General features: G+C 70.2%; 100 protein-coding genes and 3 pseudogenes. 64 read left to right on the top strand and 39 right to left on the bottom strand.

The features are described 5' to 3' along the window. Positions 1-95: 95 nt before the first annotated feature. Both ACH4YP_RS36860 and ACH4YP_RS36855 read left to right on the top strand, forming a co-directional pair. On the top strand, positions 96-641 hold the full coding sequence (locus ACH4YP_RS36860) for a hypothetical protein (protein WP_361065182.1): 546 nt from the start codon (positions 96-98) through the stop codon (positions 639-641). Between the two features lie 5 nt (positions 642-646). Continuing rightward, a complete protein-coding gene (locus ACH4YP_RS36855; protein WP_398495279.1) occupies positions 647-4,036 on the top strand; it encodes a CHAT domain-containing protein in 3,390 nt (1,129 codons plus the stop codon). A gap of 42 nt (positions 4,037-4,078) precedes the next feature. Here ACH4YP_RS36855 and ACH4YP_RS36850 read toward each other — a convergent pair whose 3' ends face one another. The 3 genes from ACH4YP_RS36850 to ACH4YP_RS36840 all read right to left on the bottom strand — a co-directional run bounded on the left by ACH4YP_RS36850 (position 4,079) and on the right by ACH4YP_RS36840 (position 6,746). Continuing rightward, the gene (locus ACH4YP_RS36850; protein ID WP_398495277.1) at positions 4,079-5,026 is read right to left on the bottom strand and encodes a hypothetical protein; all 948 of its coding nucleotides are present in this window, start codon (positions 5,024-5,026) and stop codon (positions 4,079-4,081) included. A 9-nt stretch (positions 5,027-5,035) separates the two neighbouring features. Beyond that, complete coding sequence (locus ACH4YP_RS36845; RefSeq protein ID WP_398495275.1) at positions 5,036-5,437, bottom strand: hypothetical protein; 402 nt, start codon at positions 5,435-5,437, stop codon at positions 5,036-5,038. Positions 5,438-5,534: 97 nt separating this feature from the next. After that, the gene (locus tag ACH4YP_RS36840; RefSeq protein WP_398495274.1) at positions 5,535-6,746 is read right to left on the bottom strand and encodes a CaiB/BaiF CoA transferase family protein; all 1,212 of its coding nucleotides are present in this window, start codon (positions 6,744-6,746) and stop codon (positions 5,535-5,537) included. 176 nt (positions 6,747-6,922) lie between these two features. Between ACH4YP_RS36840 and ACH4YP_RS36835 the strand changes: the two genes are divergently transcribed. The 6 genes from ACH4YP_RS36835 to ACH4YP_RS36810 all read left to right on the top strand — a co-directional run bounded on the left by ACH4YP_RS36835 (position 6,923) and on the right by ACH4YP_RS36810 (position 11,854). Continuing rightward, positions 6,923-7,417, top strand: a complete 495-nt coding sequence (locus tag ACH4YP_RS36835) for a PaaI family thioesterase (protein ID WP_361071707.1) — start codon at positions 6,923-6,925, stop codon at positions 7,415-7,417. A 4-nt stretch (positions 7,418-7,421) separates the two neighbouring features. Then, positions 7,422-8,285, top strand: coding sequence for an enoyl-CoA hydratase-related protein (locus ACH4YP_RS36830; protein WP_361071710.1), 864 nt, complete (start codon positions 7,422-7,424; stop codon positions 8,283-8,285). Between the two features lie 93 nt (positions 8,286-8,378). After that, positions 8,379-8,831, top strand: a complete 453-nt coding sequence (locus ACH4YP_RS36825) for a MaoC family dehydratase N-terminal domain-containing protein (RefSeq protein ID WP_361071712.1) — start codon at positions 8,379-8,381, stop codon at positions 8,829-8,831. Beyond that, positions 8,828-9,250 (top strand): MaoC/PaaZ C-terminal domain-containing protein, encoded by a 423-nt coding sequence (locus ACH4YP_RS36820; RefSeq protein WP_398495271.1) that lies wholly within the window; start codon positions 8,828-8,830, stop codon positions 9,248-9,250. The genes ACH4YP_RS36825 and ACH4YP_RS36820 overlap by 4 nt, the downstream gene beginning before the upstream one ends. A gap of 4 nt (positions 9,251-9,254) precedes the next feature. Continuing rightward, positions 9,255-10,730: a class I adenylate-forming enzyme family protein gene (locus tag ACH4YP_RS36815; protein WP_398495269.1), complete on the top strand. Its 1,476-nt coding sequence runs from the start codon at positions 9,255-9,257 to the stop codon at positions 10,728-10,730. Next, positions 10,727-11,854 carry a serine hydrolase domain-containing protein gene (locus ACH4YP_RS36810; protein ID WP_398495267.1) on the top strand — a complete coding sequence of 376 codons (1,128 nt, stop codon included), beginning with the start codon at positions 10,727-10,729 and terminating at the stop codon, positions 11,852-11,854. Before ACH4YP_RS36815 ends, ACH4YP_RS36810 begins: the two co-directional genes overlap by 4 nt. Before the next feature lie 88 nt (positions 11,855-11,942). On the opposite strand, the gene ACH4YP_RS36805 is transcribed toward ACH4YP_RS36810, so the two are convergent. After that, complete coding sequence (locus ACH4YP_RS36805; protein WP_398495265.1) at positions 11,943-13,124, bottom strand: amidohydrolase family protein; 1,182 nt, start codon at positions 13,122-13,124, stop codon at positions 11,943-11,945. A gap of 98 nt (positions 13,125-13,222) precedes the next feature. Beyond that, positions 13,223-14,023: a FadR/GntR family transcriptional regulator gene (locus ACH4YP_RS36800; RefSeq protein ID WP_398495263.1), complete on the bottom strand. Its 801-nt coding sequence runs from the start codon at positions 14,021-14,023 to the stop codon at positions 13,223-13,225. Positions 14,024-14,192: 169 nt separating this feature from the next. Here ACH4YP_RS36800 and ACH4YP_RS36795 point away from each other — a divergent pair, with 169 nt between their 5' ends. Both ACH4YP_RS36795 and ACH4YP_RS36790 read left to right on the top strand, forming a co-directional pair. Then, complete coding sequence (locus ACH4YP_RS36795) at positions 14,193-15,074, top strand: enoyl-CoA hydratase-related protein (protein ID WP_361071728.1); 882 nt, start codon at positions 14,193-14,195, stop codon at positions 15,072-15,074. Next, positions 15,071-15,640 (top strand): DUF2889 domain-containing protein, encoded by a 570-nt coding sequence (locus tag ACH4YP_RS36790; RefSeq protein WP_398495261.1) that lies wholly within the window; start codon positions 15,071-15,073, stop codon positions 15,638-15,640. The genes ACH4YP_RS36795 and ACH4YP_RS36790 overlap by 4 nt, the downstream gene beginning before the upstream one ends. A gap of 123 nt (positions 15,641-15,763) precedes the next feature. On the opposite strand, the gene ACH4YP_RS36785 is transcribed toward ACH4YP_RS36790, so the two are convergent. Continuing rightward, positions 15,764-16,981 carry an acyl-CoA dehydrogenase family protein gene (locus ACH4YP_RS36785; RefSeq protein WP_398495259.1) on the bottom strand — a complete coding sequence of 406 codons (1,218 nt, stop codon included), beginning with the start codon at positions 16,979-16,981 and terminating at the stop codon, positions 15,764-15,766. A 103-nt stretch (positions 16,982-17,084) separates the two neighbouring features. On the opposite strand from ACH4YP_RS36785, the gene fabG reads away from it, so the two are divergent. The 5 genes from fabG (at position 17,085) to ACH4YP_RS36760 (ending at position 22,645) form a co-directional block, all read left to right on the top strand. Next, on the top strand, positions 17,085-17,831 hold the full coding sequence (gene fabG / locus ACH4YP_RS36780) for a 3-oxoacyl-ACP reductase FabG (RefSeq protein ID WP_361072880.1): 747 nt from the start codon (positions 17,085-17,087) through the stop codon (positions 17,829-17,831). 90 nt (positions 17,832-17,921) lie between these two features. Continuing rightward, complete coding sequence (locus tag ACH4YP_RS36775; RefSeq protein WP_361072877.1) at positions 17,922-19,181, top strand: acetyl-CoA C-acetyltransferase; 1,260 nt, start codon at positions 17,922-17,924, stop codon at positions 19,179-19,181. Beyond that, on the top strand, positions 19,181-20,629 hold the full coding sequence (locus ACH4YP_RS36770; RefSeq protein ID WP_398495257.1) for an OB-fold domain-containing protein: 1,449 nt from the start codon (positions 19,181-19,183) through the stop codon (positions 20,627-20,629). Before ACH4YP_RS36775 ends, ACH4YP_RS36770 begins: the two co-directional genes overlap by 1 nt. After that, positions 20,626-21,834 carry an acetyl-CoA acetyltransferase gene (locus ACH4YP_RS36765; RefSeq protein WP_361072871.1) on the top strand — a complete coding sequence of 403 codons (1,209 nt, stop codon included), beginning with the start codon at positions 20,626-20,628 and terminating at the stop codon, positions 21,832-21,834. Before ACH4YP_RS36770 ends, ACH4YP_RS36765 begins: the two co-directional genes overlap by 4 nt. Positions 21,835-21,850: 16 nt before the next feature. Then, the gene (locus tag ACH4YP_RS36760; RefSeq protein ID WP_361912806.1) at positions 21,851-22,645 is read left to right on the top strand and encodes a glucose 1-dehydrogenase; all 795 of its coding nucleotides are present in this window, start codon (positions 21,851-21,853) and stop codon (positions 22,643-22,645) included. A gap of 164 nt (positions 22,646-22,809) precedes the next feature. Here the strand turns inward: ACH4YP_RS36760 and ACH4YP_RS36755 are convergent, their stop codons facing one another. Beyond that, complete coding sequence (locus ACH4YP_RS36755; protein ID WP_398495254.1) at positions 22,810-25,554, bottom strand: ATP-binding cassette domain-containing protein; 2,745 nt, start codon at positions 25,552-25,554, stop codon at positions 22,810-22,812. 190 nt (positions 25,555-25,744) lie between these two features. On the opposite strand from ACH4YP_RS36755, the gene ACH4YP_RS36750 reads away from it, so the two are divergent. The 4 genes from ACH4YP_RS36750 to ACH4YP_RS36735 are packed head-to-tail and all read left to right on the top strand — an operon-like array spanning position 25,745 to position 30,493. Then, positions 25,745-26,983 carry an ABC transporter substrate-binding protein gene (locus ACH4YP_RS36750; protein ID WP_361068451.1) on the top strand — a complete coding sequence of 413 codons (1,239 nt, stop codon included), beginning with the start codon at positions 25,745-25,747 and terminating at the stop codon, positions 26,981-26,983. Between the two features lie 45 nt (positions 26,984-27,028). Next, entirely contained in the window at positions 27,029-27,742 is a 714-nt protein-coding gene (locus ACH4YP_RS36745; RefSeq protein WP_361068448.1) for an ABC transporter ATP-binding protein, read from the top strand. 10 nt (positions 27,743-27,752) lie between these two features. Next, positions 27,753-29,096 carry a hypothetical protein gene (locus tag ACH4YP_RS36740; RefSeq protein WP_398495252.1) on the top strand — a complete coding sequence of 448 codons (1,344 nt, stop codon included), beginning with the start codon at positions 27,753-27,755 and terminating at the stop codon, positions 29,094-29,096. After that, entirely contained in the window at positions 29,093-30,493 is a 1,401-nt protein-coding gene (locus ACH4YP_RS36735; protein ID WP_398495250.1) for an acyl-CoA reductase, read from the top strand. Before ACH4YP_RS36740 ends, ACH4YP_RS36735 begins: the two co-directional genes overlap by 4 nt. Positions 30,494-30,602: 109 nt before the next feature. On the opposite strand, the gene ACH4YP_RS36730 is transcribed toward ACH4YP_RS36735, so the two are convergent. Beyond that, a complete protein-coding gene (locus ACH4YP_RS36730) occupies positions 30,603-31,109 on the bottom strand; it encodes a hypothetical protein (protein WP_361068439.1) in 507 nt (168 codons plus the stop codon). 231 nt (positions 31,110-31,340) lie between these two features. Beyond that, positions 31,341-32,360 carry a winged helix-turn-helix domain-containing protein gene (locus ACH4YP_RS36725; RefSeq protein WP_361068436.1) on the bottom strand — a complete coding sequence of 340 codons (1,020 nt, stop codon included), beginning with the start codon at positions 32,358-32,360 and terminating at the stop codon, positions 31,341-31,343. 368 nt (positions 32,361-32,728) lie between these two features. Here ACH4YP_RS36725 and ACH4YP_RS36720 point away from each other — a divergent pair, with 368 nt between their 5' ends. The 5 genes from ACH4YP_RS36720 (at position 32,729) to ACH4YP_RS36700 (ending at position 39,736) form a co-directional block, all read left to right on the top strand. Beyond that, on the top strand, positions 32,729-35,416 hold the full coding sequence (locus ACH4YP_RS36720; RefSeq protein ID WP_398495247.1) for a LuxR C-terminal-related transcriptional regulator: 2,688 nt from the start codon (positions 32,729-32,731) through the stop codon (positions 35,414-35,416). A 473-nt stretch (positions 35,417-35,889) separates the two neighbouring features. Next, entirely contained in the window at positions 35,890-36,696 is an 807-nt protein-coding gene (locus ACH4YP_RS36715; protein ID WP_398495245.1) for a sensor histidine kinase, read from the top strand. A 408-nt stretch (positions 36,697-37,104) separates the two neighbouring features. Then, complete coding sequence (locus tag ACH4YP_RS36710; RefSeq protein WP_398495243.1) at positions 37,105-37,347, top strand: hypothetical protein; 243 nt, start codon at positions 37,105-37,107, stop codon at positions 37,345-37,347. Further along, positions 37,305-39,071, top strand: coding sequence for a sensor histidine kinase (locus ACH4YP_RS36705; protein WP_398495241.1), 1,767 nt, complete (start codon positions 37,305-37,307; stop codon positions 39,069-39,071). The genes ACH4YP_RS36710 and ACH4YP_RS36705 overlap by 43 nt, the downstream gene beginning before the upstream one ends. Continuing rightward, positions 39,068-39,736: a response regulator transcription factor gene (locus tag ACH4YP_RS36700; RefSeq protein ID WP_361068424.1), complete on the top strand. Its 669-nt coding sequence runs from the start codon at positions 39,068-39,070 to the stop codon at positions 39,734-39,736. Before ACH4YP_RS36705 ends, ACH4YP_RS36700 begins: the two co-directional genes overlap by 4 nt. A gap of 38 nt (positions 39,737-39,774) precedes the next feature. Here the strand turns inward: ACH4YP_RS36700 and ACH4YP_RS36695 are convergent, their stop codons facing one another. Both ACH4YP_RS36695 and ACH4YP_RS36690 read right to left on the bottom strand, forming a co-directional pair. After that, the gene (locus tag ACH4YP_RS36695) at positions 39,775-40,683 is read right to left on the bottom strand and encodes a GlxA family transcriptional regulator (protein WP_398495239.1); all 909 of its coding nucleotides are present in this window, start codon (positions 40,681-40,683) and stop codon (positions 39,775-39,777) included. 10 nt (positions 40,684-40,693) lie between these two features. After that, positions 40,694-41,293, bottom strand: a complete 600-nt coding sequence (locus ACH4YP_RS36690) for an isochorismatase family protein (protein WP_361068418.1) — start codon at positions 41,291-41,293, stop codon at positions 40,694-40,696. A gap of 461 nt (positions 41,294-41,754) precedes the next feature. Between ACH4YP_RS36690 and ACH4YP_RS36685 the strand changes: the two genes are divergently transcribed. Next, positions 41,755-42,222, top strand: a complete 468-nt coding sequence (locus ACH4YP_RS36685) for an SRPBCC family protein (RefSeq protein ID WP_361068415.1) — start codon at positions 41,755-41,757, stop codon at positions 42,220-42,222. A gap of 484 nt (positions 42,223-42,706) precedes the next feature. Here ACH4YP_RS36685 and ACH4YP_RS36680 read toward each other — a convergent pair whose 3' ends face one another. After that, on the bottom strand, positions 42,707-43,609 hold the full coding sequence (locus ACH4YP_RS36680; RefSeq protein WP_398495454.1) for a TIGR03619 family F420-dependent LLM class oxidoreductase: 903 nt from the start codon (positions 43,607-43,609) through the stop codon (positions 42,707-42,709). Between the two features lie 1,210 nt (positions 43,610-44,819). Between ACH4YP_RS36680 and ACH4YP_RS36675 the strand changes: the two are divergent. After that, positions 44,820-44,939, top strand: a pseudogene (locus ACH4YP_RS36675) (TetR/AcrR family transcriptional regulator); the annotation flags it as partial. Between the two features lie 178 nt (positions 44,940-45,117). Here ACH4YP_RS36675 and ACH4YP_RS36670 read toward each other — a convergent pair. Further along, a complete protein-coding gene (locus tag ACH4YP_RS36670) occupies positions 45,118-46,779 on the bottom strand; it encodes a serine/threonine-protein kinase (RefSeq protein ID WP_361068406.1) in 1,662 nt (553 codons plus the stop codon). A 734-nt stretch (positions 46,780-47,513) separates the two neighbouring features. On the opposite strand from ACH4YP_RS36670, the gene ACH4YP_RS36665 reads away from it, so the two are divergent. Beyond that, positions 47,514-47,795 (top strand): DUF3040 domain-containing protein, encoded by a 282-nt coding sequence (locus ACH4YP_RS36665; RefSeq protein ID WP_361068403.1) that lies wholly within the window; start codon positions 47,514-47,516, stop codon positions 47,793-47,795. A 14-nt stretch (positions 47,796-47,809) separates the two neighbouring features. On the opposite strand, the gene ACH4YP_RS36660 is transcribed toward ACH4YP_RS36665, so the two are convergent. The 3 genes from ACH4YP_RS36660 to ACH4YP_RS36650 all read right to left on the bottom strand — a co-directional run bounded on the left by ACH4YP_RS36660 (position 47,810) and on the right by ACH4YP_RS36650 (position 49,930). Beyond that, a complete protein-coding gene (locus ACH4YP_RS36660) occupies positions 47,810-48,145 on the bottom strand; it encodes a YnfA family protein (RefSeq protein WP_361068400.1) in 336 nt (111 codons plus the stop codon). Between the two features lie 68 nt (positions 48,146-48,213). Next, positions 48,214-49,455 (bottom strand): cation:proton antiporter, encoded by a 1,242-nt coding sequence (locus tag ACH4YP_RS36655; RefSeq protein WP_398495236.1) that lies wholly within the window; start codon positions 49,453-49,455, stop codon positions 48,214-48,216. 4 nt (positions 49,456-49,459) lie between these two features. After that, entirely contained in the window at positions 49,460-49,930 is a 471-nt protein-coding gene (locus tag ACH4YP_RS36650) for a cation:proton antiporter regulatory subunit (protein WP_398495234.1), read from the bottom strand. 284 nt (positions 49,931-50,214) lie between these two features. On the opposite strand from ACH4YP_RS36650, the gene ACH4YP_RS36645 reads away from it, so the two are divergent. Continuing rightward, positions 50,215-51,186 (top strand): HAMP domain-containing sensor histidine kinase, encoded by a 972-nt coding sequence (locus ACH4YP_RS36645; protein WP_398495233.1) that lies wholly within the window; start codon positions 50,215-50,217, stop codon positions 51,184-51,186. Continuing rightward, a complete protein-coding gene (locus ACH4YP_RS36640) occupies positions 51,183-51,836 on the top strand; it encodes a response regulator transcription factor (RefSeq protein ID WP_189842562.1) in 654 nt (217 codons plus the stop codon). Before ACH4YP_RS36645 ends, ACH4YP_RS36640 begins: the two co-directional genes overlap by 4 nt. 25 nt (positions 51,837-51,861) lie before the next feature. Here the strand turns inward: ACH4YP_RS36640 and ACH4YP_RS36635 are convergent, their stop codons facing one another. Both ACH4YP_RS36635 and ACH4YP_RS36630 read right to left on the bottom strand, forming a co-directional pair. Further along, entirely contained in the window at positions 51,862-53,313 is a 1,452-nt protein-coding gene (locus ACH4YP_RS36635) for a serine/threonine-protein kinase (RefSeq protein WP_398495231.1), read from the bottom strand. Between the two features lie 196 nt (positions 53,314-53,509). Further along, on the bottom strand, positions 53,510-54,061 hold the full coding sequence (locus ACH4YP_RS36630; RefSeq protein ID WP_361068263.1) for a DUF3455 domain-containing protein: 552 nt from the start codon (positions 54,059-54,061) through the stop codon (positions 53,510-53,512). A gap of 448 nt (positions 54,062-54,509) precedes the next feature. On the opposite strand from ACH4YP_RS36630, the gene ACH4YP_RS36625 reads away from it, so the two are divergent. From ACH4YP_RS36625 to ACH4YP_RS36605, 5 genes are read left to right on the top strand one after another with little or no spacing between them, the layout of a single operon-like run. After that, on the top strand, positions 54,510-55,133 hold the full coding sequence (locus ACH4YP_RS36625) for an isochorismatase family protein (RefSeq protein WP_361068260.1): 624 nt from the start codon (positions 54,510-54,512) through the stop codon (positions 55,131-55,133). Next, positions 55,130-57,052 (top strand): anthranilate synthase family protein, encoded by a 1,923-nt coding sequence (locus ACH4YP_RS36620; RefSeq protein ID WP_398495229.1) that lies wholly within the window; start codon positions 55,130-55,132, stop codon positions 57,050-57,052. The genes ACH4YP_RS36625 and ACH4YP_RS36620 overlap by 4 nt, the downstream gene beginning before the upstream one ends. Positions 57,053-57,085: 33 nt before the next feature. Further along, the gene (locus tag ACH4YP_RS36615) at positions 57,086-57,595 is read left to right on the top strand and encodes a PhzA/PhzB family protein (protein WP_398495228.1); all 510 of its coding nucleotides are present in this window, start codon (positions 57,086-57,088) and stop codon (positions 57,593-57,595) included. Then, positions 57,592-59,127, top strand: coding sequence for an FAD-dependent oxidoreductase (locus ACH4YP_RS36610; RefSeq protein ID WP_398495226.1), 1,536 nt, complete (start codon positions 57,592-57,594; stop codon positions 59,125-59,127). The genes ACH4YP_RS36615 and ACH4YP_RS36610 overlap by 4 nt, the downstream gene beginning before the upstream one ends. A 7-nt stretch (positions 59,128-59,134) precedes the next feature. Continuing rightward, positions 59,135-60,016, top strand: a complete 882-nt coding sequence (locus ACH4YP_RS36605; protein ID WP_398495225.1) for a PhzF family phenazine biosynthesis protein — start codon at positions 59,135-59,137, stop codon at positions 60,014-60,016. A 17-nt stretch (positions 60,017-60,033) separates the two neighbouring features. Here ACH4YP_RS36605 and ACH4YP_RS36600 read toward each other — a convergent pair whose 3' ends face one another. From ACH4YP_RS36600 to ACH4YP_RS36585, 4 genes are all read right to left on the bottom strand, one after another. Further along, a complete protein-coding gene (locus ACH4YP_RS36600; RefSeq protein ID WP_398495223.1) occupies positions 60,034-61,017 on the bottom strand; it encodes an AraC family transcriptional regulator in 984 nt (327 codons plus the stop codon). Between the two features lie 195 nt (positions 61,018-61,212). Beyond that, positions 61,213-61,833: a DedA family protein gene (locus tag ACH4YP_RS36595; protein WP_398495221.1), complete on the bottom strand. Its 621-nt coding sequence runs from the start codon at positions 61,831-61,833 to the stop codon at positions 61,213-61,215. Positions 61,834-61,899: 66 nt separating this feature from the next. Next, positions 61,900-63,009, bottom strand: coding sequence for an FAD-dependent monooxygenase (locus ACH4YP_RS36590; protein ID WP_398495219.1), 1,110 nt, complete (start codon positions 63,007-63,009; stop codon positions 61,900-61,902). A gap of 152 nt (positions 63,010-63,161) precedes the next feature. Beyond that, positions 63,162-64,112, bottom strand: a complete 951-nt coding sequence (locus tag ACH4YP_RS36585; protein WP_361068237.1) for a LysR family transcriptional regulator — start codon at positions 64,110-64,112, stop codon at positions 63,162-63,164. 217 nt (positions 64,113-64,329) lie between these two features. Here ACH4YP_RS36585 and ACH4YP_RS36580 point away from each other — a divergent pair, with 217 nt between their 5' ends. From ACH4YP_RS36580 to ACH4YP_RS36570, 3 genes are all read left to right on the top strand, one after another. After that, positions 64,330-66,228: an amino acid adenylation domain-containing protein gene (locus tag ACH4YP_RS36580; protein ID WP_398495218.1), complete on the top strand. Its 1,899-nt coding sequence runs from the start codon at positions 64,330-64,332 to the stop codon at positions 66,226-66,228. Next, on the top strand, positions 66,219-67,472 hold the full coding sequence (locus tag ACH4YP_RS36575; RefSeq protein ID WP_398495216.1) for a cytochrome P450: 1,254 nt from the start codon (positions 66,219-66,221) through the stop codon (positions 67,470-67,472). The genes ACH4YP_RS36580 and ACH4YP_RS36575 overlap by 10 nt, the downstream gene beginning before the upstream one ends. A 496-nt stretch (positions 67,473-67,968) precedes the next feature. Continuing rightward, on the top strand, positions 67,969-68,952 hold the full coding sequence (locus ACH4YP_RS36570; RefSeq protein WP_398495214.1) for a helix-turn-helix domain-containing protein: 984 nt from the start codon (positions 67,969-67,971) through the stop codon (positions 68,950-68,952). A gap of 47 nt (positions 68,953-68,999) precedes the next feature. Here the strand turns inward: ACH4YP_RS36570 and ACH4YP_RS36565 are convergent, their stop codons facing one another. Further along, on the bottom strand, positions 69,000-70,190 hold the full coding sequence (locus ACH4YP_RS36565) for an MFS transporter (RefSeq protein WP_361068225.1): 1,191 nt from the start codon (positions 70,188-70,190) through the stop codon (positions 69,000-69,002). Between the two features lie 122 nt (positions 70,191-70,312). Here ACH4YP_RS36565 and ACH4YP_RS36560 point away from each other — a divergent pair, with 122 nt between their 5' ends. The 3 genes from ACH4YP_RS36560 (at position 70,313) to ACH4YP_RS36550 (ending at position 72,583) form a co-directional block, all read left to right on the top strand. Next, positions 70,313-70,750 (top strand): glutaredoxin domain-containing protein, encoded by a 438-nt coding sequence (locus tag ACH4YP_RS36560; RefSeq protein WP_398495212.1) that lies wholly within the window; start codon positions 70,313-70,315, stop codon positions 70,748-70,750. 66 nt (positions 70,751-70,816) lie between these two features. Next, positions 70,817-71,920, top strand: a complete 1,104-nt coding sequence (locus ACH4YP_RS36555; RefSeq protein WP_398495210.1) for a DUF4037 domain-containing protein — start codon at positions 70,817-70,819, stop codon at positions 71,918-71,920. A 282-nt stretch (positions 71,921-72,202) separates the two neighbouring features. Further along, the gene (locus ACH4YP_RS36550; RefSeq protein ID WP_361068220.1) at positions 72,203-72,583 is read left to right on the top strand and encodes a RidA family protein; all 381 of its coding nucleotides are present in this window, start codon (positions 72,203-72,205) and stop codon (positions 72,581-72,583) included. Positions 72,584-72,696: 113 nt separating this feature from the next. On the opposite strand, the pseudogene ACH4YP_RS36545 reads toward ACH4YP_RS36550, so the two are convergent. After that, a pseudogene (locus ACH4YP_RS36545) lies at positions 72,697-72,882 on the bottom strand (ankyrin repeat domain-containing protein); the annotation flags it as partial. A 257-nt stretch (positions 72,883-73,139) separates the two neighbouring features. Here ACH4YP_RS36545 and pepN point away from each other — a divergent pair. Beyond that, positions 73,140-75,632 carry an aminopeptidase N gene (gene pepN, locus ACH4YP_RS36540; protein WP_398495209.1) on the top strand — a complete coding sequence of 831 codons (2,493 nt, stop codon included), beginning with the start codon at positions 73,140-73,142 and terminating at the stop codon, positions 75,630-75,632. Between the two features lie 168 nt (positions 75,633-75,800). Next, positions 75,801-76,214, top strand: a complete 414-nt coding sequence (locus ACH4YP_RS36535; RefSeq protein WP_398495207.1) for a hypothetical protein — start codon at positions 75,801-75,803, stop codon at positions 76,212-76,214. A 75-nt stretch (positions 76,215-76,289) separates the two neighbouring features. Here the strand turns inward: ACH4YP_RS36535 and ACH4YP_RS36530 are convergent, their stop codons facing one another. The 4 genes from ACH4YP_RS36530 to ACH4YP_RS36515 are packed head-to-tail and all read right to left on the bottom strand — an operon-like array spanning position 76,290 to position 80,155. Continuing rightward, entirely contained in the window at positions 76,290-77,516 is a 1,227-nt protein-coding gene (locus ACH4YP_RS36530; protein WP_361068208.1) for an ABC transporter permease, read from the bottom strand. Continuing rightward, the gene (locus ACH4YP_RS36525; RefSeq protein ID WP_398495204.1) at positions 77,513-78,235 is read right to left on the bottom strand and encodes an ABC transporter ATP-binding protein; all 723 of its coding nucleotides are present in this window, start codon (positions 78,233-78,235) and stop codon (positions 77,513-77,515) included. The genes ACH4YP_RS36530 and ACH4YP_RS36525 overlap by 4 nt, the downstream gene beginning before the upstream one ends. Further along, positions 78,232-79,521, bottom strand: a complete 1,290-nt coding sequence (locus tag ACH4YP_RS36520) for a hypothetical protein (protein ID WP_398495202.1) — start codon at positions 79,519-79,521, stop codon at positions 78,232-78,234. Before ACH4YP_RS36520 ends, ACH4YP_RS36525 begins: the two co-directional genes overlap by 4 nt. Positions 79,522-79,558: 37 nt before the next feature. Continuing rightward, complete coding sequence (locus tag ACH4YP_RS36515) at positions 79,559-80,155, bottom strand: hypothetical protein (RefSeq protein ID WP_398495200.1); 597 nt, start codon at positions 80,153-80,155, stop codon at positions 79,559-79,561. 79 nt (positions 80,156-80,234) lie between these two features. Here ACH4YP_RS36515 and ACH4YP_RS36510 point away from each other — a divergent pair, with 79 nt between their 5' ends. Both ACH4YP_RS36510 and ACH4YP_RS36505 read left to right on the top strand, forming a co-directional pair. Continuing rightward, a complete protein-coding gene (locus ACH4YP_RS36510) occupies positions 80,235-80,993 on the top strand; it encodes a response regulator transcription factor (protein WP_361071934.1) in 759 nt (252 codons plus the stop codon). A gap of 85 nt (positions 80,994-81,078) precedes the next feature. After that, positions 81,079-82,863, top strand: a complete 1,785-nt coding sequence (locus tag ACH4YP_RS36505) for an ATP-binding protein (protein ID WP_398495198.1) — start codon at positions 81,079-81,081, stop codon at positions 82,861-82,863. Between the two features lie 63 nt (positions 82,864-82,926). On the opposite strand, the gene ACH4YP_RS36500 is transcribed toward ACH4YP_RS36505, so the two are convergent. Beyond that, on the bottom strand, positions 82,927-85,935 hold the full coding sequence (locus ACH4YP_RS36500) for a family 16 glycoside hydrolase (protein WP_398495196.1): 3,009 nt from the start codon (positions 85,933-85,935) through the stop codon (positions 82,927-82,929). A gap of 172 nt (positions 85,936-86,107) precedes the next feature. After that, entirely contained in the window at positions 86,108-87,061 is a 954-nt protein-coding gene (locus ACH4YP_RS36495) for a LysR family transcriptional regulator (protein WP_361071925.1), read from the bottom strand. Between the two features lie 123 nt (positions 87,062-87,184). Between ACH4YP_RS36495 and ACH4YP_RS36490 the strand changes: the two genes are divergently transcribed. From ACH4YP_RS36490 to ACH4YP_RS36460, 7 genes and pseudogenes are all read left to right on the top strand, one after another. After that, positions 87,185-88,036 carry an inositol monophosphatase family protein gene (locus ACH4YP_RS36490; RefSeq protein ID WP_398495194.1) on the top strand — a complete coding sequence of 284 codons (852 nt, stop codon included), beginning with the start codon at positions 87,185-87,187 and terminating at the stop codon, positions 88,034-88,036. A gap of 49 nt (positions 88,037-88,085) precedes the next feature. Continuing rightward, the gene (locus tag ACH4YP_RS36485; RefSeq protein WP_398495192.1) at positions 88,086-88,736 is read left to right on the top strand and encodes an NADPH-dependent F420 reductase; all 651 of its coding nucleotides are present in this window, start codon (positions 88,086-88,088) and stop codon (positions 88,734-88,736) included. 134 nt (positions 88,737-88,870) lie between these two features. Further along, the gene (locus tag ACH4YP_RS36480; protein WP_398495191.1) at positions 88,871-89,362 is read left to right on the top strand and encodes a nuclear transport factor 2 family protein; all 492 of its coding nucleotides are present in this window, start codon (positions 88,871-88,873) and stop codon (positions 89,360-89,362) included. A 628-nt stretch (positions 89,363-89,990) separates the two neighbouring features. Next, entirely contained in the window at positions 89,991-90,713 is a 723-nt protein-coding gene (locus ACH4YP_RS36475) for a helix-turn-helix domain-containing protein (protein WP_398495189.1), read from the top strand. Positions 90,714-90,723: 10 nt separating this feature from the next. Further along, positions 90,724-91,608 (top strand): hypothetical protein, encoded by an 885-nt coding sequence (locus ACH4YP_RS36470; RefSeq protein WP_398495187.1) that lies wholly within the window; start codon positions 90,724-90,726, stop codon positions 91,606-91,608. Positions 91,609-91,905: 297 nt separating this feature from the next. After that, positions 91,906-92,109 carry a cold-shock protein gene (locus ACH4YP_RS36465; protein WP_055617413.1) on the top strand — a complete coding sequence of 68 codons (204 nt, stop codon included), beginning with the start codon at positions 91,906-91,908 and terminating at the stop codon, positions 92,107-92,109. Positions 92,110-92,330: 221 nt separating this feature from the next. Further along, positions 92,331-92,516, top strand: a pseudogene (locus ACH4YP_RS36460) (aminoglycoside phosphotransferase family protein); the annotation flags it as partial. Positions 92,517-92,789: 273 nt separating this feature from the next. Here ACH4YP_RS36460 and ACH4YP_RS36455 read toward each other — a convergent pair. Both ACH4YP_RS36455 and ACH4YP_RS36450 read right to left on the bottom strand, forming a co-directional pair. Beyond that, a complete protein-coding gene (locus ACH4YP_RS36455; protein ID WP_361050727.1) occupies positions 92,790-93,449 on the bottom strand; it encodes a response regulator transcription factor in 660 nt (219 codons plus the stop codon). 48 nt (positions 93,450-93,497) lie between these two features. Continuing rightward, positions 93,498-95,525 carry a sensor histidine kinase gene (locus ACH4YP_RS36450; protein WP_398495184.1) on the bottom strand — a complete coding sequence of 676 codons (2,028 nt, stop codon included), beginning with the start codon at positions 95,523-95,525 and terminating at the stop codon, positions 93,498-93,500. A 115-nt stretch (positions 95,526-95,640) separates the two neighbouring features. Here ACH4YP_RS36450 and ACH4YP_RS36445 point away from each other — a divergent pair, with 115 nt between their 5' ends. The 5 genes from ACH4YP_RS36445 to ACH4YP_RS36425 all read left to right on the top strand — a co-directional run bounded on the left by ACH4YP_RS36445 (position 95,641) and on the right by ACH4YP_RS36425 (position 98,434). Next, a complete protein-coding gene (locus tag ACH4YP_RS36445; RefSeq protein ID WP_398495182.1) occupies positions 95,641-96,336 on the top strand; it encodes a hypothetical protein in 696 nt (231 codons plus the stop codon). A 182-nt stretch (positions 96,337-96,518) separates the two neighbouring features. Further along, a complete protein-coding gene (locus ACH4YP_RS36440) occupies positions 96,519-96,857 on the top strand; it encodes a hypothetical protein (RefSeq protein ID WP_361050719.1) in 339 nt (112 codons plus the stop codon). A gap of 36 nt (positions 96,858-96,893) precedes the next feature. Beyond that, positions 96,894-97,331 carry a hypothetical protein gene (locus ACH4YP_RS36435; RefSeq protein WP_361050716.1) on the top strand — a complete coding sequence of 146 codons (438 nt, stop codon included), beginning with the start codon at positions 96,894-96,896 and terminating at the stop codon, positions 97,329-97,331. Positions 97,332-97,514: 183 nt separating this feature from the next. Next, complete coding sequence (locus ACH4YP_RS36430) at positions 97,515-98,114, top strand: DUF2589 domain-containing protein (protein ID WP_398495180.1); 600 nt, start codon at positions 97,515-97,517, stop codon at positions 98,112-98,114. Beyond that, positions 98,111-98,434, top strand: a complete 324-nt coding sequence (locus ACH4YP_RS36425) for a hypothetical protein (RefSeq protein ID WP_398495178.1) — start codon at positions 98,111-98,113, stop codon at positions 98,432-98,434. The genes ACH4YP_RS36430 and ACH4YP_RS36425 overlap by 4 nt, the downstream gene beginning before the upstream one ends. Positions 98,435-99,756: 1,322 nt before the next feature. On the opposite strand, the gene ACH4YP_RS36420 is transcribed toward ACH4YP_RS36425, so the two are convergent. Further along, positions 99,757-101,202, bottom strand: coding sequence for an NF041680 family putative transposase (locus ACH4YP_RS36420; protein WP_398495176.1), 1,446 nt, complete (start codon positions 101,200-101,202; stop codon positions 99,757-99,759). On the opposite strand from ACH4YP_RS36420, the gene ACH4YP_RS36415 reads away from it, so the two are divergent. Beyond that, positions 101,154-101,603 (top strand): GNAT family N-acetyltransferase, encoded by a 450-nt coding sequence (locus ACH4YP_RS36415; RefSeq protein ID WP_398495174.1) that lies wholly within the window; start codon positions 101,154-101,156, stop codon positions 101,601-101,603. The genes ACH4YP_RS36420 and ACH4YP_RS36415 overlap by 49 nt on opposite strands. 587 nt (positions 101,604-102,190) lie before the next feature. Here ACH4YP_RS36415 and ACH4YP_RS36410 read toward each other — a convergent pair. Further along, positions 102,191-104,428: an MMPL family transporter gene (locus ACH4YP_RS36410; RefSeq protein ID WP_398495172.1), complete on the bottom strand. Its 2,238-nt coding sequence runs from the start codon at positions 104,426-104,428 to the stop codon at positions 102,191-102,193. A gap of 263 nt (positions 104,429-104,691) precedes the next feature. Here ACH4YP_RS36410 and ACH4YP_RS36405 point away from each other — a divergent pair, with 263 nt between their 5' ends. The 3 genes from ACH4YP_RS36405 (at position 104,692) to ACH4YP_RS36395 (ending at position 107,104) form a co-directional block, all read left to right on the top strand. Next, positions 104,692-105,429 carry a TetR/AcrR family transcriptional regulator gene (locus ACH4YP_RS36405; protein ID WP_361050695.1) on the top strand — a complete coding sequence of 246 codons (738 nt, stop codon included), beginning with the start codon at positions 104,692-104,694 and terminating at the stop codon, positions 105,427-105,429. 113 nt (positions 105,430-105,542) lie between these two features. Further along, on the top strand, positions 105,543-105,962 hold the full coding sequence (locus tag ACH4YP_RS36400) for a YciI family protein (RefSeq protein WP_361050692.1): 420 nt from the start codon (positions 105,543-105,545) through the stop codon (positions 105,960-105,962). Next, positions 105,959-107,104 (top strand): DUF6596 domain-containing protein, encoded by a 1,146-nt coding sequence (locus ACH4YP_RS36395; RefSeq protein ID WP_361050689.1) that lies wholly within the window; start codon positions 105,959-105,961, stop codon positions 107,102-107,104. Before ACH4YP_RS36400 ends, ACH4YP_RS36395 begins: the two co-directional genes overlap by 4 nt. An 8-nt stretch (positions 107,105-107,112) precedes the next feature. On the opposite strand, the gene ACH4YP_RS36390 is transcribed toward ACH4YP_RS36395, so the two are convergent. Beyond that, a complete protein-coding gene (locus ACH4YP_RS36390) occupies positions 107,113-107,748 on the bottom strand; it encodes a LysR family transcriptional regulator (RefSeq protein ID WP_398495169.1) in 636 nt (211 codons plus the stop codon). A gap of 180 nt (positions 107,749-107,928) precedes the next feature. Here ACH4YP_RS36390 and ACH4YP_RS36385 point away from each other — a divergent pair, with 180 nt between their 5' ends. Further along, positions 107,929-108,501, top strand: a complete 573-nt coding sequence (locus ACH4YP_RS36385; protein ID WP_361050683.1) for a dihydrofolate reductase family protein — start codon at positions 107,929-107,931, stop codon at positions 108,499-108,501. A gap of 110 nt (positions 108,502-108,611) precedes the next feature. Next, positions 108,612-108,854 (top strand): DUF6411 family protein, encoded by a 243-nt coding sequence (locus ACH4YP_RS36380; protein WP_361050680.1) that lies wholly within the window; start codon positions 108,612-108,614, stop codon positions 108,852-108,854. A gap of 405 nt (positions 108,855-109,259) precedes the next feature. On the opposite strand, the gene ACH4YP_RS36375 is transcribed toward ACH4YP_RS36380, so the two are convergent. From ACH4YP_RS36375 to ACH4YP_RS36365, 3 genes are all read right to left on the bottom strand, one after another. After that, on the bottom strand, positions 109,260-109,436 hold the full coding sequence (locus tag ACH4YP_RS36375) for a hypothetical protein (RefSeq protein WP_361050677.1): 177 nt from the start codon (positions 109,434-109,436) through the stop codon (positions 109,260-109,262). A gap of 320 nt (positions 109,437-109,756) precedes the next feature. Then, positions 109,757-110,206, bottom strand: coding sequence for a spore-associated protein (locus ACH4YP_RS36370; RefSeq protein ID WP_398495167.1), 450 nt, complete (start codon positions 110,204-110,206; stop codon positions 109,757-109,759). A gap of 355 nt (positions 110,207-110,561) precedes the next feature. Further along, on the bottom strand, positions 110,562-111,026 hold the full coding sequence (locus ACH4YP_RS36365) for a hypothetical protein (RefSeq protein WP_361050671.1): 465 nt from the start codon (positions 111,024-111,026) through the stop codon (positions 110,562-110,564). A 339-nt stretch (positions 111,027-111,365) separates the two neighbouring features. Here ACH4YP_RS36365 and ACH4YP_RS36360 point away from each other — a divergent pair, with 339 nt between their 5' ends. Both ACH4YP_RS36360 and ACH4YP_RS36355 read left to right on the top strand, forming a co-directional pair. Further along, the gene (locus tag ACH4YP_RS36360) at positions 111,366-111,854 is read left to right on the top strand and encodes a MarR family transcriptional regulator (protein ID WP_361050668.1); all 489 of its coding nucleotides are present in this window, start codon (positions 111,366-111,368) and stop codon (positions 111,852-111,854) included. Further along, the gene (locus ACH4YP_RS36355; protein WP_398495165.1) at positions 111,851-113,137 is read left to right on the top strand and encodes an MFS transporter; all 1,287 of its coding nucleotides are present in this window, start codon (positions 111,851-111,853) and stop codon (positions 113,135-113,137) included. Before ACH4YP_RS36360 ends, ACH4YP_RS36355 begins: the two co-directional genes overlap by 4 nt. Positions 113,138-113,280: 143 nt before the next feature. Here the strand turns inward: ACH4YP_RS36355 and ACH4YP_RS36350 are convergent, their stop codons facing one another. After that, positions 113,281-114,096: a YhjD/YihY/BrkB family envelope integrity protein gene (locus tag ACH4YP_RS36350; protein ID WP_398495452.1), complete on the bottom strand. Its 816-nt coding sequence runs from the start codon at positions 114,094-114,096 to the stop codon at positions 113,281-113,283. Positions 114,097-114,799: the final 703 nt, after the last annotated feature.

Here is a 114,799-nt window from a genome sequence, read left to right as displayed (position 1 = left end):
GACGCCTTGGCGGAACTTCGTTGAAGTTGGGTATGTCTAGGGGCTGTTGTGCCTCATAGTGGTGGAGCCGTAGCCGTCGCACGGGGGGACAGGCGATGAATCTCTTCCTGCTGCTCATACTGATCGCGCTCGTGTGGCTGGTCCTGGCCGCCGTGCGCAAGACCATGTCCACGTCCACGGCCTCACCGGGGCGCAGCCATGACAGTGGACCGGTGGCGCGCGGACCCGCCGCCCCGTCGCGCGGTGTCGAACCCCGGGACATCCCCCCGCTGTTCCCCGACTTCTACCACGGTGTCCTGTTCGCCGTGGGCAAGGAGCCCTCGCCGCAGAACCTGCTCGCGCTCATCGAGTACATCGGGCAGATGCTGACCGTCAACGCCGTCGTGTGGTTCCAGAAGACCGGCGACACGGAGGCCCACGAACGCTTCATGGACCGCTTCCGAGGGGGTGGCGACGACGACCAGAAGCTGGAGATGATCCCGGACGACATGATCGACTTCCTGTGGGCGTGGCGGCCGTCGACGCACCAGGCGCTGCGCGACTGGATACCCGATCTGGAGCAGATGCTGACCGGCCCGGACAGCAGGCTGTGGAACTTCGGAGACGAACTGCCCTTCGGGATCTGGGAGATGGAGGACTGAACGCCGTGTCCGACTTCTCCGGGACAGCGCTCGATCATGTGCGTGAGCGCCTGGAACGGTTCCGTGCCGGCGACACGGACGCGGTGTCGGGGGACGAGGCGGCCCTGGAAGCCTCCCGGGCGGTGGCCGTACGTCCCACCCCCGAGGGCGTCGCCGCGGTGGCCTGGCTGTACCAGTACCGGGCGCTCGCCGCCGGTGAACTCAGTGGCGAGGAAGCACAGTTGGCGTTCACCCTGTTCGGCAAGGTCGCCAGGGTGTTGCCGGGTGAACTGCCTCCGCACGTCGCCGACGGACTCGTCATGGCACACGCCGATCCCCACGGCCCCCTCCACCGCCTGGCGGAGACGGTGGCCCGGGCCGAACACCTGCTGGAGAACAGCGGGTCGAGCGGCAGCCCCGCGACGCTCGACCAGTCGATCGAGATGCTCACCAAGGCCCTCGACACCTGGCCGGCGGACGCCCCCAGACGGCACGACGCGCTCGGGCTGCTCGGCAGGGCGCTGCGCCGCCGGTACGCGTTCGACCCCGGGGAACTGTGGCGGCTGGACAACGCCGTCTCGGTCCTCACGGACGCGGTGACGGCGATTCCCGCCGGGGACCTGCTCGGCCACACCCACGCGCACGCCCTCTGCTCCGCCTGCCTCGACCGCTACGACTCGACCGGCGACCTGCGCGATCTGGAGGCCGCGGACCAGGCCAACGCCCAGGCGCTGAGGCTGGTCGTGGCCGGTGACCCGCAGCGGTCCCGGCTGCTGATCCAGCGCGCGGACGTCCTGCGCTCCCGCACCTCGGCCGGTGCGGACAGCCACTTGCTGGAGGAGGCCGCCGCCGTGTGCAGGGAGGCCGTACGCACGGTGTCCCACGACAACCCCGCCCGGCCCTACGTGCACGCGACGGCGGCGAACGTCCTCGGCGACCGCTACGTGTACGGACACGACCCGGCCGTACTCGACGAGGCGATCGACTGCTCCCGCGTCGCGATGGACGGGGTCCCCGAGGAGGACGACCGCGCCTCCGTCGTCGCGAACCACGGCCGGCTGCTCATGCTCCGGGCCCGGCACACCGGCGACCCGGCCGACCTCGGTGCCGCGGAGGACGCTCTCGCCACGACCGTCGGTGCGCTGCCCCCGGGCCACTCCGGACGCACCGCCTACCAGAGCGACCTCGCGGACACCCTGTACGAGCGCCACCGCGCGACCGGCGACGAGGCATGTCTGCGGGAGGCCCTCGAACACGCCCGCCAGTCCGTCGACTTCGCCGCCGAGAACGGCACGGTCGTACCCGCGCTGCTGAACAGCCTCGGACGCATCCTGATCGCGCGCTACGAGTCGATCGGCGACCCCACCGAACTGGCCGAGGGCGTCGAGCGGCTCCGGCAGGCGGAGGAGCAGTCACCGCCCGGCAGCAGAATGCGCGGCATCGCCCTGGTGCACCTCGGCAACGGACTGGTGCTGCAGGCAGCCCTCGCCGTCGGAACGGCCCGGCGGAACCAGGCCTATGCCGAGGCCATGACCGTACTGAACGCGGCGGTGGACGCCCTGCCGCCCGGCCCCGACCGCCAACTCGCGCTCAACAACCTCGCCACGCTGGTGCGCCGCCACGATGCCGACGACCGGCCGGACGCCCTGCGCAGGGCACACCGGGCCTTCCGGGAGATCCTCTCCTCCGCGGTGCCCGAGAGCCAGGCACACGAACTAGCGGCACTCAACCTGGCGTTGAACCTGCTGGACGAGCACGAGGCCGAGCCTGCGGCGGACAAGCGGGCCGGGGACGGGCCGCTGCGCGAGGCGGAGACACTGCTGCGCGCCGCACACCGGCGGCAGACGCCCGGGATGCACGCGTACGCCACCGTGACCTGCGCACTGGCCCGTTGCCTGGCCCTGCGGGCCACCGCCGACCGCCGGGGCGATCTGCACACCGAGGCGGTCGCGCTGCTGCGCTCGGTCACGGCGGCCGGTGACGGCTGCTCGCTCGCCGGCCGTGCCTCCGCCGCCAACCAGCTGGGCGTCCTCCACGCCGGCGCGGGCGAGTGGGCCGCCGCCGAAGAGGCCTACGCGGAAGGCATCGACCTGCTCTCCAGGGCCGCCGCGCCCCGACTCGGGCGTGCCGCGCAGGAGCGCAACCTCGGCGCCTTCTTCGGCCTCGCCTCGGACGCCGCCGCGTCCGCGCTGCGCGCGGGCCGTCCCGCGCGCGCCGTCGAACTGCTGGAGAAGGGCCGGGGACTGCTGCTTCCCACCCCGCACCAGGACCCGCGGCCGAGCGCCGAGCACCCGGTCGCGGACGGTCGTACCGTGGCCGTCGTCAACATCGGCCGACACCGCTGCGACGCGCTGATCGTGCGCGACGGGGCGGTCACCGTCGTCCCGCTGCCGAGGCTCAGCCACGCCGCGCTCAGCCGCCAGGCCGGCACCTTCCTCTGGGCCGTGCAGCGGTCCCAGGACCCCGGGTGCCCCCGCGAGGACCTGTACAAGGCCCAGCACGTCGCGGTTCCGGGCGTCCTGCGCTGGCTCTGGCACACCACCGTGCGTCCGGTGCTCGACGCCCTCGGCCTGACCGCACCCGCCGGCCGGGGCACGCCCTGGCCGAGGATCTGGTGGTGTCCGACCGGCCTGATGTCCTTCCTCCCGCTGCACGCGGCGGGTGACCACGGTTCCCTGTACGACGGGTCGACGGGGGACGGTGCCCTCGACCGTGTCGTCTCCTCGTACACGCCCACGTTGCGCACGCTCGCGGCCGCCGCCCGGCGGGCCGACGCCCTGCGAGGGCGCGCGGACGGAGGGCGCTCGGCCGGAGGTCCCGAGGACGGCGGGCTTCTCGTGGTGGCGCCGGAGGCGCCCGGCACGGCGGGGCTGCCCCAGGTACCGCGTGAGGTCGACGCGATCCGGTCCCATCACCCCGGCAGCACCGTGCTGTTCGGCGCCCAGGCCACGAAGGAGCGGATCCTTCAGGAGATCCCTCGGCACACCTGGTTCCACTTCGCCGGGCACGGGACACAGAACGCCGAGGTGGCCGACAGCGCGAGCCTGCTGCCCCACGACTACCTGTCCGGCGGACACCGCATCGGACTGTCGGACCTGGGCGAGCTGTCCCTGGACGGGGCACAGCTCGCGTTCCTCTCCGCCTGCCAGACCGCGGTGGGCCACCTCACACTGGCGGACGAGCACACGCACATCGCGGGACTGCTCCAGGCCATGGGCTTCCCGCACGTCGTCGCCACCCAGTGGACGGTCCGGGACGGCGCGGCCGCGGAGGTGGCCGCGGAGTTCCACCGGCTGGCGGCGCTGCACGGCAGTACCTTCGATCCCGCGTCCGCGCTGCACGCCGCGGTGCGGGAGATCCGGAACAACCGTCCCCAGCCGTACGAGTGGGCGCCCTTCGTGCACTTCGGGCCGTAGGGCGGGGGCCGGCCGGACGTCCGGGCCCCGGCCGGTCGTCCGTCAGTCGCCGGGATCGAAGACCAGGGCGGGGTCGTCGGAGCCGCGGTACACGTACGCCGTCAGACGGAGACCGGCGGCCGGTTCGTCCGCCGCGTTCGCCGGGAGCGGGTGGCGGAGCGCGCGGTAAAGCTCACGGCGGTGCAGGTCGAACGCGACCTGCAACAGGACCGCGTAGTCCTGGCAGGCGCGCGGCAGCCACCATCCCCAGGCGGCCGGCGTGAAGAGCAGCGCCGACAGCGCCCAGGGAGTCCAGTACACGGCGGGCAGCACCAACAGTGCCCACAGCCCCGCGGCGACCGCGGCGTCCAGCCGCTGCCGGGCGACGGAGAGATCCCGCTGGAAGGCCTCGGGCAGCAGGGTCCACAGATGGGGCCAGAGCAGTACCGCGTCCAGGCCGTACTTGTGGTGGGGCTCGGCCTCGGTGGCCCGCAGGATGTTCCCGACCCGCGTCGGCATGGTCAGAGCAGGGTCGCGCGGACTCCATCGCAGCCGCGCCTCCAGCCTGGCGTACTCGGCGCGTTCCGCCGCGCTGAGCGGCGCCGCTGGTCCGGCGGCCGGCGGGGCCGCCTCCAGACGGTCGTACAGCACCCTCCACTCGGCGGAGTCGGTGGCACGCCGGCGGGCGTGCCCCGCGCACAGCCGCTCGCTCACGGAGGACAGGAATCGGGGCCAGTAGCCCTCCAGCAGCCGCAGCGCGGGAAGCGTCAACTGCCGCATGAGCAGGCCGGATGCGGCGAGCCCGACGAGCGCCACCAGCAGCAGCGCGATCTGTTCACCGGCGCGCATCGCCCCCACGGTGTCCAGCCGTCCCGCCAGGGCCTGCCGGGGGTGCCGCTGTCCGGCGGCCCAGGCCAGCACCATGACCAGCCAGTACACCGCCGATGCCAGACCGGAGGCGAGCCACCGCTCGACCAGCTTCCCGGCGGCCGCACTCCAGAAGGTCGGCACGGCGCCCCGCTACGTTTCGCGGCTGAGCGGGCGGGTGCAGCCGGAGCATCGTGGCACCGGTTCGCCCATGAAACCGCGCGTCCAGGTGTCGGGACTCGCGCACGCCGGGTTCTTGCAGATGAACCTCGTGGCCGAGGTGGCGGGCATCATCCCGCCCGCGAGTGGCTGGTACCCGCTGCCGACGGGCAGCCTGCTCTGCTCGTAGGGCGGACACAGTCTTGCCTCGACCCAGGATCGGACGCGGAGGTCGGCGTGCAGGGCGCGACGCAGTTCCTCGGTCCCTCCGGTGCGGGCCGAGGCGGCCAGCGCGCGGTGGATGTCGCCCGCGATCCGGGGAGCGTCCGCGCCCACCAGCCTGGGCAGCAGTTCGAGCACTTCCTTGGCGAGCTCCGCCGACACCCGGTCGTCCATGCTCCGCCTCCCCCCTTGCTGGTGCGCGTACCGAGACGCAAGTCTGGCAGCTGTCCCGGTGCCCTGTGGGGTGATCGCCGGTGCTCATGAGGAACCCTCAGACGACACCCCGGGCGCGCAGACCTTCGAGTTGACTCTCCGTCACCCCGGCGAGTCCGGCCAGGACTTCGGCGGTGTGCTCGCCCAGTGCCGGCGGCGGGGCGTAGCCCTCGACCGGCGTCGCGGTGAACCGGATCGGGTTGGCGAGCAACGGCACTCGCCCCGACACCGGGTCCTCGGCCTCCACCAGCATCTCCCGGTGTTGTATCTGCGGATCGGCGAAAACCTCGGGCAACTCGTTGAACGGGCCTGCCGGGACGTCGTGTTCGTCGAGTACGGCGAGCCAGTCGTCCCGGGTGCGGGTGGCCAGGATCGCCTCCAGCACCGGCAGGATCTCCTCACGATGGGTGATCCGGGCGGAGGTCGTGGCGAAACGGGTGTCCTGGAGGAGGTCGGTGCGGTCGGCCGCCGTGCAGAACGCGGCGAACTGCTTGTCGTTGCCCGCGACGAGGAACAGCGGCTTGTCCTTGCACCGGAAGGCCTGTGACGGGATCCCGCCGTAGCCGCCGTTGCCGCGCCGCTGGGGTACCTCGCCGGAGATCAGGTAGTTCATCGCGAAGTGCGACAGCGAGGCGAGCCCGCAGTCCAGCAGGGAGAGGTCGATGAACTGGCCCTCGCCGGTGGCGTCCCGGTGTCGCAGTGCCGCCAGAACGGCCGTGGAGGCGTACAGCCCGGTGAGGATGTCCACCATGCTGACCCCGACCTTCATCGGCTCGTCGGGGTGTCCGGAGACGCTCATCATCCCGGACATGGCCTGGAAGATGCCGTCGTAGCCGGGGCGGGCGGCGTACGGGCCGGTCTGGCCGAAGCCGGTGACCGACAGGTACACCAGGCGCGGGTTGAGCTCGCGCAGGCTCTCGTGGTCGAGGCCGTACTTCGCCAGCGTCCCCGCGCGGAAGTTCTCGACGACGACGTCCGAGCGGGCGGCGAGGGCGCGGATCAGCTCCTGCCCCTCGGCGGTGGCGTGGTTGACGGTGACCGACCGCTTGTTGCGGTTGCAGGAGAGGTAGAAGGCGGCCGTGTCCGTGCGGTCGCCCTCGGGGCCGGCCGCGAAGGGCGGGCCGTACGTCCGTGAGTCGTCGCCCGTCCCGGGGCGCTCGACCTTGATCACCTCCGCGCCGAGGTCGGCGAGCAACTGGGTGGCCAGCGGGGCCGCGAGGATGCGGGACAGGTCGAGAACGCGTACTCCGGCCAGGGCGGTCGACGGCATCGAGGGGCCTCCCTCTGGGGGAGTGCTCCGTGCCGGAGCACCCCGTGACGAGCGAGCTAATGAGTTATATAAATAATACATCTGGAGCTCGGGTTCGTCCCGTACGATTGCTTCAACTATTCAATTCATGTAACTATATCGATCGGCCGGATAGGCCGAGACCGGAGGGCGTGCGGATGACCGTCGCGGCGAGGACCCTCACCGACCAGGAGCAGCGCGAACGCCGTGCGTGGTTCCGGGCCCGCTGGGAACGCGGGGTCGCGTTCAACCGCAACTGCCGTATGCGCATGCTCCGTTGGGACCCCGACGGCGTAGAGGTGGCGCTTCCGTACGCCGAGGCCCTCTCCGCCCACGAAGGCGTCTTCCACGGCGGAGTGATCTCGGCGCTCATAGACACGGCGGGCGCCGGAGCCGTGATCGCCGGGCACGACTTCCAGAAGGGGAGCCGGCTCAGCACCGTGTCGATGTCGGTCCAGTACCTCGCGCCCGCCCGGGGCCGGGAGGCCGTCGCCTTCGCGCGGTGTGTCAGACGGGGCCACCGACTGCACTTCGCCGACGTCGACGTGCGGATGCCCGACGGACGCATCTGCGCCCGGGGCCAGCTGGTGGTGACCATCTCGGGGGAGCGACCGGGCGTCGGTGACCCCATCGAACCGCTGACCGAGGAGTGACGTGATGCCCGAGGAGCCCACCCAGGACCGGGACCAGGATCAGGACCTGGTGCTCTACGAGGTCGACGAGGACGGCGTCGCCACCGTCACCCTCAACCGGCCCGAGCGCAAGAACGCGTGGAGCATCCCCATGGAGCGCCGCTTCTTCGCGCTCCTCGACGAAGCCGCCGAGGACCCGGCAGTCCGGGTCGTGGTCATCACGGGCGCGGGCCGGGCGTTCTGCCCCGGCATGGACGTCCAGCGGCTGGAACAGAACGCACAGCCGGGCCAGTCCCTCAACCTCCAGGCCCGCGTGCCCATGTACAGCAGGCGCAACATGCCGAAGCCCATGATCGCCGCCGTCAACGGCGCCTGCGCGGGCATCGGCCTGGTCCAGGCACTCATCTGCGACGTCCGCTTCGCCGCCCGCGGGGCCCGCTTCACCACCGCCTTCACCCGCCGCGGCCTGGCCGGCGAGTACAACATGCCGTACGTGCTGCCACGCGTCGTCGGCCTGGAGAACGCGCTCGACCTGCTGCTGTCCGGCCGGGTCTTCGACGCCGACGAGGCGAAGCAACTCGGCCTCGTCAGCCGCGTCGTGGAACCGGCGGACCTGCTCGACGCCGCCCGTTCCTACGCCCGCGACATCGCCCGCAACTGCTCGCCGCGCGCCATGGCCGTCGTACGCCACCAGGTGTACGGCGACCTCGACCGCGACTTCACCGGGGCGCTCGCCCGCTCCTACTCCGCCATGGAGTTCTTCGCGGGCTCGCCGGACTTCCGCGAGGGCGTGGCCAGCTTCGTCGAGAAGCGGGAGCCGAAGTTCGAGGGACTGCCTCCGGACTTCGACCCGGACGAGGCCACCCGCGACGCCTTCCTGCCGTACTGACCCGACGTACTGACCTGCTGCCGTACGACGCGCGGTACCGACCGTCGTACCGCCTGCCGAACCGACCGCCTAACCGACCGAGGAGACTGGACGATGACAGGGCAGCCGTTCCCCGTCGAGGCCGGGCACATCATGATGTTCGCCCGCGCCATCGGCGACGAGACCCCGGCCCACCGGGGCGAGACCGCACTCGCGCCGCCCACCTTCACGATGGCGAGCGCCCAGTACGACCCGGACCATCGCCTGCGGCCCAGGCCGGACGAGGAGTGGTTCGGATCGGGAGGCGGTCCCGGCGTGATGCCCGAAGGCGGCGGCGGGCTGCACGCCGAGCAGCACTTCGAGTACCACCGCCCGGTGCGCGCGGGGGAGACCCTGTACGCGACCACCGTCCCCGGACGCAGCTGGGAGAAGCAGGGCCGCACCGGCCGCCTGCTCTTCAGTGAGCGCGTCACCGAGTACCGGGACGCCGCCGGCGAACCCGTCGTCAGTGCCCGGACCGTGGCCGTCGTGCCCGAGGGCCCGGCAACCCCGAAGGACGCACGATGAGCCTGAGCGCGGACGGCATCAAGGTCGGCGAGACCCGGGAGAGCGTGCTGGTCGAGGACCTGAAGCGCACCCGGATCGTGCAGTACGCGGGCGCGTCGGGCGACTACAACCCGCTGCACACCGACGAGAGGTTCGCCACCGAAGTCGCGGGCTACCCCGGCGTGTTCGCCCATGGAATGCTCACGATGGGCATGACCGGCCGGGTCCTCACGGACTGGGTCGGCACCGAGGCGCTGCTGACCTTCGGCGTGCGCTTCAAGGCCCAGGTCTGGCCCGGGGACACCCTGACGGCCACGGCGACCGTCGAGTCCGTCGAGGACACCCCGGCCGGACCGGTCGCCCACTTCTCCGTGCGCACCGTCAACCAGAACGGCGCCGAGGTGGTCACCGGCATCGCGGCGGCCCGGCTGGAGTCCTGAACCGGTGGGCGGCACGCCGAAGGCCGTAGCGGGACCCACCTGGACCGCGATGGTGAACCGTGCCTACGACCACGCGCGCCCCGCCGTCCGGTTCCGCGACCTGAGCTGGACGGGACGCGAACTCCTCGACCGGGCGGGCGGTGCGGCCGATCTGCTGGACACGCTCGGCCTCGCCCCCGGGGAGCCGGTGCCCGCGCTGATCGCCACCTCCGCCGACGCCCTCGCGCTGGTGATCGGCGGTGCGGGATCGGGCCACCCGCTCGCCCCGCTCGGCGTCCGTGCGACCCCGTACGAGATCGCGGCGGTGGTCGAGGCATCGGGGTCACAACTCCTCCTCGCCCAGCCGGAGTTCGCCGAACTCGGTGAGCATGTCGGCCAACTGGTCGGCTGCCCGGCCGTCGTGGTCCCCGAACTGCGGCCGAGCGGCCGGGCGTTGACCGCCGAGCCCGACGCGCTCGCCGCCGTCCTGCACACCTCGGGGACGACCGGCACCCCCAAACCCGTACCCATGACACAGCGGCGGCTGGCGGCCCGCGCACACGTCAACGGCCGACTCTGCGCGCTGGACCCCGACAGCTTCTACGGCGGCAGCGCGCCCTTCCACCACATCGCGGGCCTCGGCAACATCGCCGTCGCCCTCGCCGCCGGCGCGCTGATCACCGGCCTGCCCCGCTTCACCGTCGAGGGCTGGGCCCTGCTGCGGGAGCTCGGCACCAGCCACACCAGCATGGTCCCCGCGATGCTGGAGACACTGCTCGCGGCCGGTCAGGCCCGCCACGAAGGGCTGCGCGTCCTCCAGTACGGCGGCGCGCCCATCCGCCCCGGCACACTGCGGCGCACGTACGAGGCGATGCCCGGTGTCCGCATGCTCAACATGTTCGGCCAGACCGAGGGCTCGCCCATCAGCGTGCTCACCCCCGAGGACCACCGCGAGGCGGTCGCCGGACACACCGCACTGCTGCGGTCCGTCGGACGGGCCGCCCCCGGTGTCGAACTGCGGGTCCGCGACGCGGGGCCGGACGGGATCGGCGAGATCCACGCCCGCGCCGACCATCTCTTCCGCGTGGACGACGAGGGCTGGCTGCACAGCGGCGACCTGGGCCAGGTGTCGAAGGACGGCTACCTCTACCTGTCCGGCCGACGAACCGACATGATCATCCGAGGTGGCGAGAACGTCCACCCGCTGGAGGTGGAGACGGTTCTCGCCGCGCACCCCGGCATCGCGGACGTGGCGGTCACCGGCACGCCGGACGACCGGCTGGGCCAGACCGTCGTCGCCTTCGTCGTACCGTCCCACCGTGACGACCCACCGGAACCGGCTGCCCTCAGGACGTACGCCCGCGACCGCCTGTCCGGGTTCAAGGTGCCCGTCCGCTGGTGGTTCGTGGACGAGCTGCCGCGCAACGCCAACGGCAAGGTCGTACGCCGCGGCCTGCGGGAACCGCCGGAGAACACCGCAGAACAAGGGAGACTCGTATGACGCCCGACCACTCCGTCGTCGCCCCGGAGAGCGTCGGCGTCGACCCGCACCGGCTCGACGTCCTGCTGCGCAGGATCCGGCTGGAGGTCGACCACGGACCGCTGCCGTCCGCGCAGGTCGCCGTCGCCCGGGGCGGCCGGCTGGTGGCCTTCGAGACCTGGGGCGACGCCCGACCGGATACCCGGTACGTCCTGCAGTCCGTCGGACGGTCGATCGTCGCGGGCGCCGTGTGGAAGCTGATCGGCGACGGACTGCTGGACGTGAGCGAGCAAGTCGCCGCGATCATCCCGGAGTTCGCGCCCAACGGGAAGGAGGCCGTGACGGTCGAGCAGGTCCTCACGCACACCGCCGGCTTCCCCTTCGCGCCGCTGGGGTACCCGAAGATGCTCGACCGTGAGCAGCGGCTCGCCGCGTTCGGCCGCTGGCGGCTCGATTCCCCGCCGGGCAGCCGCTTCCAGTTCCACCTCACCTCGGCGGCCTGGCTGATCGCCGAGATCGTCGAGCGGCGTACGGGCCTGGCCTTCGCCGAGTACCTGCACGAGCGGATCACCCGCCCGCTGGGCCTGTCCTCGATCGAGCTCGGCGTTCCCGTCGACCGGCAGCCCGGAACCGTCGCCCCGATGCTCGCCACCGACCGCACGGACGACGGCCAGGACCCCGACCCCTGGGGACCCTGGTACCTGTCCGACCCGCGCGTGCTCGCGGCCGGCGAGCCGAGTCACGCGCTGGTCGCCACCGCCGCCGACGTCGCCCTGTACTTCCAGGCGCTGGAGCACTCGGACCTGTGGAAGCCGGAAGCGGTGGCGGAGGGCACCCGGATCCGCCTGACCGAGCACCCGCACGGCGAGCAGATCTACGGGGGCGGCAGTGGGCGGCGTACGAGCATGGGGCTGTTCGTCACCGTGGCAGGACCGGACGCGGGCAGCCAACTGCCCTCCACCGGCTCACCGTTGCTCTTCGGCAGCGCCGGCGCCGCGTACCAACTGGGCTTCATGGACCCGGAGTCCGGCCTGTCCTTCGCCTGCCTGAGCAACGGCTATCCGCTCGCGGGCTACGACCACTCGTGGCGCGGCACGGCCCTGCTCACCAACCTGGCCAACCTCGCGGCCGATCTCGCCGACTGAGCGCGGACCGAATCTCCGAGTGGCATGTCCTACTGACTGAGCCCGGTACCGACATCGGTACCGGGCTCACTCACGTCGACCGCCAGGCTCAACGGCTGATCAGCTGCTGGGCGTTGTTGTACATGATGTCGTCCTGGACCGACTCGTCGAGCTCCGCGAGGAGCTTGCGGTAGTCGGCCGGGTTGGCGATGCCCTCCGCGTGCGGGAAGTCCGAGCCCATCACGATGGACTCGTGATAGCCGAGCCGCTTCACCAGGCTCGGGATGTCGTCCTCCGGGTAGGGCACCACCCGGATGTGCTTGCGGAAGACCTGGCTGGGACGCTCGGCCAACTGCCCGCCGATCCAGGGGCCGTTGCGGCCCATGCCGCGGCTCTTGTCCATGTGGCGGACGAAGTGCGGCACCCACTCGGCGCCGAACTCGGACACCAGGACGTTGATGTCGGGGAAGCGCCCGAAGAGGTTGTCGAAGATGAGCGCCGACAGCGTTTCCTCGATCGGACGCTGGCCGTAGGTGTTCATCCACTGCCACGCGGACATCCGGAAGTGGATCGGGCTCGCGTCGTGGCCCCAGGCCGGGGCGACGTTCGAGTTGTAGTAGAACTCGCTGATGTGGTAGCAGACGCTGGCCTTGGCCTCGTTGACCAGTTTCCAGAACGGGTCGAAGTACGGGTCCCCGGGCGAGCGGCCGTACTGCGGGCCGGTCGGCAGCATGATGAACCGGGCGCCCTGCTCCAGCACGAACTCCAGCTCCTTCACCGCACTGTCCAGGTCGCGCAGGGACAGCAGGGCGGGGGAGTAGATGCGGTCTTTGTGGTTGAAGCCCCACACCTCGTTCATATAGCGGTTGAACGAGTGGTAGTTGGCGTAGAGCGGTTCGATGCCCTGTACGTACTCCTCGGCGACCAGCGCCCAGCCGCCCGGGTAGATGATCGTCTGGTCCAGGCCCTGCTCGTCCATCACGCGCAGCCGGGCGTCGCGGTTCTGGTACGACTCGTGCATCGGCTCGAACTGGTACGTCTCGTCGGGGTTGCCCGAGGCCATCGCCTTGAGCATCTCCTTGAGCGAGCCGGGCCGGTAGACCTGCCCGAACTCCGGTTCCAGACAGACCACGATCCGGTCGCCGGCGAGGATGACCTCACGGCCGTCCGGCAGGGTCACCGGGGCCACTGCCTGGCCCAGGAACTCCTTCGGAAGGTAGCGCGTGAAGGAGTCCCGCTCCTCGTACATGTGCTGATCGCAGTCGAAGATCCGCTTGCGCTGTTCGGCCATGGCCGTCGCCTCCACCCTGAAGCCATTCAGTACGCCTCCTATAATTATCTAACTATTTGGAGAACGCAAGAGAGGATGGGAGGCGGGTGTTCGGGCGGTCAGTCGATGAGCTCCAGAACCGTCTTCGGGCCCAGTGCGTTGACGACGTCGTCGGCGCTGGAGATGTGCCGCTGCCACAGCTTCTCGGCCTCGTCCGCCTTGCCGGCCTCGATCAGGCCGACCAGCCGGACGTGCGCCCGGTGCCCCTTGAGGGCCTGCGTCTTCTGCGTCTCGGCGTCGGTGGCGGCCGCGGTGTACGAGGCGTTGGCCCGGTCGATGATGTTGCGCAGCATGCCGCACAGGAGGATCAGGGTCTGGTTGCCGGTGAGCTCGACCAGCAGGGCGTGGAACGCGTCCTGCGCGTCCACCAGGGCCAGGGGGCTGTCCAGGACGGACTTCTCGGCCGCCACCGCGTCGCGCAGCCGCTTGATGTCGTCCGGCGTGTGCTTGGTGGCGACCTGGCGCGCGCACGGCGGCTCGATCAGGGCCGCCGCCCGGTAGACGTCCCCGAGGGTCGCGCCGCGGTACTCCAGGATCAGGCCGGCGAAGCGGGCCGCGACGTCGGAGTCGGGCGCGCTCACCCTGGCGCCGCCGTGCGCTCCACGTCGGACCGTGATGAGGGACTCCGACTCCAGGACGCGGAAGGCCTCGCGCAGGGTCGGCCGCGAGATGCCGAACTGCTCCATCAGCCCCGACTCCGGCGGCAACGCGTCGCCGGGCTTCAGCTCACCTCGTACGATCTGGCGGCGCAGGTGTCCGGCGACCAGTTCGGCCGTCTTCGGTACGCGCACCTGGCGTCCGACGGGGCCGCGGGAGGGCGCGGGCACGATCGGCGTTTCTGCGCGGGCTGCCTCAGCCACGGTGGGCTCCTCATATAGCAAAATGAATCGTCTTAGTGCATCGAGGGTACCAGGTCAAGGGGTGAGTGATCTTGTCCGTGCGGGACTTGGTCTGGCGTCCGGGCCGCCGTTGGGTATATAGATGATTCATCTAGCTATAAATCCAACGCGGGCCCGTGGAGTGACCTCGATGACCGAGAACCCGACCCCGGTGATCCTCACCGAGCTGACCGACGACGGGGTCATGATCCTCACCCTGAACCGGCCCGAGCGGCACAACGCCTGGACGCTGGAGATGGAGCTGCTCTACAACGAGCTGTTCGACCGCGCCGAGGCGGATCCGGCGGTTCGGGCCGTCGTGCTGACCGGGGCGGGGCGCAGCTTCTGCCCCGGCATGGACATGAGCGTGCTCGACGCGGCGTCCTCCGGCGCGACCCCGTGGCCGACCGACCAGCTGCCGCCGCGCACCCGGCCCATGTCCTTTCCGAAACCCCTCGTGGCGGCCGTCAACGGCGCCTGCGCCGGAATCGGGTTCAACCAGGCGCTGATGTGCGACGTGCGGTTCGCCGTACCGGACGCCAAGTTCGCCGCCGCTTTCAGCGCGCGCGGCCTGGTGGCGGAGGACGGCGTGTCCTGGATCCTGCCCCGGCTCGTCGGTTACGGGAACGCGAGCGACCTGCTGCTGTCCTCACGCCGGATCACCGGCACGGAGGCCCTGGTGATGGGCCTGGTCAACCGCCTGGTCGAGCCGGCGGAACTGCTCCCGACGGCGATCGCGTACGCGACCCGGCTGGCCTCCTCTGCCAGCCCGTACGCGATGTCCCTCATCAAGCGGCAGCTCGCCGACGACCAGTCGCGGAGCTTCACCGAGAGCCGCGACAGCGCGGCCGCGCTGCTCGCCACGGCGAAGCGGGCGCCGGACTACCGCGAGGGCGTACGCAGCTTCATCGAGCGACGACAGCCGGAGTTCGCGGGCCTCGGGGCGACATCGGCGCAGGAGGCATCCCCGGCGCAGGAGAGCTCCCCGGCACCGGAGACATCTTCGGTGCTCCGGGAGGAGGCCTCGTCATGACGCGAACCGAACTGCCGCTGCACCGGCGCACGATCACTGTGTCCGCCTACGAGGAGGACGGCGACGAGATCTCCGTCGAGGCGGTGCTGTGTGACGAGCGGCCCCGGGCGGAGGTGCCGGCTCATGTCGTCCACCGGATGGTGCTCGTCGTGCGTGTCCGCCTCTCCGACATGGTCGTGGTGCACGCCGGCGCGGACATGCGCACCTTCCCGCATGCCGAGTGTCCGCTGATCAGCCCCGTCTTCGACGGACTTGTCGGGCTGAGCGTTGCCGCCGGGTACAACCGGGCGATCCAGGAGCGGTTCCGAGGCGTGTCCGGCTGCTCGCACCTGTATGAGCTGGCCCGTGCCCTTGGCCCCGCCGTCGTCCAGGCGGCCATCTCGGCGAACGCGCGTCGGCGTGATGCCGGTGAGCCGTCCCATGATCCGCGCTCCACGGCGGGCGTGCTGAACAGCTGCCACATCTGGGCGCCGGGCGGGGTGGGGCTGCGCAAGCTCGATGCGGGGTGGCGGCCGGGGGAGGGTCCGCGGCCGGTTCCGGGGGTGGAGGCGTTCGGAGGGGCGTAGGTGAGTTTTCGCCCCAAACGCCGGACGGGCTGAAATTCAGCCCCTCCGGCGTTTGAGGAGCGGGGGTTCGGGGGCGGAGCCCCCGAGTGGTGACGGGAACGGGTAGGGGCGGCGGGGGCGAGATCAAGCCCTCGGCTCGCGCGGAAGCCCCAGTACCTTCTCCGCGAGGATGTTCCGCTGCACCTGGGACGTCCCGGCGTAGATCGTGCCGGAACGGGCGATGAGGTAGGTCGTCGACCAGGACGCCGAGGAGTTCGCGGCCCCGGGATCATCGGCGCGATACGTACGCAGGGGCGGCCTCCCGACCGGCACCTGCCCGTGCAACCCCATGATGTCCATCGCCAGGTCGGTGGCCTTGGTGTGGTACTCGCTCCAGTACAGCTTGGCGATCGACGTCTCGGGTCCGGGCTCGGCGCCCTTGAGCCAGCCGGTGAGGATCCGGTAGCCGAGAAAGCGCATGATCTCGACCTTGGACCAGCACCAGGCGATCCGCTGCCGGATCACCGGATCCTGGTCCCTGCCGTACAGGCGGGCCAGCTCGACGAGGCGTTCGACCTCCGCCCGGAAGAGGATCGGGTTGGTCGCCGCCTCCTCCCCGCGCTCCACGCCCAGCAGGCTCTGCGCGACCGTCCAGCCGTTGTCGACACCGCCCACGACGAGGTCGGCCCGGGTGCGGGCGCCGTTGAAGAAGACCTCGTTGAAATGGAGCTGGCCGCTCATCATGCGGAACGGCCGTACCTCGACACCGGGTTGGTCGAGCGGCACGAGGAGGAACGAAATGCCGCGGTGCTTGGAGGCGTCGGGGTCGGTGCGGGCCAGGACGAAGATCCAGTCGCTGTGGTGGGCGCCGGAGGTCCACACCTTCTGCCCGTCGATCACCCACTCCTCGCCGTCGCGCACCGCGCGCGTCCTGAGGGAGGCGAGGTCCGAGCCCGCGTCCGGCTCGGAGTAGCCCTGACACCAGGTGTCCTCGCCACTGAGGATGCGCGGCAGGAAGTGACTCTTCTGTTCCTCCGTACCCCAGCGCAGCAGCGTGTTCGCCAGCATCTTCACGCCGAAGGTGTCCTGCGGCAGACCGAACGGCACGCCCGCCAGGGCCAGTTCCTCCATCAGGACGACCTGGTGGAGCTTGGACAGGCCGCGCCCGCCGAACTCCTCGGGCCAGGTGAGCGAGAGGAAGCCGTGCTCGGCGAGCCGTCGCCGCCAGTCGCGGGCGAAGGCCCAGGCGGCCTCCTCGTCGAGGGCGCCGATGCCCTTCCAGTCGGCGGGCAGGGCGTCGGCGAGGTACGCCTTCACCTCGGTGCGGAACGCCTCGGTCTCCGGGGGATAGGTGATGTCCACCTGTAGTGCCTCCTGCGCTCGGCCGCCCCATCGCGGTATTGATTGTTTCAGTGTAATAGGTTATCTATTTAAGAGGAATAGCGACGAGCCAGGGCGGGCTGACATGGGACTGCTGGACGGCAGGAACGCTGTGATCACCGGCGGCGCACAGGGCATCGGCTTCGAGATCGCCGGCGTGCTCGGCGGTGCGGGCGCGTCCGTCGTCATCGGTGACATCAACGAGGACGCCGCGGCGGACGCCGCCGAACGCCTCGCGAAGAACGGGGTGGCCGCCACCTCGCTGCGCTGCGACGTCACCGACGAGGACGAGACGGCCGCTCTCGTCGCCCATGGCACCGACGTGTTCGGACCGGTCGGCGTCATGGTCAACAACGCCGGGATCACCCGTGACGCGACCCTGCGCAAGATGGCCCTCGCGGACTTCCGCGCCGTCGTCGACGTCCACCTCACCGGCGCCTGGAACGGCACCCGGTACGCCGCCGAGGCCATGCGCGCCCACGGACAGGGCGGCAGCATCGTCAACATCTCCTCCATCGCCGGCAAGGTCGGCAACTTCGGGCAGACCAACTACAGCGCGGCCAAGGCCGGACTCGTCGGCCTCACCAAGGCGTCCGCCAAGGAACTGGCCCGGGCCGGCATCCGCGTCAACGCCGTGCAGCCCGGCCTCATCCGCACCGCGATGACCGAGGCGATGCCCCAGGCCGCCTGGGACGCGAAACTCGCCGAGATCCCCATGGCCCGCGCGGGCGAACCCGCCGAGGTCGCCCAGGTCGTCCTCTTCCTCGCCTCCGGCATGGCGAGCTACATCACCGGAACCGTGGTCGAGGTGACCGGCGGCCGGTACATGTGACCTCGTCCACTCCGTGCCAGGTCCCCTAGTGACCAGTCACCTCTTGACCCGTCCCCTCCTGCCCCGTACCCCTCATGAAAGGCACGACGGATGCCCGCCCTCTTGCGTGACGCGGTGATCTGCGAACCCCTGCGTACCCCGGTCGGTGGCTACGGAGGCGTCTTCCGCGACGTGACGGCGGCCGAGCTCGCGGCCACGGTCGTACGCGCCGTGCTGGAACGCACCGGCATACCGCCCGCCGCCGTCGACGACGTCCTGCTGGGCCAGTGCTACCCCAACGGCGAGGCCCCGGCCATCGGCCGCGTGGCCGCCCTGGACGCGCGACTGCCCGTCGAGGTGCCGGGGCTCCAGATCGACCGCCGCTGCGGCTCCGGGCTGCAGGCGGTCATCACCGCGGCGATGCAGGTGCAGACCGGCGCGAGCGACCTGGTGCTGGCCGGTGGCGTCGAGTCCATGAGCCAGGCCGAGTTCTACACCACCGACGTGCGCTGGGGAGTACGCGGCGCGGGCACCACGCTGCACGACCGGCTGGCCCGCGGCCGGGTCACGTCCGGCGGCGTCAACCACCCTGTTCCCGGTGGCATGTTGGAGACGGCCGAGAACCTGCGGCGCGCGTACGGCATCCCCCGCGAGGAGCAGGACGAACTCGCCCAGCGCTCGCACGAGAAGGCCGTCGCGGCCCAGCGGGAGGGCCGGTTCGCCGACGAGATCGTGCCCGTCACCGTACGTACCCGGAAGGGCGAGACGGTCGTCGACACCGACGAACACCCGCGCCCCGGCTCCTCGTTGGAGAAACTGGCGTCGCTGCGTCCCGTGCTCGGCCGACAGGACCCCGAGGCGACCGTCACCGCGGGGAACGCCAGCGGGCAGAACGACGGTGCCTCGATCTGTGTCGTCACCCATCCCGAGCGTGCGGCCGAACTGGGGCTGCGCCCGCTGGGCCGCCTGGTCTCCTGGGCCGTCGTGGGCGTACCGCCCGAGACGATGGGCATCGGACCCGTGCCCGCCACCGCCAGGGCGCTGGAACGGGCGGGTCTGAAGCTCGCCGACATGGACCTGATCGAACTCAACGAGGCCTTCGCCGCCCAGGTCCTCGCCTGCACCCGCGAATGGGCCCTGACCGAGGCCGACTTCGACCGCTTCAACGTCAACGGCTCAGGCATCTCGCTGGGCCACCCCGTCGGAGCCACCGGCGGCCGCATCCTCGCCACCCTGCTGCGCGAACTGGACCGCCGAGGGGCCCGCTACGGCCTGGAGACCATGTGTCTCGGCGGCGGGCAGGGCCTGGCCGCGGTCTTCGAACGGCCGACGCACGCACACAACGCGCTCAACGCTCCTGGAGGACGCTGATGGCCGGACTGATCGCATATGGCGCGTACGTGCCGTACCACCGCCTGGCACGAACGGATGTCGCCGCGGTACTGGGCACCAAGGCGGGCAAGGGGACCCGGGCGGTCGCGGGCTACGACGAGGACACCACCTCCATGGCCGTCGAGGCGGCCCGCGGAGCCATGGCCCTCGACGGGCTGCGCCCCCGCATCGGGCAGCTCTTCCTCGCCACCGCCGCGCCCGCCTACCTCGACAAGACGAACGCGACCGCCGTGCACGCCGCGCTCGGCCTCGACGAGCACGTCCTCGCCGCCGACATGGCCGGCTCCGTACGCTCCGGCCTCGGCGCCCTGGTGACCGCGGCCCGTTCCCCGGTCCCGACCCTGGCGGTCCTCTCCGACCTGCGCACCGGGCTGCCCGGCTCATCCGACGAGGCCGCGGGCGGTGACGGCGCCGCGGCGTTCGCGTTCGGCGGCCACCGCAACGGGGCGCCCGTCATCGCGGAGCTGCTCGCCCACGACACCGTGAGCGACGAGATCCTCGAACGCTGGCGGCTGCCCGGCTCACCCAACTCCCGCGTCTGGGAGGAGCGGTTCGCCGAGGAGATCTACGTGTCCCTGGCCGGCAAGGCGCTCGGCGCCGCGCTCGACCAGGCGGGCCTGGACATAAGCGTGATCGACCATTTCGTCGTCTCCGGACTGCACGCGCGGGCCTGTGCGACCGTGCGGCGCACGGCAGGCGTACGCCCCGAGGCGGTGACCCCGGACCTCACCGGGGCGATCGGCAACGCGGGCACCGCCCAGCCCGGACTGCTCCTCGCCGACGTCCTCGACCGCGCCCGACCGGGCGAGACCATCGCGCTGGTCGTGCTCGGCGACGGCGCCGGAGTCCTCCTGCTGCGCACCACCGAGGCGCTGACGACACACCGCGGCGCCCGCCCGGTCGCCGCCCAGATCGCCGCGGGCAGCGCCCCGGTCCCGTACGCCACGTACCTCTCCTGGCGCGGGCTCCTCGACCGGGAGCCGCCCCGCCGGCCGGACCCCGAGCCGCCCTACGCCCCGCCCGCGCACCGCCGGGGAGGCTGGAAGTACGGCTTCGTCGCCTCCCGCTGCGAGAAGTGCGGCACCCGGCATCTGCCGCCGGACCGGGTCTGCGTGACCTGCCGGAGCGTGGACGCCATGACCGACGAGCCGATGGAGCACGTGCGCGGCACCGTCGCCACCTTCACCGTGGACCGGCTCGCGCACACGCCGAGTCCGCCGATGCTCGTCGTGGTCGTCGACTACGACGGCGGCGGCCGGTTCCGCTGCCAGCTCACCGACGCCACCGAGGCCGACGCCGTCATCGGCGCCCGGGTGGAGATGACGTTCCGGCGCACGGTCACCGCGTCCGGCGTCCACAACTACTTCTGGAAGGCCCGGCCGGTGCGCACGGGCGACACCGACCAGACCGAGGAGACACACGGATGAGCTCGCACGGAATCCGGGACCGGGTCGCGATCGTCGGCATGGGCTGCACGACCTTCGGTGAACACTGGACCCGCTCGGCCGACGACCTGCTGATCGACGCCGTCGGCGAGGCCGTCACCTCGGCCGGTATCACCATCGACGACATCGACGCGTTCTGGCTCGGCACCCAGGCGTCCGGCGTCTCGGGCCTGACCCTCAGCAGGCCGCTGCATCTGCAGTACAAGCCGGTCACCCGCCTGGAGAACATGTGCGCCACCGGCTCCGAGGCGCTGCGCAACGCCTGTTACGCGGTCGCCTCAGGCGCGTACGACGTGGCCATGGCGGTCGGCGTGGAGAAGCTCAAGGACTCCGGGATGTCCGGGCTCTCGGGCACCACCATGCCGGGCGCGGGCGACGACAGCCGCGGCGAGATCACCGCGCCCGCCAACTTCTCCCTCCTCGCACCCGCCTACGCCGCCAAGTACGGCCTGTCGGAAGAGGAGTTGAAGGACGTCATCACTCGCATCGCCTGGAAGAACCACGTGAACGGCGCCCGCAACCCCCGCGCCCAGTACCGCAAGGAGGTGCCGCTGGAGCGCATCCGGTCGGCGCCGATCGTCGCGGGCATGCTCGGCGTGTTCGACTGCTCGGGGGTCTCCGACGGCTCGGCCGCCGCGATCGTCGTACGGGCCGAGGACGCCTACAAGTACACCGACAGGCCCATCTTCGTGAAGGCGCTGTCCTTCGTCGCGGGACCGGCGGACGGGCTCCTCGACCCGGAGTACGACTTCACCACCTTTCCCGAGGTCGTCGCGTCCGCCCAGGAGGCCTACCGGCAGGCCGGAGTCACCGACCCGCGGGCCGAGATCGCGCTCGCCGAGGTCCACGACTGCTTCACGCCCACGGAGCTGGTGCTGATGGAGGACCTGGGCTTCTCCGAGCGCGGCCAGGCATGGAAGGACGTCACCAGCGGGGCCTTCGACCTGGACGGCTCACTGCCGGTCAACCCGGACGGGGGACTGAAGGCCTTCGGTCACCCCATCGGAGCGTCGGGCCTGCGCATGATGTTCGAGGCCTGGCTCCAGCTGCGGGGCGAGGCACCGCCGGAGCGCATGGTCCGGACACTGGCAGAAGGGCGATCGCTGGCCCTCACGCACAACCTGGGCGGCGGGCCGGGCGAATGTGTCTCCTTCGTGTCGGTGGTCGGAAACCAACTCACCGATTGAGAAAGGCGGTTCGGTCATGGGACGACTGGACGACAAGATCGCGATTGTCACCGGAGCCGCGTCCGGTATCGGCGCCGCCACCGCACGCCGCGTGGCGGCCGAGGGCGCGCACACGGTCGTGGCCGATCTGAACCTCGACGGCGCCAAGGCGGTCACCGAGGAGATCCGTGCCGCCGGAGGTTCCGCGACCGCGGTCCCGGTCGACCTCGGCGACATCGAGAGCGTACGGGCCATGGTGGACGCGGCGATCCAGACGTACGGCGGACTCGACGTCCTGCACAACAACGCGGCGGCCACCCACCTGGCCGCCCGCAAGGACCTCGCCGTGCTGGAGGCCGACCCGGCGGTCTGGGACGACACCATGCGCATCAACCTCCGCGGGACCATGGTCGCCATTCAGGCCGCGGTCCCGCACATGGTCGCGCGCGGCGGCGGCTCGATCATCAACACCTCGTCCGGCGCCGGGCTCGCGGGCGACCTGCGCAATCCCGCGTACGGCGCCTCGAAGGCGGCGCTCATCAACCTCACGCAGTACGTCGCCACCCAGTACGGCAAGCAGGGCGTGCGCTGCAACGCCATCGCACCGGGCTTCATCGTCACGCCGGCCAGCTCCGGCTCGGCGCACGGGGCGATCCGTGAGGCGATGCTCCGCCACCACCTCACGCCGCGTCTGGGCGAGCCGGAGGACGTCGCCTCGGCGGTCGTCTTCCTCGCCTCCGACGAGTCCGCCTTCATCACCGGGCACACCCTGCGGGTGGACGGCGGCCTGCTGGCCCACCAGCCGTACGTCGCGGACCTGCGGGACGCGTAACCGCGAGGCGAGCAGACCATGGGCCGGAGGGGTGGTTCCCCTCCGGCCCACGGGCATGTGCGGAACCGCGCCCCGAAAGGGGCGCGGAGCTGTATCGATCGCCGGCTTCGCGGCGGGGCACGACCGGCCCCCGTGGGGGCCGGTCCGCATGTCCAGCGGCGCGCTCAGACGGCCTCCTCGGGTGAAAGGTCGCCGAGGTAGGCCGCCCGCACCGCGGGATCGCCGCGCACCTCCTCCGGCGTGCCGACGCAGATCCGGCGGCCGAAGTCGAGGACGACGACCTCGTCGCAGACGCTCATGACCATGTCGACGTCGTGCTCCACGAGCAGCACGCCCATGCCCCAGTCCTCGGCGAGCCGCCGGACCAGCTGGGCCAGCTCCCGGGACTCGTCGTCCGACAGCCCCGCGGCCGGTTCGTCGAGCAGCAGGACGGACGGCGAGGTCGCCACCGCGCGGGCGATGGCCAGCAGCCGCCGCTCGCCGTACGACAGGTCGCCCACCGGCCGGCCCAGCGCGGCCTCCAGCCCGAACTCCCTTACGGCGACGAGTACATGGGCGGGCAGCGGGCGGCTGCCGGGGCGCACCAGGTCCTTGAGGTAGGCCCACGGTCCGGGCCGGTCGCAGGCGGCGTAGAGGTTGTCCAGGACGCTCATGTCCTCGAACAGCTCCAGGGACTGGAAGGACCGGCTCAGCCCGGCTCCGGCCCGTCGGTGCACGGGCAGGCGGGTCACGTCCCGGTCGCCGAGGCGGACACTTCCGGACGCCGCCCGGGTGAAGCCGGTGACGGCGTCGATGGCGGAGGTCTTGCCGGCGCCGTTGGGGCCGATGAGACCCACGACCCGGCCCGGCTCGATGTCGAAGGAGAGGCTGTCCACGGCGACGACCCCGCCGTACCGCACGGTCAGGTCCCGCACGTGCAGGGGGAGCCCGGGGGCGCGGTGCGTGGCCTGCGAAGGGGCTGCGGGGTGCACGTCCGGTGCGACCGGCTCGTCGCCCGCTCCGGTGTCCTGCGCGGCGACGGTGCGCTTCGGGGCTCGCTTCGGGAGCAGTCTGCGCTCGGCTGCCGCCACTTGTTTGCCGGCCTCCCGTCCGATGCCGTCCTGGTTGCCCACCAGGGTCAGCACCAGGATGATCCCGCCGATCAGCGGCATCCACTCGCTGAGCCCGGGCAGTACCAGGTCGCCGAAGCGGGCGCCGACCGTGCCCGCGGCGAAGGTCGCGGCGAAGAGCGGTCCTACGAGGAAGCCGACGCCGCCGATGACCGCGAGCCCGAGCGCGGTGATGGACTCGAAGCTCGCGAAGTCGGCGAAGACCACCGACGTCGAGCGGAAGCCGGTGAGCACTCCGGCGAGCGCGGCGATGGCCGCGGACAGACCGAAGGCGTAGAGCTTGGCCGCGCGGACGTCGATGCCCAGGGCCGCCGCGGCCCGCTCGTTCGCCCGCACCGCGATGAGCCGGCGGCCGGTTCTGCTGCGGCGGACGTTGGCGACCACGAGGGTGGCGGCCACGAACATCACCAGCACGACGGCCGCGTACCGCTGCGGATGGTCGACGCCGGAGATGCTGATCCCGAAGAGCGTCTGCTTGCCCACCGCGATGCCGTCGCTGCCCGGTGTCGTGGACAGGTCGGTGTTCTGGAAGACCATCGTCTCCAGTGTGGTGCCGAGCCCGAGTGTGATGATCGCGAGGTTGACCCCGCGCGTGCGGACGGCGGGAAGGGCGAACAGCAGACCGATCGGCACCGTGCCCAACACGCCTGCGAGCAGGGCGAGTTCGAACGGCCAGCCCCAGTCGGCCGCCGCGTGCCCGGCGATGAAGGCGCCGGTTCCGGCGAGGGCGTACGCCGCGAGGGAGACCTGTCCCGCGTACCCGGTGACCACGATGATCGACAGGATGATCAGCGAGAGCACCAGGGTGTTGGTGATCGCGTCGGCCCACAGCGGCGAGGACAGACCGATCAGCAGCAGCCCGGTCACGACGGCGAGCGCCAGCGGCACCGGGCGCACCCTTCCGGTGCCCAGGGCGGGCAGCCGCTCCAGGAACGTGCCGCGCAGCGGCAGGGCCCGGCCGCGGACGACCAGCATGAGGGCGATGACGAGGAAGGGCACCGAGGCGGCGAGCCCCGTGACGTCGGAGCCGAAGCGGGTCAGTTCGGACTGCACGACCCCGATGACCAGGCCGCCCGCCAGAGTGACGGGGAACGACGAGAACCTGCCGACCAGCGCGGCGGCCAGCGCGCTCAGCAACAGGGTGGTCAGACCGGTCACCGACAGGCCGATGACCGGCACGATCAGGATGCCCGTCAGACCCGCGAGGGCCGAGCCGAGTCCCCAGTTGGCGGCGGCGATCAGGTCCGCGGACCAGCCCAGTGAGGCGGCCACGCCCTGGTTCTCCGCGACCGCGGTCGTGCCCAGGCCGAACAGGGTGCGCTTGTAGAGGGCGTGCAGGGCCGCGGTGACGGCGACGGCGATGCCGAGCAGCCAGATGCGGTCCTCGGAGACGGTCGCGCCGGCGATCTCCACCAGCCCGGACGGCAGCTTGGCCGGTACCAGCTGCACGCTGTCGCCGTAGCGTTTGACCGCGACGGCGGTGAGCACGATGAACACCGCCAGGGTGCCGACCAGGCGCGCGAGCGAGGACGCCCGGCGCAGTGGCCGGATCACCAGCAGGTGGGTGAGCACCCCCAGCAGCGTGGACCCGAGCACCCCGCAGGCGACGGCGGGCCAGTACGGCACACCGTGGTTGACGGCCAGCTCCCACTGCACGTAGGCGCCGGCCATGCCGATCGCGCCGTGCGCGAAGTTCAGGACGCCGGAGCCCCGGTAGACCAGCACGATCCCGTGCGCGGTGAGCGCGTAGAGCGCACCGAGCCCCAGGCCGAGCAGTGCGAAACGCAGGATGTCGTCCACGTGAAGAACCTCCCAGGGCCTTACTTCTCAGAGCTCCATGAGTAGCGAACGCAGGATCCCCCGACAAGACCAGACAGCGTATTTATTTAAATAATTGTGCCGAGAGTACTTCACTAAACAAACGCCACCCTCCATGCTGTCGGCATCTCGACGTCGCCCATTGACGGGCGCGAGCCCCGCGGAGGGACCCATGAACGACTCACGACGACGCAGAAGTGCCACAGCGAGCTGTCTCGCCGTGACCGGAGCCCTACTGGCCGCCGGATGTGGGGGAGAGGCCTCCAGCAGCTCCACCGACACGTCCTCGCTGAAGGGCGCGGCGGTCAAGGTGATGGTCTGGGCACCGGAGAACACCCAGGGCAGTGCCCAGCCCGGAGTACGGCTGACGGCCCAGGCCTACGAGAAGTGGATCAACGACAACGGCGGGATCAAGGGGGGCCCGCTGAAGGTCCTCACCTGCAACGAGAAGAACGACGCCGACGAGGCCGAGAACTGCGCCCAGAAGGCGGTCGCCGAGAAGGTGGTCGCGGTCGTCGGCTCGTACAGCCTCGCCGGAGACCGCTACATGCCGATCCTGGAGAAGGCCGGCATCCCCTACCTCGGCGGGACGGGCGTCTCGGCGGCCGAGTTCTCCAGCCCGATGTCCTTCCCGGTCAACGGCGGCACCCCCGTGGTGTTCGCCGCACACGGCAAGCAGCTGGTGGACGAGGGCTGCAAGAAGATCTCCGGCGTCCGGTACGACGTGGCCGCCGCCGACACCGTCTCGAAGTTCCTCGCGCTCGGCGTGACGGCCGCCGGAGGGGCGCCGCCCAAGGATCTCAAGGTGCCGCTCACCGCGACGGACCTCGCCCCGCAGGTCGCCGCGGCGACCAAGGGCACCGACTGCGTGAGCGTCATCCTGGGCACGCACTCCGACCTGTTCGTGAAGTCGTACGTACAGTCCGGCGTCAAGACCGAGCTGGGCAGCGTCGTCGGCAACCTCACCCCGGAGCTCGCCGAGAGCACCGGTGGCGCAAGCAGTCCGCTGAACGGCGCCGCGATCACCGGCTACTACCCGCCGACCTCCGACCCGGCCTGGAAGGGCTTCGTCGAAGCGACCAAGGGCGACGGCCTCGACACGTCGAACGGCGCCAACGCGACGGCCTGGGTGGCGTTCAAGGTCTTCACCGAAGCGGCCAAGAAGCTGCCGACGATCTCGGCCAAGGCCCTGGTCGAGGAGCTCAACACCACGAAGGGCATCGACACCGGCGGCTTGACCCCACCACTGACGTGGACGGAGTCGACGGCCCTGCCGATCAAGGGCCTGAACCGCATCCACAACACCACCGCCACCGAACTGACCATGCGCGACGGAAAGATCGAGTGGGCCAAGTCCGGGTCGACCTTCATCGACGTCCGCAAGGTGCTGACGGGCGGCTCGGCCGGCTGACATCCGGCATACGAGAGCCCTGGAGCCCGAGGAAGGAGAACGTCCGTGCACGACACCGGCCAGCCCTTGATCGAAGCCCGCGCACTGTCCGCCGGCTACGGCACCGTGCCCGTACTGCGCGACCTCGACCTGGAGGTCCGCCCCGGTGAGGTCGTCGCCCTGCTCGGGCCCAACGGCGCGGGCAAGAGCACGACCCTGCGGGTGCTGTCGGGAGAACTGGCGCCGATGAGCGGCGAGGTGTGCTGGCTGGGTGGCACCGGCCACGCACCACAGCACCGCCGCGCCCGCGAAGGGCTGGCCTACGTCGGCGAGCGGGCGGTCTTCACCCGTCTCGACACCGCCGACAACCTGCGCGTGGGGCGGGTGACGACGGACCAGGCCCTCGCGCTCTTCCCCGAACTGGAGAAGCGCCTGCGGACCGGTGCCGGAATGCTGTCGGGCGGCGAGCAGCAGATGCTGTCGCTCGCGCGGGCCCTGTGCCGTACGCCCAAGCTGCTCCTCGCCGACGAGCTCTCGCTCGGTCTCGCCCCGCTCGTGGTCGACCGCCTCCTGCGCGCCGTGCGCGAGGCGGCCGACCGCGGGCTCGGCGCACTGCTGGTCGAACAGCACGTGCGCAAGGTGCTGGACATCGCCGACCGCGTGTACGTGCTGCGCCGCGGCCGGATCGTCATGACCGGGACCCCGAAGGAACTGCGCGCGAACCTGGACGAGATCGAGTCGTCCTACCTCGCGCACAGGACAACTGTGACAACCGATTGAGGTAGGTGCTGTGGCAAGCGCACGCGAGCAGATCCGATCCCTGGTCCGGTCCGGAGACACCTTCGACCAACCCGCCGAAGACATGGCGGAGCTGCAACTGGAGGCCGCGCGGGAGGCCTTCGCCGCCCACCGCGAACGCATCCCGCTGCTGCGCACCCGGGCGGAGGAGACCGGCGTACGAGAGGTCACAGGCCTCGACGACCTCGTGCCCCTCCTCTTCTCGCACACCAGCTACAAGTCGTACCCCGTCTCCCTCATCACCGCCGGCCGCTGGGACCGGCTCCTGCGCTGGTACTCGACCGTGTCGGTGGTCGAACCGGACGAGGTCGACGTCGACGGAGTACAAGACATCGACGAGTGGACCGAGCGCGTCACCGCCGCCGGTCACCGCCCGTACATCACCAGCGGCACGTCCGGGAAGGTCTCCTTCCTCAACTGCGACGGCAGCGACCTCCGGTTCCTGCACGACATCCTGGAGAACCTCACCTGCTGGCCCGACCCCCTGCCACCGGATCCCGTCCGCCGCGGCTACCTGCTCGCTCCGGCGAGCGGACCGATGCGCTCCATCGACGGCTTCCGATGGCACGCGGACGTCTTCGCACTGCCCGGCGAGACCCGGCTGCTCACCGAGGACCCCATGCGGGTGTCCGAGCTGATGAGCAGCGCGCTGCTGCGCCGGCGGATGGCGGAGGGCACCGCGACCCCGCAGGAGATCAGCTCCTTCGAGACCACCTCCGGCTCCCGCGAAGAGGAACTGGGCGCGGCCATGACCCGGATCGTCGACGACATCGCCGCCCACCGCGACGAACCGCTGCTGATCGCCGGCATGAACAACCAGCAGTTCACCCTGATCCAGGCCCTGCGCGCCCGAGGCGTACCCGACGGCGGCCTCCACCCGGACACCCTGGTGCTCAGCGGCGGCGGCAACAAGGGCCGCGCGCTGCCCGACGACTACCAGCAGCAGTTCGCCGCCTTCTACCAGGGCGTACGGCGGGTACGCAGCTACGGCATGACGGAGCTTCAGGGCTCCTGCCTCGCCTGCGAGCACGGCAACTACCACGTGCCTCCGTGGGTGATCCCGCTGGTGCTCGACCAGGCCGGCGAGAAGCTGCTGAACCCCGAACACGGCGTCGTGGAAGGGCGGTTCGCCTTCCTGGACGTCTCCCTGGAAGGCCGCTGGGGCGGACTCATCAGCGGCGACCGGGTCTTCGTGGACTTCTCACCGTGCGACTGCGGCAGAACGGGCCCGGCCGTCCTGCCGGACATCCAGCGCTTCGGAGACCTCGGCGGCGACGACAAGATCACCTGCGCGGCGACACTCGACTCCTATGTGAGGGGAATGATCCACGGATGAGCGGTACGACACTGCAGGGCGAGCCCTCGGTGCGGACGGAGGTGGTGCACGTCGTGCGGGGCGAGGTCGACCAGGCCCCGCACGTCGGCCACGGCCGCGGAGACTCGGCTTTCACGGCACCGGTGCTCGACCTGGACCGCCTGGTGTGGTCCCGCACCGAACCCGGACCGGCCTTCGACGTGCCGAGCGCGGAGATCATCGACCTGCTGGTGGAGACCGGCGAGGCACTCAAGGCCGACCGGGAAGGGCTGCTCACCGAAGCACTGGAACGCATGGTCCGGATCAGCCCGCTCCCCGCCGAGGTGCTCGAACGCGCCTACGCCGTGCTGTGGCGCAGCTTCCAGCGGACCAACCTGCACGCCCAGATCGACCACGAACTCGGCGGGGCGGACGTACTCGACGGCTGGCGCGAGGTGCGGCTGCCCGAGGGCCGGATCGCCGCCACGCGCGCCTTCCCGCCGCGCCTGGTGCACATCATCGCGGGCAACGCGCCCGGCGTGGCGGCCATGTCCGTCGTACGCGGCGCCCTCACCAAGGGCGTCAACCTCCTCAAGCTGCCCTCGAACGACCTGTTCACCGCGACCGCGATCCTGCGCACGATGGCCTCGGTGGCACCCGGTCACCCCGTGGTGCGCTCGTTCTCCGCGGTGTACTGGAGGGGCGGCGACGAGAGCGTGGAGAGCGTGCTGTTCCGCCCGCAGTTCTTCGACAAGCTGGTCGCCTGGGGCGGCGAGTCCACGATCCGCGGAGCCCTGAAGTACGTCGGCCCCGGCTTCGAACTCGTCTCCTTCGACCCCAAGACCTCCATCTCGGTGATCGGCCGCGAGGCGTTCGCCTCCGAGGAGACTCTGGGGCAGGCGGTGGAGGCTGCCGCCGCTGACGCCACGTTCTTCAACCAGCAGGCGTGCGTCGCCAGTCGCTTCCAGTTCGTCGAGGGCTCCGAGCAGGACGCCGACCGCTACGCCGAGCTGCTGTGCGAACGCCTCGGCGTCGCCCGGGAGTTCAGCTCGGCCGGCGGTCCACGGGTCGCCGGGGAACTCCGCGAGGAGATCGACGTACTGCGGTCCCTCGCCCCCGAGTACCGGGTGTGGGGCGTGTACGACGGCCGAGGCCTCGTCATCCGCTCCCCGGAACCGGTCGACTTCCACCCGGACGGAAAGATCGTCAACGTCGTCCCGGTCGCCGCGCTCACCGACGCGGTCGCGCACGCCGGGGTCGCCACCCAGACGGTCGGCGTGTACCCCGACACCCGCAAGCCGGAACTGCGCGACGCCCTCGCCTGCGCGGGTGTGCAGCGCGTGGTGTCGCTGGGGAAGGCGGGCGGTATGCCACCCGGCCTCTCCCACGACGGCTTCTATCCGCTGCAACGGCTCATGCGGTGGGTGAACGACGAGTAACTGGCTGACGAACGGCTCCGGTTCCGATACGTCGGCTTCTGATACGTCCGCCCCGGCGCGGCACTCTCCTGAGTGCGGCGCCGGGGCAGCCGTCATCACGTACCCGTGCTCAGCAGTTGCGGATGCTCCAGACGGGGGTCCAGTTGTAGGCGTGCTGGGCCGAGTCGGGCCTGAAGGAGTGGAGGACGTTGCCGCTCTGGCCGTAGATGTACGAGGTGACGCCTCCGGTCTGGGCGTCGTAGTACCAGCCGGCGCCGTCCCAGTACGACGTGTAGTACCGGTTGCAGGAGTACAGGAAGAAGACCTCCCAGTTGTTCGTCGTGGGATCCCAGACCGCCGTGCAGAGGTTCCCGCTGGTGCAACTGACGGTGGCGCCGGGTGCCGCGTGGACAGACCTGGCGGACGGCGAGACGCTCGGGGAGTTCGCGGCCACTGCTCGGGTCGACGCCGACTGCGCGTCCTGCGGTGCCGGTGGCGCGGTCAGGACCCGGCCGGCCGCACTGTCGTCGGAGGCGACGGTTGCCTGGGCCGGACCGGCGGTGAACACAGCCGCCAGCATCAGAGCCAAGGCACCGATGAGGCCGAGGATGGAGCGCCTGGCACGCACTCCGTGCACGCTATGCATTCTGCGCATTCGGTTGATCCCCCTGTTCAGGACGCCACATACGAGGCACCCGGTGACGGTGTGACCCCGTTCGTGGTGCCAGGCTGTCGCCGGCCGCCGCGTCGCCGCCACACGCTGAAGCCGTGGCTTAAACGGAAGCGGCCTCTCAGGCGCCTCGCGCCTCGCGCGTCACGTCTCGCGCCTGGAGCCAGGGGGCAGGCGCGAGGCGTCAGTTGTCAGGCATCAGGCATCGAACGAGGTGTTCTGCGGGTGCGGCGCACCGTCGAGGAGGACGAGCCCCCTGGGAGTGATGGTGTGCAGTACGTGCTTGCTGCGGCGCACGCTCAACAGCAGTCCTGCCTGCCGCAGCACGGCGGTGTGCTGGCTCACCGCCGCCCCGGAAATGCCGATCCGCTCGGCCAGTTCACCGGTCGTACGCCCGGTCACGACGTCCCGCAGGATGGCGGCCCGGGTACGGCCGAGCAGCGCGCCGAGCCCCGCGCCCCGGCCCGTGGCGCCGGGCATCAGCGCCCAGCCGAGCGTGTGTTGGATCGGGTAGACCAGGACCGGCGTGCGGTCGGGGAGCGGTACGGCGAGAGTGACGGGCCGCCGGGAACAGAAGAAGGACGGTTGAAGCAGCAACCCCCGTCCACCGAGCCGCAGTTCGTGGTCGACCGGGTAGTCGGCCTCCAGTACCGGCGGCTGCCAGCGCAGTACGGGCCTCAGGCTCGCCAGCAGCCCATCGGCGCCGCCTCCCAGCACCGCCCGGGCGCGCACGGCACGGTCGGCGTCCACCTGCGCGCGGATGTGCGGCCAGAAGGCGGCGAGCGCTCGCCGGTGGTACCCGTGCAGCGAGGCGCCCAGCCGTTGCAGAGCGTCGAGGGTGCCCTCGGCGAGAGCACGGGCCTCGGCCGGCAGCGGTCTCGGCCGGGACGGGGAGGCGGCGAGCCTGGCCAGATCGCCGCGCAGGTCGGCCTGCGCCGTGCCGAGCACGGTGTCGACCGCGCTCTCCAGCCCGGGGGAGCCGCCCAGATCGGGCGTGAGGAAGTCCGGGAAGTAGCCGCGGGGCGGCAGCAGCGCGGCGAGCAGCCCGTCCGCGGGACCCAGTCGTGGCCGTACGATGCGCCGCCACTCGCCGAACGCCAGGGCGTTCTCCTCCCTGATCAGCGCCTGGAAGCTGTTGACGATCTCCCACAGGGGGTCGGGGGCGGCGGCGACACGAACGCGAGCGATGTCGTCGGCCGTGAAGTGCACCCGCAGCATGGGGATCTCCGACGGTGGGCGGTCATCAGATGAACGGCGGTGCCCGACGACAGTGAGGGAGCCCCCACTGCCAGGGCAAGGGGGCACATTCGGTCACACGGGCCCCGCTGGTCCGGCCCAGGTCTTTCGCCGAGGGCGCCGGCTGTCGCCGTGGCTGTCCTAGTAGTCCGCCGACGCGGAGGTGTATGCGGAGGTGTATGTCGGGCGGCAACTCGGAGAAGTGCCGGAGAGCCGGTTGGTCCGCTCCGCAGGGCGTTCCTAGACTCACTCGGCGTCAGGCGAATCGTGCACGTGCTGAGGGAGCGGAGTGCGTCCGGGGGTGCCCGTCACGGGTGTTCGCGTGCCGTGCCCTGTCAGGGGGAGCCGTGGTGCGGGACCGGGTGGGGCGTTGGCCGTTGATGGGCCGCGAGAAGGAGTTGGAATCCTTCGCCGCGGCGCTGGCGGACCGGGAGTGCCGGGGGTTCGTGGTGGGCGGGTCGGCCGGGGTGGGCAAGTCCCGGCTGGCCGAGGAGTGTCTGGGCCGGGCCTCGGCCGCGGGTTTCCGGGTGGGGCGGGCCACCGCGAGTGCCGCGGCGGGTGCCGTGCCCCTGGGGGCGATCGCGCATCTGCTGCCCGCGGGGGTGGATCTGTCGGACCCGGTGACCGGGTTCGCCGCGGTCGCCGAGCGGCTGGCCGCCGGGCCGGGGCGGCGAAGATGGGTGCTGCTGGTCGACGACATGCATCTGCTGGACTCCGCCTCGGCGGTGCTGCTGCGTCAACTGATGGACACCGGCGTGCTGTTGCTGATCGGCACCGTCCGCAGCGGCGAGCCGTACGGGAAGGCCGTCACCGCGCTGCGGGGCGGAGACGCGGTGCACCGGGTCGACCTGACCGTACTGAACCCGGAGCAGATCGAGGCACTGCTCCGGGCCGCGCTCGGCGGAGCGGTCGCCCGGCGCAGTCTGCACGAGCTGTCGGCCGCCAGCGGCGGCAACGTGCTGTACCTGCGCGAACTGGTCCTGGGCGCCCTGACCGCCAGGGACCTGACCGAGGACGGGGAGCTCTGGCACCTGGCCGAGGGCCGGCTGCCCGCCACCGCGCGGCTGACCGAGGTGATCGGCAGCCGGCTGGCCACCGCCGATTCCGCCGGACGCCCCGTACTGGAACTGCTGTCGCTGTGCGAGCCGTTGACCCTGGCCGATGCCGAAGAACTGGCCCCGCCGCAGGTGATGGCGGCCTTGGAACAGGCCGGACTGATCCGCGTCATGCAGGACCGGCGGCGCATCGCCGTCTCCCTGGCCCACCCGCTGTACGGCGAAGTGCTGCGGGCCGGTCTTCCGGTCCTGCGCTGCCGGGCCCTGCTGCTGGACCAGGCCGCACGCGTCGAGGCCCGCGGCGCCCGCCGCCGCGGCGACCTGCTGCACATCGCCACCTGGCGGCTGGCCGCCACCGGCACCGCCGACCCCGCCCTTCTCACCCAGGCCGCCCTACTGGCTCGCCACGCGCACGACTACCCCCAGATCGTCGCTCTCCTGGAGGCCCTGCCCGACAAGCACCGCACCACGGCCACCGGTTTGATACTCGGCCACGCCCTCTTCGAGCTGGGCAGCTGGGACCAGGCCGAGGCGGCGATCGCCCAGGCCGACGCCCTGGCCATCGGTGAGCAGGACAAACTGGCGGTCGCTCTCGTCCGGACGCTGAACCTGCTGTGGAGCAACGCCCCCCTCACCGAGGCACTCGCGGTCAACGACGCCGCCCTGGAACGGATCACCAGCCCGGAGGGCCGCCGCAAGCTCAAGATCAATGAGGGCTTCATGCGGACCGTCGCCGGTCAGCCGGCCCAGGGACTGACACTGCTGGAGGACCTGGAGACCGACGTCGGTGACGCCCCCGACGTCGACGTCTGGCTGCGAGGCGCCTGGATGAAACCCTTCGCGCTGGCGCTGGTGGGCCGCACCGGCGAGGCGGCGACCTGGGCGGAGCGCGCCCACGCAGGCCACCGGAAGGTCGACGAACACGCCCTCGTCTCCCATCCCGCCGTCCAGCGCATCCCGCTCGTCCTCGCTCTCTCCGAAGCCGGTCTCCCCGCCGAGGCCCGCCGCGAGGGCGAGCGTGCCTACGCCGAACTGGTCGCCGCCGACTCCGTCGTACGGGTCTGGCTGGCGGTCTTCCTCGGCCGTACGGAGTGGCTGGCCGGCCGACCGGCCACCGCCCGCCGCTGGTGGGCCGAGGCCGCGGCCCTGGCCCGTTCCTTCGACCACGCCATGGCCCTGCGCCCGGTGCTCGGCGGCCTCGCCGCATGTGCGGCCGTACTGGGAGACCTGGACGCGGCCGAAGCGTCGCTGGCCGAGCACCGCACCCTGCCGCCGCTGGCACCGGGCCTGCTGTCGGCCGGGGAGGAACGCCTGGGCGAAGCATGGCTGTTGGCCGCCCGCGGACACCTGGGCCGGGCGCGCTCCGTACTCACCGCCGCCGCCCTTGCCGCCCGCTCGACCGGCCACCTCACCGGCGAGGCACTGCTGTTGACCGATGTGGCCCGTCTTGGCGGAGCGAAGGAGGTCACGGACCGGCTGACCGCACTGGCACGGCGATGCGACGGGGCACTCGTCCCGGCCCGGGCCCAACTGGCGGCCGCGCTGGTAGCCGACGACCCCGACCAGCTCCTCCGGGCCGCCGACGCGTGCCAGGCCGTCGGCGCGGAGCTGCTCGCCGCCGAGGCGGCCACCGCTGCCGCGGCCGCCTGGCGCCGGGCACACCAGGCCCGCCGCGCCTCGGCTGCCGCGCAGCGGGCCGCGGCGGCCCCGGCCCGCTGCGAAGGCGCCCGCACACCACTGCTCAGCACAGCCCAGTCCACCGCCCCGCTCACCGACCGCGAACGCGAGATAGCCCTGCTCGCCGCGCTCGGCAACGCCAGCAAGGACATCGCCGACGACCTCGCCCTGTCGGTGCGCACCGTCGACAACCACCTCCACCGCGCCTACGCCAAGCTCGGCGTCACCACCCGGCGCGAACTGGCCCAGACCCTCTGGACACCATCACCCGGCGCACGTGTGGACCACCAGCCCGGCCGGTCGTAGACCACGACCGACGGTTGAGTACCGACCACTCACGCCTTCCCACCGCGGCTCCCGCCGCCGACGGCAGCCACATGAAGTGGGCCCGGCGACGCCCGGTCGGCATGAGGCTGGTCCGTGACCCGGCCGGCGAGCGGCACCGCCCCCGTGGCGGACAGCACGATCGGCCATACGACTGCGCGCACAGGACATCTCACTTGCGCGCACAGGGCACCTCGTTCGCGGTTCCCCCGGCGTCTTCTGCCGACGGACGGAGCACCGAGCCCACCCCCGATGGGGCTCGCTGCTCCGCCGTGAGAACGAGGATGCGCCGTCCGAGGGTGCACAGAGGCAGCGGTCCCGACGGTTCCGGGAGGTTGGCCCGAGGTGGACGGGACGCGTGCCTCAGGTGCCCGGACGGCCGGGCACCGCACAGTTTCCGGTGCCACGGGACGAGTCCGGGGCGATCGACCCCTCTACAACCACCGGGAGTCACCGTGTTCGCGAAAGCCCAACCGCTCACCGTGGCCGGCACCCACCTCGGCGACCTCGCGCTGTGCCCGGCCGAGCCGGACGGCTTCCTGCCCGCCGATGCCCGGATCATCGATGCCCTGACGGCTCCGGTGGCGCTGATCGTCCACGCGGACCGGCTCAACCAGGAGTTACGGGCCGCCCGTCAGCAGACCGTGGACGCCTCCGCGGCGGAGCGGGCACGCATCCGAAACGACCGGCACGACGGCCTGGGCCCCTCGTTGTCCGGCGTCGCACTCGGGCTGGAAGCGGTACAGGCATCCGTCACCGGCCACTCGGCGACCTTGGAGGAACTCGTCCGCCGACTGCGTTCCGAGGTGGGACACGCGGTCGAGGAGGTACGGCGCGTCATCGACGCCCTGCGGCCGTCGGCCCTCGACCTGCACAGCCTGGTGCCCGCGCTGCGTGAACGGGCGCTGGCCCTGACCCTGGCGGCCGGCGGGCGTCTGCAGATCGCGGTGGAAGCGCCCGACGACGTGCCCACGCTCCCGGAACCGGTCGAAACGGCGGCCTTCCGGATCGTGGACGAGGCCCTCACCAACGTGGTCAAACAGGCCGGAGCCACCCGCTGCCGGGTCCGTCTGTCCTTCGGCACGGTCCTCACCCTCGAAGTACACGACGACGGGCGAGGCATGCACCCGGACCGGGAGAGCGACGGCAGGGTCGGACTGCTCTCCATGCGCCGCCGCGCCGAGCAGCTCAACGGCAGCTTCCACATCGTCAGCCGTCGCCGCGGCAACACGGTGCGCGCCGAACTCCCTCTGGACACCTGAGTCGTCGCCACCACCGAGGGGTCGTCGGGGACTTTCCCGTTCGGATGGCCCGGGCCGCCGATTCCCATCCACGTGGTCAGCGGGTCCGTCGGCCAGAACGCGGCAGCGGCCAGTACGACACACAGCGCCACGGTCGTGGACGGACGGAACGACATCGGTACGCCGGACCGCGGAGGACGTGTTCCTGTCCGAGGACGGTCGCCGGTTCCCCTGCCGTGCTCCGCCCGGTGCGCTCCCGCGACCGGCAGCGGACGGACCGCACGGCGTGGGACGAGGTCGTCAACGACCCTGCACCGCCCAGGTGTTGCCCTGCCTGAGGCCCTGGTCCCGGACCGGGCGGGCGGACTTCCCACGACGGTCGGACCCGGCGTATATTGGACGGGCCACCCGTCACAGCACACTTGGTGGATGGCCTCGCGAACGGTTGCCTGGACGGTGGTGCTGTGCAGCACCGCGGCGCTGGGGTGTGCCGTCTGGATCGTCACCCTTCCCCGCGCAGAGCGGCTGGAGGACTTCGTCAACTTCGTGGGGATCGTCGGAGCGGTGGGCGTGGAGTGGGAGATCGCCGGCGCGGCCTTGATCTCACTGCGTCCCCGCAACGTCCTGGGATGGCTGTTCCTCGGAGCCGGGGCCATGACGTTCTGCAGGTGATCCTGGCCGCGTACGGGGGCTACGGCGTCATGGCGGCACAGCCGGGGTGGCCGGGAGCGGCGTGGGCGGCCGCGGCCAGCACCGGGTTGTGGATTCCCTCCGTCCTGGTCACTCCCACGATCGTGCTCGCCCTCTATCCCAACGGGCGTTTGCCGAGCCGGTGGTGGCGATGGCCGGTCATCGGTGTGGCCGTGGCGATCTCGTTACCCGTCCTGACGATGCCGTTCGACCCGGCGGCCTACGACGACATCGCTCCCGGGCACGCTCCGCCGGCCACCCTGCCCTCCTGGGCGCTGACCCTCGTGCTGTGGGGTGTTCACATCCCGCTGCTGGTGGTGTCGATCCTCGCCATCTGGGTGGGCACGGTCGTCCGGTTGATACGGACCAAGGCCCCCGAGCGTCAGCAGCTGGTGTGGTTCGTGTGCGGCGCGGGCCCGCTCCTCACCGTCACCTACTTCAGTGTGCTGCCTCAGCAGGCGATCGCCGTCTGCGTCGCGCTCATTCCCGTGGTGGTGGCGATCGGTGTACTGCGCTACCGCATGCTGGGCATCGAGATCGTGCTGCGGCGCGGGCTCGTCTACGGCGGACTCACCGCCGCGGTGATCGCCGTCTATCTGACGGTCACGGTCCTCGTCGGATCCGCCCTGGACGAGCGCCCGCTGCCCGGGGTGCTGACCGCGGCGCTGGTGGCGGTGTCACTCACACCGGCCCGGGACCGGCTGCAGCGTATGGCGGACCGCTTTGTGTACGGCGCGCGCGGGGATCCACTGCGCGCCATCGCCCAACTGGGCGATCAGGTCGCCGTCGCCGGGGAGTCGGACCTGCTGCCGGCCGCCCTGCGGGCCGTCACGGACGCCGTGCGGGCACCTGCGGCCTCGGTGACGGCGGCGGACGGACGGAGCATCGGCTCCACGGGAGACACACCGAAGACAGGACCGACCTTCCCGCTGCAGGTCGGAGGCCGCTTCGTGGGCGTTCTGCAGGTCGCCGACCGGGGGCCCGCCGACTCCTATGGCGAGACCGAGACCCGGCTGCTCGCCGCGCTGGCTCCGCAGGTGGCCGTTCTGGTGCGCGCGCTGGAACTGACCGAAGCCCTGGAGACCGAGCGGGACCGGGTCATCGGCGTCACCCGCGCGGAACGCGACCGGCTCAGGCGTGACCTGCACGACGGGCTGGGCCCCTCCCTGTCCGGAATGGGCCTGGGGCTGCAGGCCGCCGTCGACACCCTGCACGCAGGCGACCGGCCCGCCTGCACTTCGCTGCTCACCCGCATCCGCGACGAAGTCGATGTCGCAGTCCAGGAGATCCGCAGGATCATCGACGGCCTGCGCCCCACCGCACTCGACGCCATGAGCCTGGCCGAAGCCCTCCGCCGCCACGCCAAGACCGTCTCCGGCACCCTGCCGGTCGAGGTGACCGTCACCGAACTGGCCGCGCTGCACCCCGAGGTGGAGACCGCCGCCTATCGGATCGTGACTGAGGCGATCACCAACAGCGTGCGCCACGCGGAAGCTCAGCGGTGCCACGTCCTGCTGGCAGCCCGCGACGGCAAGCTGCACATCACCGTCACCGACGACGGCTCGGGCATACCGCCGGGCAGTACGGTCGGCGTCGGGCTGTCATCCATGCGCCGCCGTGCCCAGGCGCTCGCGGGCACGCTGACCGTCCAGTCCACGACGAGCGGTACCGTCCTCGCCGCCACCCTTCCGCTGGAGGCATCGTGACCGTCCCCTCCGCAGTCCGAGTGGTCGTCGCCGACGACCATCCCATGTTCCGTTACGGTCTCAAGGCCGCTCTCGCCGCCGGTGACGAGGTCGAGGTGGTAGGTGAGGCGGCGAGGGGCGACGAACTGCTCGCCGTCGTCGACCGGACCACTCCCGACGTCGTCCTCACCGACCTGGCGATGCCCGGTATGGACGGAGCGGCCGCCACCCGGGCCCTGCTGGCCCGCCATCCCCGGGTGGGCGTCCTCGTGCTGACGATGCACGAGGACGACGAGGCGCTCCTCGGCGCGCTGCGCGCCGGAGCCCGCGGCTATCTCCTCAAGGGTGCCGACCGGACGGAGATCGTCCGGGCCGTCCTGTCGGTGGCCGCCGGCGACGCCGTCTACGGAGAGGCCGTCGCCCGCCGAATCGTGGCCTTCTTCACCGGTGCCCACCGCCACTACGCGGCCCAGATCTTCCCCGAACTCACCGACCGCGAACGGCAGATACTGGAACTCGTCGCCACCGGCTGCGGCAACCACGAGATAGCGCGGCGGCTCGTCCTGTCGGAGAAGACAGTCCGTAACTACGTCTCCGCCGTCCTGGTCAAACTGGGCGTCCCTCACCGGGCCGCCGCGGTCGCCAAGGCCCGCGATGCCGGTCTGGGCACGCCCAGCACGGACTGACCGAGCCTCATGGCCGATGGTGGACACCACTCGCGTGGTCAGGTCGCGCGGGCTCGGAGGCGGCGCAGCATGCGGGGGTCCTCGAAGCCGACTGAGCGGGCGGCGGCGTCGGTTGTCGCGCCGTGGCTGATGAGGTGTTGGGCGCGTTCGAGGCGCAGGGACTGCTGGTAGCGCAGTGGGGTGAGTCCCGTGGCGCGGCTGAAGAGGCGGGTGAGGGTCCGTTCGCTGACGCCGACGGCCGAGGCCAGGGCGGGGAGGGGGAGCGGTTGGTCGAAGCGGGCGTCGATGAGGTCCTGGGCCCGGTGCACGGTGTCGTCGAGGTGGGACCGGTGCCGGAGCATCGCGCTCGACTGCGGCTCATGGCCGTTGCGGCGGGCGTAGACGACCATGTCGCGGGCCACCTGCGCGGCGACGGCCGGGCCCTGCCGGGCGGCGACCAGGTGCAGGGCCAGGTCGATACCGCTGGCGATGCCGGCCGACGTGATCACCCGGTCGTCGGCGGTGAACAGGACGTCGCGAACGACCACCGCCCGGGGGTGGCGCACGGCCAGTTCGTCCTGCACGTCGTGGTGGGTGGTGCAGCGGCGACCGTCCAGCAGACCGGCCCGGCCGAGCGCCTCGGCCCCGGCGCACACGCTGGCCACCGTCCCGCCTCTGGCGTGGTGGTCCCGCAGAGCCTGGAGGGAGTCGGCACCGATGGCGGGACTGTCGGCCAGGGTTGCCGCCCGCCAGCCGGGCACCACGACCAGGTCCTCAGGCCCGAGTTCGGGCCAGTCGAGCCCGGCCACCAGAGGCAGCCCCTGCGCCGTGGGGACCTGCGGCCGTTCGGCGACGTAGGAAAGCGTGTAGGGGTGCCCGAAGTCGGAGGCGGTCGAGAAGACCTGCGCGGGGCCGGCCAGGTCCAGCAGGTGGACTCCGGGCACCAGGAAGAAGACGATGTGGCTCACGATTCGGTCATCATGCCCGATGTTCGGCCGCGGCCTCCAGCTGGTCGACGGTCGCGATGGTGGCGAAGCGTCCGGCGAGGGCGTATTCGGTGCGCCTGATGACCTCTTCGGCGGGCAGCGTGAGCGGGTCGGCGAGCAGCTCGGCGACGCTCTGGCCGGCGGGGGCGTCGCGGTGGGGGATGGGATTGGTCGCGGTCGCGTCGGTGACGAAGGTGACCTGGTAGCCGAGGTCGCTCGCGACGCGGGTGGTGGTCTCCACGCACTGCTCGGTGCGGATGCCGCAGACGGTGAGCTCGCGTACACCCCGCTCGGTGAGCAGTTGCTGCAGGTTGGTGGTGGTGAAGGCGTTGTGTGAGGTCTTGTGGATCAGCGGTTCCCCGTCCGCCCGCTCCAGCTCCTCCATGAGCCGGACATGGCCGAGAGCCGGGTCGAAGACATCCCCGCTGCCTGGCTCGGAGTGCAGCACCCATACGACCAGGTCCCCGGCCTGACGGGAGAGCCGGACCAGGCGGTTCACCTGGTCGGCGATCTTCAGATCAGAGGTGGTCTCCCACAGCGGCCGGGCCCGGAAGGACTCCTGGACATCGATGACGATCAGTGCTCGGGTCATACCCCAAGCCTGGGCCGCACGAGAGGGCCCGGGCCAGGCCGTATCGGGTCCGGGTGCGGACCGATCCGGTCATCGGTGGGGCTGGGAGGAACTCTGGGAAGTACGCGCCCGGGTGGGTGGCGCGGGCGCCCGGCGTGATGAAGCGCTGGGGTCGAAGTGCTCCGGGTCCGGCCGGAGTTCGGGATCGCGGCGTGTGCGGGCTCGGCTTCGGGGACCGGCCGCCCCGTTCCGGGGGCGTACGAAGGGGACCCGAGGCCGGCTTCAGTGTCCATGTTTCCTCTCCTGGGCGACCGTCGGGCTCGGCCGCAACGGAGCGCCGGCGCCCAGGCAGACTGTATCGGCAGCGGACACATCAGGTGACAGTTCACCTTGGTACGGCCTGCGTCGCCTCCGTCCGGGCCCGGCCCGGATCCCGTCGTCCTGCGCCGCGCAGGGAACCTCCTCCGCCCTAGACTCGGGCCATGGACAGGACTGACCGCGCCAGCCGGACGATCGCGGCACCACCGGCGGCCGTCTACGGCGCCCTCCTCGACCGGGAGGCCCTGGAAGCCTGGATGCCGCCGGACGGCATGCGCGGGCGGGTCGAACGGTGGGAACCCCGGCCCGGCGGCGGGTTCCGGATGGTCCTCACCTACCTCGACCCCACCGACAGCCCCGGCAAGACGTCGGACGCGACGGATGTCGTCGACGTGGGGTTCGCCGAACTGGTGCCACCGGAGCGCGTGGTGCAGCGGGCGGTGTTCGAGGCCGACGACCCGTCGTTCGCGGGCACCATGACGATGACCTGGCAACTCGCCGCCGCCGGCGACGGAACCGAGGTGACCGTCACCGCCACGGACGTGCCACCCGGCATCGACCAGGCGGACCACGAGACCGGGATCGCCTCCTCGCTGGCCAACCTGGCGTCGTACCTCGAAGGGACCGATTGACTCAGGCCGGCTGCGGCCTGCCCCGTCGCGTCGAGGGCAGTCGGTCGTCCCGCTTCCGGCCCGGCCTCAGCCCGCCCCGGACCACTGGGGTGACCGAGCCCGTCATGTTTTGCCCGGCAGGTGGCCCTGGTCGCGCGCGGTGTGAGCTCATTCGGATCGTGCTGGGGCCGGCGACCGCCGGAGGGGCGTCGGTGTTTTCGTGGACGTTCGGCGGTGAACGGTGGACCGTCCCCGCGCCGGGTCCGGCGACTCACGGTCGCCGGACCCCGCACTCAGCTCATCGACCTGGTGCGACTTCGCCGGTTCGATACCGGATCGGGTGTTGCGGCCTTCACCCGACAGTTCGGCCGTGATCGCACGCCTCGCATCAGCCCGAGACGACCCGCCGTCTCCCCAGCCGCTCGGGCGGACCCTCCATGGTGCCAACGAGGCGACGATCCGCGCACTCGCGAGGAAGGCGGTGGGTCGATGGGAGGACGCCCTGTCAGCCCTTATTGACCAGGGCGATCAGTTCGGCGGCGAGGGCCAGGGCCTCGTCGACGCTGTGGACGGCGTACATGGAGTCGACCATGAAGTGGTCGATGCCGGTGCGCTCGTGGAGAGCCTTGATGGTGTCGGCGACCTTCTGGGTCGTCGTGCCCGAGTCGATGTTGACCCGCAGGACGGCATCGATCGCGGACGGGTCCCGGCCTGCCTCCCGGGCCAGCTGATCGATGGCCGCCCGCTGGGACACCAGCCCGTCGATGTCCACGTAGCTGGGCACCACGACCAGCGGCAGCCAGCCGTCCCCGCGCTCGGCGACCCGCTTCAGGGCGCGCTCGGACATGGCGCCGAGATAGAACGGCGGACGGGGGCGGCGCGCGGGCTTGAGGGGGGAGTGGTGCAGGGGCACCGAAATCAGCTCACCGCTGTACTGGGCCGGGTCGGTGGTCCAGATGGCGTCGAGGGCGTCGAGCAGTTCGTTCATCCGGGCGCCGCGCCGGGTGAAGTCGGAGCCCGCCGCCTCGTACTCCTCCGGCGACCAGCCGATTCCGAAGCCGGGCAGCAGACGGCCGTCGCTGATCACGTCGATGCTGGTGAGCGACCTGGCCAGCTGTACGGGCGGATACAGCGGGGCTACGAGTACATGCGTTCCGAGCAGTACGCGCTCGGTGGCGCTCGCGGCGACGGCGAGGAGTACGAACGGGTCGGCGGCCGTGTTGAGTTCGGCCGGAATGGAGTCGCCCTGCCCGCCGTAGCCGACCTTGGGGTTGACGGCGGCCAGGTTGCGGTCGCCCACCCAGAGGCTCGCGGCCCCCGCGTTCTCCGCCTCGCGCGCGAACTCCGCGGTCCGGGCTATGCCTAAGGCCTGCCTGTGGAACTGCGGGAGCGCAAAACCGATCTTCATGACTGTTCCCTTGCTGAGTAGTCGTGGCAACCGTCGGCCGTCCCCTCGGGCGACCAGCGCATACCGGTTCCCTGGACGGGAGTTGGCAGGGCGGGACGGTCGTCCTCGGCCGTCATGCGCATCGAGAGTACAGAAGTTGATTGCGCAACTACTTCGATCGGGTGCTGTCGGCGTGTCGCGCCCCGCGTCAGTCACCTCCCGCGAAGCCGCCGTGGTCCACATCCACATCCACGTCCGCCGTGTCCTTGATGAGTTCGGCGGGATCCCTACGCCCCGTACGGTCTGCGGGCTCGTCCGGGGGCCGGCGGACGTTCGCACCGGCAGTGGACGCCTGCGGAGTGGGCGGAGGGAATGCCGCTCGGGAGACCCTGAAGCCGGTCTCCGGGCTCTCGTCGGCCAGCGCCCGCGCGAGCGAGGCGCGGCAACGACGGGTGTGAACAGGGGCCAGGGACGGGACGCTTCGGGCGGCCAGGCAGCCGCCAGGAGGGACAGGGCGGCCCAGGGCGCCATCCACAGCAGCGTCCACCAGCCGGGGTCCTGGTCGGAGAGCCCCGGGAACCCGTTGCCCAGGAGCATCGCGTTCATGGACATCCCGAACGACACCACCAGGGCGGCGAGCAGCGCGGGGACGCGGTAGGCGCCGAAGCACCGGCGCAGGGGAGCGCGGTGTGCTTCCAGGGCCGTGCGGAACGGTGCGAAGCGCGGCTCGGTGAGGAGTTCGTGGACGGTGACGCCCTCGTCGCGGCGCAGACCGGCCGCGAGGGTCGTGAGGGCCGGACCCTCGGGAGCGCTGTGCCGCCCCGGCGTGAGGCTGATCCGGCCGGCCTCGTCGACCTGGGTGTGGCCGGCCAGGATGAGCAGTCGTACGGCCACCTCGGCGGCGTATCTCTCCCGCTGGGCCGACGCGCCCTTCCACGAGGCGCCGAGCCACCACCCCGCCTGGATCGGGTCCACGACCGACCTCCGTGCGCCCCGCACGAACCGCCGCTCCGCGCGCGTACGCCTCCACCAGGCCACGCCCAGGGCCGAGTTGAACCCGGCGAACCCCAGTAGCCAGCCGGCCGTGATCCATCCCATCTCTACGCTCATGACAACACCGGTCGGCTCATGGGCAGGGCACTCTCCTCGGACGGCCGCCAACAGGGCGGCGGATCAGCGCACTTGTCGGAGTTTCCCAACAAGCGGCGAATGCATGTCCGATTCTCCGTGCGGGCGGCCGCGCGGTTCGCTCCAGCACTACTTCCCCGGTGGCAAGGAACAGTTGGTCAACGAGACGGTGGGCTGGGCGGTCCGGTACGCGGGCGACCGTGTCGACCGCTTCCTCGCCGCGACCAGGGCCCAGCGGGACGTAAGCCCTCTGACGACCGTGGCCCGCGAACTCGGCCCCTCCTCGACGCGGCGGCGGGCAGGTCCGACTGACCCGCCGCTCCGAGGCCGTCGTCGGAAGCCTCTTCGGAAGCGGACGAGTCAGAAGTGACAGCCCCACCGGACGAACCGGGCGGGGCCGTTCACCGCGCGGGGCGGAAGGATGTCAAAGAGGTTTTGAGCGCCTGCTGGTTGGCGGGAGTGTTCCAGTCGTCGGCAGGGGTGGTCCACCTGATGGAGTAGCCGAGATCGGTGTCGACGAGGAGGGCGCGGGCGAGCGTACGCGTCCGGTCGCGGTCGCCGTCGGCGAACCATTCCAGGTCCGCCTTCCGTCCACCGGAACCGTCCACGCCCCGGATGTCGCCGATGCGGTCGAAGCCGGGGGTGAGGCGCCGCAATTGAGGTTCGGCGTCGCGCCAGACGGTGACGGCGTCGGATGAGGGGACCCTGCCGAAGGTGATTCTCAGTGCGCGGGGGTCGCCCGAGGCACCGAACGTGACACTGAAGGCGTTGTCCGGCCGTCCGGTGTCCCTGATGCGCCGCCAGTCCGAGGGCAGTCGGACCGAGAACCCCTCCGGCGCGTCGTAGCGCTTGGTGGCGGGCGGCGTCTTCTTCTCCGCGGAGACGGTGGGGGAGGGGGCGGCGGGCACGCCCGGGGCCGATGCGCCGGCCGAGGCGCCGCCGGACGGATCCGCGGAAGGGCGAGCAGGGGTGGAAGCCGCGGGAGGCGGCGCGGCAGCGGGACCGGAACCGGACGCGGTGGGTGCCGGGCCGGAGGCGTCGGGTGTGTCCGAAGCCGGACTGCTGTTCACGGCGAGCACGATCGGGATGGCTACGACGGCCAGCGCGGAACCGACGATGGCGAGGACGATGGGCCGCTTCCTGCGCCAAGCCCGCTCCGACCCCGACCCGCTCCCGTGCGCTCCACGCAGCCTGAACATGTGTGACTGTTCGGCCGAGTCCTCGCTGACCATGCGGCTCAGCGCCTTGCGCAGTACCGGTTCGGTGAGTCGCTCGTTCGGGTTCTCGCGGAGCAGCCCGTGAATGGTCTGGCGCAGACGGCTGGTGTGGACGTCGTCCCCGGAGGATCTTTCCCCTCCTCCCTGGGTCCCCTCTCCCGCGTACACCTGCGCGAAGGACGAACTGCCTTCGCCGCGCCCCGGGTTGGGAGCGGGCGGCCGGCCCTCGACCATGGTGTGCAGCAGCGCTCCCAGGGCCCACAGATCCGTCGAGGGATCGATCGCCTCACCGCGGATCTGTTCCGGAGAGGCGTACGAGGGTGCGGTCACCCTCAAGGACCGGGTCGCTCCCGTCAGTCCGAACCCGGTGACCACGACCCCGCCGTCCGCCTTGACGAAGACCTGGTCGGGACCGAGGTCACCGTGTGTGACGCCCAGGCGGTGCGCCGCCGCGAGTACATCGAGGATCTCCAGCCCGATGCGGACCGCCCGGGGCTGGTTGAACGGCCCACGCCGGTCGAGGAGTTCGCTCAGGGACCGGCCTTCGATCGGTTCCATGACGGTCCACAGACGGCCGTCCTGCTCGGTGACGTCGAGGACGGTGGCCACCTGGCCGGGGGCGGCGGCCTCCAGGTCCGCGGTCTCCCGCAGCACCCGGGCCGTGGTCTGCCGGGTCGTCTCCTCGCGGAGGACTCCGGGCAGCCGTGCCTCCGCCAGGAACACCAACCGGCCGGACGTCATGTCCTGGCCGTGCCAGCCGACCCGGAATTCCTCTCGGTGCACGATCTGGAGCGGTCGGTACCTCCCGGCGATCAACTCATTTGTGGAGGTCTGCGCTTCTGCCATGCTGATCCTTCACTGCGCCCGTGGTTTGCACCTTGGCCATGAGTACGAAGGCGATGTGGGTGAGTGTTCAATCACGTGTGATTGTGCTTTCCGGCGGTGCGGTGTGTCGAGGCTTTGGGACCGGGTCGTTTTTTGCCCAACAGGCTTCAGGGGAAAAGGAGTTGGCGCATGACGCGCCTGAGTTGAACGCGCAGTTCGGCCACCGACATTTCGGCGAGCGCCTAGTAGTACGCCGACGTGGACCCCTCCCGCACTTCCGCCGGCGCCTTCGTGCATCACGGCTCATGCTCGCGGGTCCCGAGGGCAGGGTCCTCACCGCTGGAAGCGACACTCGTCACCGAGCTCTCCCGCAATCCTCCGGACGTGATCTGCCGGGGGTTACGAGGATGGGTGCCGACCCCGATGCGCGGGCGCGGCGGGCTGGGTGAGGGTGAGGTGAAGGAGCAGTACTCGCGAGCGTGGCCGAGGCCGTCACCGCCTCGGGCGAGGGGCGAGGGTGCCGTGGTGATCCTTCGCCCTGGGTGTCGGTCTGGCCGGCACGCCACCGTCATCGCCACGTCGGCCAACGTCGTGGTCGTGGGCATCGCCCAGCGCGCCGGACACCAGGTCTCGTTCTGGCGGTTCGGCCGCTACGGCCTGGTCGTCACCGCGGTGCGCACGACGATCGCCGGTCTGCAGGTGTGGCTGCGGCACTTCACGCTCGCCTGGCCCAACTGCTGTGGAAGGAGCGGAACATGCCGCAATCCGACGACGACAGGATCGCCGACATCGAGGCCCGGCTGCGGCTCGACGATCCCCGTTTCGCCCATGGCTTCGGTCAGGGACGTCCCCGCCGCCCGCGCGAATACCGCCGAGGCAGGGCCTGGCTGGCGATGTCACTCGCCGTCACGGCCGTGGCCGTCGGCGCTCTTCTCCCGCACGGGCTGCTGCTTGCGGCCGGGCTGGTCGCGTCGGCCTGCGCGGTGAACCTTTTCGACACGTCCCGCCGGGGCCGCCTCCGGCCACCGCGGAAGTGAGCCGGCGCCCGCGCTCAGTGACTGCGGGGCGCGTACATGATCACGGCCATTCCGGCGAGGCACACCAGCGCGCCGATGACGTCGTACCGATCGGGCCGGTAACCGTCGGCGACCACGCCCCAGGCGATCGACCCGGCGACGAAGATCCCGCCGTACGCGGCGAGGACGCGTCCGAAGTCGTCGTCGGACTGGAAGGTGGCCACCACGCCGTAGAGCCCGAGGGCGATGACCCCGGCGCCGATCCAGATCCAGCCCTTGTGCTCGCGGATGCCCTGCCAGACCAGCCAGGCCCCGCCGATCTCGAACAGGGCGGCGACGACGAACAGGGCTACGGAACGTGCAACGGTCATGATCGGTGAGCTTACCGATGACCCGTTTCAGCTCCGCCGGTCGGCGGGTGTCCGTCGGCCCTGGGTGGTTACTTCTCGATGGGTGCGTCGGGGCTGGGGACGAGGTCCCGGTCCTGGGGTGTCTCGGTGCCCGCCGCCGTGGGCCGGTGGTGGCGTCGGGCGGTGAGGCGGGTGGCGATCGGTTCGGTGAAGCGGGCGGTGAGGGGGCCGACGATGACCAGGATGAGGACGTAGGCGGTGGCCAGGGGTCCGAGTCTTGGTTCGATGCCGGAGGTGACGGCGAGTCCGGCGATGACGATGGAGAATTCGCCGCGGGCGACCAGGGTGCCGCCGGCCCGCCAGCGGCCCTTGGCGGAGATCCCGGCGCGTTTGGCGGCCCAGTAGCCGGTGGTGATTTTTGTGCCGGCGGTGACGAGGGCCAGGGCGAGGGCGGGGAGCAGGACGGGCGGGATGCTGGCGGGGTCGGTGTGCAGGCCGAAGAAGACGAAGAAGACGGCGGCGAAGAGGTCGCGCAGTGGGGAGAGCAGGCCGTGGGCGCCCTCGGCGACCTCGCCGGACAGTGCGATGCCGACCAGGAACGCGCCGACGGCGGCGGAGACCTGCAGCTGCTGGGCGACGCCGGCGACCAGCAGGGTCAGGCCGAGTACGACGAGCAGGAGTTTTTCGGGGTCGTCGCTGGAGACGAAGCGGGAGATGTGGCGTCCGTAGCGGACCGCGACCACCAGGACGAGGCCGGCGACGCCGAGTGCGATGGCCAGGGTGGCGCTGCCCGCGGCGAGGCCGGCGCCGGCGAGGAGGGCGGTGATGATGGGGAGGTAGACGGCCATGGAGAGGTCTTCGAGGACCAGGATGCTGAGGATGACGGGGGTTTCGCGGTTGCCGAGGCGGCCCAGGTCGCCGAGGACCTTGGCGATGACGCCGGAGGAGGAGATCCAGGTGACGCCTGCCAGGACGACGGCGGCGACCGGGCCCCAGCCCAGGAGGAGGGCCATGGCGGCGCCGGGCAGGGCGTTGAGGGCGGCGTCGACGAGTCCTGCGGGGTATTGGGTCTTGAGGTTGGAGACGAGGTCGGTGGCGGTGTATTCGAGGCCGAGCATGAGCAGCAGCAGGATGACGCCGATCTCGGCGCCGATCGCGACGAACTCCTCGCTGGTGCCCAGGGGCAGCAGCCCGCCCTCGCCGAACGCGAGTCCGGCCAGCAGGTAGAGGGGTATGGGCGAGAACTGGAAGCGTCCGGCGAACCGGCCGAGCAGTCCCAGACCCAGGATGATCGCACCGAACTCGATCAGGAAAATGGCGGAGGAATGCACCGGGTCACTCCCGCCCGAGTATCGCGGCGGCCGCCTCCACACCCTCGCGGGTGCCGATCACGATCAGGGTGTCGCCGCCCGCCAGGCGGAAGTCCGGCGTGGGGGACGGGATGGCCTCGGCCCGGCGCAGCACGGCCACGATCGAGGCGCCGGTCTCGGTGCGCATCCGGGTGTCGCCGAGGACGCGGCCGTTCCAGTGCGAGGTCGACGACAGCTCGATCCGCTCGGCGACCAGGCCCAGATCGGTGGTGGACAGCAGGTTCGGACTGTGGTGTGAGGGCGCCAGCGCGTCGATCAGCGAGGCGGTCTCCGGCTCCGTCAGCCGCAGCGACTGGGCGCAGGCGTCGGGGTCGTCGGTCCGGTAGACGTTCACCGTGCGGGCGCCGTCCCGGTGCGCGATCACCGACAGGTGGCGTTGCTCCCTCGTGGTGAGGTCGTACTGGACACCGATTCCCGGCAAGGGTGTGGTGCTCATTCGCCCGGCAGGCACAACCCCTCCCCCCTCTTCTTTGATCCTTGTGGCAGCGGTGCGGGCCACGACGGATCCAGCGAGGTGATCCGGCGCGGCGGGGACTCATGGTGCCACCTCGAACAGCCTGGAGATATGGGTGTCAGCCCGGATGGACACGACGTCCCCTCAGGGGTCAGGGTGAGGCGGGGGCAGTAGATCCCGTCGCAGGCCAGAGCCCTCAACAGGGCCGTTCGGCGGCGGCAGGCCACAGTGGAGGTGAGCGATCACCGGGAAGGGAGCACAGGTCCATGTCGCTGTACTGGAGGATCTTCGCCCTCAACGCGGCCGTGCTCGTCGTCGCGGTCCTGCTGCTCCTGGGACCGGTCACCGTTTCCACGCCGGTGCTGTTCGGCGAGGCCCTTGTGCTGCTCGTCGGGCTGATCGTGATGGTGATCGCGAACGCCGTACTGCTGCGGATCGCACTGGCTCCCCTGGCGCGTCTGAACCGGGCCATGGCCACCGTCGACCTCCTCAAGCCCGGCAGCCGCACGACCGTCACCGGACCCGGTGAGATCGCCGAACTCACCACCAGCTTCAACGCCATGCTCGCCCGGCTGGAGGCCGAACGCGCTACCAGTTCCGGCAGGGCCCTGTCCGCGCAGGAGGCCGAGCGCCAGCGCCTCGCCAGGGAACTCCACGACGAGGTGGGACAGACCCTCACCGCCGTCCTGCTCCAGCTCAAACACACAGCCGACCACGCACCGAAGCCCGTACGCGAGGATCTGCGGCAGGCGCAGGAGACCACCCGCGCCGGACTGGACGAGATCCGCCGAATCGCCCGCCGCCTGCGCCCCGGAGTCCTGGAGGAACTCGGCCTGCACAGCGCCCTGCGCGCCCTGACGGCCGAGTTCACCACCTCCAGCCTGAGCGCGACCGCGCACATCACTCCCGGGCTGCCCCGCCTCGGCCCGGCCACCGAACTCGTCCTCTACCGCGTCGCCCAGGAAGGGCTCACCAACACCGCCCGCCACACCCACGCCACCCGGGTCGAGGTCAGTCTGCGTGCCCTGCCCGATGCCCGGGTGGGACTGCTGGTCCGTGACAACGGCCAAGGGATCGGGGCCGCACCCGAAGGGGCAGGCATCAGCGGCATGCGCGAACGCGCCCTCCTCATCGGCGCCGAGTTCCGGATCGGCCGGGGCCCCGACGGCGGCACCGAGATACGCCTGAACGTCACCGACCACGCAGCCGCCGACCGCACCCAGGAGACACCGCGATGACCACACCGGCCCGTATCCTGCTCGCCGACGACCACGCCCTGGTCCGCCACGGCGTCCGCCTCATCCTCGACGCCGAGCCGGATCTGACGGTCGTCGCCGAGGCTTCCGACGGTGCCGAAGCCATCGCCCAGGCCCGCGCCAATGACATCGACCTGGCCATACTCGACATCGCCATGCCCCGCCGGACCGGCCTGCAGGCCGCCCGCGAACTGGCCCGCCTCCGCCCCGGCCTGCGCACCCTGATGCTGACGATGTACGACAACGAGCAGTACTTCTTCGAGGCCCTGAAATCCGGCGCCTCAGGCTACGTACTCAAATCCGTCGCCGACCGCGACCTCGTCGAAGCCTGCCGCGCCGCCCTGCGCGACGAGCCGTTCATCTACCCCGGCGCCGAGACCACCCTCATCCGTACCTACCTCGACCGCGCCCGCACCGGCGAACAACTGCCCGCCCGCCCCATCACCGAACGCGAAGAGGAAATCCTCAAACTTGTCGCCGAGGGCCACACCTCCAAGGAGATCGCCCTCCTCCTCGTCATCAGCGCCAAGACCGTCGAACGCCACCGCACCAACCTCCTCCAGAAGCTGGGCCTGCGCGACCGACTGGAACTCACCCGCTACGCCATCCGAGTCGGCCTCATCGAACCCTGAAGGCGGGTCAGGCGGCGGGCGAGAGTCACGGTTGGTGTGTGACGCTGACCTGTACGGTTATGGCCCCTTGGTTGTCCTGGACGCATCTGTCGGCGGTGTCGTTGATGGCGAGTTGGAGGGTGGTGTAGTCCTTGGCGCCGTTCAGGGACTGGTCGATGGCCGTGTTGTAGCCGGCCGGGCCGGTCATGGGGATGTTGACGTGGTCGACGGTCCACCGGCCCGAGACGAAGCGCACGGTGACTTTGTCTCCCTGCTGGACGGTCACCCCGGTGATCTGCTGCCAGCCGGTGGTGGACTTCACGGCCTGGCGGGTGGTCGTGGTGACGGGGTCCTTCTTGAGCGGCAGCATCCCGGTGAGGAACAGTGCGCCGCCAACACCCGCCGCCAGTACCGCGGTTGCGGCCAGCGCCCACCCCAGCCGCTTCACGCTCCGGGGGCGGGAGGCGGGCTGGGGCGTGGGCCTGAGGGAGGTGGTGTGCGTTGCCGTCGGCATGGTCTGCCCGTACGGGGCCGGGTGCTGGCGGCCGCTGGTCATGGTGTCCGCGTCGGGCAGTTGGGGCGTGGGCCGGGATGTGTGACCGGTCGGTGACGGCAGCAGGAGTGGTGGTGCGGTGTCCGGGTGGCCTGCCGCGATGCGGTGCAGGGCGTCGCGTGTGTGGGCGGCGGTGGGCCGTTCGTCGGGGGATTTGCGCAGGAGTGCCTCGATGACCGGGCGCAGCGGGCCGAGCCGTTCGTTCAGGGCGGGTTCGGCGTAGGCCACCGCGTGGAGGGTGGCGGGGCGTGCCGGTCTGCGGAAGGGGGACTGTCCGCCGCACACCGTGGCCAGGGTCGCGCCCAGCGACCACAGGTCGGAGGCCGGGCCGACGTCGGCTCCCGTCACCCGCTCGGGGGCCATGAACTCCAGGGAGCCGATCAGTTCGCCGGTGGTGGTCAGGAACTCGCCGTCGTCCAGGACCGCGATGCCGAAGTCGCTCAGGACGGCGCTGCCGTCGCGGCGCAGCAGGACGTTGGCGGGTTTGACGTCCCGGTGCAGGGTGCCGGCCGCGTGCACCGCCACCAGCGCGTCCAGCAACTGCAGTCCCAGGGCGGCGGTGTGCCGCGGGGTGAGCGGTCCGGTCTCGGCGACATGACGCGCCAGCGAAGGCCCCTCGACCAGTTCCATCACGATCCACAGCCGGTCCTCGGACTCGACCAGGTCATGCACACCCACCACATGCGGGTGCGGCACCCGCGCGACCGCACGCGCCTCACGGACCGCACGACGCAGCCGTACCCGCTGCTCCTCGTCGCCGTGGGTGAGGATGTGCAGTTCCTTGACGGCGACCGGACGGTCCAGCAACTGGTCATGAGCCCGCCAGACCGTGCCCATCCCACCCCGGCCGAGGACGTCATCGAGCAGATACCGGCCGGCGATCAGCCGCCCCGAGCCGCGCTCCGCACGTATCCCCGCCTGGTGATCGCCATCTCCGGATAACACGCGCTCCCACATTTCCCTCCCGGCGGGGCCTGAACACCCACCGGCCGTCGCTTGTCCGAACCGGGCCGAGCGTAGCGGCCGGAGGCCGGTCCGGTGCATGGCGCCAGGCCACGTCGTACGTTCTGCCGCAGGGCCGGGAGCACAACAGTGGCCCCTCGAAATCGCCCAGGAGCCACTGCCGTTGCTGCCTACAGGATTACTTGGCGGGCTTGTAGAAGGTGTAGGTGGCGGAGTACGGGACGCTCGTCTGGTCCGTGCCGGTGCAGGCGGTGGTCGGGGCGACGCCGCCGCGGGTGTTGAGGCGCTGGATGTAGGAGACGTCGGCGAAGACCCCGGTGCCGCGAGTGGCGGTGGACTTCAGGAGGAGCTCGGGGATGGTGCCGGTCTTGGGGGAGGTGACAAGGGCGGCGGCGTTGACGGCGCTGCCGTCCACCGTGGACACCCAGACGGGTCCGCGTGAGTGGAGGGCGACCGTACGGCGGGAGTGGTCGTTCTTGGCCCACAGGGTGGCGGCGGGCTCCAGCAGCTTCCAGGCGCCGTCGGTGCAGGTGTAGGTCTGGACGCCTTCGGCGGAGAAGACGCCGGTGAGGCGGTTGCCGTCCGGGACCTTCAGCGCGGCGGGAACGTCGACGCCGGTGCGGGTGGGCTGCGAAGCCGCCGCCGGGCCGACCGTCGTGCCTATGAGCGCGGCGGTGGTGACAGTGGCGAGAGCCGTGGTGGTGAGGACAAGCCGCTTGGCTAGCTTCATCAGGTGTGTCTCCAGAGCAATTTCTGAACGTGTTCGTGGGAATGGACGCGGATGCCGTGCGTGTCCCATGCCGGGACTGGGCAGGTTCCGAACGTCCGGGCCGGTCAGATGATCTTCAGCCTTGATGCCGCACTGTACGCGTGAACCCAGCCGGCTGTGCCGCCAACTTCTGATCAGTTGGTGGTCAACTCTGCTCACTGGCCTGGATGGCTGTGCATCAGGCTCAGACGCGTATGGATCCGGGCCTTGCGCGTATGGCTGTGGGGTACGAGCCGGTGGTTGCGTAGGTCGTCGTAGCCGTCGCCGGGGCACCACAGAACGTGCAACCGCACGAGCCACCCCGGCCGAACCGCCGTAAGTGGAAAAGGAATTCAGTCGTGATGCACGCCTCCACCATTCCCGGGGGACAGCTCTCCACCTGCTCTCCCGAGAGTCACCTGGGGGGCTCATGACCGGCATCGCGGACATCGAGTCGTACGCGCTGCCGACATCGGCGGAGCTGCCGAAGAACGTGGCCGCCTGGACGGTCGACCCCCGGCGCTGCGCGTTGCTGATACATGACATGCAGTGGTACTTCCTGCGCCCCTTTCCCGAGACCATGACCAGTCAGCTCGTACGCAACACGGTCTCGGTGCGGGACCGGTGCCGGGCGCTGGGCATGCCTGTGGCGTACACGATGCAGCCCGGTGGGATGGACCCGTCGCAGCGCGGACTGCTCGCCGACTTCTGGGGGGCCGGGATGCAATCCGCACCGGCCGACCGTGACGTGCCCGAACCGCTGACACCCGGGCCGCTGGACGGGGTGTTCACGAAGTGGCGGTACAGCGCGTTCTTCCGAACCGAGTTACTGGCGTGGCTGCGCCGACGCGGTGCCGATCAGCTCGTCATCTGCGGGGTGTACGCGCATGTGGGCGTCCTGGCCAGCGCGGTCGACGCGTTCAGCCACGACGTCCAGCCATTCGTCGTGGCCGACGCGGTCGCCGACTTCTCGGCGCAGGACCATCGATTCGCCCTGGAGTACGCCGCGCGGAAGTGCGCTGTCGTGCTCACCGCGGAGGACATCCTGCCGTGACCGGTACGTCGGGTCTTCTCCGCCGGGTGCTGGCAGCGGAGCCGCCCCCGTTCGCACTGCTGCACCGCCCGGAACGGACCGGACGACACCAACTCGACGTACTGACAGGCGAGTTGTGTTTGCCGGACCGGCTCGCCGATGTCCCTGTGTCCGAAGAGGGCGCTGATGAGGGCGCCGAGGAAGACGGCCAGGAACATCAGGTCCTGACTGTCATCCCCTACCGGCAGCTCCGCGAACGTGGCCTCGCGTGTGTCGACGACGGGGCGCCGCTGATCGCGATGCTGATCACCGAGCAGGCGGTGGTGCCGCTGCAGGATCTGCTCCGACGCATCCCCGAGGTCCCGGTCCGGCTCGTCGACGGGCACTTCGACACCGACGACGACACCTATGCCCGTACCGTCGAACGGGTCGTCAGCGACGAGATCGGACAGGGCGCGGGCTCGAACTTCGTGCTCGGACGACGCTTTGCCGGGCAGATCGCCGACTACGACCTCGACGTGGCACGCACCGTCTTCCGGCGGCTGTGCGAACAGGAGTCCGGCGCGTACTGGACCTTCCTGATCCACACCGGCACCCGCACGTTCGTCGGTGCCACACCGGAACGTCACGTCAGCCTGCACGACGGTGACGCGGTGATGAACCCGATCAGTGGCACGTACCGCTATTCCGAGGACGGCCCCACCCTCGCCGGACTGATGTCGTTCCTGGACAGTCACAAGGAGTCCGACGAGCTGCACATGGTGCTCGACGAGGAACTGAAGATGATGGCCCGCGTCTGCGACGGCGACGGAGGTGGTGTCCGGGTCCTGGGGCCGCGGCTCAAGGAGATGGCACGGCTCGCGCACACGGAGTACCTCATCACGGGCCGTTCCCGCCGACACCCCCTGGACATCCTGTCGGAGACGATGTTCGCGCCCACGGTGACCGGCAGTCCGCTGGCCGGCGTATGCCGGGTGATCACCCGGTACGAGCCGGCCGGGCGCGGTTACTACGGCGGGGTTGCCGCGCTGATCGGCCGCGACCGGACCGGCGGTCACCGCCTCGACTCGGCCATCATGATTCGTACCGCGGAACTCGATCCGACGGGCAGGGCCGGGATCGGTGTCGGCGCGACGCTCGTACGGCACTCGGATCCGGCGGCCGAGGCGGCGGAGACCCACGTCAAGGCGGCGGCCCTGCTGCGGGCCATGTCCACCGATCCGGAGTCCGGGCCACGCCGCGGGCCCGGCCGCAATCGTCCGCTCGGCGAGCATCCCTATGTACGCGACGTGCTCCAGCGCCGCCGGCGTGGCCTGGCCGGGTTCTGGCTCACCGCCGACCGCCCACCGCCGACGCCGGTGTCCTCCCCACGACGGGTCCTGGTGGTCGACGCCGAGGACGAGTTCACCGCGATGATCGCCGCGCAACTCCGCCCACTGGGGCTGGCGGTGACCGTCCGGCGGTGGGACGAACCGTATGCGTGGAACGCGGAGGATCTCGTCGTCCTCGGCCCCGGGCCGGGCGACCCCCGAGACGCCGACGATCCCAGGAACTCCCATCTGCGCCGGGCGATCGAAAAACTGCTGGCCGGGCGGAAGCCGTTCCTCGCCGTGTGTCTGAGTCACCAACTGCTCGGCCTGGCACTCGGTTTGGACGTGCGCCGCGGCGCCGTTCCCCACCAGGGCACGCAACGCGGGATCGAGTTGTTCGGCGAGCACGAGACGGTGGGCTTCTACAACACGTTCGCCGCGCACAGCGACACCGACAAGCTCGACGTGCCCGGTGTCGGCCTGGTGGAGGTCAGCCGGGACACAGGCACCGGCGAGGTGCACGCACTGCGCGGACCTGGCTTCGCCTCCCTGCAGTTCCACGCCGAGTCGGTGCTGACCCGCAACGGCCCCGCCCTCTTCGCCGCGCGCATCGACGAGGCGCTGGCCTGACACCTGCCCTACCCACGACCGAGGAGACCGACCATGACCCAGCACACGAGGCCCCAGGAGTGGGTCGACGACGACTCCGAACTGCGCCGCGCCAACCGGGCCACGGTGCAGCGATACCTGGACATGACGGAGGGACCGGCGAGGCTCGAACGCCACCACCTCTTCACCGAAGACGCGCGAGGCGGCCTCTGGACCACCGACACCGGACAACAGGCCGCGGTCACGGGACGGGAGAACCTGTACCTGATGGCCGCGTGGTCGCTCGAGTGCTTCCCCGACTGGCGCTGGACCAACGCCGAGATCTTCGAGACCCAGGACCCCGACCGGATGTGGGTGGAGTGCGACGGAGAAGGGCAGATCATCTTCCCCCACTATCCGCCGGGCCACTACCGCAACCACTTCATCCACTCCTTCCGCCTCGACAACGGAAAGATCGCGGAGATAAGGGAGTTCATGAATCCCTGCGAGCAGATGCGGGCTCTGGGCATCGAGGTCCCGGTCGTCAAGAGGGGCGGGATCCCCACCGACGGGGAGACGGCATGACCTCGGTGGTCGTCGTCGGTTCGGGCGCCGCCGGGCTGGCCGCGGCACTGTCGGCACGGGAATCGGGCGCCGAGGTCACCGTCGTCGAGGCGACATCGACGATCGGCGGCACCACCGCCCTGTCCAGCGGGGCGGCCTGGCTGCCCAGCAACCACCTGCCGCTCGCAGCCCACGACACCCCGCAGCGCGCCCGTACCTATCTGAGTTCCCTCGGCCGATCCGACGAGTACGGGTACGAGCACGAGCCCGCGGACACCGCCATGTCCGACCGGTTCGTCGACGAGGCGCCGCGCGTGGCCGAGTGGCTTGAGACGAAGACACCGCTGCGCTGGTCCACCCTTCCCGTACCGGACTGCCACAACACGCTGCCGGGCGGGTACGCGGCCGGCCGGTCGCTCGAACCACGGCCGTTGCGCACCACACCGCGGGTCGCCGCTCTGGTGCGTGCTGCTCTGCCCTGGCGTCCGCGTGCAACCCTCACCGAACTCCTCACCGGCGAAGCCGCTCCCGACCTCATCGAGCAGCGCGGGCAGGCCGGAGTACACACCGCGGGGCAGGCACTGGAGGGCGCACTGCTCACGGCCGCCATCGACGCGGGCGTCACCGTCCGCACACACGCCAGAGCGACGAGTTTCCTAGGTACCGGCGTGGTGGTCGACGGCACACCGCTGGCCGGGCGGGTCGTACTCGCGACGGGTGGCTTCGAACGCGACGAGGCCCTCGTCCGGCGATTCCTCGGCCGCCCGGTTCCCGGCCTCACCGGAGCACCCGGCGCCCGCGGCGACGGGCTGCGCATGGCCATCGCCGCCGGGGCCGCACTGCACAACACGTCGCAGGCCTGGTGGTGCCCGACGATCCGGATACCCGGCGACGCGATCGACGACCGACCCGTGCACCGGATACTCCTCGCCGAGCGTGCGCGCCCCGGTGCCGTGCTGGTCGACGGCCACGGTCACCGGTTCACCAACGAGGCCCGGAGCTACCACGGGGTCGGCCGATCGCTGCACCCGTCCGAGCCGTCATGGCTGATCGTCGACTCCGCCCACCGCCGCCGCTATCCGATCGGCCCGGTCCGCCCCGACGAACCCGACCCCGACTGGCTGCAACGCGCGTGCACACTGCTGGAGTTGGCGCGGCTCATCGACGTCCCGGGCGACACGCTCGCCAAGGCGATCAGCCGGTTCAACTGGGCGGCGGCAGCCGGCGAGGATCCGGACTTCGACCGAGGAGTGAACTCCTACGACGGCGTCATGGGTGATCCTGGCGCCGTCCACCCGACGTTGGGGCCCCTGTACGCGCCACCTTTCTACGCCGTGCCGGTACGGCCCGGACTCGGCGGAACCAGCGGCGGCCCGCGCACCGATCCCGACGGGCGTGTGCTGCGCGACGACGGAACGGCCGTACCAGGGCTGTACGCCGCGGGCAACGTCGCCGCCGGCCCGTTCGGGTCCGCCTACCCGGGCACCGGCGCGACGATCGGCCAGGCCCTCGTGTTCGGCGCCCAGGCCGGCAGAGCAGCGGCAGGAGACTGAACCCACCATGCACCAGTACGTGATCGTCGACGTGTTCACCACGGTTGCCCTGCAGGGCAACCCCCTGGCCGTCTTCCCGGACGCGGTCGGTATCCCCGCCGAGAGGATGCAGCTGATCGCCCGTGAGATGAACCTCTCGGAGACGACGTTCGTCCTCCCCGCCCGGGCCGACGGCGACCGACGGGTCCGCATCTTCACCCCGGTCAACGAACTGCCGTTCGCCGGACACCCGGTGCTGGGCACCGCCGCGGTGCTGGGCGTGTCCACGGCGGTGGACCGGTTACGGCTGGAAACCGCGGGCGGCACCATCCCGGTCGACTTCCTCCACCGCAGCGACCGGACCGTGACGGCCGCCATGCGCCAGCCGATCCCGGTCCGGGAGCCGTACGGGCGGCAGGGCGACCTCCTCGACGCGCTCGGCCTCGAATCCTCGACCCTTCCGGTGGACGCCTACCGCAACGGGCCCCGGCACGTCTACGTCGGAGTCGAGAGCGAAGCGGCCCTCGCCCGACTCCAGCCCGATCTGCGCGCGCTGGCACGGCACCCGGACATGGCCGCCATCTGCTTTGCGCGCTCCGGGAATTCGGGTGACAGTGGGGGCAGCGGAGGTTCTGAAAGCTCGGGGGAACACTGGCGGATGAGGATGTTCTCCCCGGCCTACGGAGTGAGCGAGGACGCGGGGACGGGATCGGCCGCCGGCCCGCTCGCGGTGCATCTCGCGCGGTATGGACTCGTCCCGTTCGGAAAACGGATCGAGATCGTCCAAGGTGTGGAGATGGGCCGCCCGTCGCAGCTGTTCGCCAGGGCAGAGGGCAACAGTCGTCAACTGGACATGGTCGAGGTCGAGGGATCGGCGGTCATCACCGCCCACGGAACCCTCCTCGCCTGACCAACCCCGTCGCCAGTTCAGGCTCCACAGGCCCGGCGGGACTCGAGGTCCCGGAAACGGCCGGGAGAGATGCCGTACTCACGGCGGAAGGCGGCTCCGAACGCGAACTCCGTCGAGTAGCCGACCTGACGGGCGATCGTCGCCAGCGGCGCCTTGGTCTCCCGGAGCAGACGGGCCCCGTGGCTCAGGCGCCGGCCGGTCAGGTACGTCATGGGTGGCTTCCCCACCATCGCGGTGAATCGTTTGGTGAACGCCGTCCGCGACATCCCCACACTCTTGCCGAGTTGCTCAACCGTCCACGGCTTGTGCAGGCTCGTATGGATCTCGCGCAACGCGACGGCGATGGCGGGATCGGCGATCTCCGGCCGGTCCGCGTCGCGATTCTGCTCCAGCCATTGGCGCAGAGCGTGGGTCAGCAGCAGGTCCAGGAGCGCGGGGCGGGTCGCCCCGCTGCCCGGCTGGGTGTCGGAGACGTCCACGGCCAGCAGATCGGCCAGCAGCCGCAGTTGCAAGGCGCGGTCATGTCCTGGCGAAACCACGAGGACTTCGGGTAACGCTCGTAAGTACGGGTGTACTTGTCCGTGGTCGAGCCAGTACGCGCCGCACAGGAACTCGGCGTCGGCGGGATCGGGACTGGCCTGATCAGGACTGGGCGGATCCTCGCTCACGACCGCTGACGCTGGGGGCAACTCCCTGAGCAGGCCCGGCGCGTGACTGAATCCGAGCTCGGCCCCGAAGGGCGTGAGGACGACATCGCCCGCCTTGAGCGCACGTGGCCGCCCGGTTGCCGGGATCAGCCAGCCACTGCCCCGCAGGAGGATGTGGAACCCGCTGCCCGCGAAGGCTGGGAAACGCATGCCCCAAGAGCCCGACTTCCTGACCCGGCAGGCCTGGGCCCGCCCGATCCGCACGCTGCCGATCGCCTCGCTCAGGACGTCCATGCCTGAGCCGGTGGTGGCACGAGTGATGGCAACGATGCGGGTGGAGCTCTTCTGGTTCACGAGGCTCTCGTCTTTCGTATGCAACAGGGCCTGGAACAGCTCGGGTTTGCCCTACCGCCGGAGCCTAGGTTGATCGGCACGCCAGGCACTTGAACCACAGCGGCATCCGAACAGAACATCCGCGCCACGAGGGGGGCCTCTCCGGCAGGCATCTCGCCGGACACTGAGCCGTCTCAGCCGATGTGGCGCGTCAACTCAGGGCCTCCGTACGTACTTTGCAGGGTTGTTGCGGCGCCGGACATACCGTGAGAGCTCCACCGCGCCGGTCACCGCGAGCGCGAACCCGACGCCGACTGCGATGGACAGGAGCGTGTTCTCCTGGAAGAAGACACCGCCGAGGTATCCCGAAAGTGCGGTGTAGGCACTCCACGTGGCGGTGGAAATCGCAACGTACAACATGAACCTGCGCAGCGGGTATCTCACCACCCCCGCCGTTCCTGTGGCGAGATAGCGTCCGACCGGAACGAATCGCGTGGAGACGAGAACAAAACCGCCGCGTAGTTCAAGTTCGCGCTCGAACCAGTCATAGGCCTTCCGGCGTTTGGTGCCAGCTGGCAGACGCTTCAGTGCGCGTTCCCCCATCAACCGGCCGATGGAATAGGGAACCAGGTCGCCGAGAAAGGCGCCGACCGTCGTTGCGGCGATGACAAGCATGATATTTGTCTGCCCGGTTGCACCGGCGACGCCTGCGATGATCACGACGGGCTCACTCGGAATCAGCGGGAGGAAAGAGTCGAGCAGGGATACCGCAATGAGTACGGCGTAGAGCATGGGCGACGCCAGTAAAGACTCCGCGAGGTTTATCCAGTCCGGCATTTACTACCCGCCTCCTGTCGTGTGGATACGGAATTTCACAGGTGATTCCATAATTCCTGGAGGCTGTTATGGAGTGGCTGGTGCCGTGGTGAGCATCCAGTGGCTGAACGCGGCGTAGCGTTGCGCGAATTCGACTGCGTCGCCGGCATGTTCGACGGCGGTGGAGTGCTCGCGTACCGTGTCGAAGCGGGCGCTGCGGGTGTGCTCGTAGGTGGTGAGGGCCTTTTCCAGGTCGGCCTCGGCCGTGAGGATGCTGCGTAGGACGCCGACGTCTTCGATGCCGAGAGTGCCGCCGGAAGCGATGTGGGGGGACAGCCCGTGCGCGGCGTCGCCGATCAGGGCGACGCGCGCGCTGGTCCAACAGGGCAGTTCCGGGACCAGCGTGACCTGGTTCTCCAGGATGGATTCCTCCGGCGTTTCGGCGATCATGGACACGAGGTCGTCGTTCCATCCCGCCTCAGCCAGATTCCGTGCGCGTTCCAGTGCCCGTTCGCGCTTGCTTCCGGTGAGCGGCCCGGCATCGAACTGGTTGACCATCCACATGGTCCGATCACGAGCGATCCTCGCGTACCCGCCTCGGGTTCGGTGGTGGCCGACGGTGAGCACGGTGGGCTCTGAGTCTTGACTGCCCGTCGGCACGATCGCGCGCCAGGCGTAGTGGCCGGAGTGCGGTACGGCGTCGCTTCCCGGCACCAGCTGCTTGCGCACATTCGAGTGGACGCCGTCCGAGCCGATCAACAGATCCGTGTGAAGTGTCTCGCCGTTGGCGAGGTGCACGACGACGTCCGATCCGATCTCGGTATATCCGGTCACGTGGGCGTCGAGGCGTATTCGGTCGCGACCGATGGTGTCGGCCAGGAGGTTGTTCAACTCGGGGCGCGGTACGAGCAGGAACCGGTGATCCCTGTCGGTGTAGCCAGGAGCACGGACCGGATCGCCGGCAGGGTTGAAGAACCACGTGTTCTGTTCGATACCCATGTCGCGGATGGCCGGGCCGATGCCGAGGTGGTCGAACTCTCGCAACGCGTTGGCCCACAGGCCGATTCCGGCGCCGAGGGCCCGAATCCGCGGTGCCTGTTCCAGCACGATGACCTCGTGGCCGATGAGTTTGAGGGAGGCTGCGGCTGTCAGGCCCACTAGGCCGCCGCCGACGATTACCGTGGATTTCGTGGACAACTTATTTTGCTCCTTGGCGAGTTACGGCTCAGAGGCACGTCTCGACACTACGAGCAGTCGTCGCTTGCTTCAAATGCAATTTAATCAATGAGAGATTTACTCGTGTGCATTTGACCCGCGGTGCACGCCACCGGGTCACGCCACGCCGCTGTTCAGGCGTCGGCCGGCCTTGCTTCGGCCGCGTCGGTGCCTGTCGTGGACCGGTGCCCGAGAAAGGCGGCGAAAGAGTCGCGTACCTGAGCGCGGAGCCACGCGTGGGCCTTGTCATTGTCGTAACGCTGGTGCCAGGCCAGTGTCACCGGCACGGGTGCGAGGCCAAACGGTGGCGTGCTGATGCGGAGTCCGCAAGCGTCGAGCGTCGGCCGGCACATCCGCTCGGACACCACGACGAGCAACTCGCTCTGGCTGACGATGTGCAGGGCCGCAGTGCTGGTGGGGGCAGATGCAACAACCCTGCGCCGCAGGCCGAGGCTTTTCAGGGCAACGTCGATCGGGTCCTCGGTCCGGCCGCGACGGGACACAATGACGTGGTCAGCGGCAGCGAAGCGTTCAGCGGTCAACGGGGCGCCTGCGCAGCGATGGCCGGGGCGGAACGCGACCACGAGCCGGTCGTCACCGAGCGTTTCATGGTTGATCTCCGGCAGGGCCGGCGTGGTCGAGCTGATCTCCAGGTCGACCCTGCCGTGCCGCAAATCGTTGGTGTCGATGTCGGCCTCCGCCAGCAGCCGCACGGACAGGCCAGGTCCGGCTTGCTGGATCACAGCGAGGAGATGGGGAGCGATCGCCGTTGTGAGGGCGTCGTTTCCTCGGATGGTGAAAGCCCTCCGCAGGGTGCCGAGATCCAGCGTGCGCTTCGGTTCGAGGACGGCTCGCGACTGTTCGACGAGGTAGTGCACCTCGTCACGAATTTCCAGGGCATAGGGCGTCGGTGTCATCGTCCGGCCTGTGCGGACCAGAATCTGGTCCCCGGTGAGCCGGCGGATCCGGCCGAGGCTGCGGCTCGTGGCCGGAGCGGACAGTCGTAGCCGTTCTGCCGCCCCTGTGACGCTGCCCTCCTCGAGGAGGGCATCCAGCACCGCCATGAGATTCAGGTCCAGTTGCATGGGGTGCATGTTAGGGCGACCAAGTATGCGCTGGTCGGCATGAGTTGGCGGCTGCACGGTCGTTCCGCGGCGACTGTTGAAGGAGTCCGCGGTTTCACCGGTCGGGCCCGTCGGCGTACGAGGACGGTCTTGTGCTCCGTCGAGCGTGCGTACGCACACGTATGGATTCGCACCACCGGAGTATGTGCGCTTCGGCCGGTCGCTGGTTGAGTCGGCTGTGCGACAACCTCATTCGACCGGCCGCGCCGACTTCGTCCGTGAGGGCAGGGACACCGATGAAGCGGGGATGCCGATGAAGGACGTCACGATCACCGAGCTGTTCGCCGACCGGGCGCGGCGCGCACCAGCGGCGACGGCGCTGCGCTTCCGCGGCGAGGAGATGTCCTATCGGCAGTTGGACCTGCGGGCCGAACACCTGGCACACCGGCTTCGAGACCTCGGTGTCGGGCCGGAGGACGTCGTCGGCGTATGCGTAGAGCGCTCCTTCGAGATGATCGTCGCTCTCCTCGGTGTGCTGAAGGCAGGAGCGGCGTATCTGCCGCTGCATCCGGACGAGCCGGCCCTGCGGCTTCGGTTCATGCTCGACCATGCGGGCGCCCGTGTCCTGCTCACCCACCGGCCCGTCCTCGGGCAACTGCCCGATCTCGACGTGACCGTGCTCGATGCGGACGGCCCCGAGGCCCTTGACGCCGTGCCACTTCCACCCAATGGGTCGGCCGACGGGCTGGCCTACGTGCGCTACACCTCGGGCTCGACCGGGCATCCGAAGGCCGTGGCCGTGCCGCACCGAGGCGTCGTCCGGCTCGTGCACGACACCGAGTGGATCGAGTTCGGCGCCGATCAGACCTTTCTTCACCTGTGTGCGCTCACGTTCGACCCGTCCGAGTTCGAGATCTGGGGAGCCCTGCTGAACGGTGGCTGCCTGGTCATCCACCCGCCCGGCCCCTTGTCGCTGCCCGAACTGGCGGAGGGCCTCCGGCGCGAGGGGATCACGACGCTCTGGCTGACCGCCGGACTGTTCCACCGCATGGTGGACCGCCACGCGGACAGCCTCGGCGGGCTGCGCCAACTCGTCGCGGGCGGCGACGTGCTGTCACCGGCCCACGTCAACCGCGTACGGCGTGCCCACCCGAAGGTCAGGATGGTCAACGGTTACGGGCCGACGGAGAACACCTGCTTCACGACATCCCACACGGTCACCCGCCAGGTAAGGGGCACGGTTCCGATCGGGACGCCGATCACCGGTACACGCGTGTACATCCTGGACGAGGGACTGCGGCCGGTTCCCGAGGGGGAGTGGGGCGAGTTGTATACCGGCGGCGCAGGACTCGCGCGCGGCTACCTGCACCGTCCGGAGCTGACGGAGCAGCGATTCCTGCCCGATCCGTTCGTGCCGGGCGAACGGATGTACAGGGTCGGGGACGTGGTCCGCCGCGACTGGAGCGGCGTGATGGAGTTCCGCGGCCGCCTCGACGACCAGGTGAAGATCGCCGGTCACCGGATCGAGCCCGGCGAGATCGTGGCCGCGCTCACCGAGCAGCCCGGTGTGTCGGAGGCCGTCGTGATCGCCCGGGAGGACGTCACCCCGGGCGAGAAGGTCCTCGTCGCCTATGTCGTCGCGGAACTCCCGGACCAGAACCTGGCCGACCTGGCCACCGAGTTGCGCCGGGCGCTCCGACACCGGGTGCCGCGGCACATGGTCCCCGCCGCGATCACGGTGATCCCCGAGTTCCCGCTGACCCGGGCCGGCAAGATCGACCGTACGGCGCTGCCGGCGCCGAAGCTCCTGCCGCGCGCCGCTGACACCGCGTACGAATCCCCACGGACGCCGGTCGAGACGAAGCTGGCCGATGTCTTCGCCGATGCTCTGGCGGTCGAACACGTGGGCATCCACGACGACTTCTTCGCCATCGGCGGCAACTCACTCATCGCCGCGGACGTTCTCGCCCGACTCCGCGGCGAACTGGCGGTCGACGTACCGGCGGCCCGCTTGTTCTTCGAGAACCCCACGGTGGCCGGACTGGCCGAGGCGGTCGGCGCACTGACCGAATCGCCCACGGAATCGGCCACCGAATCATTCGACGAGGACCACGAGGGAGACAGGGCATGCGACTGACACACCCGACCGGAGACGAAGCGATCGACCTGGACAAGGTCGACCTGTTCGATCCCGTCGTGCACGCGGAGGGCGACCCGCATGCGCTCTGGCTCGCCATGCGCACCCACGACCCCGTGCACTGGCAGCAGTTACGCCCGGACCTGGGGTACTGGTCGGCCACGGCCCATGACGACGTGGCGAAGGTGTTGCGGGACCACACGGCGTTCACCTCCGAACACGGCACGCTGCTGAACCTGTTGGGGAGGAAGGACCCGGCCGGCGGGAAGCAACTCCCCGCGACCGATCCGCCACGGCACACCCGCATGCGTTCGCCGATCCAGCGGGCGCTCAACGGCCGTGCGGTGGAGGGGCATCGCGGAGTGATCCGCGACGAGGTGCGGCGCCTCTTCGGCGAGGTCGTCGATGGTGAGCCGTTCGACTTCGCCGCGCTGACCGACCAGTTGCCGATGGCGGTGATCGGGACACTCATGGGCCTCGATCGCGACGACTGGTCCCACCTGACCTTCCTCACCACCCAGGCCGTCGCGCCGGACGATCCCGAGTTCGTCCGACCGGAGGGTGCGCAGTCCACGCTGCACCGGGCACACCGGGAGTTGTTCGCCTGCTTGCAGGACGCCCTTGCGAAGCGCCAGGGCGGTGGCACCGGTGACCTGATCGACGTACTGTCCACGATGGAGTTCGAGGACGGCGGAGGACCGCTGACCGCCGGCGAGATCGTCTCGAACTGCTACAGCCTGCTGCTCGGGGCGAATGTCACGACACCGCACGTACCGAACGCGGCCCTGGCCGAGCTGACCGCCACCGGCACGTACGCGGACTGGGCCGGCCATCCGGAGCTGCTGGACAGCGGGATCGAGGAAGCCCTGCGCTGGTCCTCGCCGACCAGCCACTTCATCCGCTACGCCAGGCACGACGTCCAACTCGGCAAGGTCACGGTCCGAGCGGGGGAGGCGGTCGCCGCGTGGATCGGCTCGGCGAACCGGGACGCGAGCGTGTTCCCGGACCCGTACACCTTCGACGTACGCCGCAACGCTCAACGGCACCTGGCCTTCGGCGTCGGCCCGCACTTCTGCCTCGGCCACGCCCTGGTCAGGATCACGTTGGAGGAGTTCTTCCAGGAACTCTTCGCCCGGTTCGAGCACTTCGAGCCGGCGGGTGAACCAGAACACCTGCACTCGAACTTCATCGCGGGGATCAAGCACCTGCCGCTGGTCGCGACCCGCCGCAAAGGGGCGATTTAGCGGGGGAGTGGGACGGTGGTGCGGATGAGCAGGGACTGCGACTTGCGACTGGTTGGGGTCCCTGCAGCTTCTGGCAGAACAGGTCGATGCACGCGACCTCCTCCACGCGGACGAACCGCTCGGCTTCGCTCCAGCACAGCCCCAACTTTCCGTCGGTCCCACAGTGACCCGAACTCCCTGCTGCGCCGCAGCGGACTCGCCACGAGACGGGCAGTCCACTGCCTGCTCCTTGAGTCCCTGCCAGGGAGCGAGTGCGGTTCGGACGTCGGCCGAAGTCGCCGTAGGCCCACCGTCGTCGGAGCAGTGAGTCTCCTCAACCACCGTCTGCCAGGCAGTGGTCGTATGCGCCATGCCCGGAACCGCCGGGATTTTGCCCCTCCCGCTGAAGTCCAGGAAGGTCGACACGCCATGCGCTCGAACCACAGTGGTGTCGGAACGGAACATCCGCACCATGGACCGGCGTTGGAGCAACGCATGCGAGGGGGATCGGAAGGCGATGGGCACTGGGGCGAGGGCCGACGTGTCGCACGGGGCGTTCCACCTGGACTCCACGGTCCCGGGCGCCGCGTCGCGAGGACTCGACGCATTCCGGCGCGGGTGGGAGACACAACTCGGCGGTGGCTTCAGGCTGCCGGCCTTCAGCCCCGCCACGATCGGTGACTTCCGGGTCAAGGGCCGCGCCGCCAGGCTGAGTGACGTGACGATCGCCGACCTCCACGGCGCCTCGGCCACCCGGACCGCGGGCACTCCAGGCGGCGATGAGGATCTGGTGCGGATGTACGTGGTGCGGCAGGGCGCATGGGCGTTGGACGGCCCGCGCGAGCGTGACGAACACACCGTGTCGGCCGGGCAGTTCCTCCTGCGGCACTTCGGACATCCGTCGGCCTTCGAGACCGCGCCGCACACCACGGCGAAGATCCTCTTCCTGCCCACCTCGATGCTCGGCCCGTTGCTCGGGAACCGGACCATCACCGGACCGGTCGAATCGGCCGAGGTGCGGCTGTTGGCGGCGCACTCGAACATGGTCCACGAGACCATCGCCGACCTGAGCCCGGCCGGCGTGCATGCCGCCCACAGCACCCTGGTCGAGTTGGCCAAGGCGGTCGCGCAGAGCCGGTTCGACGATACGGAACCACTACTGGCTCCTTCGCTCGCGCGGGCCGCGAAGGACCTTGCGGACAGCCATCTCGCCGATCCCGAGCTGTCTCCTACGATGCTGGCGCGTGAACTGCGTGTCTCCGTACGGACTTTGCAGCGGGCGTTCGCCATGGCGGGGGAGTCGGTGACCACCTACATCCGCCACCGGCGCCTGGAGGAGGCCCGCCTCGCTCTCACCACCGGGCCCGGCCGGCCGAGCGTCTCGGAACTCGCCGCACACTGGCAGTTCTCCGACAGCAGCCACTTCATCCGGGCCTTCAAGAAGCACTACGGCCAGACCCCCACCGAGTACGCCCGCTCGACCTGGCCGACCGGGAAGTGAACCGAACACCCCGGTGCCGGCCGGGCACCCGGAAGGGAGGGGCCGCGTCACGTTCTCGTTCGTACCGGTCGCCGGAGCAGGTAGACGCCCGCGGTCGAGACCAGGACAGCCATGCAGGTGATGAACACCAGCCCGGCGCCCTCCAGGCCGATCGGACCCGTCAGTACGCCCACGCCGATCACCGGCACCGAGATGCCCGCGTAGGCCACCACGAACAGCGTCGAGACCACCGACGCCCGGCGGTCCGCGGGAGACGCCTGGGCCACCGCGGACAGGGCCCCGCGAAACGCCAGACCCTGCCCGACCCCGCCGACGATCGCGCTCAGCACCACCAGTGAGAGCAGGTCCCAGTGCAGCGCGCCCGCGAGCAGTGCGAGTCCGGCGAGGAGTCCGGCGCAGCCAAGCGGCAGTGATCGTTCCAACCCGACCCGGCCGACCAGCAGTTGCCCCGCGGTCGAGGAGAAGAAGGCGAGCGCGACGACGAGCCCGCTCACGGCGTGATTGTCCATGTCCAGGGACTGCGCCAGGAACGCCGGGCTGACCGACGTGAACACCCCGAACAGTGCGAACCCCACGAACGAGGCGATCGCCGCGGGCCCGAACACCTTCCGCACCTGCGGGGGCACTCCGGGCCGCTGCGGCCGTACCGTGCTCAGGGGCCGCCGCTCGCGTACGGCCTCCGGCAGCCACAGCAGGACGGCGGCCGAACCGGTCACCAGCGCGAGGTGCACGACGAAGGGCAGATACAGCGGCCAGGGGGCGTACTGGGCGAGGACTCCGGCGAGCAGTGGACCGCAGCCCAGCCCGCCCATGTTGGCGGCGGTCGCCACGAACGTGGCCCGGGACGCACCGCGTTCCGGTGCCAGCTCCATCACGTACACCGTGGCGGCCCCGGTGAAGAGACCGGCGGAGAGCCCCGACAACAACCGCCCCACGTAGAGCCAGCCCAGCCCGGTGGCGCACAGGAAGCAGACGGCGCTGGCCGCCGCGAATCCCAGGCCCCACAGCAGCACCGGCCGCCTGCCCACGGCATCCGAGACGTTGCCCGTCAGCAACAGCACGGCGATGACCCCGAAGGCGTACACGGCGTACACGACGGTCACCGTCAGCTCGGAGAACCCGAACTTCTCCTGATAGAGGCCGTAGAGCGGGGTCGGCAGCGTGGTGCCCGCCATGCACACCGCGAACACCGCCCCGCTGAGCAAACACTGGCGCCACCCTCGGCGATCACCGTCCATGCCGCCGACGGTAATCCCGCGACCCGCCGGGCACCGGCGCGGCGTGCCCGGCGCGCCGCCATTACGGAAAAGCGGCGGACGCCCAGGAACTGCTCCATTCCGGCTCGATAGGCTGAGCCATCATGATGCGCGCCTGGATCTCGCCGATGTTGCTTGTGCTCAGTGGCTCAGTCGTTGCTGTTGGGCTGATTCTCAACGGGAGCACCGCTGCAGCCGTCGCACTCCTTGTGGCGGTTGTGCTGTTCGCGGGCCTGAACTCGCCTCTGATCTTCCCGCGGTCGATCGGCGCACTGGAGGCAGAACGCCGCAGCGCGGCCGACGGCCGGCCGGTCGTCTTCTGGCGGCCGGGTTGCGTGTACTGCCTGCGACTGCGCATACGGCTGGGCCGCAGCGCCCGCCGGTTGCACTGGGTCGACATCTGGCGTGACGCGGATGGAGCAGCCGTGGTGAGGGCAGCCAACGAGGGGAATGAGACCGTGCCGACCGTCGTCGTGGCGGGCCGGCCGCACGTCAACCCCGATCCTGCATGGGTGCGCGAACAGCTCTCCCCTCCCGCGTGACCGGGAGCCGTGCAACATCGGAAAAGCCTTCGACCGACCGCACGCCGATCCGGCACCCTCCAGGGCATGACCACGTCGTCCTTCATTCCCGGGCTGGAACTCTCCCGCCACTTCTACTTCGAAGCCGTACGGCCCCTGCTGGACGAGGTCGTCCCCCGAATCGCGCACTCCGCCGCCCGGCTGGGCTCCGGCTCGGAAGTCCTCGGATTCGACACCGCCCGCTCCGCCGACCACGAGTGGGGTCCCCGCCTGCAGCTCTTCCTGCACCCGCGGGACGTCACCCGTCATGGCGCGAGGATCTCGGCACTGCTCTCCGAACGCCTGCCGAAGACCTTCCGCGGCTACCCGACGCACTTCGCACCGGCCGGCGAAGCGGGCATTCGGGTCATGGAGACGACCGACGGGCCGGTCCACCACCGAGTCGACGTCACGGCTCTGGGCGCCTGGTTCACCGCGCAACTGGGCTTCGACCCGGGCAATGGCGTGACGTCGGCTGACTGGCAGGCCACCCCCACCCAACTGCTCGCAGAGGTCACCGGCGGCGCCGTCTTCCACGACGGACTCGGCCGGCTCGCACCGGCGCGCGCTGCCCTCGACTGGTACCCCCACGATCTCTGGCTCCACGTGCTCGCCTGCCAGTGGCAGCGCATCTCCCAGGAGGAAGCCTTCGTCGGCCGCTGCGGCGAAGTGGGCGACGAGCTCGGCTCCGCTGTCGTCGCCGGCCGACTGGTGCGCGATGTGATGCGGCTCTGCCTGCTCATGGACCGCCGCTATCCGCCCTACAGCAAGTGGCTCGGCAGCGCCTTCGCCCGCATTCCCCGGGCGTCCGCCCTCACACCGGTCCTCACAGCGACCCTCGCCGCCACCGACTGGCACGTCCGCGAGCGTCACTTGACCCGCGCGTACGAGGCCATCGCGGTCATGCACAACCAGCTCGGCCTCACCGAGCCCGTCGACCCCACCACGCGGCCCTACCACAACAGGCCGTTCCGAGTGCTGCACGCCGAACGCTTCACCGAGGCGCTGATCGCCCGCATCACCGACCCGGCCATCGGCTCCCTGCCGACGATCGGCACCGTCGACCAGTTCATCGACAGCACGAACGTCCTCAGCCGCCCCGAGCTGGCACACGCGGCCACCCGCGTAACGGTGTCTGACAGGACAAGCTGAGTTCTGGCAACGTTTGAAGGCTTGCAGTGGGAGCATCGAGGCGCTCTGTGGGATGAGGCTGCGATGACACCGTCGGTTTCCAAGGTCGGCCTGCACGCGACGATCTGCCGTGATGCCCGGGCCGGGACGCCGTACGGGGCCTTGATACGTGAGCACGGAGGCGATTCCGCACGGTCCAGGCCGTCACTGCCCAGCACCACACCGGACAAGCGGATCTTCGACCGGAGGTGGCCGAGGTGACGGCCGAGTTGAGCAGGAACCTTTCCGACAGGAGACCGATCGATGCCCCGAAGAGTCATCTCCACCCCGGACGCGCCGGAGTTCCCCGGTTACAGCCAGGCGGTCAAGGTCGGCAACACGATCTACGTCGCTGGAACAGTCGGCGTCGACGTGACGACCGGTGAGCTTGCCGGGCCCACGATCCAGGAGCAGACCCGCCGGTCGCTGCTCAACTGTCAAGCGATCCTGCGCGCCGGCGGCGCCGAGCTGAGTGACGCGGTGATGGTCCACACCTTGCTCATGCGCCCCGAAGACGCTGATGGCGTCGTCGAGGTCTTCGACGAGTTCTTCCCCGACGTACGACCGCCGCGTTGCGTCAGCAAGCTCGGCGTCGACCGGCCAGGGATCCTGGTGTCCATCGCCATGACAGCCGTCACGGACTGATCCGTCGCCGCCCGCCTCACCTGCTCTGTCCCCGGCCGACCGGACGGCTGGGGATGGTTCAGGCCGGCGCGACGGTCACGTCGCAGCGCGGATTCTCCTTGCCGGGCTCGGCGTTATGGCACCACACGAAGCCGCGCGGCCTCATGGCGGAGTGCCTCCACGGTGGCCGTCACCTTGGGAGAGCGGCCTGTGCCGTGATCCTCATGACGGTTCGGATCGGCGCCGTGCGCCAACAGTTCGCGCACCGTCTCGGTGTGCCCCCAGCATGCGGCCGCGCACAACGGCGTGCCGAACGCCCCCAGGAGATCCTCGAGAGTTACGTCTACGCCGGTACTGCTTCGCGCCGGAGCTGATGAGTTGAGCGCGTCACCGTCCCCAAGTGGGTCTGGCTGACTGTCAATGAGCGCCGGCCTTGCCGTGAACTCCCGCTTCCACTCCCGCGGCAGGGTTCCACCGGGTCAAGGCACGCGAAGCCCGTTCGACACACCAAAAAAGCCTGCGTCCACAGCCGCCCTCCGTCGTACGCTGACGCCCGCTGTCTGCCGAGGGAGTACGTATGGAGATCCGGAGCCTGACCCGTGCCGAAGCCGAACGCCGGGGCGCGCTGCTGGAGGTCGAGCGGTACGACGTGGACATCGACCTCACCGGTCTGGTCGACGGGCCGGAGGTTCGGTGTGTCTCCACCGTGACCTTCAGCTGTCGCGAGCCGGGTGCGGAGACGTTCGTCGACTGTGCGGCAGAGGTGCGGAGTGCCACGCTGAACGGCAGATCCCTCACCGCCACCGGGGACGGCCGGATAGCACTGCCGGCGCTTGCCGGACACAACGTTCTGCACGTGGAGAGCGTCCAGGCCGACACGACCACGGGCCACGGCGTACACAGGGCGATCGACCCCGCGGACGGCGAGGTCTACGTGTGGACGAGCTTCGAACCGGACGAGGCCCGCTTCGTCTGGGCGTGCTTCGACCAACCCGACCTCAAGGCACCGCACGCCTTCGCCGTCACGGCGCCGCCCGCGTGGACCGTCACCAGCAACTCCGGGGACCCGCGTGTCGAGGAACTGGAGTCGGCCCGCCGCTGGACCTTCCCGGACACCCCGCCGCTGTCGACGTACAACACCGTCGTCAACGGGGGCCCCTTCCACGAGATCCGCCGCGAGGCCGACGGCCACGACCTGGGTCTCTTCGCCCGCCGCTCCCTCGCTCCGATTCTCGAGCGTGACGCCGACGAGCTCTTCACCCTCACCCGCCAGGGGCTCGCCTTCTTCGGCGAGGTCTTCGCGATGCCGTTCCCGCAGCGCAAGTACGACCAGGTGTTCGTGCCCGAGTTCGGCGGGGCGATGGAGAACTACGGCTGTGTGACCTGGTCGGACGCGTTCCTGCGGCGGGCCGCGCCGACGCCCGCCGAGAGCGAGCTGTTCGCGAAGGTGCTGCTGCACGAGATGGCGCACATGTGGTTCGGCAACATCGTCACCATGCGCTGGTGGGACGACCTCTGGCTGAACGAGGCGTTCGCGGAGTTCGCCTGCCACTGGGCCGCCGAGCGCGCCACCCGGTACACCGACGCGTGGGCGAGCCACCTGGCCGGCGACAAGCTCAAGGCTTACCTCTCCGACCAGGGTCCCGTCTCGCACCCGATCCACCAGCCCATCCATGATGTCGCCCAGGCCGCGTCGATCTTCGACAACATCACGTATCCCAAGGGCGCCTCCGTCCTCCAGCAGCTCATGACGTATGTCGGTGAAGAGCGCTTCAGGGCGGGCATGACCGCCTACTTCGCGCGTCACGCGTGGGGCAGCGCCACGCTCCAGGACCTGATCGACGTTCTCGCCGAGGCCAGTGGGCGGGACCTGGACACCTGGCGGACGGCCTGGCTCGCGACGGCGGGCACCGACCGCTTCACCCTGGAGCGCGACGGTGACACCGTCACGCTGGTGGCCGCCGACACGCCGCGCCCGCAGGTGCTGGCGGTGGGCGCGTACAGGAGTAGCGGCAGGAACGACGACACGAACGACGGGGTCCTGGAACGCAGGGCGCTCGTGCGCGTCGAGGTCACGCAGACCCGCACTCCGGTCACCGGCCTCCCGACCGGGGCGGACCTCGACGTTCTGCTGATCAACGACGAGGACCTGACCTTCGCCACGACCCGTCCCGACCCCGCGACCAGGGACGCCTTCCTCCGCGCGGCGGCACAACTGCCCACGGCCATCTCCCGAGGAGTGGCCACGGCGACCGTGTGGGACATGCTGACCACCGGCGAGGCCACGGCGGCGGAAGCCGGTCGGTGCGTCACCGCCGTCCTCATGGCCGAGACGTCCGACGCCGTGATCGAGCCCTGGCTGACTCTCGCCGCGAACATCGCCGAACTGTGGGCCCCGGAAGGCGAACGTGCCGGACTGACGGCAGAGGTGACGGAGGCCTGCCGGCGCCTCGCCACGGACCCCGGCCGTCGCCAGGTCGCCCTGCGCGGCCTGGCCCGCACCGCGACCGAACCGGACGATCTGGCCTGGCTCCGTGAACAGGCCGGTGACGACGTGGACCTGCTCTGGCGAGTGCTGGTCCGTGAGGCGGAACTAGGCGGGGACGTCTCGTCGGAGAGCGCCCTCCTGCTGGAACGCGACCCCGACCCCGACGCCTGGGTCCGCGCCCTCACCGTACGAGCCGCCCTGCCGGACCCCGCCGCGAAGGCAGAGGTCTGGCAGAAGCTGGCGGTGGACCGTGCGGTGCCCGTCAACTCGGTCGGCCAGGTGGCGGCGGCGTTCTGGCGCCCGGGCCAGGACGCCCTGTTGGCGCCCTACACCCGGCGTTACCTGGACTCGATCCCGCACCTGCACCGAGGCGGAATGATCCCGGCGATGGTCTTCGCGGGCCACCTCTTCCCACCGCACGCCATCGACCCCACGTACATCGACGAGGCCCAGAAGGCGGCCCAAGAGGCGGCCCCGGTGGTCCGCAACACCCTCCTGGAACGCTCGGACACGGTACGGCGAATGCTCCACTCACGAACTCCGACGGACCGGGTGATCGGGTCGGTCGAGCTTGAGCAGTAGTTCGGCGAGCTCGGCCGGCATGGTCACCACACAGTCGTGGCCGGTCGCCAGTTCCCACACCTGGGCCGAGCCGGATCACCTCGGTGAGGCATTCCCCGACGATCAGCTTGACGATGTCGTCGACATGGGTGTCAAGCCCTACCTCCGGGCATCGCCGGCCTGGGCGCCATGCTCCCGCTGCCCGCCACGGTCGAGGGCCGCCACTTCGACGTGCTCGCGGCCAACGCCCCGGCGGCCGCGTTGTCCCCGCGCCTCGTGGCGGGAGCCAACCGGCTGCGGGACGTGTTCCTCGACCCCGCCGAGCGGGCCCTCTGTCCGGACTGGGAGAACGCCGTCGTGGGCCTGGTCGCCGGCCCTCGCTTCAGCCGGCGCTGGGCCCGCCACGACGTAGAGGCGTGCGAAGGTGCGCCCGAGCACATCGACCACCTCCAGGTCGGTGGCCTGCGGCTGAACCGGGAGAGACTGGGCATCGGTGGCGCGGCGGGCCAGATGCTCGTCGTCCGCCACTCGGACCCCGGCACCGACAACGCCGACAAACTGGCACTGCTCGCCTCCGTCGTACAGCCGTCCGTCCGGACATGACGAGCCGCTCCGCCAAATGTCCGTCCGGACGTGACGAGCCGCTCCGCCAAATGTCCGTCCGGACGTGACGAGCCGCTAGACGGTGGCCAGTGCCTCCGTAGGGGTGAGCCGGGCCGCTCGGACCGAGGGGTAGACGCCGGCCACCACCCCGATGACCACGGCGCCTCCCACCCCGCTCAGCACCGCTGCCGCGGGGACGACCGGAGGCCAGTCGTGCCAGGACGCGTAGCCGACAGTGGCCAGTACACCGATGACCGTGCCCGCCAGTCCGCCCAGCGTGGACAGGACGACCGACTCCGTCAGGAACTGACCGCGGATCTGGCCCCGGCTCGCACCCAGCGCACGGCGCAGCCCGATCTCCCGGCGCCGTTCCAGCACCGAGACCACCATCGTGTTGGCCACCCCGATCCCGCCCACCAGCAGTGCGACTCCCGCCAGGCCCAGGAACAGCGCCGAGAACGTGGACTGGGTGGCGCGTTTGGCGGCCAGCGCGTCGGACGGCTTGCTGACCTGGACCATGCCGGGCAGTTGTGGATTGAGCGTGGCAGGGAGCACGTCCCGGACGGCCTCGACCTCGGACTCCCGCGCCTTTACGTAGATCACCGTGGGGTGGCCGTCGAACTTCAGCGTGCCGCGGGCCGTCTGCCAGTCGACGAACACCGCCCGGTCCAGATCGGGGGAGAGCGGAGTCCGCCGCAGGATGCCGATGACGGTGAACCAGTGGCCGCCGACGAAGATCTGCGGGTTCCCGGTCACCTGGGGGATGCCGAGCCGGGACGCCGCCACCGAGCCCAGCACCACGGTCGGCAGCCGCTCGGTCGACGAACTGAGGAACCGGCCCGACAGCATTCGGCCGTTGACGGCCTTCAGCAGCCCCGGCCGGGTGGCCAGCACGCTGATGCCGGCGAAGTCACCGGGGTCGACCCGGTCCGAACGGTGCACGGACGCATGGGTGTTGGCGACCACCCCGACCGTGGTGACCGGGCCGATGCGGCGGGCCATCGCGGGGGACTCCTCGGGCAGCAGCACCGGAGGATCCTGGTCGGGCATCGGCTGGGCCACCAGCATGTCGGTGCCCAGCGCCGAGAGTTCCGCCATCAGGGCCCGCTGGCTCGACGCAGGGATGCCGGTCACCACGATCAGCGTCGCGATACCGATGGAGATACCCAGGGCGGACAGGGCGGCCCGGACCTTGCGGGTACGGATGCCCAGCAGCCCGAGACCGAGCAGATCGACCGGGGCGAGCCGGACGGGCCGGGGTCTCTTGCGGGGACGGTCCGACGCCACTTCGGTTCCTGTCATGCGGGAGCCTTCCGTACTTTCTGGGTGTCCGCGGCAGCTTGTGCCTCGGCTCGGGTGTCCGCGACGATCCGACCGTCGCGGAGCTCCACCGTCCGGGGCAGCAGGGACGCGATGTCGCGGTCATGGGTGATGACCGCGATGGTCGTGCCGTCGTCGTTGAGCGCGCTGAGCAGCTCGAGGACGGCGGTGCCGTTCGCGGTGTCGAGAGCGCCGGTCGGCTCGTCCGCCAGGACCAGCATGGGTTCATGGACGAGGGCCCGGGCGATCGCCACGCGTTGCCGTTCGCCACCGGACAGCTGTTGGGGGAGATGGCCTGAGCGATGGTCGAGCCCCACCCTCGCCAGCGCCTCCAGGGCGCGCGGCCGACGCGATCGGCGGGGGACGCCCGCGTAGAGCAGGCCGGTCGCCACGTTCTCCCAGGCGCTCAGCCCGTCGGTGAGATGGAACTGCTGGAAGACGAAGCCGAGTTGGCGGCCACGCAGTGCCGACAACTCCCGGTCGGAGAGGCTCATGACATCCTCGCCGTCGATCTCCACGGTTCCGGAGGTCGGCCGGTCCAAGGTGCCCATGATGTGCAGCAGAGTGGACTTCCCGGATCCCGACGGGCCGACGATGGCGAGGAGTTCGCCCTCCTCGATCGTCAACGACACGTCGTCCAGGGCCTTGACCTCGCCTCCGTATGCCATGCCGACCCCGCGGACGCTGAGTACCGGCGTCATGAGGTGGTCACCACGCGCAGCCCTTCCGAGATCTCCGGCCCGCTGACCTCGACCCTGCCCTTGGCGAACAAGCCGGTCTCCACGGGCAGTAGTCGGCCGCCCGGCCGTTGCAGGGCGTAGCCGCCCTCGCTCAGGGCCAGCAGCGCGCCGACCGGCACCACGAGGACGTTCTTCTTGGCGGCCGAGGTGAAGCCGACCCGGACGGACCCGGAGTCCGCATCGCGTACGGATTCGTCGTCGGGGTCGTCGAGGCTCACGGTCACCGTGAGCTGGGGCTCGCCGCCCGCGTTCTGGTCCGCGGACTGTGCGTCGCTGTTCAGCGCGGTGACGTGTCCCCGGACGGTGGAGTTGTCCGGCAGGGTCACGGTCACCTTGTTGCCCCTGCGGACGGAGCTGGTCGCGTCCGCCTCCAGGGGGACGGTGACCTGCCTGACGGTCGAGGTGACCGACAGCAGGTCCCCGCCGGTCGGGTCACCGGGCTCCGCCAGCAGATCGCCGACGCGCACGGCACCGGAGAGCACGATCGCGTCCCCCGGCCCCAGCTCACCGGTGGCCGCAGCGCCGGTACGGGACTGCCAGCGCTTGAGCGCGGCGATCACGCCCGCCGTCAACACACCCTCTCCGCGGCGGACTTGGACGGGAGTGGGGGAGGGGGAGGCGGCGGGCGAACCTGCCCCGGCGGAGTCGGAGTCGGAGTCGGAGTCGGCAGCGGTCGGCCGGGTCGAGGGTGCCGCGTCCTGGCCGGACTTGCCCGAAGCCGTCTCGTCCTCGGCGGACTTGCCCGAAGCCGCATCGGCGGACGCGGTCTCCCCCTCGGCGCCGGCCCCGTCCGAAGTCGGTGTCGCCGCCGGACGCGGCCGCACCCAGCTGCCGACCTGCGGCTGTTCTCCGAAGTCGTATCCGAGTTTCCTGAGGTTGTCGACGAGGACCTTCACATCGCGCCCGACCGTGCCCTCGTCCCGCAGGACGCGGTACAGCGGGGTCGATCCGTAGAGCAGCGGTACCGGGTTGTCGTTCACCCGGAGCAGCTGTCCGCCCCTGGTGACCTCCGCCCCGATCCGCGGCAGCCAGGTGACCAGGCCCTCCTTGCCGCTCCGCACCACCCGGCTCCGGCCGTGACCGAGGGTTCCGCCGAGTGTCCGGGTGTCGGACAGATCGGCGCGCTCCACCACCGCGGTCGTCACGTGCACTCTCTCGTCGGCGGAGGCCCGCGACTCCTGTCCGTGCCGACCGGTCCAGACAACCGCTCCGGCCGTGATGGCGAGTACCACCGAGGCTCCGCTCACCGTCAGCAGGAGGCGCCGCCGGGGTCGGGGAGAGGCCTCACTTCTTCGCACTGAGCGCTTCCTCCTGGCAGTTCGCCTCGATCTGGGCGGCCTGCGACGAACCCGGAGGCACCGGGCCCGTCTCGTCGGACCAGGTCCATCCGCCGCTGTCGGGGAGAACGTCCACCTTCAGCCCCTTGTCGTTCATGCAGCGCACCCAGTAGCGGAGGCCGTCCGCGTAACCAGGGTCGTTCGGGTTCAGCTGAGGGGGCGTGATGGGTTGCTTCGCCTTGCATGCCTTGAACTCCTTCGGGTACTTGTCCGCGCCGGCCGCCGGGGTCACCATCCCCGGGACTCCTTTGTCGGCCGTGGGCACTCCCAGGTTCTTCAGACAGACGCCCCAGGCCGTCTGGATCCGCTTCTTCTCGTCCTCGCTCATGTCTGTCCGCAGCTGGACGCCCTCCTCCGTGCCGGAGCTCGTCGAGGCGCTCGCACCGTCCTTCGTGGCCGGGCTCGTCACCGAGGCCACATGGTCGTCCTTGTCCGTGTCGTCCGAACCGCCGACGGGTGATCCGCCGCAGGCGGACAGCGCGGCCAGGCACAGGACAGCGGCCGCGACCGTCCCCGTACCGGTGAAGTGAGTGGTTTTCGTCATCCCCGTACGGTCACGGAGAGATTTGAAGAACTTGTCAGGCCGGTATGAGAGAGCTGTTGGGTCCCGTAGGGTCCGCAGCATGTGCGCACATGTTCTGGTCGCGGAGGACGATTCGAAGCACGCCGAGGTCGTGCGGCGTTATCTGCGGCGGGAGGGGCATTCGGTGGTCGTCGTTCACGACGGCCACGCCGCGATCGAGGAGATCCGCCGCAACCGTCCCGATGTGCTGATTCTCGATGTGATGATGCCCCTCGTGGACGGCCTGGACGTGTGCCGTACGGTCCGACGCGAGGCCGACGACGTGGCGGTACTGATGCTCACGGCGCGCTCGGCGGAGGAGGATCTGCTGCGAGGGCTCGACCACGGCGCCGACGACTACATGACCAAGCCGTACAGCCCGCGCGAACTGATGGCCCGGATCCGGGCCCTCATCAGACGCACCCACCGGTCCGCCTCCGCCGAGGAGGAGTCCGTTCTGCGGATCGGCGGCCTGACCGTCGACCCCGTACGTCATGTGGTCGAGGCCGACGGGCGTGAAGTCGAGTGCACGCCGGGCGAGTTCGTGATCCTCCAGGCGCTGGCCGCCCACCCGGAGCGGGTGTTCAGCCGCCGTCAACTCCTCGCCAGGACCCGGGGGTTCGACCGCTACATCACGGAACGGACCGTGGACGTCCATGTGATGAACCTGCGCAGGAAGATCGAGACGGATCCGCGCGAACCGGTCCGCCTGCTGACCGTGTACGGCGTCGGCTACAAGCTCACCGACGGTAGGAAGCCGCCTGGTGGCGCCGAGTCGACCGACGCCATCGAACTCACCGACGGCCGTGCCGCGCTCTGACAGAGGGGGCGCCGACGGCGGGCGGACCGATGCTGAGCGGACCGCCGACGGGCGAAGGGATCCCGGGCGGACCGACGGTGATCGGGTGCCGCCGCACCGCAGCCTCCTCGTGCGCCTGCTCGCCACGTCCGTGCTGATCGCCGTCTGCGCGATCGCCGCCACCGCGTGGCTCACCGTACGCACCACCACCGGTGCGATCCGCCAGGAGCAGGGCCGCATCCTGGCCGACGACACCCATCTCTACGACACCCTGGTGGGCCGCGCGGCGACCCACCGGGACTGGTCCCAAGTGGACGGCCTTATAGGGGAGTTGGCGTCGCGCACCGGACGGCGGATCGTCCTGACGACCCGGGACCGCCGGACGATCGCCGACTCCGATCCGAAGGCGCCACTGCCCGACCGGGTGTCCGCGGTCGTCGACCCGTTGCACGTCGCACCGGCCAGAAGTACGGACGCCGACCACATCGACCCACGTGCCGTCGGCCCCTACCGGCTCACCGCCGACCGCCGCGCGAAACTGGGCGCCGCCGCCGACAAGCTCCAGGCCTGCCTGAGGCGATCCGGAGCACCCGCGACCCGCACCGACCGGCCGAGCGGTCGCCCGGTGATCCGGATCGGCAACGACGACGCCGCCGTCAGGTACAAGATCAGCGGCCTCTGCCCGACGGCCGAGCTGGACACCCTGACGGAGCTGGAGCAGAAGGCCCTCGACCGCCTCAACGCCCTCGCGGCGAAGTGCCTGCGTGACCGGCACGAGTCGGCCGTCGGCGTCGGACTCGACTTCATCGCCATCACCCCCGCGGTACAGGACTGTGTGGATACCGCCCGGCGCGTTCAGCTCACCCCGTACGTGGCCCCGCCCGCCCTCCTGTTCATCGGTGACGCCCAGGTCCCCGCCGTGGCGTCCGTGGGACTCGACCTCTCGCCGGCCAACACCACCCGGATCGCCGGGGTGACCGGGCTCGTCCTCGTCCTGACCGTGAGTTCGACCGTGCTGGTCGGGCGTCGACTGGTCCGACCGCTGCGTGCCCTGACCACCGCGGCCCGCGGTCCCGGTGACGGCCACGCCCGCGTCCCCGTCACCACCAACGACGAGATCGGCCGGCTCGCCGCGGCCTTCAACGATCTCTCCGCGCGGCGCGAGCGCGCCGAGGAGCAGCGCAGGGCGATGGTCAGCGACATTGCCCATGAGCTTCGCAGCCCGCTCAACAACATTCGGGTGTGGCTGGAGGCCGCGGAGGACGGAGTCGCCGAGCCCGACGGCGAATTCACCACCTCGCTCCTGGAGGAGGCGCTGCAACTGCAGCACCTCATCGACGACTTGCAGGACCTCGCCGCCGCCGACGCGGGCGTGCTGCGGCTGCACCGCGAGGATGTCTTCGTACGGGATCTCCTCCATCAGGTCGCGACAGCACACCGTGCCGCGGCGGACTCGGCCGGAGTCACCCTCGTCGTCCGCACCGAGGGCGATCCGAAGCTGTACGCCGACCCTGTACGCATCCGCCAGATGATCGGCAACCTGGTGTCGAACGCGGTACGCCACACGGCGGCCCGGGGCAGTGTCGAGGTGAGCGCGGTCTGCGCGGACACCGAGGTGAGGATCGAGGTCAGGGACACCGGCCAAGGCATCGAACCGGAGGAACTGCCCTATGTCTTCGACCGTTTCTGGCGAGCGGAGAAGTCCCGCAGCCGCTCCACCGGCGGCAGCGGGCTCGGTCTGGCCATCGTCCGCCAGCTCACTCACGCCCACGACGGGACGATCGCGGTCCGCAGCGCTCCGGGGGCCGGGACGGTCTTCGGAGTGACGCTGCCTGTCGTACCTGCCGAGAAGGCCCAGGAGTTGACCTCGGACCTCCTCCGCCCGAGGTGACATGGAAGCCGGGCCCGGTCGGGAACCGGGCCCGGCTTGAGGTCAGGTCAGGTCAGGTCAGGGTCAGGTCAGAGGTTCCAGTCTGATGTTGCGGAACCGGACCTTGTTCCCGTGGTCCTGCAGACGGATCGCGCCCGCTGCCGGCGTTTCGGGCCTGCCCGAGGCAGTGGGGCCGTCGAGGGCGAGATCGTCGTGCACCTTTTCGCCGTTCCACACAACGGTCACCCGCGCGTCGGCTGTCTTGCGGCCGCTGTCGTCGTAGCGGGCGGCGCGGAAGACGATGTCGTACGTCTGCCAGGTCTCGGGCGCCCTGGCCGCGTTCACGTCGGGTGCCTTCTTGAGATAGATCGCACCGGCCTCATTGGTGTCCAATGAGGTGTCACCGTAGGAGTCGAGGATCTGCAGTTCGTAGCGGTCCTGGATGAAGATTCCGCTGTTGCCACGGTCCTGTCCGGTGACATCGGGAGGCAGCAGCGGAACGCGGAACTCGACGTGCAACTTGAAGTCCTGGTACGCGTCCAGAGTCCGGATGTCACCGCAGCACACCTCCATCGACTTCTCGTCGGAGAGTGGCCACTTCAGCCGTCGCCCGTCCGTGTGCTGCCACTCGGACTGCGAGGCGGCGCTTCCGTCGAAGAGAGTGACCGGCGTGCCGTGCGGGCGAAGAGTGATCAGATCGAGGTTGACGTGGCCGGTGTCGCCGGGGTCGAAGCTGTAGGAGAGGGTGTTCTTGCCGGCGCGCAGCACCACTGCTTCGGACTGCGTGGACCATGAGTCCCAGTCACCGGTGGAGGCGAGCTTCACCTGCCGCAGTTTCTTCCTGTTGGTGTACAGGGAGAGCGACTTGGTGCCCTGGAACGGGTTCGGGCCGTTGGAATAGCGCAGGTTGACGTCGTACGTGCCCGCCTTGGGGACCGTCACGTCGAAGGTGGTGGCGACCTTGCCCTCCGTGGCGTACCGGTCGACGAAGCCGCTGCCGGAGTAGCCGACGTGATCGGTGTCGACGCCGGCCGTGCCCGTGAGACGCGCCTCCTCGGCCTCGTACCGGGTGGCGGGCGGCGGCTGCTTGCCGGGCATGGCGTTGAGTGTGTACCAGGCCTCGGTGCTCCACAGCGCCTCACCGGACGCCGAGGTGAAGGGGCGCGGGGAGCGAAGGTGGACGACCCGGCCCGACTTCAGACCGTCCAGCCGAAGCCGCACGGTACGCCCGTCCTTCGACAGCTCGGCCGAACGTACGGGCAGCGCCTCTTCGGCGATCTTCGGACCGCCGTAGTCGTTGGTCGGCGTGTACCGCCACTGTTCGGCCTGGTAGCGCTTGGCCAGTTCCTCGGCCGTCGTCGCGGACACCGGCTGGGTGTACGTCAGGTCGAAGCCGCCCGGCACGGCACGCATCGTCTGGATGTCGAAGGTGTTGCCGCCGTTGGGTGTCAGCTTCTGCAGGCCGAACTTGAGCTTGCCCTCCTGACCCCAGTTGCCCTCGGCGCCCAGACCGCCGGCGTAGATCGATCCGTCCGGACCGAGGGTGAGGCGGTTGACCCCGGCCTCAAGACCCTGCGTGTAGCGGAAGACCGCGCCCTGGTACTGGCCCTTCACCTTCTCCAGGTACGCGCGCTGCAGACCGCCGTAGGTCACGTCGCCGATCAGCATCTGACCCGCGAACCTGCCCTTCTTCACATACAGGGGTGTGGAGGGCGAGTTCGCGATCTCGTTCTGGGGCAGCCACAGCACGGGATCGGTCGGTGTGGCGGCGTCGAAGGGGCCGGACGGCTCGGTGTAGTGGTTGAAGAAGCGGTCCTGCTTGACGTGGACGAGCTTCGACGAAGGAAGCCAACCGCCCTGGTTGTCCGTGGCGAAGAGCTCACCGTCCGGGCCCCAGCCGATCCCGTTCGGAGTACGAAGTCCGCCGGCGACCGGGCTGATCTCGCCTGTCTTCTTGCTGACCTTGTACGTCGTCCCGCGGCCCGGCGCGGGCTGCGGAACCGTGGTCGCGCCGCCGAGGTTGATGGAGACGGACAGGTTCACGTAGAAGAAGCCGTCGCGGTAGAGGAGGCCGAACGCGAACTCGTGGAAGTTCCCTCCGTACGGCCAGGTCGCGACGGTGCGGTATTCGTCGGCCACGTCATCGCGGTTCCGGTCGACGAGCCGGGTCAGCTCGTGTTTCTGCGACACGTACAGCGAACCGTCGACGTACTTGATGCCCATGGGCTCGCGCAGCCCACTCGCCACCTTCTTGAAGGTGACCTTGTCCTTGCTGGTCGGACCGGTGACGTCGTCCAGCAGATAGACCTCTCCGGCAACGTTGCCGGAACCGCCCCAGGTACTGATCGCCAGCCGTCCGTCGGGCAGCCAGTCCATGCCGGTGACCTGCGGTTCGAAACCGTCGGGGCGCAGATCGGTGAGCGTCAGGTCCGGCCGTACGGAGGTGAGCGGGAGGCCGTCGCCGGGGGAGTCGCCGCTCTCCTCGCATTCCTTGCGTCCGGGAGCCGTCACCCGCACGACATCGGCATCCGTACTCAGTGCCTCACGGGGCACAACAGCGAAGTCGCTCTCGCCCGGCGGCTTCCAGGCCAGTTGGAGCTGCTGCCCGCCGTCGCGCTCGAAGTGATCGACGCGCAGTGGGTGCGACCCCGCGGTGAGCGTGACCGCGCCGTCCTTCGGCTCCGCTCCGTGGAGTCCGTCGTGGTCGACCACCGTGGTGTCGTCGATGGTCAGCCGGGAGCCGTCGTCGCTGGTGAGACGGAAGCTGTAGGTGCCATCGCGCGGCACGAGCAGGTTGCCGGTCACCTCTGTGACGAAGCGGTCGGAGAAGCCGCCGAAGTCGTCGGCCGTGGACCAGTCCACCGTCGCCTTCAACGAGTCGTGGTTCGGGGTCTGTCCGGGTTTGAGGGTGCACAGCTTGCTCAGCGGCGTCTGCACGTCGAACACGCGCAGCGTGACTCCGGGCTCCTGTGGCGGGATTTCCGGCGGGGCGGCTGAGGACGCCGGGGCGGCCAGGAGACCGCCGGCCAGGATGGCTCCGGTCGCCAGGGAGGTGACGAGTCTTCGGGCACGCAGGAACGGATGGTGGGACAACGGTCCTCCATAAGGCGGGACCGGACCGTGCCGGATTTCGTTCCGGTCTTCTGTGATGTGACTGCGTCGCGCCGCCAACCTAAGGGGCTTTCACTTGACATGTCCATACTTTGTCATCTCAGTGTTCAAAGTCCTTGGCGGATGCCCGTGCGACGGGCCGCGGCGGTAGAACTCACCGATCCCGTCCGGGCCGGGCGGCGGTCTCGTTCTCGTCGTCTTCGTCGCCTGGAACGCACAGTTCGCGAAGGGCCGTACGGACCTGCGCGCGCAGCCAGTTGTGTGCCCGGTCGCCGTCGTAGCGCTGGTGCCAGGCCAGGTTCACCGGAACCGGCCCGGTGTCGAGGGGCAGCGGGAGCACGCGGAGCCCGAGCCCGCTGATCACCGGCCGGGTCATGTTCTCGGGAACCGCCACGACGGTGTCGCTGTGCTGGATGAAGTGCAGGGCGGCGGTGCTGCTGGGCACGGACGCCACGACACGGCGCCGTAGCCCGAGGTCCTCCAGGAGGTCGTCGAGCGGGTCCCGCAGACGGCCCCGCCGGGACACTGTCAGGTGCTCCGCGTCGACGTACCGGTCCAGGGTGAGGTCGCCGTGCGTGAAGGGGTGTTCCGCCCGTACGGCGACGACCAGATGGTCGTGGGCGACCGTCTCGTGCTGGATGTCGGGCACTTCGGGCGCACCCGCTCCGATCTCCAGGTCGACCTTGCCGTGCCGCAGGTCGTTGGTGTCCGTGCCGGCTTCGGCGAGCACGCGCAGGCGAACCCCGGGGGCCTGCGCCCGTACCGCGGCGAGCAGGGCGGGGCCGACCGCGGTGGTCACGGCGTCGTGCCATCTCAAGGTGAAGGTGCGCTCCAACGTCGCCAGGTCCAGGTCGCGTTCGGGGGCCAGGACCGCCTGAGCCTGCTGGACCAGTGTGTGGACCTGTTCGCGGACCGCGAGGGCGCGGGGTGTGGGTGTCATCGTCCGCCCGGTGCGCACCAGGATCTGATCGTCCATCACGTGTCGGATGCGGCCGAGGGCCCGGCTCATGGCCGGTGCTGTCAGGTGCAGTCGATCGGCGGCGCCGGCGACGCTGCCCTCTTCCAGCAGTGCGTCCAGGGCCGTCAGCAGATTCAAATCCAGTTGCATGACAGTAATGCTAGACCTTACAAGCATGCAGTTGACGACATGTCTGAGGGTTTCTAGCGTGGTGGTCAGCGGTGAACGACTTCCGCACAACCCACCCGGAAGACCAGAGAGTTGAGGACAGTCATGCCGACGACACCCACCACCGTGGCCACCCCCGCGTTCGACGGGGTCAACCCCCTCCTCGCCCAGGACGAGGCCCTGCTGCCCGAGGTCGTCGAGGCGACCCGCGCCGCCGGAGCCCACCTGCGGGAGCGCTTCTCCCCGGACGCCCGCCTGGACAGCCTGGCCGACGTCGTCGCCGCGATCCACGCCAACGACGCCGCGTCCCTGGGGTTCCTGCGCGAGCCGCTGCAGACGCTGCGTCCCGGAGCCGGCTGGGCGGAGGACGAGATGGAGAGCGGCTCTCTGCCGGCCGGTGAATGGTGGATCACCGACGCGGTCGAGGGGAACATCAACCACATCCACGGCATGACCGAGTGGTCGGTGACGGCCACCCTCGTGCGCGACAACAGGCCCGTGCTGACCGCCGTACACCTCCCGCTGACCGGGGACACCTACACCGCGGTGCGGGGCGGCGGCGCCTTCCTCAACGGTGTCCGGCTGAGCCCGTCCGCGAAGTCGGAGCTGAACGGCGCACTGGTCGGCACCGGCCAGGCCAGGCCGGGAGAGGACGAGGAGACGTTCCGCCGCATCGGTCTCTCGGTCACCGCGATGCTCACCAGCGCCCTGGTCACCCGGGTGTCGGTGCCGGCCACGCTGCAGCTGATCCAGGTCGCGGCCGGACGCATGGACGTCTTCTGGCAGTTCAGTGACGTGCGCTCCGGACTGCTCGCCGGGGCCCTGCTGGTGGCAGAGGCCGGCGGAACGGTCACCGACACCCTCGGCAACCCCTGGGGCCTGGCGAGCGAGGACTTCCTGGCGACCGCCCCGGCACTCCACTCGGCGGCGGTCGAGGTTCTCGCCCCTCTCCGCTGACCCCGCCGTCCCGAACCTCACCCACCACAGGCCGAAGCGGAGTACGACCATGAGCACCAGCACCCCGAGCGGCATCGGGATCCTCGGATCCGGACGCGTGGCCGCCGCACTGGCGAGCAAACTGTCCCTCGCGGGACACACCGTCACCATCGGAACCAGGAAGGCCGCCGAAGCGGCCGACTGGCAAGGCCCGCCCGTCGCCTTCGCCGGGCCCGCGGAAGCGGCACGCCACGCCTCGGTCGTCATCAACGCCACCCCGGGTGACAGTGCCTTGGAGCGGCTCGGCGCCCTGAGCGATGAGCTGCACGGCAAAATCCTCATCGACGTCTCGAACGCGACCGTGCGCGGTCAGGACGGTATGCCCGGCGGCTTGAGCTACCCCGGCAGCAGTCTCGCCGAACTGCTGCAGTACGCCCTGCCCGGCACCCACGTGGTCAAGACGCTCAACACCATGTTCTTCACCGTCATGACCGACCCGGGCAGTCTCAGGACGCAGCCCACCGCCTTCCTCTCCGGCGACGACGCGCGATCGAAGACGGTCGTGACCGGACTGCTCGCCGACCTCGGCTGGCCGCCCGCCTGGATCGAGGACCTCGGCGGAATCTCCACGGCGCGCGGACCGGAAGCTCTCATGCTCCTGGTGCCGTCCCTCATCCGGAACAGAGGACTGACGCCGTTCGCACTCACCGTCGCGGTCTGAACGAATCGGCCACGATGCGGCGGCCACGGCCATTACCCCCGGGGTAATCGACCGTTCACCCCTCACTCCAGCAGGATCAAGCACATCGACGGGAACCCCCGCCGGGATGCGGCCGCAGTAGCGAGGAGAGCGCGATGTCCGTCAAGTCCACCGCGACCACGGCGAGTTCAGCCACCACCGCGAGTTCCGTGGCCGAGGCCACTCGGGCCGCCGTGCGGGAGTTCATCGCCGCACGGGTGGCCGGGGACACCGACCGGCTCGTCGCGATCTTCGCCGACGAGGTCGACTGGACGCTCGCCGAGAACCCCGCCGTCCCGTGGATCCGCCCGCGGTCCACGGCCGCCGAATGCGCCGCCCAGTTCGCGGAGTTGACGGAGCACACCGTGCCCGAGGACGCGCGCGCCTCCGTCGACACCTTTCTTGTCGACGGCACCGACGCGGTCCTGATGGGCCACCTGTCGGGGACCGTACGCACGACGGGAAAGTCCTTCGAGGGCCCGTTCGCCCTGCGCCTCACCGTCGAGGACGGCCGGATCACCCGACACCACCTCTACGAGAACAGCCTGTCGATCGCCGAGGCCTGCGCCCCTCCGCGTTGCTCGGCGACTGCTGACACTCGTTGCTGAGGGACGCCTCGACCCTGCTGAGCCCTGCTGTCCAGAACCGTCGTTCTCGACCAAGTCCCGCCGAGCCCACGGGAATTGACCAGCCGTCATATGCGGGGCAAGCTCGTGCACAGCCTCCGCCGAACCGGCGAGGACGGCCCTCGACCACGATCCTCCCTGCCACTGCCGACCGTCACGCCGCCGGGCGACGACGTGACGCTCACGACCGCGCCCGGCCACCCCGGCCTGCCGCAGGGCGCACATCAGCCGCGAGTCGGTCTGGATCAGCTCCCCGATGCACCGTACGACCGCGCTCGCGCCCTACGGGCCGGGGTCCAGGTCGCTGAGGCTGACCAGGGTCTGGTCGGAGAGCGGATCCACGTTGCTCTGCAGGCCGGGCTCCTCCAGGCCCGGGATCGGGTTGCCGTAGGGCGTGGCTCTGCCCGCGTGACGACAGAGCCGCGCGGCCCATTTCTCGTGAACATTCGAGGCCCTCGGGATCTACGACGGCTGCCCGAACCAGCTGACGAACGCTGACGCTGAGCGTGAGGGCGGACGCTGCCGCTGGGCGTGGGCGTGGGCGTGGGCGTGGGCGTGGGCGTGGGTCGTGGCCCTGGACGAAGCCGATCGGGGTTCTATCGTGGGTGGCGTGACCTACCGCGAGTTCCGCGCGCCGACCGGGCTGCTGCCCGTCGTGGCTTGTCTGTGGCGCAACGACACCCTCGTGGCCGGGACCGAGCGGGTGGTTCCGGACGGCTGCGTCGACCTGGTCTGGCTGGGCGACGGCCCACCGCTCGTTGTCGGCCCCGACACAGGCCCGGTGCTGTGGGAGCCGACCGGCGCGCCGACCTGCGGCGTACGCCTTCGACAGGGCGCCGCGGGCAACGTACTGGGGCTGCCGGCCTCCGCCGTCCGCGACCTCCAGGTACCTCTCACCGAGGTGTGGCCGGAGGCCCGGGCCCTGAGTGATCAGGTGGCCACGGCCGGTGACACCGCCGAATGCCTCCGCCTGCTCGCCGGAGCCGTGCTCCACCGCAGGGCCACGCCCGATCCACTCGCCACCGCGGCGGCCCGCCGCCTGGCGGACCGCGAGATCAGGGTGGCCGATCTCGCCGCCGAACTCGGCGTCGGCGAGAGACGGCTGCACCGGAGAGTGACCGCCGCGGTCGGGTACGCCCCGAAGACGCTCGCCCGAGTCGCCCGCCTCCGCCGGCTCATCGGGGCCGACGGCGAGGCCCCCACGATGTCGCTGGCCGATCAGGCGCTCGCGGCCGGCTACGCCAGTCAGGCTCACATGACGGATGAGGTCCACCGGCTTACGGGCGTCACGCCTGTCCGATTCCTGGAAGACGTCCGGCTCACCGCCGCCTAGCGTCGATGGCATGACTACTCGAACGACCACTTCGACCAGCGGCGAGTTCCGTATCGACTCGGCGCGACAGTTCATGGAAGGCACGGCCCGCGTGCTCGAGCGGCGCCGGCTCGAAGTGTTTCTCGACGACGCGCTGGTCCAGCCGGTGCTCGACGCGCTGCGGCCCTACCGGAATCCCGACGGCGGCTTCGGCCACGCGCTCGAACCCGATGTGCGCTGTCCGGGCAGCCAGCCCTCCGCGGCGCTCACCGCACTTGGGGTCCTGGCGGAGATCGGCGCCACGAACGACCCCATGGTCACCGCGACCGCCGACTGGGTCGCCTCGGTCGCCCGACCCGACGGCGGTGTCGCACAGGTGCTGCCTTCAGCGCTCGGTCACCCGCGTACCCCCTGGATGGAGCCGAACGACGAGTCCAGCTTCCTGACCTTCGCCCTCGCCGGCCGACTGCACCAGCTGGGGGTCGAGCACCCGTGGCTCGACGCCGCGACGGCCTGGAGCTGGCAGGAGCTCGAATCGCAGAAGGAAGCCGGCGGCTACACCGTGGTGTTCGCCCTGCAGTTCCTCGACGCGGTGCCCGACCCGGACCGCGCCGCCGCCGCGATCGACCGGCTACGGGCATCGATCCGCCCCGACGGCACCGTCCCGGTCCCGGGCGGCATCGAGGGCGAACACATCAAGCCGCTGGAACTCTCGCCGCGGCCGGAGACCCCGAGCCGGGCACTCTTCACGCCCGCCCAGATCGATGCCGATCTCGAGCGGCTGGAGAGCGAGCAACTGGACGACGGCGGCTGGGACTTCCACTTCCTGCACTGGATGCCGGCCCAGACCGCCGAGTGGCGCGGCATCGTCACCCTCGACGCCCTGCACATCCTGCGGGAACACGGTCGGCTCTGAGCGGCTCCGGCCGTGCCCGTCCGGTTCCACCCGCCGCGCGGGCAAGGTGCCGCTCCCCGGGGCCAGGAGAACGAGCGCGTACGGGCCGTTGACGGGCAGTACGCGCGACGCGGTTGGGATCATGGCTGTTGTTCTCTGGTGGGAGCCGGTTTTGCGGTGTAGCGTCACTGTCAGATGTCGTGGTTCGCAGTACCTGCCCGCGCTCCGGCGCGGGCGTTCTGCTGTGCAGTGCCGGACCAGGGCGATCACCTCCGGGGCCGCGCGGTGCGGGTCCGATATTGACTGGAAGGCATCAGCATGGCCAAGGGAACCGTCAAGTGGTTCAACGCCGAAAAGGGCTTCGGCTTCATTGCTCAGGACGGCGGGGGACCGGACGTCTTCGCGCACTACTCCAACATCAACTCCACCGGTTTCCGTGAGCTCCAGGAAGGCCAGGTCGTGACCTTCGACGTCACGCAGGGCCAGAAGGGCCCGCAGGCGGAGAACATCACGCCCGCCTGACAGCGGTCGGACATCGTCGGCCCCCGGAACATGTGTTCCGGGGGCCGACGCGTCCCTAGAGGATCCACGGCCGATTCCTCCATCCTCAATCACCCCTCCCCGCTGGGCTGTTGGTCCCGTGCGGTGCGTAGGTTGTCGTGCGGGAGAGGCGGTTCGGACGTGGCACCCAGGGCAGGGACGCGTGAGCGGTCGGCCGGTGCGGCGCGGGCCGCGCTGGGCGGTGGCCGGCGGCCGAGGGCGACGACGACCTCACCGACCCGTTCGCACCCGGTCTCGGGCTCGACCTGTTCGAGGCCGCGCACACGCGGCTCGACGCGCTCGGTGTCCGCGTCCCCGCGATCCGTCTCGTCGACCGCGACGGCGCCCACTGCCCGGCCGACCTCGCGATCGTCGAGGACCTTTCCGGCCCGGCGCGCGGACCTGTCGCTCCGTGAGGTGCTGGCTGATCGACGCCGTAGGCCTCCAGCGCGGCCGTGCCGCCGGACTCGTGTGTGAAGGGCGAGTACCCGGTCGGCGCCGACCGGGTCGCCCGGCGGATCAGCGTCGATCAGGCGCGTGTCTGCCTGGCAGCCGGAGAGGTCGGTAACCGCATCCGCGACAGATCGGTGCCGGGTGTGATCGGCCTGGCTGCCAGGCTCCGTCGCGTCTCCTGACTCCGCCCGATCCGGGCTGCTGTGGTCTCACGGCAGGCCGAGGCCCGCGTCCCGGGCCAGGGCTACGGCTTCCGCTCGGGTACGGGCGCGGAGTTTGGCCAGGACGTCGCTGACCCGGTTGCGTATCGTCTTTTCCGAGAGGGAGAGGCGGCGGGCGATGGAGGTGTTGTCCAGGCCGCGGGAGAGCAGGTCGAGGATCTGTCGCTCCCGGTCGGTGAGTTGGGGGAAGGGCAGCGTGTCCTGGGCCGCGTGCGGCGAGGCGAAATGGGCGAGTACCCGCTGGGCGATGCGGGGACCGAAGACGGCTTCGCCGCGTGCGGCGCCCAGGAGGGCGCGGTGGACGTCCGCGCCGTCGGCCTCCTTCAGCAGATAGCCGCAGGCTCCTGCGCGCAGGGCCGCGAAGACCGAGGCGTCGTCCTCGTCCATGGTGAGGACGACGACCGCGACCTCGGGATGGACGCTGGTGATCCGGGCGGTCGCCTCGAGACCGCCGACCCCGGGCATCCGCAGGTCCATGAGCACGATGTGCGGCAGCAGTCGTGCGGCGGCGGCGATGGCCTGGGCCCCGTCGGAGGCCTCCCCGATGACGGTGATGCCGGGCAGGTCGTCCAGTACGGTCGTCATCCCGGCCCGGAAGATGGGGTGGTCGTCGACGACGAGGACGGTCACAGGCTGCGGTTGGCTCATCTCGCCCTCTCCTGTATCGGCGTCCCAGAGGGGGCGCTCGCGGGTCGGTCAGGCAGTGGCATGTGTCTCCTCTCGGGGAAGCGGCATCCTGGCCTGCACCGAGGTGCCGCCGCCCGGGGCCTGGGTGATCGCCAGCCGGCCACCGACCTCTGCCGCGCGTTCGCCCATGCTGCGCAGGCCCACACCCGCACGGTGGCGGGGCGGGATGCCGCAGCCGTTGTCCTCGACGGTCAGTACGAGAACTCCGGCGGTGACGTGGGCGGTGAGGGTGAGACGGCCCGATGCGCTGTGCTTGAGGGCGTTGCCCACCGCTTCGGCCGCGATTGCGTACGCCGCCACCTCGACGGAGGCGGGGAGCTCGGAGCAGGCAGCGGTGACCGAGCAGCGGCAGGTGGGAACGTCGTAGCCGGAGAGCAGTTCACGTAGCGCGCCTGCGAGGCCGAGCTGGTCGAGTACGGCGGGGCGCAGTCCGTTCACGACGGTGCGCAGATCACCGACCGTCGTGCGCAACCGGTCCCGTACCACCCTGATGGCGTCCGCGAGCCCGGGGTCGGTGGCCCTGCGGGCCAGGGAGTCCAGCTGGTGGGCGGTACCGGCCAGGGAGGGGCCGACGCCGTCGTGCAGGTCGGCGCGGAGTCGGCGGCGTTCCTCCTCCCGGACGGCGACGATGTGGGCCCGGCTGCGGGCAACGTCCTCGACGAGCCCCGCCGCGTACGCGAGGGTCGCGGCCCGCGCCGCGACCTCCTCGGCCGCGGCCCGCTGCTGCGCGGTCCAGGGCTCGGCCGCACGCCGCCGCCCCAGGTGAAGTTCGCCGACCCGGCGGCCGAGTGCCAGGCAGGGCACGGTCCGCCAGCCCGCACCGGGAACGGGTGTGCCGGAGGTCGCCGTCACGGCCGGTCCGGTGAACGCCGCGTACGGCAGGCGCAGGGCGCGGCGGAGCTCGTCGACCAGGAGTTGCATGGCCTCGGCCGGTTCCGAGGCTGGGGCGAGGTGGCGGCCGACGCGGGCCATCACCGCGTACGGATCGTGGCGGTGTCCGAACAGCAGCCGGTCCACGGCCGATTGGACCGCCCCGCGGCCGGCTGCCGCAACGAGCGCGGCCGCGGCGATCGCGGCCGTGCCGGCGGGTGAACCGGGCGCGAGGGTGCCCGCGCCCGCGACGACGGCCAGGTAGACGCCTAGGACCAGTCCGCTCAGGAGGGTGAAGACGATGGCCCGGCCGAGTACCACCTCGACGTCGTAGAGGCGGTGGCGCAGCATCGCCACGGCGATACCCGCCGGCGGGCCGAGCAGCCCGACCACCATCAGCAGGTCGGTCAGCAGCTGGGGGAGTTGCCCGGTGGTGAAGCCCACGCCGGTGAACGCGAGGGCCATCAGGAGACCACCGAGCATCAGCCACTGCAGCTGGGAGCGCTCCACGCCGCGTGCCGCACGGGTGCGTAACACAATGAAGAAGCAGGCCGCGGCGGTGCCGACGGCCATGCATGTACCGGAGGACACGTACATGACTGTGTGCAGCCACTCCGCGCCCCGTACACCCAGCGGGTTGGCGAGGGCGGGCACCGGGTCGGTGCCGCTCGGACGCAGCATCGCGGCGAGGGTGCCGGTCGTGGCGACGGCGACGACGGTCCACGCGAGCACCCGGCGCGGGCGGGTGCCGAGCCGTCCGTACGGGAAGAACAGCGGCACCAGAGGGGTCGCGAAGTAGTAGCCCACGAACCCCCAGCAGCCCAGCCAGGCCCCGAACTGCCAGCCGGGCAGGGGGTGTTCGGCGACCAGCTGTGAATACCCGGCGTAGTAGGTGAGCAGGTGGTAAGGGCCGATCAGTGCGGGCGCCATCATCAGCCAGACCAGCCGATTGCGCGGCTGGACGCGGGCGACCGCCGCGCCGAGCAGTGGCCACACCGTGCCCAGTACCAGATCGCTCAAGAACAGTTCGCTGAGCTCGACCTGCCGGGACAGCACCGCGTGCGCCGGCACGGTGGCGACGCAGCTCGCGGTGCCGACTCCCGCGACGGCGTACGCGGCACGGCGCAGCGCGCGGTCCCGTCGGCTTCCTCGGTCCCCCCGGCCCATGAGGACATGGTGGCGTACGGATATCCCGGGCGAAAGGGACTGGCGGCCCTGGTGCCCGGGACACCGCCGCGTGGACAGTGCTGCTCAACCGTTCACATCCAGGGAGCTGAGAGTCATGGCAGCAGCGGATCCGGGAGCAATCGCCGGCGCGGTCCGGTCCGGCGGCGGCGACGGGCGGGCCAAGTGGCCGCTCCATGGGGTCGCGGCAGGCCTGCTCGGTGTCGTCGCCACGTTGGTCGCCGATCCGCGGAGTGGCGTCGTGGAGACAGAACGCGTCGACGCGTCCGTCCTGGACGAGGTCTCCCGCGGTACCGCCCACCTGGGCCTGGTGGCGGGGTTCATCACCGTCGCCCTCCTGCTCGTACTGGCAGCGGCCTGGCGGCGGCAGGTGGAACCGCGGGTGCCGGGCAGTACGGCGGCGCATGTGGTGAGCGGCGCGCTGACGGCCTCGGCGGCCGGGCTGACGTACGGCTACGGCTGGAAGGGAGCGCTGGCCATCTATCTGCCGGCGGGGATGAACGAAAAGTCCTTCGGCGACGACGGCCTGTTCGTGTACTTCATGCTCAATGACTTCGGGGGCCACATCGGCTGGCTGGGTGTGATCGTGGCGGCCGGGGCGATCGCCTGGATGGCTCTGCGCGAACGCACGGTATCGCGCTGGATCGGTGTGCTGAGCCTGCTGCCGGTGCTGGCGGTGACGGTCTTCGCGGGCGCGACCGGACTCCCCGGCTTCCAGGGCGTGGTCGGGCCGGTGTGGCTGCTGATCGCGTTCGCCGGACTCGCGGCCGGACGCAGCACGATCGTCCGCTGAACGCCCTGCTCCGGAAGGGGCGTTCAGCGGTTCGGACGCAAAGCCCCTCCGCGACTGATGATCCAGGACTCGCCGGATGACAGGCCCCTCACAGCCCGAGGCACTGCCCCGACGAGCGGGATCGCACGGACCCACCCACCACCGGTGAAGCACCGGCTGGCCACCGCAAGGAGGACACCACTATGCCCACCGCACGACTGCAGACTCTCACCTGCAACGCCACCGAGGACTGGACCGGGGACGACGAGGTACTCATCAAGGTCTTCGGCACCCGCTACGGCGAGGCCTACCGGCCCATGAACAACGGACAGACCTGGGACATCAACCTCGACGCGCCCTTCGGCACCAACTCGCGGATGCGTATCGAGGTCTGGGACAAGGACCTCGGCTGGTGGCTGGACCCCGACGACCTGCTGGGCGTGCACTTCGTCAACGCCTCCCAGGCCGGCACCGGGCTGAAGTCGGCGGAATTCAACGCCGACGGGGCCAGCTACACCCTCGTCTACGAAGTGGTGGCCTGACCCGTCAACCGACCAGCCAGAAAGGAGCACATAAGCATGGCCTCTGCAACAGAGCACGACAACTGGCCCGTGGTGTCCCTCGAACTCGCCAAGCGGGTCCCGCTGAACGCCGGCGCGGTAGACGGCCCCCACCTCACCACCCCGACGCCCCTCTTCGTCGGGGCGAACAGCATCGACATGGCGTCGGTCGGCGCCGGTGAGCCCGGCGTGACGGTGCGGACCTTCTGGTGGGGCTTCCACCTGCAGATCGACCACGCCACACTGCGGCAGATCCTCGACGCAGCGGACACGGTCAACGAACTGGTGGTCAGCGTCGGCGGCGCCATTCCCAGCCCCGTACAGCCGTGGATCCTGCTGATCGGCCTGTTCGTCGCTGGTACGCACGAGGCGCTGCGCGCCCTCGACCGAGGTCAGGGCATCTACATCAGCATGAGCTGGTTCGCTCCGGGCGTCTTCGTGCCCACCTCGGTCTGAACGAACAAGCCACCCCTGCGGGATGAGGCACTCGGGCCATTCCACAGGGGTGGGCCAGTCACCCACAGAAGGTCTTCCTGAAGCAGCTGACCTGACAGAGCGGCCTCAGGGGGTACGGCGGCCTGTATTCCGCGCGTCGGCGGACAGGACGCCACCGCCTTTCAACGACAACAAGGAGGAACGATGCCTGATCCGGGTAGCGAGCTGTCATCGCTGAATTTCGAGAGTCTCATCGGGGGTCCGATGGTGGCCGCCGTACACGCACAGGTGCAGTCCGCCCTGGCGACGGTGAACTTCGTCAAGCAGGTGGGATTCCGCCAACCGCCGGCGGGCGGCGTGACCCCGGGCGACACGACGACCGGCGAACCCGCGACCGTGACCTTCAGCTACAAGAAGCAGGTGGCCGCGGCGGACGGCAACGGTGTGGACGAGAAACCCGCCTCGCTGACCGTGCCGCTGCTGTCCATCCTGCCCATTCCGTATCTGCGGATCGACGAGGTGAACATCGACTTCCTCGCGAAGATCGACTCCGTGCAGTTCCGGCAGGTGGACGAGCAGATCAAGGTGGGCGTCGACGCCGACGCCCAGGCGTCCTGGGGATGGGGGTCGGCCCGTATCAAGGCGAGCTTCGCCTATCAGCGCGACACCAAGGAAGGAAGCAAGGACACCCGTTCGTACTCCATGGGGGTCAAGGCCCGCGCCGTTCAGGAGGAACTGCCCGGAGGCATGGCGAAGGTGCTCGGCATCCTGGAGTCGATGATCCAGGAGAAGATCACGGAATGACCCGCCTGTCGGAATTCGTCGGAGGGATCGGAGTCGGCCTGGTCCGTGGAAGGGCCCACAGTGATCTCGCCTCCGTGGAAGTCGCCCGTAAGTACGCGGCCGAACCGCTCCTGCGTGAGGCGCGGGTGCCCCGTATGACACTGCCCGAAGTCACGATCGAGGTGAAGTGCGCGATCGTGGACGTCGGCGCGGACGATGTGGAGATCCGCTTGACCCCCAGAGAACTCATGGACGTTCCCGCCGGACAACTGTCGACGATCGTCCTGAAGTGGAACGGAGAGGACATCGATCCTGTCCCTCCGAACGAAGGGCCGAGCTGAAGGGCGGTCGACTCGCACGCGCCGAGGCGACCGGCATGCCGGAGCTGCCCCGCCCTGCCGGGTCCGAGGACTGATCACCGCCGCTTGCGGCTGGATTGGGCCGGGCCGGGGCGTGGTACTGGCCTTGCGGCCCGAGCGGGTGCATGGGGCCGCACCGTTTGCCTCAGTTGGCGGGGCACTGCTGGTTGTCGATGTACTGCTTGACGGCGACCAGTGGTGCCCCGCCGCATGACCCGGCGAAGCAGGAGCAGGACAAAAAGGGGTCGGCACACAGCAGCGGCGCACGTGCGCGTCGTACTCCTGGCGCAGGCGTCGGGAGGAGACGCCCTTGAGGCTGGAACTCCGCAGTGCCGCTGCGATGCACGTACGGTCGGACAGTGCCGCTGTGAGCACGGGCGACGCCCGCGGGTCACCGAGCTGACGCAGGGCTCGATGATCCCCAGTTCGAGATCGTAGGGGTCCCGGTGGTTCGTGTCCTCGGTAGCGCTCGGAGGTCGGCGGCCGATGCGTGCTCGTCGCTGAGTCTGTGGCTCTCCTCGTACCAGGCGGTCCAGGCGGTCCAAGCGGTCCAGGCGGTCCATGCGACTTGGACGGCGGCGACACGCTCGCGATGCCTCGCACTCGCCCGTCTGCCGGATACTCAGGTTCTCACTCACCTCTTCGAGCTTCCTGCCCATCCGCGTCGTGATCCTTCTGTGTGGCCCTCCGGCACTGCGCGTCCGAGTGTCCGTGCTCGAACGCCGGGAACTCCAGTGAGGGACGCCGGGAGGGGGCCCGAGAAGGAAAGAAAACTCCTAGTCGGTGACGGCGACAGCGGTTCCCACAGAGGCCGCTGCCACGGTCCGCATCACGGTGGTGTTCACCGCGTCGGTGCCCCAACTGGCCTGCTCCAGTCCTTCGCACGATTGTGGGCCTTGCTCGACCAGGGGCTGGAGCGGTGCATGCCCGGCAGTGTGCCGCTTGCAAGTCGAGCTGCTGTGCGGGGCGTTCGCGCTGCTGCCGGGTCCGTAGCCGTCGTACGACATTGCGCTCGTGACCATCAGACCGTTCGGCCCGAACGTTCGACGAGAAGCGGCAACGGCTTGATGCGCTACGGCAGTTCCTGTTTCGATTCTCGGTGAGTGAACATGATCGCCTTATGGGCCGACACCGGGTGACCTTGGACAAGATCGCTTTTGAGGACTGGTCGGCGATTCACTCGTGGGCGTGTCGCCGGGAGGCGTGCCGCTATCAGGTGTGGGGACCGAACACGGAGGCTCAGACGCGGGAGTTCGTGGCGGGTGCGGTCCGAGCCTGGTCGGACACGCCTCCTTGTTCTTTATCTACCAGGACCTGCCAGGCTTGCCGATGGCCCTGAGGGTCTCGGGGCGTTTGACGGTCTTGCCGACGTCGTAGCGGGGTGCCTGGTGTTTGTTCCTGGCGCCAGGTGGTCGTCCTGGGCCAGCGCCTCGCGGTTTGGGAACACGGGTCGGGCAGGCGAGATGAGCGCGGATGTTCCTGAACCCCCGGCGGACCCGGGCCGGGGTGAGCCGGTCGGAAGTGGTGGGTTTCTCCCAGGGCCGGCGGAGGTCCTCGGCGAGAGGCCGGGCGAGCCGGAGCTGAGTGTGAGCGACGATCAGGATCCAGGTCCAGCGGTCCGCCGCCTCGGGAGTACGGAGCTTCGGAGTGGTCCAGCCGAGGGTCTGCTTCGCGAAGCGGAAGGTGTGCTCCAGGTCGAAGCGGCGGAGAAACGCCTGCCAGAAGCGGTCCACGTCCTCCGGAGTGACGCCGGTCTTGGAAGACCACAACCACACCGGCGGGGCATCACGGTCCTTCGACAGATGCTCGACCTTCAACCGGATCAACGTGCCCTCGACCAGGGGAAGTTCACCGTCATGGTCGAGCCATGAGGAGCGGTGGGTGAGCCTTGGGTGGACCCGGTCCCATGCCTGCGTCTCGGCCTTGCCGTAGTTGGTGGTGTCGGTGACCGTGGTGATCGCGGGCTCGGGCCAGGTCTCCGGCTTGGCGAAGCGGAATTCCGGGCCGTGCTTAGGCGGCCGGCCGCCCTTCGGGTCGTAGACACGAGGCGGCTTCGGCAGTCGCATGACACGGTCGGAGCGGACCCGGCCGACCAGCTCGACCGGCAGATCGCGCAGGACCCAGGCCAGGCGGGTGACGTCGTAGCCTGCATCGCTGACGATCACGATGTCCGGGTCCCCGGCCCGCCACTGGCCCGCGGCGATGAGCCGTTCAACGACTCCCCGCAGCTGGGCGGCGGTGACCGCGGTGGCGTCGTCCACCGGTCCGAGCCGGACCGCGTCCAGGATCGCGGTCCAGGAGGTGGCGCCCGGCTCCAGGACGGCGACGAAGGAGTAGGGCCAGCCCGGGATGAACTGCGACGCAGTCTTCGCGCGACCGTAGACGTGGCAGAACAGCCGCTCGGCCGAGCACGGTGCGTCCGAACGAAGCCATGGCGACACATCGACGGCCAGGACCAGACGCCCGCCGTCGAACCGCGGCAGCGACAGCCCGGCCAACACCGTCCGCAGCCGTTCGGTGTCGATCCGGCCGTGGTTCAGGCCGCCGTACATCGCTCCGTGCCCACGCCGATGCTCGGGCAGCAGCGTCAGGTCCACCGGGGACTTCACGGCCCCGTCCGCACACAGCACCGCATCCGTCAGCTCGAACAACTCGTCGCGCCGAGCGGTCAGACACTCGTAGAACTCGCCCCGGAAGCGTGATGCTTCCTCGAACGCATCCCTCCGCACAACATCAGGCAGCAGACTCACCCTCACGGCCTTCGTCTTGGTCACGTGCACCTTGGTCGGAGCACAGGATCAGACGAAGGCCGCCCCCATGTCCGGCAAACCCCCAGGTGAGCGACTCAGTACGAGACACCGTTCGAGGCCGGAAGAAAAAGAACAAGCTCAGTGTCGGTTTCTCATTTGTCGCTCGACTGGCGGGCGACGTTGTGGGTATGGGCGAGATGCGCGTTCGCAGTCATGTCCAGCGGCAGGGTGAGATCACGTACATTGTGCATCCGCGGGTCTGGGGGCAGGGCATCGGGACGGAGATCGGGCGGCAGCTTCTCTCTTATGGGTTCGGCGAGTTGGAGAGCTCCACCGAATTCATGCCACGTGTGATCCGCGGAACGTCGGCTCTTCCCAGGTACTGGCCAGACTTGGCATGACGCACGAGGGAAGCCTTCGTCACACTCGGCTGATCCGTGATGGCTGGCGAGACTCCTTGATCTTCAGCGTGTTGGAAGACGAATGGCGCTCGGCAGGTGCCGACTAGTCTTCGGCCGGACGTCGTTCGTCACCACGGGGTATTGGGAGGCATGGATGGCTGAGCGTGTGCGTCGAGCCGCCGGCACCCGCACCTTCGGCGACCTCGTTGTCCACCCCTGGCAGCTGTGGGAGCAGCTCAGCGGTTCGGCGGCGGAGCGGACTGCCGCAGACGTGGAGGCCTTGGAAGCTGGTGAGGGCAGGGCCGTGGCCGCGTTCGCCCGTGCGGGAGGTCGCTTTCGACGTGGCCTGCTGATTCTCCGGATCGGTGCGGATGCGTCAGCCACATGGGAGCCGTCCGACGGCCTCGCGGGGAGCCGACGTACTGTCACTTTGACACCACCGTTTGACATCGAGGGGGCCGGCCCTGTCACAGGGCTTGGCAGCTGGGCGATCAAGCCCGCCGCATCGATCGCCTGTCCACACGCCGCTGTGTGCCCGCCTCCCAAGTGGTGGAGGCGGGCACACAGCGGTGCATGGGCTCGGTCGGTCAGACTCTCGTCGAGTTCTTCACGTACGGCGACTCCGCTGCGGACTCCGGTGCAGCCGTGGGCGCGGGACCGCTTTCGCTGAGGCCGAACCGCCCGTGGAACTTGCGCAGGAAGCCGGGCGCGTACCAGGCCGAGCGGCCGAGCACGCGCATCGCGGCGGGAACGAGGATTCCGCGTACGGCGACTGCGTCGATGAGGATGGCCAGTCCGCTGCCCAGGCCGAACAACTGCATGAAGCTGAGCTTGGCCGTTCCGAACGCGAAGAAGCTCACCGCGAGCAGACAGGCCGCCGCGGTGACGATGCGTCCCGTGTGCCCGAGGCCGTTCGTCACGGCGGACTCGTTGTCCTCGCCCAGGTCGTGGAGTTCCTTGATCCGGCTGGTGACGAACACCTCGTAGTCCATCGAGAGACCGAAGGCGATGCAGAACATCAGCACGGTCATGGACACATCCATCGGTTGCGCCGTGAAGCCGAGCAGGGACGAGAGGTTGCCGTCCTGGAAGATCCAGGTCATGACACCGAGCGTCGCTCCCAGGCTGATCATGTTCAGGACCAGCGCACGCAGCGGCTGTACGACGCTGCCGGTGAACAGGAAGAGGAGGAGGAAGGTGGTGACTGCGACCAGGGCGACGGCGAGCGGGAGCCGGCTGCCGACGGAGTCCTTGGCGTCGACCAGCGCGGCGTCGACTCCTCCCACCAGGGGATGTGACCCGGCGGGAGGGGCGATCGCCCGCACCTCGTCGACCAGGCTCTGGGCCTCGTCGGACTTCGGCGTCAGGGTGCTCACCACGTTGATCTGCTGCGCGTCGGGGCGGCCGAGAGCGGCGTTGCCGGCATCGGCCGCCGTGGAGCCTCCGCCGGCGTAGGTTCCCGTACTCGTCTCGACACGGACGACGCCCTTGAGCCCGGACAGTTCGACCGCGTACGACTCCAGCGGGGCCTTGCTCACGGCTTTGTCGATGACGACGTGGAGGGCCGAGTCGTCGTTGCCGTTGAACTTCTCCTGCAGCACCGACGAGACCTGGCGGCTCTCGGCATCCTTGGGCAGCACGCGTTCGTCCGGTGTGCCGAAGGTGATGCCGAGCAGCGGGCTCGCCGCGAGCAGCAGGACCGCGAGCACGGGCAGCGCGGTGAGCGCGGGCCGCCGCATGACGGTGCCGGCGAGCCGTCCCCAGAAGGGCGCCCGCGTGCCGGAGCGCTCACGGTTCACCCACGGCAGACGCCCGCTGTTGACCCGGTGCCCCAGCACCACGAACAGGGCAGGCATCACGAACAGGGTGCTGACGGCCGCGATGACGACGACGCCGACCCCGGCATAGCCGAACGAGCGCAGGAAGTACTGCGGGAACACCATGAGTGCCGCGAGTGCGGCCGCGACCGTCGCGGCGGAGAACGCGACCGTACGGCCCGCGGTGCTGACCGTCCGCCGGACGGCGTCGTCCACGCTCGCCCCTGTCGCGAGCTGCTCCCGGAACCGGCTGACCATCAGCAGCGCGTAGTCGATGCCGAGCCCGAGGCCCAGAGCCGTGGTCAGGTTGACCGCGAAGATGGAGACATCGGTGACGCTGCCGAGGACGAAGAGCTCCGCGAACGTACCCATGATGGCGATGATTCCGATCGCCAGCGGCAGCAGGGCCGCGACCATGCTGCCGAAGACGAGCAGCAGCAGTACGAGAGTGAGCGGCACCGCGATGCCCTCGGCCAGGACGAGATCCTTGCCCGACTGAATGCCAAGCTCGTTGGTCACGGCGGCGGCGCCGCCTGCCTGGATCGTGAATGTGTCCTCGTACGGTCCGGTGTAGGCGTCGATGACGCTCTTGGCGTTCTCGTCCCGCTCGGTGCCGTCACCCTTCACATGCGCGAGCACCATGGCTTCACGGCCGTCCTTGGAGCGGAGACCGGGGCCGGCCGTGTCCCAGAACGAGATCACGTTCTCAAGGTTCTGCTCCTTCTTGAGGTCGGCCACCAGGGCCCGGCCGCTCTGCTGGGCGGCCGGGGCGTCGACGCGGCCTTCTGAAGTACGGACCAACAGGACCAGGTTCGTCTCCCCGCCGAACTTCTCGTCGATGACCTTCGCGGCCCGGGAGGAGTGGGAGGCCGGGTCGTCATAGCCACCTCCCAGCAACTTGCCGAACGCGCCGGCGCCCAGGGCTCCCATGAGGGCCACAGCCACGACGGTGACGACGAGTACCAGCCGGGACCGGCGAATCGCCAGTTCGGCTATGCGTTCAAACACGCCTGATCTCCTTTGAAGTCCATACGGTGAAAACGACGCGAAACAGCCGGAGTTGACCAACACACCGGGCCGGCACGGTGCCCTGCGGAGTTGCTTCACCCCGTCAGAAGCAGGTGCGGTGTCGCACTCTTCGTCGCCGAGAGAGACGTTAGTGACGCGGCAGAAGATTTGGCAGTGTTAGATTTTCTTCACACCCTGCCATTCAGGGTGGCCCACAGGGGTGGCCGTCGTACGGTCGCCGCACGCCCGCGGAGGAACACACAATGGCCCCGCCCACCCTGCGCCAGCGACGCAGGGCCGCCGCCACGCAGGAGATCCTGGACGCCGCCGAGCGCCACATCGCCGAACGAGGACCCGCGGCCCTGTCCCTGCGAGCCGTCGCCCGCAGCCTCGGAATGACCGTGCAGGCGCTCTACCACTACTTTCCGAGCCGGGACGCCCTCGTCACGGTGCTCGTCACCAAGGCGTACGACGACCTGGCCGATGCCGTGCAGGCCGCCGTCGAGACCGCGCCGGACGACCCGGCCCTGCCGCGCCTGGTGGTCGCGGCCGAGGGCTACCGCCGATGGGCCATTGCCCATCCCGAGCGCTTCCAACTCCTCTACGGAACACCGTTGCGGGACTACGAGGCACCGGTCGACGGCCCGACCACCCAGGCGACGCGCCGGATGAGCGCGATCTTCGAGCGGGAGATGTTCGACGGGTTCACCGCGGAGCAGCTCGCCGCGGCCGACACCCCCGCACTCTCGCCCTCACTCTGGGAATTCCTGGAACGACTGCCCCACTACGGTTTCGGAAATCTGCCGCCGGCCTCGACCGCTCTCCTGCTGAGCGCGTGGGGACACCTGCACGGCCTCGTCGTCCTGGAGGTGTTCGGACACACCTCCTTCCTCGGTGAGCACCAGGCCGAGATCTTCCGCATGGCCATGCGGACCCTGACCGAGGACATCCACCGCCGGATCCCCGCAGAGGCGGGCGAGCCGCGATCGGCCGACCAGTGAGGTCTTCGCCGGCAAAGAACTTTTTGAGCGGCGATGTCGAGAACCCGTGGCCGGCTCCGTCCCTGCCGTGAACGCGACCACAATGGGTCGCACCAGCACGGAGGAGAATCACCATGGCCAAGTACCTGCTGCTCAAGCACTACCGCGGCGCCCCGGCCGCCGTCAACGACGTACCCATGGACAAGTGGGCGCCCGAGGAGATCTCGGCCCACGTGAAGTACATGAACGACTTCGCGGCCCGGCTGGAGACAACCGGCGAGTTCGTCGACAGCCAGGCTCTTGCCCCTGAGGGGACGTTCGTCCGGTACGACGGCGAGGGACGCCCGCCGGTCACCGACGGCCCGTTCGTCGAGACCAAGGACCTCATCGCCGGCTGGATGGTGATCGACGTCGACAGCTACGAGCGTGCCGTCGAGCTGGCCGGGGAACTGTCGGCCGCCCCCGGGGCGGGCGGGAAGCCGATCCACGAGTGGCTCGAACTGCGCCCGTTCTACGGCGCCTCGCCCACCACCACGGAGTGCTCATTCAAGTGAACGAGGTCCTGCTCCGGAGCCTCACGCCGAGCGTGCTCGGGATTCTCGTCCGCCGCGGAGCCGACTTCGCGGCGGCCGAGGACGCCGTGCAGGACGCACTGGTCGAGGCGGTCCGGGTGTGGCCGGCCGACCCTCCGCGGGACGCGCAGGGCTGGTTGATCACCGTGGCCTGGCGCAAGTTCCTCGACACGACCCGGTCGGACACCGCCCGCCGCCGGCGCGAGGACCGAGTCGAAGAGGAGCCGGCGACCGGGCCCGCGCCCGCGGTGGACGACACGCTCCAGCTCTACTTCCTGTGCGCCCACCCGTCGCTGACACCGTCGTCCGCGGTCGCGCTCACGCTGCGTGCCGTCGGCGGGCTGACCACCCGCCAGATCGCCCAGGCCTACCTGGTGCCCGAAGCGACCATGGCGCAGCGCATCAGCCGGGCCAAGCGCACCGTCTCCAGCGTGCGGTTCGACCAGCCCGGCGACGTCGCCACCGTGCTGCGTGTCCTCTACCTGGTCTTCAACGAGGGCTACTCCGGCGATGTCGACCTCGCCGCCGAGGCCATCCGGCTCACCCGGCAGCTCGCGGCCGCGATCGACCACCCCGAGGTGGCGGGGCTGCTCGCCCTCATGCTGCTCCACCACGCCCGGCGCGCGGCCCGGACCGCGCCCGACGGCAGTCTGGTGCCGCTGGCCGAGCAGGACCGCGGCCGATGGGACACGAAGTCGATCGCAGAGGGCGTACGGATTCTGCAGGCGGCCCTCGCCCGCGACCGGCTGGGCGAGTTCCAGGCCCAGGCCGCCATCGCGGCGCTCCACGCCGACGCGCTCGCCGCCGAGGAGACCGACTGGGTGCAGATCGTCGAGTGGTACGACGAGCTCGGGCGCCTGACCGACAATCCGGTCGTCCGGCTCAATCGCGCGGTGGCCGTCGGCGAGGCCGACGGACCGCGCGCCGGGCTGGCCGCGCTCGCGGCGCTGGACGACTCACTGCCCCGCCACACCGCGGTGGCCGCGTACCTCCACGAACGCGACGGCGACCTGGAGACGGCGGCGCGGCTGTACGCGGAGGCGGCCCAAAAGGCACCCAACCTCGCCGAACGCCACCACCTGACCCGTCAGGCCGCCCGCCTCAACACCCGCCGGAGTCGCTGAATCCTGGTTCAGGTGTCTGCGTCCGCGAGGGGGCGGTAGACCAGCGAGGGGTGCGTGTGGTTGCTCGGGGTGGCCGACGTGGAGACCCCAACGGCACGGCCGGCGGCGATGGCGATGAACCATTCGTCGGTGTTGGTCACCTCGATGGTCGCGACGGGTCGATCCGTCGCCGGCGACAGCAGCGGCTCCGTGCGGAGCCCGGCCGTGGCGACCGCGCCACGCAGCAGGGCCGCATCGACCTTGCCGTGCGTGAGGCCCGCCGTACGGTCGTCGACGCGGAGCAGGTCCAGCGGAGTCCCGGGGCGCGTCCGGTCCCAGCGGCGCAGCAACGGGATCGTGTGGTCGCCGAGCGCCGCCCAGGTGTGGCCGAGGCGCAGCGGCCGGCTTCTCAACTCCCGGGGGTCGAGGGCGGTCTCGACGGCGGCGAGGGCAGTGAGGGCCTTGTCGCGGAAGACATGGCCCTCGGCGGTCAACTCCAGGTGGTGCGTGGACCGGTCTACGAGCCGGGCGCCCAAGTGGTCCTCCAGCCGGCGCAGCGTGCGGGAGAGTGCGGGCTGCCCCAGAGGCAGACGGGCGGCGCGGGTGACGTTGCCCTCCTCCGCGATGGCGAGGAAGGCCCGCAGGTGCCGCAACCCGATGGCCATGCCTCGGGAGCAAAACCGCAGCGGAATCGGCATTTCACGCGATGCGGCCGAATCCATAGCGTGAAGGCCATGACGTCCACGGAGCACCACTCCACTACGACGACAGCCGCGCCTGCGGCCTTCCACGCCAGCTCTGCAGCACATTGAACCCAGTCCGATTCGAGACCCCAGGAGGCCGAAGTGTCCACATCAGTACTCGACATGTCGATGTCACTCGACGGGTACATCGCCGACCCCGACGACTACCTCGGTGGCGAAGACGGCGAGCGACTGCACCATTGGTCCGCTCCGGACGGGGAGTCCGGACAACTGTCCGGGCCGGCAAGGAAGTTCGCGGACGAGATCATCGCGACGGGGGCCGTCCTCGCAGGCAGGCGGACTGCCGAGCTCATGGATCACTGGGGCGGCGATCACCACGGTGTCCCGATCTTCGTACCCAGTCACCGCCCTCCCGGCCCGGCCGCCCGGTGGGGCTATCCGCTGGTGACGTACGTGGCCGACGGGATCGAAAGCGCGATGGCACAGGCGAAGACCGCGGCCGGGGACCGGAACGTCCTCGTGCATGGCGCGTACACGGCCCAACGGGCGCTCGCGGCCGGGGTGCTGGATGAGGTGCAGATCCATCAGATCCCGGTACTGCTCGGTGGCGGCCGTCGGCTGTTCGACGTCCTGCCGTCGCAGATCGAGTTGGAGATCGTCCAGGTGATCGACACACCGGAGGCCACCCACATCCGCTACCGCGTCCGCCGCTGAGCGGGTCGATCGGCAGAGTGCGGGTACTCGGGCACCTCGCCCGACGAAAGGGCCTTTCGACGGGCTCAGCGAAGGGCCCGATGAAGCCCCAACGAAGGAGGAGTCCATTCATGATGGTCGTCGGAATCGTCGCCGTCTGTGTCGTACTGCTCGTGCTCGCGTTCCTGCTGCCCCGGCTGTCACGCCACCCCCAACGCGGAACGCAACGCACCCTCGGAGCCGGCGGTCAGGTCGCGGGCAAGGCGCCCGGTCCGCTGGGCAGGCTGCTGCGCAAACCCTTCAGCAGCAGCTCCCGCGCCGTTGGCCGCAGCGGCGCCGCCGGCCGTCGTACGCGGGGCCGAATGCCCTTCTGACCGGCGGTTCCTCGACGCCGTGGATGACCTTGTCGTCGCGGAAGCTCAGCCCCGCCAGGCCGTCGCCCGCCCGGGCCAGGTCCGGAAGACGTTCGGTGAGGCCGACGAGGGCGATCTCCATTTCCGCGCGGGTCAGTGACTTCCTCGATCGCGGGTTTGACGAGTGTCGTGTCGGCGCGCAGCCGGGCGAGTTGGTCCGGGTGGCGCGGCAGTTCCGGGACGGCGAGTCCGGTCGTGCTGACGGTTGTCGCGTGTCCGCCGATGAGCAACACCCGTGCGATACCGACCAGTTCGTCGTGGGTGAGCTCCCCGGTGTTCACCCGGGCCCCGGCGAGACGGCCGAGGACGTTGTCGGTGGGCCGGCGCTCCTTGGCCGCGGTGAGCCGGTCGAGACAGTCGGCCGGATCATGGAAGGCCCGCGCCGCCTCTCTTGCGCAGCCCCGGCGGGTCGAGGACGAAGCGGACCACGTCACCGTGTTCCGCCCGGGCCCTGGCATAGGTGCCGAGCGGGTCACGCCGGAGGTCGAGCGGCGAGCCGATCAACGGCACACCGGCCGGCCCCGGCACCTGAGTACATGCCATGGTGGAACTCCCTGTCGGTCCGCGACGGCGGAGGTCCCCCTCCAGCACGGACCATCGGCCCGACAGGGTGAAGCCCCGGCCCCGACGACAGTCGTCGTTCCGCTCCACTCCTTGTGCCTTCGTGAAAGCCCAGCCCTGGAGGGGCCCGAACGCACCCCCGCCCCGGCAGAACCCCGTGAGTCTGCCAGGGCGGTCCGAACCACTACGCGTTCCCGCGCGAACGGCGGGTCATGGATGGTGTCGCGATGACCGTCGGCTCCGCATGGTCGGGCGGCGGGAGCCTGCGGTACGGGAAGGCGGTGGCCGGGAGGAGGAGCGGGTCACTTGGTGAAGGTGGCCCGGTGCTCCTTGAGCGCTGCGCAGTTGGAGCCGGTCACCTGCACGTACACGTTGCTGATGTGGCCGCCCCAGTCGACGCAGTGGGCCTTGCCGTGCACGTAGGCCGGACCCGCGTACGACGTGTACAGCCCGTAGTCCTCCGCACCCTCATCGGTGTCGGGGACGTAGATCCAGGTGGACATCTCCACCGCGGTGCCGGGGTTCTTGCGGATGGTCGCGACGCAGTTCTCGCCGTTCGACGAGTTGTACGTCAGGTAGACGGTGCCCAACGAGCCGATGGGCGCCGAGTTCACGGTCTTGTAGCCGCTTCCGCAGACCTTCTGCGGTGTGGTGTTCGGCGCGGCGGATGCGGGCGCCGCCAACGCGGTGGTGGTCCCCACCGCGAGAGCCACCAGGGCGGCACCGGACAGGACAGAACGGCTGTATCTCATATTTCCCCCTTGTGCTTCTTGCAGGCGTTTGCTCCTGCCTGGTGTGACACGCGGGGCATCCCAATGGTTGTGCACGGTTCGCGCGAGGGTCCCGCACGGGGTCCCGAACCGAACGCCGGGTCCGTCTTCGCGCACCGGTCGACGGGCACCCCTCGTCGGGACCGGTCCCGTGTGGTTCTCCTATGCTCTCCGCACGCGGAACACACGGGGGAGAGGGGCCTTGATGCGGAAGCTGCACACCTGGCTCGGCGGTCCACGGGCAGCGAAGGACGTTCCACCGGACAACGGGTCAACGCGGCACGTGGAACGGACGGCCCGACGGATGATCAAGCTCGTCACCTCCCGCGACGCAGTGTCAGGCGATCTGCCTGAGATACGCGCCATCGGCCGGCGCCTGCACGACCGCGGAGGTACGGACAGAATGCGGGACCTGCTCTTCGAGGTTGGCGAGACCCTTGGTCGCCCAGAGCTGGAGCGCACGATCGAACGGACGTGGAACGGCATCGGCACCTGGCAGAGTTGACGCTTCCTGCCGCTCGATTCGTGGCGACGCCATCGGCGTTTCCGGCGCAACTCCTCCACCGGCCACCGGATCAGACCTGGTTCCCTGGGAAGAGAGCCGGGCCTGACGGCAGGTCATGGCCGCCGGGTCAGGACAGGCCGGCCGAGCCCGGGACGCCGTGCCACCCGCGCCCGCGCCGTCTCCGTCGTCGACCTTGCCGTGTCCGTGCCCGCGGAACCTGCCACCCTCCGACTTGCCGACGCAGAACGAGTACTCGATGTCGATGTTCTCGCCCGACGTGTCGAGCTCCAGGAGCAACGGCCCGCTGTTACGGCAGTGCTGAGTGTTCGCCTGGGCCGAAGGTCCGACGGTGAGTGCGCCTCCGATGGCCAGGGAGGTGGTCGCCAACACTATGGACAGGCGCTTGAACTGACGTGCCATCAGGCACGTACCCCCGTGGTTGTCGAACGGCCGGGTCGTTGTCGTACCCGGCCCGGAAACTCCACGTTGGGGCCGAGTGGGTCTTCGGGCGAGCGCCCATCGCCAACCATCACAATCTGGTCATCGGTCGGCGCGCAAGCCTCACCGTCGACCCCTGTGGTGGGTTCTTCTGCTGCAGGGCGGCTCCAATTATCAAAGCGCTGTTATATTAGTGCTGTGACATATTCTGATCCCACGGCGCGGCCCGATCCCTGGCAGTCGCTGCACAAGCTGCTGGCCGCCATGGACGCCGAGATCGAGCAGGTCTACGTCGAGCGCGGCATCAACGGGGTGCGACCACGGTTCGCCTATCCGCTGATCCGGCTTGCCCATACCGGGCCACTGACCATCCGCGAGCTCGCGGAGTCCCTGGACCGCTCGCACTCCGCGATCAGCCAGACCATCGCCGCGATGCGCAAGGAGGATCTGGTCACCTCCGAGCCGGGGCCCGACGCCCGCACCCGGCGGATCGACCTGACCGAGCGCGGCCGGTCGCTGGTGCCGTTTCTGGAGGCCGAGTGGCGGGCCACTCACGCGACGGTCGCCGAGCTGGACGCAGAGGTCCCGTACGCGTTGACCACCGTCGTCGAGGAGCTGCGGCGGGCGCTGGAGGACCGGTCCATGCGACAGCGGATCCTCCACCACCTCGTCGAGCCACAGGGATGAGATGGCGTGTCCGGTTCCTCGACACCCGACCCCTGAGAAGCAGCCGACCCTTCCGAGACCTGTGGATCGGCTCCTCGGCCTCCCAACTCGGGGGGCAGATAACCACCGTCGCGGTGCTGGCCCAGGTGTGGGACCTCACCGGCAGCCCGGTGGGCACCGGCGCCATCGGGCTCGCGACCGGCCTGCCGATGGTGCTGTTCGGGCTGCTCGGCGGCACGTTGGCCGACTCCGTCGACCGCCGCGCGGTGGTACGGGCCACCACCGCAGGCCGACTACTGGTCGCCGCGGGGCTGTGTGCCCAGGCTCTGGCGGACAACCGAAACGTGCCGCTGCTGCTTGCCCTGGTCGCCACAGGGGCCGCCTGCAACGCGCTCGGCGCCCCTGCCCGGCGTACGTTCCCGGTCCGGCTGCTGCCGTCCGACCAGGTCGCGGCCGGTCTCGCGCTGACCAACGTCTCCTTCCAGGCGGCGATGCTGGCCGGGCCCGCGCTGGGCGGGCTGATCATCGCCCGCTGGGGCTTCTCCGCCGCCTACGCCGCACAGGCCGTGCTCGTCGCGGTCTCGATACTCACGGTGATCCGCCTCCCTGCCATGAAACCCCGGCGCGTCGACGCGGCGGGCGGCAGGCGTCGACCGGAACGCGGCGGCTGGGGGATAGTCCTGCGCCGTCCGATGCTGTGGGGTTCGATGGCCACCGACCTGTCTGCGACGTTGCTCGCCATGCCCATCGCACTCTTCCCGCTGGTCAACGAAATCCGCTTCGACGGCAACCCGCAGACCCTCGGCCTCTTCCTCTCGGCCGTCGCGGTCGGGGGGATCACGGCCGGCCTGCTCTCCGGCACGGTGACGCGCTTGCGCCGTGGCGGCCTGGTCCAGCTGACCGCCGCCGGCGTCTGGGGCGCGGCGCTGGCCGGCTTCGGCCTGGCCGGGCCGCTGTGGCCGGCGCTCGGCTGCCTGGCCGTGGCCGGCGCCGCCGACACCGTGTCCGTGGTCACCCGCAGTGCCCTGGTCCAACTGGAGACCCCTGATGCGTACCGGGGACGGGTTTCCTCCATGGAACACGTCATCGGTGTCGCGGGCCCCGAACTCGGCAACTTCCGTGGCGGCCTGCTGGCGTCGGTCACGTCCGCCTCCTTCTCCCTGGTCGCCGGCGGACTGTCGGCCGTCCTGGCGATCGCCGCCGTGGCCGCGACCAACGCCCCTCTCCGCGCCTACCGCACGCCGCCTGCCGCCGCGGAACCAACCGCCCGCGGGGTTGCCGACGAGGCGACGGCTGCTGGTTAGGTGGTCTGATCGTCCGATGGCTTGTCCGCCGGCCTCGCCGCGAAGAGGTCGGGCAGATGGTCTGTGCCGTCCGGGCCGACGATCGCTTCGGAGCTTCGGAGCTTCGGAGCTGCGGAACTGCGGAGCTGCGGAACTGCGGAGCTTCAGCGCTTCCGGGAACGGGAACGAGGGCGGGGATGGGGGTGTGGAACGTGGTGCGGTTCGTGGAGGTACCAGTAGCGACCGACGAGGGCGCCGCCGAAGACGACGAAGCCGACACCGATGAGCCAGGACGTCACGATGAGGACGGTGCCGACGGAACCGTACGAGACCGCGTTGCTCACGATGAGCGGAGAGAAGACCAGGGACGAGAACAGGCGCAGGCCGCCCAGGCCCACCACCGTGGCGATGGCGCCCGGCAGGAGGGCACGCCAGGGGACGCGGCCGCCCAGCAGGAAGCGCTGCCCCCACCAGAAGAAGAGCACACCGAGCAGCGCGGACAGCCCGATCCGGCCCGATGAGCGCAGGGTTCCCGACCCGAGGACGGCCACGCTCTGTGCTTCGGCGAAGAGATAGGCCGTCAGAGCGACGAGCCACACCACACGTCGCCATACGGTGTGCCAGCGCCCGGCCGGCAGGTCCCACACCTTCTCGTAACCGGTCTGCACACTGCCCGCGAACGTCACGCCGAAGAGCGCGAGCAGCACGACGCCCAGGACGCTGGTCGTGCTCAGGACCTTGCTCGGTGCGGCGAAGACGTCCTGTACGGCGTCGGCTGGGCGTCCGGACAGCCCCATGCCGTCCACGATCCACAGCGCGAAGCCCCGCTCCTGGATCGGAAGGGCCGCCGCGACCACGATCAGCAGCGGCGCGAGCGTCACCAGTCCCAGCGCCGCGAAGCCCATGGCCCGGTGCATCAGCTCCACTTCTTTGCCGCGCTGCCATACGTGGGTGCCCCTGACATGGAGGAAGCGCCCCAGTTGAGCCGACCGGTGCTTGTGGCTGTGGAGCTGCGTCCAGCCCCTGGTCTTTTCCGCGCCCGTGTCCCTGCTGGTGCCGGGTCGTCCGGGGTGGGCGCAACCCGGCGGATCCGGCGCTCCCGAATCTTCGGGCGCCCTCGCAGATTCCGGCGGCCCCGTTGAGCCGGACGGCTCAGAGGGTCCAGAGCGCTCAGCCGGGTCAGACGAGTCCGAAAGGCGGGTCATGTCCCGCGCTCCGCTCCAGTGCGAGGGGATGACGACGGCTGCGAGGACCGCAAGGGTTACGAGAGCTGAGAGGGCTACGAGAGCTGCGAAGGCTGCGACACACCTGCGGCGACGATGGCACGACCCCGTGTCGCATGCGTGGTCACCTCGTCCCGTGCTCCTGTTCCCGTGTACCGCGGGCCGACTCGTCCCCGCACCGGGCGGCCCCGTGCGTCACGAGCGGCTGCTTCCAGCGTGCCCCGCCAGCTCCGGAAGCGCGACCGGCTCGGCAGTCTGGGTGAAGCAGGCCCGGACATTCTGGCTGCCGTGCGCGAGATCAGCGCACATCGCTGGAACTCCGGGCAACCTCCGCCCGCTGCGATAACTCGCCCGCATTCGCCGCTCTAGTGCTGTGACCGTGTTGGTTCGCCGGGTTTGTCAGGCTGCGGTGGTGAGGGGGCGTCCGCCCCAGCGGATGCCTTTCTCGCTGCGGATGCGG

This window comes from Streptomyces sp. NPDC020747 (assembly GCF_044334695.1).
GTDB lineage: Bacteria > Actinomycetota > Actinomycetes > Streptomycetales > Streptomycetaceae > Streptomyces.
The sequence above is the reverse complement of the archived record's forward strand: the minus strand, read 5'-3'. Positions and strand labels throughout refer to the sequence as shown.

Coding starts and splice junctions, on each gene's coding strand:
- ACH4YP_RS36860 (WP_361065182.1), top strand. CDS start 96: ATGAATCTCTTCCTGCTGCTCATACTGATCGCGCTCGTGTGGCTGGTC.
- ACH4YP_RS36845 (WP_398495275.1), bottom strand. CDS start 5,437: ATGGACGACCGGGTGTCGGCGGAGCTCGCCAAGGAAGTGCTCGAACTG.
- ACH4YP_RS36840 (WP_398495274.1), bottom strand. CDS start 6,746: ATGCCGTCGACCGCCCTGGCCGGAGTACGCGTTCTCGACCTGTCCCGC.
- ACH4YP_RS36835 (WP_361071707.1), top strand. CDS start 6,923: ATGACCGTCGCGGCGAGGACCCTCACCGACCAGGAGCAGCGCGAACGC.
- ACH4YP_RS36830 (WP_361071710.1), top strand. CDS start 7,422: ATGCCCGAGGAGCCCACCCAGGACCGGGACCAGGATCAGGACCTGGTG.
- ACH4YP_RS36825 (WP_361071712.1), top strand. CDS start 8,379: ATGACAGGGCAGCCGTTCCCCGTCGAGGCCGGGCACATCATGATGTTC.
- ACH4YP_RS36820 (WP_398495271.1), top strand. CDS start 8,828: ATGAGCCTGAGCGCGGACGGCATCAAGGTCGGCGAGACCCGGGAGAGC.
- ACH4YP_RS36810 (WP_398495267.1), top strand. CDS start 10,727: ATGACGCCCGACCACTCCGTCGTCGCCCCGGAGAGCGTCGGCGTCGAC.
- ACH4YP_RS36805 (WP_398495265.1), bottom strand. CDS start 13,124: ATGGCCGAACAGCGCAAGCGGATCTTCGACTGCGATCAGCACATGTAC.
- ACH4YP_RS36795 (WP_361071728.1), top strand. CDS start 14,193: ATGACCGAGAACCCGACCCCGGTGATCCTCACCGAGCTGACCGACGAC.
- ACH4YP_RS36790 (WP_398495261.1), top strand. CDS start 15,071: ATGACGCGAACCGAACTGCCGCTGCACCGGCGCACGATCACTGTGTCC.
- fabG (WP_361072880.1), top strand. CDS start 17,085: ATGGGACTGCTGGACGGCAGGAACGCTGTGATCACCGGCGGCGCACAG.
- ACH4YP_RS36775 (WP_361072877.1), top strand. CDS start 17,922: ATGCCCGCCCTCTTGCGTGACGCGGTGATCTGCGAACCCCTGCGTACC.
- ACH4YP_RS36770 (WP_398495257.1), top strand. CDS start 19,181: ATGGCCGGACTGATCGCATATGGCGCGTACGTGCCGTACCACCGCCTG.
- ACH4YP_RS36765 (WP_361072871.1), top strand. CDS start 20,626: ATGAGCTCGCACGGAATCCGGGACCGGGTCGCGATCGTCGGCATGGGC.
- ACH4YP_RS36760 (WP_361912806.1), top strand. CDS start 21,851: ATGGGACGACTGGACGACAAGATCGCGATTGTCACCGGAGCCGCGTCC.
- ACH4YP_RS36750 (WP_361068451.1), top strand. CDS start 25,745: ATGAACGACTCACGACGACGCAGAAGTGCCACAGCGAGCTGTCTCGCC.
- ACH4YP_RS36735 (WP_398495250.1), top strand. CDS start 29,093: ATGAGCGGTACGACACTGCAGGGCGAGCCCTCGGTGCGGACGGAGGTG.
- ACH4YP_RS36725 (WP_361068436.1), bottom strand. CDS start 32,360: ATGCTGCGGGTGCACTTCACGGCCGACGACATCGCTCGCGTTCGTGTC.
- ACH4YP_RS36710 (WP_398495243.1), top strand. CDS start 37,105: ATGGCCTCGCGAACGGTTGCCTGGACGGTGGTGCTGTGCAGCACCGCG.
- ACH4YP_RS36705 (WP_398495241.1), top strand. CDS start 37,305: ATGGCTGTTCCTCGGAGCCGGGGCCATGACGTTCTGCAGGTGATCCTG.
- ACH4YP_RS36690 (WP_361068418.1), bottom strand. CDS start 41,293: ATGACCCGAGCACTGATCGTCATCGATGTCCAGGAGTCCTTCCGGGCC.
- ACH4YP_RS36685 (WP_361068415.1), top strand. CDS start 41,755: ATGGACAGGACTGACCGCGCCAGCCGGACGATCGCGGCACCACCGGCG.
- ACH4YP_RS36680 (WP_398495454.1), bottom strand. CDS start 43,609: ATGAAGATCGGTTTTGCGCTCCCGCAGTTCCACAGGCAGGCCTTAGGC.
- ACH4YP_RS36670 (WP_361068406.1), bottom strand. CDS start 46,779: ATGGCAGAAGCGCAGACCTCCACAAATGAGTTGATCGCCGGGAGGTAC.
- ACH4YP_RS36665 (WP_361068403.1), top strand. CDS start 47,514: ATGCCGCAATCCGACGACGACAGGATCGCCGACATCGAGGCCCGGCTG.
- ACH4YP_RS36660 (WP_361068400.1), bottom strand. CDS start 48,145: ATGACCGTTGCACGTTCCGTAGCCCTGTTCGTCGTCGCCGCCCTGTTC.
- ACH4YP_RS36650 (WP_398495234.1), bottom strand. CDS start 49,930: ATGAGCACCACACCCTTGCCGGGAATCGGTGTCCAGTACGACCTCACC.
- ACH4YP_RS36645 (WP_398495233.1), top strand. CDS start 50,215: ATGTCGCTGTACTGGAGGATCTTCGCCCTCAACGCGGCCGTGCTCGTC.
- ACH4YP_RS36640 (WP_189842562.1), top strand. CDS start 51,183: ATGACCACACCGGCCCGTATCCTGCTCGCCGACGACCACGCCCTGGTC.
- ACH4YP_RS36630 (WP_361068263.1), bottom strand. CDS start 54,061: ATGAAGCTAGCCAAGCGGCTTGTCCTCACCACCACGGCTCTCGCCACT.
- ACH4YP_RS36625 (WP_361068260.1), top strand. CDS start 54,510: ATGACCGGCATCGCGGACATCGAGTCGTACGCGCTGCCGACATCGGCG.
- ACH4YP_RS36615 (WP_398495228.1), top strand. CDS start 57,086: ATGACCCAGCACACGAGGCCCCAGGAGTGGGTCGACGACGACTCCGAA.
- ACH4YP_RS36610 (WP_398495226.1), top strand. CDS start 57,592: ATGACCTCGGTGGTCGTCGTCGGTTCGGGCGCCGCCGGGCTGGCCGCG.
- ACH4YP_RS36605 (WP_398495225.1), top strand. CDS start 59,135: ATGCACCAGTACGTGATCGTCGACGTGTTCACCACGGTTGCCCTGCAG.
- ACH4YP_RS36595 (WP_398495221.1), bottom strand. CDS start 61,833: ATGCCGGACTGGATAAACCTCGCGGAGTCTTTACTGGCGTCGCCCATG.
- ACH4YP_RS36585 (WP_361068237.1), bottom strand. CDS start 64,112: ATGCAACTGGACCTGAATCTCATGGCGGTGCTGGATGCCCTCCTCGAG.
- ACH4YP_RS36575 (WP_398495216.1), top strand. CDS start 66,219: ATGCGACTGACACACCCGACCGGAGACGAAGCGATCGACCTGGACAAG.
- ACH4YP_RS36570 (WP_398495214.1), top strand. CDS start 67,969: ATGGGCACTGGGGCGAGGGCCGACGTGTCGCACGGGGCGTTCCACCTG.
- ACH4YP_RS36565 (WP_361068225.1), bottom strand. CDS start 70,190: ATGGACGGTGATCGCCGAGGGTGGCGCCAGTGTTTGCTCAGCGGGGCG.
- ACH4YP_RS36560 (WP_398495212.1), top strand. CDS start 70,313: ATGATGCGCGCCTGGATCTCGCCGATGTTGCTTGTGCTCAGTGGCTCA.
- ACH4YP_RS36555 (WP_398495210.1), top strand. CDS start 70,817: ATGACCACGTCGTCCTTCATTCCCGGGCTGGAACTCTCCCGCCACTTC.
- ACH4YP_RS36550 (WP_361068220.1), top strand. CDS start 72,203: ATGCCCCGAAGAGTCATCTCCACCCCGGACGCGCCGGAGTTCCCCGGT.
- pepN (WP_398495209.1), top strand. CDS start 73,140: ATGGAGATCCGGAGCCTGACCCGTGCCGAAGCCGAACGCCGGGGCGCG.
- ACH4YP_RS36535 (WP_398495207.1), top strand. CDS start 75,801: ATGCTCCCGCTGCCCGCCACGGTCGAGGGCCGCCACTTCGACGTGCTC.
- ACH4YP_RS36530 (WP_361068208.1), bottom strand. CDS start 77,516: ATGACAGGAACCGAAGTGGCGTCGGACCGTCCCCGCAAGAGACCCCGG.
- ACH4YP_RS36525 (WP_398495204.1), bottom strand. CDS start 78,235: ATGACGCCGGTACTCAGCGTCCGCGGGGTCGGCATGGCATACGGAGGC.
- ACH4YP_RS36515 (WP_398495200.1), bottom strand. CDS start 80,155: ATGACGAAAACCACTCACTTCACCGGTACGGGGACGGTCGCGGCCGCT.
- ACH4YP_RS36510 (WP_361071934.1), top strand. CDS start 80,235: ATGTGCGCACATGTTCTGGTCGCGGAGGACGATTCGAAGCACGCCGAG.
- ACH4YP_RS36495 (WP_361071925.1), bottom strand. CDS start 87,061: ATGCAACTGGATTTGAATCTGCTGACGGCCCTGGACGCACTGCTGGAA.
- ACH4YP_RS36490 (WP_398495194.1), top strand. CDS start 87,185: ATGCCGACGACACCCACCACCGTGGCCACCCCCGCGTTCGACGGGGTC.
- ACH4YP_RS36485 (WP_398495192.1), top strand. CDS start 88,086: ATGAGCACCAGCACCCCGAGCGGCATCGGGATCCTCGGATCCGGACGC.
- ACH4YP_RS36480 (WP_398495191.1), top strand. CDS start 88,871: ATGTCCGTCAAGTCCACCGCGACCACGGCGAGTTCAGCCACCACCGCG.
- ACH4YP_RS36470 (WP_398495187.1), top strand. CDS start 90,724: ATGACTACTCGAACGACCACTTCGACCAGCGGCGAGTTCCGTATCGAC.
- ACH4YP_RS36465 (WP_055617413.1), top strand. CDS start 91,906: ATGGCCAAGGGAACCGTCAAGTGGTTCAACGCCGAAAAGGGCTTCGGC.
- ACH4YP_RS36455 (WP_361050727.1), bottom strand. CDS start 93,449: ATGAGCCAACCGCAGCCTGTGACCGTCCTCGTCGTCGACGACCACCCC.
- ACH4YP_RS36450 (WP_398495184.1), bottom strand. CDS start 95,525: ATGGGCCGGGGGGACCGAGGAAGCCGACGGGACCGCGCGCTGCGCCGT.
- ACH4YP_RS36445 (WP_398495182.1), top strand. CDS start 95,641: ATGGCAGCAGCGGATCCGGGAGCAATCGCCGGCGCGGTCCGGTCCGGC.
- ACH4YP_RS36440 (WP_361050719.1), top strand. CDS start 96,519: ATGCCCACCGCACGACTGCAGACTCTCACCTGCAACGCCACCGAGGAC.
- ACH4YP_RS36435 (WP_361050716.1), top strand. CDS start 96,894: ATGGCCTCTGCAACAGAGCACGACAACTGGCCCGTGGTGTCCCTCGAA.
- ACH4YP_RS36430 (WP_398495180.1), top strand. CDS start 97,515: ATGCCTGATCCGGGTAGCGAGCTGTCATCGCTGAATTTCGAGAGTCTC.
- ACH4YP_RS36425 (WP_398495178.1), top strand. CDS start 98,111: ATGACCCGCCTGTCGGAATTCGTCGGAGGGATCGGAGTCGGCCTGGTC.
- ACH4YP_RS36415 (WP_398495174.1), top strand. CDS start 101,154: ATGCTTCCTCGAACGCATCCCTCCGCACAACATCAGGCAGCAGACTCA.
- ACH4YP_RS36405 (WP_361050695.1), top strand. CDS start 104,692: ATGGCCCCGCCCACCCTGCGCCAGCGACGCAGGGCCGCCGCCACGCAG.
- ACH4YP_RS36400 (WP_361050692.1), top strand. CDS start 105,543: ATGGCCAAGTACCTGCTGCTCAAGCACTACCGCGGCGCCCCGGCCGCC.
- ACH4YP_RS36390 (WP_398495169.1), bottom strand. CDS start 107,748: ATGGCCATCGGGTTGCGGCACCTGCGGGCCTTCCTCGCCATCGCGGAG.
- ACH4YP_RS36380 (WP_361050680.1), top strand. CDS start 108,612: ATGATGGTCGTCGGAATCGTCGCCGTCTGTGTCGTACTGCTCGTGCTC.
- ACH4YP_RS36375 (WP_361050677.1), bottom strand. CDS start 109,436: ATGGCATGTACTCAGGTGCCGGGGCCGGCCGGTGTGCCGTTGATCGGC.
- ACH4YP_RS36370 (WP_398495167.1), bottom strand. CDS start 110,206: ATGAGATACAGCCGTTCTGTCCTGTCCGGTGCCGCCCTGGTGGCTCTC.
- ACH4YP_RS36355 (WP_398495165.1), top strand. CDS start 111,851: ATGAGATGGCGTGTCCGGTTCCTCGACACCCGACCCCTGAGAAGCAGC.